Origin of the sequence: Flavivirga spongiicola (genome assembly GCF_030540825.1) — a bacterium.
Classification (GTDB): Bacteria; Bacteroidota; Bacteroidia; order Flavobacteriales; family Flavobacteriaceae; genus Flavivirga; species Flavivirga spongiicola.
Map to the genome: position 1 here is coordinate 288,357 of NZ_JAUOEO010000002.1, position 115,343 is coordinate 403,699.

Genomic DNA, 115,343 nt, shown 5'->3' on the forward strand with positions numbered 1-115,343 from the left:
TAAAAACAAATGCTCAAGGCTTTTTAGATATTAAAGCTTATGAAGCCGATGCCGCAGATATAATTAATGAAGCAGCTGAAAAATTAAATATTAATTTCTTTATGTATAATACGCCACAAGGCGTGATAACAACCTTGGTGGCCAATGGTATTACGTTCGACAATCTATTAAACCATCTTTTTAAAGGCGAAAATTATACTTATAAAAAAGCGGATAACTTATACTTAATAGGCGAGCATGCTACTGAAGGTATTAGAATGACAGAATTAGTGCAGTTAGAAAACAGAACTATAGAAACAGTTTTGAGTACACTGCCAGCTGCTGTAACAGAAACACTCGAAATTAAAGAATTTGTCGAGCTTAATGGCTTTGTGGTTTCTGGATCAAAAAATCATATCCAAGGATTTAAAGATTATATATATGAAATAGATCGGGTCGTTCCTGTTATTCAAATAGAGGTTATTATTGCACAGTATCAGAAGTCCTATGAAATACAAACAGGCATGCAGGCTGGGATTAATAATGAACCAGGAGCTACATCGGGGGTTTTGTTCCCTACAAGTGATGTAAGCCTTAATGCCACATCAGTAAACGGATTAATTGATGCATTTAATGGTTTAGGGATTGTAAACCTTGGTAAGGTTTCCGAGAAATTTTATCTAAACTTAAAAGCCTTAGAAAACAACTCACTTATTAAATTATCGTCAACACCCAAACTAGTAACACTTAATGGGCATGAAGCCACATCTTCAATAGGCGAAACTAATTATTATTTTGAGCAGAATAACAGATTAATAAATTCTGGTGTAAATAATAATATTCTTCAATCTGGTACGTGGAAATCGACCGAAGCAAATTTGAGTATAAATATTAAACCTTTTGTCTCTAAAGATGAAAATGTGACGCTTACTATTTCTGTTGAGAAAAGCTCATTTTTAGGAAGGGCAGGAGAGAACGCTCCTCCAGGTAAGTCTACTCAAAAATTTGAATCGATGATTAGTGTGAAAAATAATGAGATGATTCTTTTAGGAGGGTTAGATGAATTAGAAAATGAAAATTCAGGAACAGGAACACCTTTACTATCGAGAGTTCCGGTAATTAAATGGTTGTTCAGTGGAAGAAAGAAAAGAAAAGAAAAATCGAAGCTTCATATTTTTATTAAGCCTACAGTTACTTATTAAAATGTTACCAAAAAAATTAATAAACATATTTAACGATACTAAGAGATACTATGCGTTAAGCATATCCAAGAATAATGGTGTATCAGTGTATTATTTAATAACATTGCTATTCGAAGACAATGAGTTAAAAATTGAAGATCGGTATACATCTAAAAATATTGATGATGCATTTAAAGCGAATTTAAATAAAAACTACCCGGTAATTTTACATATTGAAGGAGATAGTATCATAAATAAAAGTGTTGAAAACAAAGCAGGGTATAGGAAAAGTTTAATATTTAAGTCGAATCTAGACGACTTTTACTTTTATGAATATAAGCAAGAAGAAACGGTATACGTATCAGTTGCGAGAAAAGAACTTATTGACACTTTTATAAAAGAGATAAATGCATTAAGGGTTTTTGTAGTTCATCTTTCTTATGGCCCTTTTGTAATGGCCAATTTACTTCCTGTTATAAAAAACTATTCGAGTATTTCATCAGCTAATTATGCCATCGATATAAATGAAAATACAATATTATCTTTTAGGAACGCCGGTAACTCTAAAAACCAATATGCAATCAACGGAGATGTTTTTAACGCTTATGAAATACCGCTAATTGGAGCTTTTTTTGGCTATAAGTTTCCTAAGGATAGTATTGAATTTGATACTGATTTTTTGAGTAATAACGCTAGTGAATTCAAGTTTAAAAAATGGTTTAAAACAGCATGTGTGTTTTCACTTTTCTTTTTTTTACTTACACTTTTTTCAAGTCACTTGCTACACAATTCCTATGTAAGAACTTTAGCTGAAAAAGAATCGGTTTATGCTTTGTCACAACAAACAGCTATGGAGATTAACGCGCTTAAAGAGGAAAAAGGATTAAAAGAAAAAATACTTCAAACCACTAATATTAGTAACAAAAGTTTCATTACAAAATATGTAGCAGATATAGGAAACTCAACACTTCCTGAAATTACATTGAAAACAATTCATGTCATTCCCAGACTAAAAAAAATAGAGCATGATAAGAAGATAGACTTTCATTTTAATATCATTAATATAACAGGCAAAGTCACAAATGATGATGCTTTTAATCGTTGGATAAAAAAAATGAAGACACTAAAGTGGGTTGAGAAATTAGATATTGTTGATTACTCGCAAGAAAGCAAAATAATGAATGCATTTAACCTAAAAATAGAAATCTAAGTGTTCGATAATTTAACATATAAGCGAAAATTTTTCTTAGTTATAATTGGTTTTGTATTGCTTTTTATGGCATCGTATAAAAAAACGTTTAAGCATACCTTAGCTGCTAAAAAGGAGCTCAACCATGTAAAGCAAAAACTTGCGAATACCGATCATTCGTTTAATAGCTTATATACTTTAAAAAATGATATCAAGGTTTTAGATAAATTGATTGGGGGACGCTCGTTAAACCCTATACATGTTCAGCAAAAAATTCTTGATTTTATATCTAAAACAGATTTAATAATAAATATAGTATCCATTGAAGACGTTCATGTATTTGCTGATAAGGAATTTTTAATTTATTCTAACCAAATTGAGATTGAAGGCACCTATGAAGCGCTCATCAAATTACTTTATGAAACAGAAAAGAACTTCAAAGATTCTCGTGTGGTAAGCTCAGAATTTTACTCAAAAAAAAACTATAGGACAAATAAGCAAACCCTCTATTTAAAAATAATATTACAGAATTATGAAAAAGCTAAATAATACCATTTTATACCCAAATTGGTATAGTATAATTTTAATACTAACCTTACTATTTATAGCATTTGCTTGTGATGATATTTTAGAAGAAGATATTACAAATGATGTTGTACAGGTTATTTCACCGACCGAAGGCACAGTAATTGAGGGCAATACCGTTCAGTTTTTGTGGCAAACTATTGAAGGCGCTGATAGTTATAGAGTTCAAATTATTAAAAATAACCAAAGGCACGTAGCAGACTCTTTAGTGACAATAACAAATTTCACTTATAATTTGGATCCGGGAGATTATCAATGGCGTATCAAAGCTGAAAATTTTGCTTATGAAACAGATTATACTTTTCCTATTAATTTTGAGATGCGCGCTTCAGAAGATTTATCAAATCAAAGTGTGTTGCTTCAAACACCTTCAGAAAATTTATATACCAATAACAAAAACATCATTTTTACCTGGAACAGTTTAGCTAGTGCTGACACCTATACATTTGTATTGGCAAAAAAGTTGGGAGGAGAACAAACCGTCTTCCAACAAGCAGATATAACAAAAACAAGTTTAAATATCGACCCTACTAAACTTGATGAAGATGCCGAATATATATGGAAGCTTAAAGCTATAAATACAACATCTGAAACGTTTTTTTCAGTACGATCTCTTTTTATTGATACCGTGATACCTAATCAACCAACATTATCTGAACCATTGGATGATGCAAAAGTATCGCCATCGTCTGTTACTTTTAATTGGGCTAATGGTGCCGATTCAGGAACTATTCAATCGCTAATTACGAATACTTTAGAAATTTCTACAAATGCCGATTTTAATACCATTATCCATTCAGCTAGCACGACAAACAATTCTGCAGTCTACGAATTTGTCACACCTAATACTTATTACTGGCGAATAAAGGCTATAGATGCAGCTAAAAATGAAAGTGATTATAGTATTGTAAGATCTATAGTTATTGAATAATAATACTAATTAAACGTCATTTGAAAAAAAAATATCTAAATAGTGTTTTAATAGTCTTTCTTATTGTGATTTGGGGGGCAGTGCTATATAAGTACTTTGGTAAGCCTAATACTTCAAAAAAAAATATTAAAAATGAGATGTCTAGTATAAGTTATCAACCTAAATATATGGTGACGAAAGATACTTTTTTACTCGAAATAATAAACAAAACACCTTTTAAAACTTCTAAAAACCTTAGAAAAAAAGTAATAACCACGAAGCCCAAAGTAGTATCAAAAAAGCCGCCTGTTAAACCCATTAAAAAAACAACTGCGGTTTGGCCAGACATAAGTTACCATGGTTTTGTTAAAGGTAATCAGAAAGCAACACGACTTATTTTATTAAAAATAAATAAAAAACTCTATAGAAAACGAGAAAATGAAGCGGTAGATGATTTAACCTTAATAAAAGCATATAACGACTCTCTAATCGTATCATTTAATAACATAAAAAAAACAATAACAAAAATCCATGACTAATTTTAATCGTCTTACTATAACAAATACTATTTTAATAGTAATAGCCATCATTGTAGCTTTAATTAATTATTTACAATCCATTAATCAGAAAGATATGGTGTATGTAGATAACATTAAATTGTTTAACGGTTTTAATATGACTAAAGATGTTAAAGTTATTGAAGAAGCCAAGATTAATACACAAGCAAAAGAACTTGATAGTTTATATTCAAAACTAAAATCACTATCAAGTGAAGAAAAGGTAGACACATTTACTAAAAACCTACAGCAACAAATAGCTTATAAAAGTAAAGCGTTACAAGAAGCTCAAGATAATTATACTTATAATTTAAATCAGAATGTATGGCATAGACTTAATACTTATATAAAATTATATGGGCAAGCTCATGATTATGAGATTATATTGGGGACGAACGGTAATGGTAATGTTATGTTTGCCAAAGAGACCATTGATATTACCAATCAAATTATAGAATATGCAAATAAAAAATATGAAGGCCATTAAAAAGGTTTTTCCTTAATAATGTAACGGAGAATCCCTACAAGACATTTTAACACTTTCAATAATTTTAATGAAAGTTTTAACAAGTGTTTTTTTAATGGGGTCGTTTAAGAATTTTTCGTTTTACTGTCTTTTTATCTGCGTGCTAGGCGTTATTATATCTTGTAATAATTCTGAAAAAACAAATACCCAACCAGCATATAAAATCTACAATTTACAACAACAAGGATGGAAATCTAAGCGTGTCAATCAGTTTGTCAATGATATAAATTATACGGCTACAGAAGTTCCCTTGCAATATTATTTTTTTAAAAGTACCGGCGGTGATTATAAAAAAGCAGACTCCTTATATGATATAAATAAAAGAGAACGCGTCATCGAAATTGAATTTCAACACACCAATCAAACCGATCTTTTATTAGATAAATACACCAACAAATCATATGAAGATGCTGTAAAATATATGGCATTTACCATCGAAAAAGATTTCTCAATAGTAACATCTTCTAACGATACTATTTCATGTTCAGGAGTGAATTTTGAACGTAATTTTAAAGTTGCACCTTTTAAACGAGTATTGCTCTACTTTAATCATATAAATCCTAACGACCATATAAAACTAATATACCAAGATCAACTATTTGGTAATGGGATTATTAAATTCAATTTTAACGAAATGCCTTTAAAGTTATAAATTATGAAAATAATTATAAAAACCATTTTCTTACTTATTTGCAGTATTTCTTTTGCTCAATTTGATATGTCATATCAAGCAATTTTAGACGAAGCTACTACTCAGGGGTATGCCTTACCAAGTACTGCCGACCAAGCCATACAAAATCAAGTGATTGTTAGCACAAAAGCCAATGGTATATGGGCAAGTTCTGATTTGATTTTATACTTTAAAGGAAGTGGAGATAAAAATTTCAAACTTATAAACTGGAAGAATCCTACAGGTCCAAAAGCAACAGAGGATGATTTTGGAGGAGCATTAACATGGGGAGCTACTGGAGTAAAGGGAGATGGTTTAAACTTAATAAATACGCGTTTTAACCCTACATCGTCAGGGCTTAATTATCTGCAGAATGATGCAGGTGTTTATGTGAAAGTTACACAAGCCTATACGACTAAGCATAACATATTTGGAAATGCTAAGGTTTCTATAAATACAATATTTTCAAGACCAGAAATAAATTCAGATGGAAGTTTACCTCCTGTATTTACTTTTCCAGGAACTGGTTTATTTGGATTGTCGAGAAACAATGCCACCACTTATATCGTCTCCGTTGACTCTGCCTTAACAACATTAACACATAGTTCTGGGAGTAATACAAATGAAGAGCTAAAGGCTTTGGGTTATGGAACTGTTTTAACATCAAACTATACAAGATTTGACGGTGAAGTAGCATATGTTATCATAGGAAGTGATATGTCTGATAAATTATCGGACATGGCAACTGCTTTTGAAACAACATCTGGTGATACTCAGGCTCCCACTGCTTCAACCTTATCCAGTACCTCACAAACAAGTACCACAGTAGATTTAAGTTGGGCTGGAGCTACAGATAATGCAGCGGTAACTGGATACAAGGTATACAAAGATGCGGTGTTAGAAACCACTTTGGGCAATGTTTCAAGCTATCAGGTTACAGGACTTACAGCAGCAACTGCTTATAATTTTACAGTGACCGCTTTAGATGCAGCTAGTAATGAGAGTGTGGTTAGTAATACTGTAGTTATTACTACAGATAGTGCAAGTAATAACATTTTTTTAGAAGGCAATGCAGCTAATTTAAATAATGATGCAGATACTATAGGAAGTTGTACAGGAGTAGGTGTTGATATAACAAGCGTAAGTAATGGAGATGGAACATTTAAAATTAGAGCCACAGCCAATACAACAGGAACAGGAAGACTTGTTTTTTATTTTCCTGCAAGTACAACAGGACCTCATGAGTTAAGGTGGACGGCTTCAGAAAGTAATGGGGCTGATGGAAGAACAGCGCAAGGGAAAAACAGTGATGGTTTTGGAACTTTTTTAACTTTCACACCCAAGCCCTCTTTTAGCAATACACCAACAGAATATGTTTCTACTTTAACAAATTTAGATGGTACAGGGTTCTCTGTAGAGTTTTTTATGTATGGTATGACCATAGGGGATTATATAGATATTGATAATATTTCAATTATTCCAATAGTAGATTCGGAAGTTCCTTCTACGTCAACGTTGTCCAGTACAGCACAAACAGATACGACAGTAGATTTAAGTTGGACAGCAGCAACCGATAACGTAGCTGTAACAAACTATAAAGTTTACAAAGATGCAGTATTAGAAACCACTTTGGGCAATGTTTTAACTTATCAAGTAACAGGACTTACAGCAGCAACGGCTTATAACTTTACAGTGACAGCTTTAGATGCAGCAGGGAATGAAAGTGTGGTTAGTAATACTTTGGCTATTACGACTAATCCGGCTTCGGGAGGAGGCTCAGGTAATTGGACTTTGAATAACCAGGATGTCTACTACAATACAGGTAATGTAGGTATCGGTACAACTACACCAGATGAAAAACTAGCCGTTAATGGTAATATACATGCCAAAGAAATACGGGTTGATTTAAATGACTGGCCAGATTATGTGTTTACCAAAAGTTATGATTTACCTACACTTAAACAAGTAGAAGAATACATAAAACGTAAGGGGCATCTACCTAATATTCCATCAGCCAAAGAAGTAGAGGAAAGTGGTATTCAGTTAGGAGATATGAATGCAAAGCTTCTTGAAAAAATAGAAGAGTTAACACTTTATATTTTACAACAACAAAGAAAAATAGATAAAAAGGATATCGTTATTCTTGATCTTGAAGAAAGATTAAAAACCCAGGAAAGCCGACTTAAAAAAATAGAAAACTTATTGAAGTTATAAATCATGAAAACAATTATAAAACAGGGTCTTTTAGTTTCGATGTTAATTTTTAGCAATGTTATGCTGTTTGGGCAGGAGCTATACACTGAAAACTCTGCTGTATCAACAGTAAACGAGTCAAATAGTTTGGGGTCTTTATCTTCATCTCATGGTAACCCAACGGTAAGCATTTCCAATGAATCGGATACAGGTAGCTACTCCTTTTTTCTTGAAAACACCAATAATCAAACCTATGCAAGGCACGGGTTGGATATAGCTGTACAAAGTGGTGTAGACATTAGGGTGATTATAAAATTTAAAACAGAAAATGAAGCTGGAACTGGTTATGGTAATGGATTTGTTTGGATTGAAGAAGGAATACCAACTAATACATGGGCACCTTCATCTCAAACAGGCTGGCAAATATTTGATGAGGTAGTAACACCAAATGCCTCTTCCATAAAGTTAACATTTGGCACCACTCAAACTGCCACCACTATTGATAAAATTTGGGTAGATGAGGTTTCTGTTATGACGGTAGACAATCAGGTTCCCACCTCACCAACACTTTCTAGTGTAGCTCAAACAGATACCACGGTAGATTTAAGTTGGACAGCAGCGACAGATAATATAGCCGTTACTGGATACAAAGTTTATAAAGATGCGGTTTTGGAAACCACTTTAGGTAGTGTTTTAACCTATCAAGTAACAGGACTAACAGCAGCTACAGCTTATAATTTTACAGTGACTGCTTTAGATGCTGCAGGGAATGAGAGTGTGGTTAGCAATACGATGGCTATAACAACCAATAGCACAAGTAATAATATTTTTTTAGAAGGCAATGCAGCTAATTTAAATAATGATGCAGATTCTATAGGAAGTTGTACAGGAGTAGGTGTTGACATAACGAGTGAAGGTAATGGAGATGGAACATTTAAAATTAGAGCAACTGCCAATACTACTGGAACAGGGAGACTAGTTTTTTATTTTCCAGCAAGCACAACAGGGCCTCATGAACTAAGATGGACAGCTTCAGAAAGTACTGGGGCAGATGGTAGAACAGCTCAAGGAAGAAACAGTGATGGCTTTGGGACTTATGTGAGTTTTACACCAAACCCGGCTCCTTCTTTTAATACTACTCCCACAGAATATGTTTCTACTTTAACAAATTTAGATGGTACAGGGTTCTCTGTAGAGTTTTTTATGTATAGTATGACCGTAGGGGATTATATAGATATTGATAATATTTCAATAATTCCAATAACAGATTCGGAAGCTCCTTCTGCACCAACATTATCGAGTACATTACAAACAGATACCATGGCAGGTTTAAGCTGGACGACAGCGACGGACAATATAGCGGTTACAGGGTACAAAGTTTATAAAGATGCGGTGTTGGAAACCACCTTAGGAAATGTGTTGAGTTATCAAGTAACGGGACTTACAGCAGCAACCGCCTATAATTTCACGGTCACAGCTTTAGATGCCGCAGGCAATGAAAGTGTGGTTAGTAATTCAGTATCGGTTAATACTGATACTGTTTCGGGGGGTGTTCTAGTATCCTCTCAAATAGCATCCAGTTATGCTGATGCTGAAGAAAATCTTAACGATAATAGTATAGATATTAGTAGTAGCGATTTAGAGCTTTTTAACGAGCCTTCTTTCAATCAAGAGATAGGTTTACACTTTGCAAACCTTAGTATCCCCGCTGGAGCAAATATTTCGAATGCCTATATTCAATTTACTGTAGATGAAGTCACAACAGGAGTCGTAAGCCTTAACATTTATGCAGAAGCATCTAATACCCCCCAAATTTGGTCAAGTACTAATGGGGATATTACGAGCAGAACAAAAACCACAGCATTTGTACAGTGGTCTCCACCAGATTGGAATACTGTTGATGAAAATGAAATCGCTCAGCAAACCCCAAATCTATCAGCTATTATTCAGGAAGTTGTGAATAGATCTGGCTATACTAGTAGCGATGCCATCAATATTATAGTTTCTGGAAACTCTGGTGGAAGACGAACAGCAAGAAGCTATGACGGAAGCTCTACGCAATCACCAAAACTCTTTGTTACTTATAATACATCGGGAGACACCCAATCCCCAACAGCGCCAACACTATCCAGTACATTACAAACCGATACCACAGTAGATTTAAGTTGGACAGCAGCAACTGACAATGTAGCCGTTACAGGATATAAAGTTTATAAAGATGCGGTATTAGAAACCACGTTAGGTAATGTTCTAAGTTATCAAGTAACAAGATTAACAGCAGCAACCGCTTATAACTTTACAGTGACTGCTTTAGATACAGCAGGAAATGAAAGTGTGGCTAGTAATACCTTACCTATTACTACCAATGTGTCTTCTGGAGGAGGCTCAGGTAATTGGACTTTAAATAATCAGGATGTCTATTACAATACGGGTAACGTAGGTATTGGCACAGAAACCCCCGATGAAAAACTCGCGGTTAACGGTAATATTCATGCGAAAGAGATACGAGTTGATTTAAACGACTGGCCAGATTACGTATTTACAAAAGAATATGACTTACCCACACTTAAACAAGTAGCAGAATATATTAAAAGTAATGGACATTTACCTAATATCCCATCAGCCAAAGAAGTAGAGGAAAGTGGTATTCAGTTAGGAGAAATGAATGCCAAGCTCCTTGAAAAAATTGAAGAATTAACACTTTATACGCTACAGCTCCAAAAGCTTATAGACAATCAATCAAAAAGGATTAAACATATTCAACAAAAACAAAAAAACAGACAATAATATGATGATTACGTTTAAAAAGATAATTCTTTTAAGTTTTTTAATGATTACAGGCAATATGATAGCTCAGTCATTTCAAGACTGGAATAGAAAGCAGGCTATTACAATTAATAGTAATCAGATAGGAGGAGCTACTAATTTAACAGATTTTCCATTTTTAGTAACTCTTGACCATTTAAATGGTGAAATTGTAGATGGTGGTTCAAATTCGGCTCTTAACGGTGGTGGTGATTTACGCTTTTCCAGTGACGCAGCCGGTAGTAATCGCTTAGCAATTGAAGTGGTAGAATTTATAACCGATGCAACGTCTTCAAACAGAAAATGTCAGGTCTGGGTAAAAATACCAAGTCTTTCTGCAACAGCAGATACCACTATATATGTATGGTATAATAAAACAGGAGAAACACAACCAGCGGCAACAGATACTTATGGAAGTCAAGCCGTTTGGACCAATTACAATTTTGTGAGTCATGATTGTATAACAGATTCTTCAGGAAACAAAGTAATAAATCAAACTGTTGCTGCCGATACTGCCGATAGTGTTTTTGATGGTACAACAGCTAATTTTAATGGTACAGATGACAGGCATACCATAGATATTTCGGACTGGAATTTGGCTGCCGGTCAAACCATTACATTTTGGGCAAATTATGATAATACCAGTTCATATCAGAGAATGATTAATCTTATAAATAGCACTGGAGTAGTTCAAATAATGAAAGGGGATCAGTCTTTACCAGAGGATATAATATTCTTTAGTTCAACAAATATTGCTACTGATGGTGTTAATGGTGATTCAAGAAAAGCTGATTTAGCGGCTCAAAACCAATGGGTCTATATTAGAGCAAGTACTATTGATTTGAATTCAGGTAGAAACTATAAAGTCAATAATATAGATCATTCTACCGTTTTGCCGAGTGTTCATAATTGGACACCAAGTACTAACGACAATGTTATGACCATTGGTGCCAGGGGAGACAATACTAATCATTTTCAAGGAAAAATAGCTTCCTTAATGATAAGCCCGTTACAACTTAGTGACGATTACGCGGCTAGTACTTATAATAATCAAAATACCCCAGCAACTTTTGCCACGGCTGGAGCTCCGCAAGCAGCATCGCCGAGTGATAATCAAGCTCCAACGGCCTCCACATTATCTAGCTCAGCACAAACCGATACCACAGTCGATTTAAGTTGGACGGCAGCTACAGATAATATAGCTGTTACCGGATACAAAGTTTATAAAGATGCAGTATTAGAAACTACTTTAGGCAATGTATTAACTTATCAAGTAACAGGACTTACAGCATCAACCGCTTATAATTTTACAGTAACCGCTTTAGATGCCGCAGGGAATGAAAGTGTGGTTAGTAATACATTAAACATTACTACAAATAATGCTTCTTCTTTTGACCCTGATTATCAAGCTATATTAGATGAGGCAACAACACAAGGTTATACATTGCCTAGCTCTAGTGACCAAATCATACAAAATGCTAAAGTGGTTTCAGCAAAAGCCAGTGGCGTATGGAATTTGGCTGATTACATTTTAGTATTTACAGAAACAAGCTCTAAAGAGTTTAAAATGATTAATTGGAAAAACCCAACGCAAAAAGCAATACCCTACCAAGGTAGTTCGGTAGTATCAGACTTAGTTCCTTTATTAGACAGCAGCACCGGGTTGTCTTCAAATGGAACTAGGTATTTGTCTTTATATAATCCGTCACAAGGCGGGGTTAACTATACTTTGAATAATGCTGGTATTTATGTAAATGTAGTTACAGCTCCATCTAATTATTTTGTTACAGCAGCAAATTTAGGAACTACAAATGGTTCATTAAGAATATTGCAGGAAAATGTTTCGTCTGATCAAATATTAAATGGAAGTTCAGTTATTCAAGATATGTCAGGAACTGGATTAAAAGGAATTAGCAGAAACTCATCAACAAATATCATATTTTCTAATGATACAACAACCAATACTGTTTCTAATGGATCTACTTCTATTAATAATAATAGTCTCTCACTATGGGGAGCACAATGGGCGACTGATGAAAGTTGGAATCGAGGTGATGCCAAAATAGGTTATGTTATTATAGGAGCAGATATGTCTGCTAACTTAACAGATATAAAAACAGCCTTTGATGTTACGTCAAATAATGACACTCAGTCTCCAACCGCACCAACATTATCCAGTACCTCACAAACCAATACTACCGTTGATTTAAGCTGGACAGCAGCCACAGACAATATAGCAGTTACAGGGTACAAAGTATACAAAGATGCAGTATTAGAAACGACTTTAGGCAATGTTTTAACTTATCAAGTAACAGGACTTACAGCAGCAACCGCTTATAATTTTACGGTCACCGCATTAGATGCAGCTGGAAATGAAAGTGTGGTTAGCAATACAGAGAGCATAACTACAAATGCAGTATCTGGAGGAGGTTCAGGAAACTGGACTTTGAACAACCAAGATGTCTACTACAATACAGGTAATGTGGGTATCGGTACCAATACACCAGATGAAAAACTAGCAGTTAATGGTAATATTCATGCCAAAGAAATCCGGGTTGATTTGAATGACTGGCCAGATTATGTGTTTACTAAAGATCATGATCTGCTTACGCTTAAGCAAGTAAAGAATTACATTAAAAGTAAAGGGCATTTACCCAATATTCCATCTGCTAAAGAAGTGGAAGAAAATGGAGTGAAATTAGGAGAAATGAATGTGAAGCTCCTTGAAAAAATTGAAGAGTTGACACTTTATATTTTACATCTGAAAAACACACTAGACCTTCAAAAAGAACAAATTAAAAATCTAGAAAGAAACTAGAATAATTAATAAAGTTATAATAATCTAAGTTATGATTTATACAATAAGAACCAGTAAACTATCAAAAGTTATAGCAAGTTATCTAGCAATACAATTGATGTTAACAACGGTACAGCCATCCAATTTATTTGCCTTAACCAGTGGTCCTTCACAACCGGAATTTAACTCGTTTACACCCATTGGTACTTCAGATATGGTGAATTTATCGACTGGTGATTTTAACTATAACATTCCTATCATGGATGTTGGCGGATATCCTTTAAATCTGGCTTACGACTCTGGAGTCACCATGGATCAGGAAGCCTCTTGGGTGGGGTTAGGTTGGAACCTAAACGTCGGGCAAATAAACAGGCAAGTACGTGGAATTCCTGATGATTTTAAAGGGGATGAAATGACTTATGAGAAAAACTTGAAGCCTAATGTTACGGTGGGAATTAGTGCGCAGTATTCAAGTCAGGTTTTTGGGTTAGAAGCAGAAGATTATGTTAAAGGAGGTCTTGCGGTAGGCATGGGCATACAATATAATAATTATCATGGTATTAGTTTTAAACCATCTTATGGTTTGTCTTTAGATTTGGGTGATTATGTAACTGTGGGTATGAATGTGCAAACATCAGCAACCGAAGGAGCTACTATTTCTCCATCTCTAAGTGCGAAAGCCAACCTCCCATATATAGATAACTTATCAGTTGGAGGAAGATTAAATGCAGGGTTGTCTTATAACTCAAATAAAGGTTTAACATCTTTTTCTTTAAGTGCTTCTGCATCTGCTACCTATAAATTGAGTACAAAGAGCGAGACAATAGCAAAAACTTCTGAATCTTTTGGGGTCTCATCTGGAAGTTTATCTTTTTCTAGTGTTACATTAACGCCAAGAAAACGAAGTGCTTTTCAAGACTTTAACAGCACATTTTCGTTTTCAACAGGTGTAGATTTATGGGGAGTAGATGGTGAAGGAGAAATATCAGCAACGGCCTCTGTTCAAAAAATAAAAGATAAGACTAAAAAAGAGAAGGCCTATGGCTATGAGTTTACAGGATTGGCGACAAAAAATGATGTCTTAGATTATAATAGAGAGAATGACAGGGTGATTAGTAAAAATATGCTGGCATTGCCTTATACTAATTATACATATGATTTGTATAGTGTGAATGGACAAGGGATTAATGGCATGTTTAGAGCCCATCGTAGTCAAATAGGACAAATTTATGATGAATATGTAAAAGATGAAAGTTTAGGACTTAGTTTAGGTGGCGAGTTTGAAGGTGGGCCTTCTTGGCATGTGGGAGCAAATTTTGTAGCGGCCCCTTCAAAAAGTCATACGGGCGTTTGGGAAACAAGAGCCTCTAATACGTTTAAAAATGAAAATGAGAATAAATCATCATCTAATTTAGATTATGAGCCTGTATATTTTAAATACGTAGGAGAGAATAAAGTCGATCATGAAAGAAGCCTTTACACCAGTCAGTTAAAAGGAGATAAACCGATGGCTGTTAATATAGGAGGCACAGGTTTTAATAGATATGCAACTACCAATTTTAGGGTTAAAGAATATGATACAGACAATATTCCTAGTCATCCGGTACAATCTTTTGAAACCACTTCTGGAGGGAAATTTAAAAGAACAACAAGAGATGTTCGAAATCAATCCGTACAGAAAGTAACAGTCAGTGAGTTGCGTGATTTTTACACAGGAGATTATGCACTAGAACACATTAATGCAAACGCTGCCGAACACCATACAGCAGAACTTAGAATGTTAAAACCAGATGGTTCTACCTACGTGTTTGGAGAAACAGCATATAATACAGAAAAACAAGAAGTCACTTTTGCGACCAATTCTAATAACTTTGATTGCGCGACTGGCATTGTAACCTATAACCCAGGAGATAACTCAACAAACAATAAAGCAGGCATTGATCATTTTTATGACAGAGTAATTACCCCAGCTTACGCACATACCTATTTATTGTCCTCTGTATTATCTTCAGATTACGAAGATTTAACAGGTAATGGTCCTACCGATGATGATTTGGGAGCCTATACACTTTTTAAATATAAGAAGCAAGATGAAGACTTTCAATGGCGTATTCCCTTTGGTCTAAATGAGGCTTCTTATAATGAGGGGTTAAGAAGTAATCGAGCAGATCAAAAAGGAAGTTATCTCTACGGTAAAAAAGAGATAAAATATATAGACAAAATAGAGACCAAAACGCATGTAGCTATTTTTAAATTATCAGATAGAGAAGATGCTATAGGGGTCAATGACCATAATGGTGGTGCTGGTTTAGGAAGGTTACAAAAGATTGATGAGATTAGATTGTATTCCAAACCGGAATATGAAGATTTCAAAGAAGTACTTGAAGATGAAGATCCAGATAATGATCCTAGTATAGATCAACTATCTCCAATTAAAACCGCCTATTTTGAATATAATTATGCTTTATGTGGTAACCTTCCTAATAATACAGGAACTATTATAGATGTAGATGGAATAAACATCAATGCTAATAAAGGGAAGCTTACTCTAAAAAAAGTTTATTTTACATACCGTACCTCTTTGATGGGGAAACATACCCCTTATACGTTTAGCTATAATGAAGATGACTTAAATTATAACCCGGATTATAACTTAAAAGCTTTTGATATTTGGGGGAATTATAAGCCAAATGCTCTAGGTGGCTGTAACACACAGGATCCAATAACGACTTCAGAATTCCCTTTTGTAGATCAAGATGATAAAACACTACAAGATCAATACGCTGCTTCGTGGTCATTAACTGCCATAGAATTACCGTCTGGAGGCTCCATTGATTTAACTTATGAAAGTGATGACTATCAATATGTGCAGGATAGACCAACTATGGAAATGTTTAAAGTGGTAGGAGCAGGTACTAATGATAGTCCAGCAGATCCAGAAAATAACCACTCGTTATATCAAGGCGTTGTTCCATCCACTTATTTATATGTAAAATTAGAAGATGAAACAAGCCCAATTTCATCAGAAATATTTAAACAAAAGTATTTAAACAATCAAGACGAGAAACCAATCTACTTTCGTTTTTTAGTGAATATGACTAAAAGAGGGGCTCTTAACTCTAATAGTAGTGATTATGATTATGTGACTGGTTATTTTAATTTAGGAGGTAATGTCAATGTTTTCGAATCGCCTGCCAGTTCAGGCAATTTTTATGCGGCTGTGCCCATGGCGACTACCGATATGGAAGGAGGAACTAGTGGCCCCAGTCAGGTAAACCCCATATCAAAAGCAGGTTGGTATTTTGGAAGGCAGTATTTAAATGGGATTGTATATGGTTTAAATCAAGATCATAGAACAGAAAATGCGGTAACCATTGCAAAAAAATTAGTGTCTAGCATAGGTGCCATAGGTGAAATATTCACGGGGCCTAATAAAAAACTGAGAAACAAACGATGTGCTCAAAATTTTATTCCTGAAAAATCCTGGATTCGACTATCAACACCAAAGCTGTATAAACTAGGAGGTGGTTCACGGGTAAAGCAGTTAGTCATGAATGATCATTGGGATACTATGGCAACAGGGAGCGACATGCAAACCTATGGACAGACTTATAACTATACATTAGAAGATAATAGTTCCAGCGGGGTCGCAACTTTCGAGCCTAACGATAGCGCAGAAAATCCCTTTGTAGAACCTTTCTATGATAAAGCAGAACGTCTTATTGCTCCTCGGGAAGTCAGTTATGTAGAAAAACCTTTTGGAAAAGCATTTTTTCCACACTCTAAAGTTACTTATAGTCGTGTCTCAGTAAAGAATTTAGAACGTCCAGACATTAAAAGACATGCTACGGGTGAGGTCATCTCTGAGTTTTATACTACAAAAGACTTTCCAACAAAAGTAGATTATACCGATATAGATAGCCACTATGCCAGTAATCAAAATAACGTATTAGAGCAACTTATTGGCGGACTTTTTGGATTGCCAGTAAAAGTGAAAAATGAGTTTACTTTATCACAAGGTTATGTCGTCCATACGAATGATATGGATGGTAAAATGAAATCTCAAAACGTCTATCAGGAAGGAATGAGTACACCTATTTCTTCTGTAACATATAAATATAGTACCAAGGTAAAAGATGATACGAATAATCAGCTAGCAAATGCAAGTGTTCTTAATAATGTGCTCCCAACAATAAGTAAAAACGGTGAAGTAATAAATAAAGAAATAGGCGTGGATTATGATGTTATTACTGATTTTAGAGAAGCTTATTCTAAATCTGAAACAAAAGGGGTTAATGCAAATGTAGTAGCCATCCCGTTTACCCTTTTTGTTCTGATCATTTGGACGGCATTTCCAGTTTTAACAAAACAGGAAAACATCGCTCACAGTGTCATTACTACTAAAACAGTGCATACCACATCGGTTTTAAAAGAAAAAATAGCAACCGATTTAGGGTCTAAAGTGTCTACGGTAAACGAAGCTTGGGATGCAGAAACCGGACAGGTTATTCTAACCAAAACCATTAATGAGTTTGATGATACTTATTATAATTTCAACTTCCCAGCCTATTGGGCCTATAATAATATGGGGCAAGCCTCTAAAAATTTAGGTATTAAAGGAACTTTAACACCTTCTGGAGATTACTTTATGTTACCAAATGCCGATAAGTATCTAACATTGGGAGACGAGCTTATGGCATCCTATGGAAATACTACAGAACGTTTGTGGGTGGTAGGGTTTAACGACGCAGGTACAGGCGTGCTCTTAATGGACAAAGACGGTAGCGTAGCAAATAAAAGCGAGGGCTATACCATACAGGAAAATATAAACTTTAAAATAGTGCGCTCGGGGTACCGTAACCAGCAAATGGGCAATATGGGATCTATAACCATGATGAGCAACCCTTTAAAAAAGGATGCCAATGACAATTATCTTAATATAGATACCGCAACATTCTCACAGTTAGCTACAGCCCCAGCTGTAAACAACTTGCGTATTGTTAACGCCAGTGCGGTTGCTTACAATGATTTTTGGAACTGTCAATGTGAAAATAACCTGCCATTTATTCCAAATGCTAATGTCAATGAAGATGTTTTAGCAAATTTAGCCATAGAAGAATATAAATTTAATCCCTACTTGTATAATGCAAATGGAGAATGGCGTGCGGAAAAATCATACGCCTATTTAACCGAACGCACAGATGTAAAAGAAGGAAGCAATACGGTTAGAAAACATACAAGAAAAGAAGGTTATTTTAAAGAGTTTACACCTTTTTACAGCTTAGGTTCTGGAGATACACAATGGGCTGTAAACCCCGCAGTCATAAATGAGCAAACCCCCGATATAATAAATTATTGGACGTTTGCCAGCGAAGTGACCCAGTACAGTCCATATGGAGCCGAAATAGAAAACAAAGATGCTCTTGATAGATATTCGTCTGCCCAGTATGGTTATAATTTCACATTACCAACGGCTGTAGCTTCCAATAGTAAATATCGTTATATGGGAGCAGATAACTTTGAGGATTATAGCTATTTAAATTCTGAAAACGGACATTTTAATTTCAAAGAAAATGTAGATAATGATGGGGCAGGCGGGATTCAGTTATCCACAGATCAAGCCCATACGGGACATAGCAGTTTACTACTCCCAAATAATAGTCTGGCTGATAAAGAAGTAGAGCTTCTGGGAATTGAAGCAGCAGATGCCGATGTAGACGGTGACGGTATACCAAATGAAGAAGATAACTGTCCTTATACATGGAATAAAAACCAAAAAGATTACGATGGGGATTTAATAGGTGATGTCTGTGATGACGAGGCCGTTCCAGAAATGTCCAACGTGATTAAAACAGGAAGGTTAAATAATAGTTGTAGTAAACAAATGACTTTTACTGTTGATGGTACTCCAAATGGTAAAGGATACCTTAAGTTTCATATTTCTGAAAGGCCACGTGGCGGTTTTGTTATATTCTTAGATGGTGTAAAAATAGGAGATGATGGAGCAGATAACCCTGATGGTAAAGAAGTTGAAATAAATTTTGATGCTACAGGTAAATATTTTGGGCAGTTTGAATTATGGGGGCAACGTAAAGATAAAAGCTATTTAAAAACAGCTATAGAGTTACAAGACAGTTTCCATGACTATGTTTCTAAAACGTTTTTAACGCTTACGGTTTATAAAAGTAAGGGGTGCCATGGAGAATCATACCAAGATAATAAGTTATTTGATTCTGAACTTCCGGATTAATTAAACTAAAAAAGCTTCTGTATGAAATCAAAGTCTAACAATGCAACCTGTTAATAATGGCATTTTCCAAGTTATCATTTTACATAAATTACAATTTAGTTATTAGCAATAAAACCTGATTATATATCATGAAAAAAACATATTATAATATATTTTTATTCATATCGATCTTATTTATAAGCAACTATGGATATAGTCAATGTGCCACAGATGTACCAACAGCAGAACGTGATGCTTTAATAGCATTATATAACGCTACAGATGGAGCAAACTGGACAAACAACACGAATTGGAATACAACGGCATGTGTAAGTGATTGGTATGGGGTGACGGTTACTAATGGGACAGTTTGGGTTTTAGATCTAAAAAACAACAATTTATCTGGATCAATACCCACAGAAATAGGTAATTTACCTAATCTTGTAAGCTTAGATTTGGGTACTAATAATTTAATAGGGTCAATACCATCTCAGATAGGGAATTTATCCAATCTTTCATTATTAAGGTTAAATAATAATCAGTTAACAAATTCTATTCCATCAGAAATAGGAAATTTATCCAGTCTTAGTTCTTTATACCTGCCTTTTAATAATCTTTCAGGACCAATCCCTTCAACTATAGGAAACTTGACTAATCTGACATCATTAGCCTTAATGCAAAATGACTTAACTGGATCAATCCCATTTTCAATAGGAAATTTAACGAATCTTAGTTCTATTACCTTATATTCAAATCAATTAACAGGCTCCATTCCAGTGGAGTTAGGGAATTTATCTAATTTAACTTCCTTACTATTAGGTAGTAACCAATTGAGTGGTTCTATTCCTTCTCAACTAGGAAGTTTATCGAGTCTTACAACTCTAAATTTCAATGGTAATCAATTGACAGGAACAATACCTTCAGAACTTGGTAATTTATCATCATTATTGAATTTATCATTAGGTTCTAATAAATTAACAGGGTCTATTCCACCAGAGCTCGGTAGTTTACCATTATTACATACTTTATCTCTGTTTAATAATCTATTAACGGGATCTATTCCACCAGAGCTGGGTAATTTATCATCATTATTGAATTTATCATTAGGTTCTAATAAATTAACAGGGTCTATTCCATCAGAGTTTGGTAGTTTATCATTATTACAGAATTTAACTCTGTCTGATAACCAATTAGAAGGATCAATTCCACTAGAATTTGGAAATTTATCGTCATTACAGTATTTGTATATATATGATAATAAATTAACAGGCAATATACCTTCTTCGATAAGTTTAATTACATCTTTAAATATATTTAGGTTTCAAAATAACAATTTTATTTTCAGGGATTTCGAAAGCGAACATCCTACCTATATAAGTAATTTAACTAATTACGGATACACCCCCCAAGCCAAAGTAGATCAAGTTGAAACACCAACAGTCACAGAAGGTAATAGTTACACATTTACAACAAGTTTAAGTAGTCCCAATAATAGTTACCAATGGTATAAAGATGGTACGGCAATTGTTGGAGCCACCAGTAAAGATTATACTATTAATCCAGTAGCTTTAACAGACGCAGGTGTATACCATGTAGTAGCTACAAACAGTATTGTTACTGGGCTTACTTTAGAACGAAATACAATTACCCTAGGGGTAACAGCAGATACTTGTGTTGTATCTACTACCGAGCGGGATGCTTTAATGGCTTTATATAATGCTACAGATGGTGCTAATTGGACTAATAATACTAACTGGGGAACGTCTGCTCCCGTTTGTGATTGGTATGGGGTGACGGTTGTTAATGGGAATGTTACAGAGTTGGATCTTCATAATAATCAATTAATAGGAACTATACCTTCAAATATAAGTGATTTACCTAATTTAAAGGCAATAATGTTTTTTGATAATCAACTAAATGGAGCTATACCTCCAGAAATTGGTAACCTATCTAATCTTGAATCTTTACTTTTGTATAGAAATCAATTAAGCGAATTACCCCCAGAACTTGGTAGTTTATCTAATCTTAAATATTTTTACGCTCATCTTAATCAGTTTAGTGGTTCTATACCCCCAGAGTATGGAGCTCTAGAATCATTGCTCCATTTAGATTTAAAAAATAATCAATTAAGTGGATCGATACCGTTAGAGTTTGGTGACTTATCTAATCTTGAAATCTTGGCTCTTTCAGCTAATCAATTAAGTGGAACTATATCACCAGAGTTTGGTAACTTATCTAATTTAAGTATTTTACAATTAGATAATAACCAACTTACAGGAGACATTCCTGCATTTTCAAGTTCTTTAACTCGTCTTTGGTTCAATACAAATGCTTTTGTTTTTAGTAATTTCGAAAACGAACACAATACTTACACAACAAACCTAACATCATATAGTTACAGCCCCCAAGCCAAAGTAGATCAAGTTGAAACACCAACAATTCTAGAAGGCAATAGTTATACATTTACAACAAGCTTAAGCAGTCCCAATAATAGTTACCAGTGGTATAAAGATGACGTAGCAATTGTTGGAGCCACCAGTAAAGATTACACCATAAATTCTATGGCTTTAACAGATGCAGGAGTGTACCATGTATTAGCTACTAATAGTATAGTAACTGGACTTACTTTAGAGCGTAATACGATTACCCTAGCTGTAACAGCAGATCCTTGCGGTGTGTCTACAGCCGAGCGTGATGCTTTAATGGCTTTATATAATGCTACAGATGGTACTAATTGGACTAATAATACTAACTGGGGAACGTCTGCTCCCGTTTGTGATTGGTATGGGGTGACGGTTACTAATGGAAGTGTTATTAGGTTGGGACTTTCTAATAATCAGCTAGTGGGAAATATTCCTACTGAATTAGAAAATTTATCTGATCTTGAGTTTTTGCACTTATCTACAAATCAATTAACAGGTAGTATTCCTGTAAGCTTAGGTAACCTTATTAAGTTAAAGACCTTATGGCTTGGTGAAAATAATTTATCAGGCACTATACCCTCAGAATTAGGAAACTTATCTGCTCTTGAGAATTTATCTTTTCTTAATAACCAATTAACAGGAAATATTCCACTCTCAATAAATTTAATAAGTACTTTAAATTATTTCTATTTCGATACTAATAGTTTTGTATTTAGCGATTTTGAAAACGAGCATATTTCTTATACTAACAACCTTATAACTTATAATTACAGCCCTCAAGCCAAAGTAGATCAAGTTGAAACACCAACAATTCTAGAAGGTAATAGTTACACATTTACGACAAGTTTAAGCAGTCCCAATAACAGTTACCAATGGTATAAAGACGGTGCAGCAATTGTTGGCGCTACCAATAAAGATTATACTATTAATCCAGTAGCTTTAACAGATGCAGGTGTATACCATGTCATAGCTACAAACAGTATTGTCACAGGACTTACTTTAGAGCGTAACACAATTACCCTAGCAGTAACAGCAGATACTTGCGGTGTATCTACTGCCGAGCGGGATGCTTTAATGGCTTTATATAATGCTACAGATGGTGCTAATTGGACCAATACCTTAGCCAATAACCAACCTTGGGATATTAATGTGCCTGTTTGTGATTGGTATGGGGTGACGGTAACTAATGGGGGGGTTACAAGATTAGAACTTAATGGTAATCAGTTAGCGGGTAATATTCCAATTGAGTTAGAAAACTTATCAAATCTTACACACTTGTATTTAAACCAGAATCAATTAACAGGCAGTATACCACCTGAATTAGGAAACTTATCACAACTTAAAAGGATATATTTTTATACAAATCAATTAACAGGAACTCTTCCATCTCAACTTGGTGATTTATCTAATCTTACACATTTGCATTTATATAATAATCAACTAACAGGAAATATTCCAACGCAGTTAGGAGACTTATCTAATCTTCGGTTTTTATACCTTGGTAGTAATCAGTTAACGGGTACAATTCCAACGCAGTTAGGAAGTTTGTCTTTCCTGACTGTATTGGAATTATATAGTAATCAACTTTCTGGTAATATACCAACAGAATTGGGAAACTTAACATCATTAGAACAATTGCTATTGCAGGGTAATGATTTAACAGGCAATATTCCGTTGCAATTTGAAAACTTAACTAGTTTAAAAACTTTGAGATTTGACAGTAATCAATTAACAGGAAATATTCCAAGTGGATTAAAAGATATATTAAGCTTTGTAGATAATTTTAAATTTCAAAATAATGCCTTCGTATTTAATGATTTTGAAACAGAACATAATACTTATGCTTCTAAAATAACAGCATATACCTATAGCCCCCAAGCCAAAGTAGACCAAGTTGAAACCCCAACAATTTTAGAAGGCAATAGTTATACATTTACAACAAGCTTAAGCAGTCCCAATAATAGTTACCAATGGTATAAAGATGGCGTGGCAATTGTTGGAGCCACCAGTAAAGATTACATCATAAATTCAGTGGCTTTAACAGATGCAGGTGTATACCATGTATTAGCTACTAATAGTATAGTAACAGGACTTACTTTAGAGCGTCATACGATTACCTTAGCTGTAACAGCAGATACTTGCGGCGTATCCACTGCCGAGCGAGATGCTTTAATGGCTTTATATAATGCTACAGATGGTGCTAATTGGACTAATACCTTAGCTAGTAATCAACCTTGGGATATTAATGTGCCTGTTTGCGACTGGTATGGGGTGACGGTTACAAATGGAAATGTTACTGAATTAGTACTTCCTAATAACCAGTTGGTAGGAGCTATTTCTCCTGAATTGGGTAATTTATCAAGTCTAACTAAATTGACTTTATCTGTTAATCAATTGTCTGGAGCAATTCCAAGTGAATTGGGAGGCTTAATCAATCTTGGTAATTTACAATTAAACAACAATCAATTATCTGGAGATATTCCAGGTGAATTAGGGAATTTAATTGGTCTCGGTAATTTGTATTTAAATCATAATCAGCTTGAATCTATCCCTTCAAGCTTTGGTAACCTACAGGCCTTATCTAGATTACAATTGAATGATAATCTATTAGCAGGCAGTATTCCAAGTGAATTAGGGAGTTTAGCAAATCTTACTCATTTGTATTTAAATAGTAATCAATTAACAGGTACTATTCCAAGTACTTTTGGAGGCTTAACAAGTCTTACAACGCTATATTTATTTTCAAACCAGTTAAGCGGTCAAATTCCGACTAGTCTTGGTAATTTAGTTAACCTTAAATATCTATATTTAAACAACAACTCTTTAACTGGATTAATTCCTGCAGATTTAGGTAATTTATCTAACCTCCTTCATTTACGTTTATACAGTAATCAACTAACTGGAGAAATCCCGAATACTTTTGATGGCTTAACAAATCTTCAAAGATTACAATTAAACAATAATCAATTAACAGGAGATATTCCTACTAATATAAACACTTTAGCAAATCTTACTATACTTAACTTTCATAATAATGGTTTTGTTTTTAGCAATTTCGAAAATGAGCATGTTTTTTATGACACTAATGTATCAACGTACACTTACAGCCCACAGGCCAAAGTAGATCAAGTAGAAACCCCAACAATTTTAGAAGGCAATAGCTATACATTTACAACCAGTTTAAGCAGTCCCAATAATAGTTACCAATGGTATAAAGATGGCGCAGCAATTGTGGGAGCAACCAGTAAAGATTACACCATAAATCCAGTGGCTTTAACAGATGCAGGTGTATACCATGTAATAGCTACTAACAGTATTATTACAGGGCTTACTTTAGAGCGTCATACAATTACCCTAGGGGTAACAGCAGATACTTGTGGTGTATCTACAGCCGAGCGTGATGCTTTAATGGCTTTATATAATGCTACAGGAGGAGCTAATTGGACCAATACCTTGGCCAATAACCAACCTTGGGATATTAATATACCTGTTTGTGATTGGTATGGTGTGACGGTTACGAGTGGTCATGTAACATGGTTGGATCTTAATGGTAACAATTTAATAGGGACTTTATCATCTCAGTTAAAAGATTTACCTAATCTTGAAGGATTGTTTTTATATGATAATCAGATTGCAGGAACCATTCCCTCTCAACTAGGAGATTTATCGAATCTTAAATTTTTACAATTTAACACGAATCAATTAACAGGATCTATACCGTTCGAGCTAGGTAATTTATCATCATTAAAACATTTGTATTTGGCTAACAATCTGTTGTCAGGAAATATTCCGGAAAGTCTAGGGGGGCTCACCAATTTATTGCTTTTAGGTTTAAGTGGTAATCAATTAGAAGGAGTTATACCACCTCAGCTAGGAAATTTATCTAGTCTTCAAACTTTAAATTTATATGTGAATCAGTTATCGGGCTCCATACCAACTAGCCTTGGTAATTTACCTGCTTTAAAATACCTACATTTAAATTCCAACCAACTATCTGGTTCTATACCATCAAGCCTCGGCAATCTATCCAATCTTACAAATATGACTTTAAATGATAACCAACTTACAGGAGAAATACCTTCAAGTTTTGGGAATTTGTCATTATTGCAATATTTACAACTACAATCTAATCAATTGGAAGGACCTTTACCAGATACTCTTGGTAACTTGTCATCATTAATTTATTTATATTTAGAAACCAACCAGTTATCTGGAACAATACCACCTTCTATAAGTTTAATACCTTCCTTGAATAGATTTCGATTTCAAGAAAATGCCTTTATATTTAATGATTTTGAAACAGAGCATACTACATACGTTGGTAATTTATCTGGCTATCAATACATCCCCCAAGCCAAAGTAGACCAAGTAGAAACCCCAACAGTTACAGAAGGAACAAGTTACACATTCACAACCAGTTTAAGCAGTTCCAATAATAGTTATCAATGGTATAAAGATGGCGTAGCAATTGTAGGAGCAACCAGTAAAGATTATACTATAAATCCAGTGGCTTTAACCGATGCAGGCGTATACCATATGTTAGCTACAAATAGTATCGTTACAGGGCTTACTCTAGAACGTCATACCATTACTTTGACTGTTAACCCTGCTGCAATAAATAATAACACCTTTTGTCTTAGTGAATTGGAAGATTACCCTACAGTAACGGATTTAACACCTTCAGGTAGTAATATTTTATGGTATGCAACCGAAACAGGAGGGACAGCATATAACAATATAGATGAAATTATAGAAGCAGCAGAAAACACAGGAGGCGTTTCTTATTGGTGGGACGATACTACTGATGGTATGAGTACCCGAACGGAAGCGGCTGTAACTGTCTACAGTGCACCAGAAGGAGATAAAGAACAGGCATTTAGCATTTATGCGCCAGTACCTACAATTTCAGACATTGATGTGGTTAATGGTGGCCAACCTGTATTTTGGTATAATTCAAATACTAGTACTACAGCGTTAAGTGATACCGAGTTGGTTGATGGACAAACATATTATGCATCATCATATAATGGGGCAGAAGCAGGTAATAGCTGTCGTTTACCTGTGACCATTACCATTGGTGTCATTCCTCCTAAAGGCGAGCAAATACAATTCTTATGTGAAGGCTCTGAATTAAGCGATATTGTTTTACAATTAGAAGATGGGTTGTTTGCTGTATGGTATGCAAGTGCTGAAGGCGGTTCACCTTTAGATCAAACAACGCCACTTTTACATGAGACTACATATTATATAGCACAGTTGGATACCAATAATGGGGAGGAAAGCCCAAAGCGATTAGCAGTACAGGTAAATTTAATGCCCGTAAAACAACTTGTAATAAATGAAACTACGCAAACCTTTAATATCAATGCATCTCCAAAGGTTGAAAATTTAAAAACAAGTGGTTATGATGTTGTATGGTATAGTCAGGCAACAGGAGGGAATCAATACGGGGGTACCATTCCTTTAGATACAAATGGACAAATTTATTATGCCGAACAAATCCAAACTGACACACAATGTCCAGGTGGTAACCGTGTAGGTGTTACTGTAGTGTTGGTTGACGAACCTGTAGACCCGCTTTTAGGATGCGAACTATTTAGACCAGAACTAAACGAGCGTTATGTTATAGATGCCTGGTTAAATGAGCGTGAGGTAACCACGGAAACCATAAGCGAAATACCTTTTAACGGTAGCTCAGAGAGTGTACTATTTGTAGATCTTCTTAATCATTTAAAAAATAGGCTATTGAGTGATGATGACCAATTGCATGATATTCCTGCGATATATAAACCTGTATTTTCCAGTGGCGAAACACCTCAGGATTTGGCGCCTTTAATGGCTTACATTGAAGACTTAGGTGCCAGTGAAAAAGAATTAAAGGTTTACGACTTTACAAAGATTAATGATGCTTATGGTAGAGCCATTGGTTTTTCATTTTATTTAAATGAAACAAAAGATCGTCAAATTGTTTATAAAACACCAAATATTATAAGAAATGGTGTTGAAGAAACTGGAGACTTGAATCGTTATCCTTTATTGGATAACGATGGTAATACGACGGATGAATTTTTAAAGTTTACTAAAGCTGAGGTTACTGCTGGCGTGTTAAAAATCTATGCCGATTTTAAACAAGTTAAAGAGCCAGCACATGAAGTAAGTCAGGTAAGTACATTTTCCGATTCAAATATAATGAAACAAACTGCAACCGATTTAGAGTACAACGAAGTCGCTAATCAATCACCCATATCATACAATCAGGCCGTGATAGAGGTTAGTTTTGTAGATGAAGCTAATACACCTATTGGAGCACCAGTTCCACTAGTACCTCATGGTGAAATCATAGACAAATGGCAAAAAGTGACTGCAGATTTTAGGATTCCAGAGAACGCGGGGAAAATGATTATTTCTCTAAAAAATAATGATAGCAACAAAGTCGCCTATTTCGATGATTTAAGAATCTTGCCTTTTGAAAGCAACATGAAAACCTTTGTATATCACCCCGAAAACCAGCGTTTAATGTCTGAGTTAGACGAAAATAATTATGCGACATTTTACGAATATGATCTGGAAGGCGGTCTTGTTAGAGTTAAGAAGGAAACCGAAGAAGGGATATACACCATTCAGGAAACAAGATCAGGTAATATTAAAAAAGCAAATTAAGATGAGCAGAAAAATGAATTATTATTTAAGTCTTGTACTATTATTTCTAGGAAGCCTTGAAATTCAGGCACAGCAACCAACAGCAGCAGAAAGCTTAGCAAAAGTTGAAACCTACTATAAAACAGCTAAAACCTTTAATCTTCAAGTAAAATATAACATGTACAAAGGACATACTGGAAATCATCTTACCGAATCGTATGAAGGTACCATGACTAAAAATGGGGCTGTATCACAAATCAAGATCTTAGGTTCAGAGATTATACAATTTCCTAACGCGCAGCTTACTATAAATAAAGCGAACAAGACTTTAGTTTATAATGAAATATCTGGCAAAGGCTTAAAAAAATCACCGTTAGATGTATCAACGTTTCTTAACTATTATAAAGAGACATCCACAAAAGTAAGTGGGAATATGCTTGTTCATGAAATGGTTTTAAAAAACAACCAAATGCCAATTCCATATAATAAAATTGTCATTTATATCAATAAAGCAAACCACCAATTAGTAAAGCAGGAATTATACCTGTCTACTAAAGTACCTTTTGTAGACGATAATGGAAAAGACACCGAAGATGTAGCTCGTATGGAAATTAGTTTCAAACACAATAAGAAAACGATGGCTAAAGCTCCTAGATTAAAAGACTATGTGCTATTAGAACCTAATAAAAAAGTACGCCCAACACAAGCGTATGCTGCTTACACCATAACAGCTCCAACAAACTTATAAACACATAAAAGATATGTTTTTAAAAAAAATAAAATCACGGTACATAAAAGTTATCATACTCGTATTTCTTTCTGGGTTCACTATTCAAGCTCAAAACTTTGAGGATGAGTTTGTTGGTCCTGCACAGATAGTTAATGGTGCTTTAACGACAAACACGGCTGCCACAGTTGCAGGTACGACAGATGTAAACCCCTATACCTATTTTTCTCTAAGTATAAAAGAAGATACAGCGCCGTTTACAACGTATAAATTCACATTAACCTTGCAAGTGACCCCTATACTTCCTAATGGCACACCAGATACAATAAGTCAGGATATTACTTTAGAAGTAGAAAATAATTTGGCTTCAGGAATAGGAAATGTTATAGATATTAAACAGCATATTCTTAATAATACCTATGGCGCAAATGTGGTGGTTTTGAGCAACACGCTTGATAGTGGTTCAGGACCTGTTAATGATGCCGTTGTACCAGATAATATCATACTTACCGTAGGATTTAATACCACCCGATATTATGAGCTACCAGAAACAGCGCCAACAGGAGTTGGCTCTATACTAGCAAATAATAATACCGAGATACAAATTAACTGGACAGAAGTCCCTCAAGCGCGCCATTACGATGTAGAGTGGACCTGGGTTGATAATTATGGAGATGATCTAACTACTTTTATAACTTCAGATTTAGTACCATTTTCAGCTAAAAACTTTCAGCGCAACAGTACACGAATTCAAACCAGTGAAATAAGCTATAATATTCCATTGGTCTATTCCAGAGGCTTTATAATTTATAGAGTAAGAGCCGTAGGTAATTTTAGTGCAGTAGAAGACCCTTCACTATCAAAAAATAAATACAGTGCATGGAGTGCTAATCCAGTAGGAGAAAATACAACGGTTTCTAATTGGGGAGCGCAAAATAGCGGGGTTCACGAAATCGATCAACTTCAGGATCATGAAGCCACTAAAAATTGGCAATTTCAAGCCTCGTATGCCGAAGATGGCAAAAAGAAAGAAGTGGTTAGTTATTTTGATGGCTCATTACGTAATCGCCAAACAGTCACAACCATTAATACAGATAACAATGCCATTGTAGGTGAGGTAATTTACGATGCTCAAGGTAGACCAGCAGTAGAGGTATTACCCGCACCAACATCAGTAAATGAACTGAGGTATCATAAAGATTTTAATCTCAATAATGATACTACAACACCAAAACCCTATAGCTATTCAGATTTTGACGAAGACACTCAAAATGTAATAGATATGACTTCTGATGATAAAAAGATGAATGAATCAGCAGGAGCCAGTCATTATTATTCGTCTGCAAATACTATAACGAGTGACTATAAGGATCAAATTCCTAACGCTTTACAATATCCATTCTCCCAAATAGAATATACTCCAGACAATACAGGTAGAATTCGTAGAAAAAGCGGTGTTGGCGAAACCCATCAATTAGGGTCTGGACATGAAATGGAATACTACTACGGGGTTCCGGAACAAGTAGAATTAAATCGTCTTTTTGGCTATACCGTTGGTCATGCATCGCATTACAAAAAAAATATGGTTTTAGACCCCAATCGTCAGTTAAGCATTAGTTATATAGATCCGCAAGGACGTACCATAGCAACCGCTTTAGCTGGGACTACACCTCCAAACTTAGATGCTTTAGATGATGAAGCAGATACTGATTTACATACAGAATTCACCACCGATCTTTTAGGTAAAGTAGCTAGTGATAATACGGATACACCCGAAGACAATAACGAAGTAGGCGCTTCAGGAGCCTTTGGCCCTTTGCAAGACCAACTATCATACAGCGCCGTAAAAACGGTTGTTTTTGATGATACCAGAACTTTTAATTATAATGTTACAGATACACTTCCTTTTACCTATTGCGATATTAGTAAAAGATATCCTATAATATACAATTTGGAGATTGATGTATTAAACGAAGACGCAGAAAGTGTTTTGCCAGCAGCCATAACCGAAACGATAGACTTAGGAACGGGAGCTACCAATTTAACATTTTCAATGCCGGAAACATTGGCTCTGGTAGAAAGAGGGACTTTTACCATTAACAAACGGCTTCGTGTAAATAAAGATTCTGTTGAAGTATATGCAGATCAATATATAGCTAAACTCCAGACACCTGGAGATCCTTGCTATGTTCCCAAAACGGCTCTCGCAGAAGAATTAGATCCGCTTATAGTGGAGGGGTGTAATTTAAACTGTGCGGACTGTGAGACGAATCTTTTGGCAGAATATGCTACAGCTACAGCATATGCAGATATTCAAATAAGCTATAATCAAGAAGCATACGATGCACTTTCTGATGAAGAACAAGTTAGGTTTAGAGCTTCTTTAGAAGCACAGTGGCAAGAAGCCTTAGAAACCTGTCGGGCATTATGTACCGATGCCAGCAATAGTAATGGTGCTGCTCCTAACGTTATTTCCTGTCAAACAGCTCTGGATCAATTATTAGACGACATGAGTCCTTTAGGACAATATGGTAATGGGTTTGACGGTACAGAAACCACGCTTAATATTTTTAATGAAAGCAATAAATTATTAAGTGCCAAAATAAGTGAAGATGTTTATAATAGTTGGAAAAACCCCTGGCATGTAAATAATGATCCTTCAGATGCTTCTGGAAATCCAATTTATACAGAAGGGCATTACTATAATGAAGATGGTACAGTTAGTTATATAAAAGTAAAAGAAACCATAACGATTGATGAAAATGGTGAAGAAATTGCTAGTTATGACCCAGCTCTAAATGAGGATGTCCCTATGACAGCTATCGAGGATTCTGACAATGAATACTGGGTAGAACCTCAATACTTGGCTAATAGCTCAGACTTAACACATCCGGATGTATGGCAAGATAGTTGGGCGTATTCTTTATTGTACTACCATCCAGAATACGATTATTTACAATATAGCAATGCCTTGTGCGAGCTAACAAATACAGCAGGTAACTTTAGCTCGGATGGTTTCGACTCTTATTTACAGTCTATCGATACCTATGCTAAGGCAGAAACAGCTGGTTTTTTAACGGCAAATCCTAGTACCACAAACCCAGATATTTTTAATCAAGATCCTTATTTCTTGTCCTCTCAAATAGGAAGTGCTCAGGATAGTTTTGAAACATCAGCTTTGGCAAATGCCAGAAAAGACATTATGATCGAGGCTTTAAAAAATGGTGGTGATTTTGATGGTACTGGAGCATTAATGATGGCTTCGGCCTATACAACGGTCAATTGTAATAGTCTTGTAAACTGCCCGCAATTAACAAGCGCTTCTGCCATACTATTAGAGGTAGATGGGCTAACTGTAGAAAAGCAAGACCGATTCTGGAATACCTATAAAGCAAACTATTTAGGTTTAAAACAGCGTATTCAATCGGTGTTTATAAATGCCTATGCTCAAAAACAAGGCACCTATAATGGGTGTATTGGGCTTTCTGAAGCACCCGTAGCCTTAGTTGCTAATATTTCAACTTATAGCAGTAGTATCACATCTGTTTTAGAAAATTATTTAAATGGCACAAGTCCATCGGACGGCTTATGCAGTGATCTTTTTGCCGATAATTATAACGATAAGCAAAAACGCTTTTTACCAACCGATATGTTTTTCAATGCCGGTGCAGACACAACGGATGCAATGGCTGATATTGCAGAACAAGTAGATTATGAGTATTATGTAAATACAGGTATCTGCCCATTGGCTAGGGATTTAGTGTTGTATTTAGATGGTTACTTTAAGGACGCGGTATTGTCAGGCCATGATATAACGGCCCAAAACAGACCGTATAGTGATACAGGACTCTATTTATCATCGACCTTATTCCAAGAATTTGGAGGTGTTTTTCCAGCGACTTCCGTGACCACAAGCGGAAACATTTCTGGGCAAATACTTACGCTAAATGTTAATAGTCTCACAGATTCCGATATAACAATAAATTTACCTGTAGCTTATAGTTGGGCAAACTATGGCATAGGTGCAGGTAAATTCATAATAACCAGTATAAGTACCATTACCAGTAGCTATAATCAAACAAGCCAACTATTCGAGTATAATGCCTTAGCAAAATTAGACGTTAATGGCACTTATGAAGAAATACTGATTACAGGAACAACCAAAGCGCGTATTACCTGTAGCATAAATAATCCAGTTGAGCCTGGACAGTACCTTGGAGGCGGTAATACTTATGATGAAACAGGAACCTGTAATAAAGAATCCTATTTTAATAAAGCCATAGTAAAGCTTCTTAATAGTCTTATAGATACTAACCAGATCAATAGTTCTGATATTAATATTACTGGTTTAGATGCTTATGTTAATGGCTATTTACCGGAGTTTTTTGAGAGTGATCAAATAATAGCATGGAGTGCTATAGGTAACAATACTTATACATTGGCTATTGATGGGGTAGATCATTTCTTAATGAGTTTAGATGCGCCGTTACCAACTACTGGTACGATTACTAATGTTAGTTTTGATTACACCTATAATAATGAAGGAAATACTATAGTGGGTCAAACTGTAAAAGTAACTTGGTTAACAGCTGCCAATCAAAAACTGAGTACTATAGGAACGGTACAGGCTACAGAAGAAACATTGCTTAATTTTTTATGTTGTGGGGATATTAATGATTATTATGGAGAAGAGTTTATTAATACGTCAACCTGTAGTTTAAGAGCGGATTTAGAAGATACTTTTGAAGACCATTTAATTTCAATTTTTAACGATGCTTTTCAAAAGTATGATTTAATTAATGGAGGTGGAGGTGTAAGCAACCTTGTGTCTATGAGCTCATTAAATACAAATTCTTTTTTAAACGATAATAATATTAGAGTTGAAGAAAGAATGAGAGTTACTTCCCAAGTGTTTAGAGATTTAGATGGTAGTCATATTAATGTTAAAAGAGGTGTTGCAAGTTGCTATTTGGAAACAGCAGGGGTGTCTAAAACTCTTTCTGTTGAAATAGGAGATCATAGAACCCCAGAAGGTAAAGGTTCTGTAACGATTCAAATTCAGGGAGGTAATACTCCTACTAGTATTAACCTTGATGATATTGCTATAATAGAAAACATAGATCTTGTAGGAGAAAGGGGGCGTTCTATAGAAATAACATATAGAAATCATGAAAATCAAAGGGAAGTAAAAGCGGCTATATTATACTTAAGTTCAGACGGTCCTTATGGTTGTGTAAGTACTGATCCATATCCTTGTGGGGCAGGTTTTGTTATTTGTCCTTTGTTTAATGTGAGTTTGCCAGGAGATCCACATATTACGGAATGTCTTTCTTCAAATACTGAAGATGAAGAAATACAATTTGAAGCCGTAATGAAGAATTTGTTCAATGAAATTTTAGAATATCGAACAGTCAATCAGGTAAATGATTCCGTGCCATTTCGTATAGATGGATTTCCAGCATATGTTTCTTTAAAAAATCAGTTTGCCCCTTTAAAAGACAGATGGGTTTCATTTGGAGCTACTCAAGATTTTTCTGAGGATGAAGTATATGCAGTAATTTTGAATACTACATTTAAGTATTATATTCAGATACAGTTTTCTTCTTCACCAGAGTTAGGAACTCCAAATCCAAAAAATAGTATTCAACTTGTTGTTAGTAATCCATTTGATTGGTATGAAATGACTGAGTTTGAAATTGCAGAGAATAACATTTTAGTTGAAAGAACTTTTTTTAGCTACATAGACCCAAATACAGGCGTTGAAGAAACAAGAATGGGTCAATTGGAATTTTACGGTACCAACGAGTTCGATATATGCCCTTTTTTAGCTTATGGCGTCAATGCTAATTTTACAGAAGCAGCAACAGTCACTACCCCAAAATTCAAGCCCGTATTCGTTTTACGTAAAATGATTACAGCTCCAGGTGGAGCCCATAAATATTTTTATAAAGATTTAGAGTTTATACCCAACGGATTTAGTGCATCTATTGACGAACTCATTAATTTAGAAGTTGATATTAATTTTAGTAATTATTCAGAGAATCCGGAAGATTATAATAGCGCCGAAATCATATTGAATGGAAAATCATATAAACTATCTAATAACGGTTTAACATTTAATGTTATTGATTCCGAACAGGTAGGGTATCGACGCCCTCCAATAAATAGGCTTTCATGGGATTATCAGGGAACTTGGGGAGCTACTTTCGATATTTTTAACTTTTCATATAACCTTAATGGAGAAGAGCGTGTTTATCATTTAAATGAGGGCAGTAAAAATGCTGTTTCAACAAATGGGAAAAAAATCAAAATCGTTGATGATAGTATTTGGTTTACCGACCCTATTTTTGGTACAGGTTTGAGATTTGAGAACAATGCGGATTTGTCCTGGTATGATGATGTACCTTTTATATATGAAGAAGGAGTAGATTTAACATATAAGGCTAGCTTTAAAATTCAAGATGTACTGCCCATTACTGACGGGAATGGGTATGGCTTTATTACTCAAATAGATCATGAAGATCCTCTTAATACGGAAAACTTATACCAGCTTGAAATTTATGCTACAAATGGAGATAATGTCATACCCGAAAATTGTAGTGAAGGAGATAAAGTATGTGTTGCTCAACCCGTAGAACCTGTTAGCTGTACCGATAAATTTGCGGCATTTACAGCAGCTATCAATGGAGTGAGTGATACCGAACAACAAGGGATGGCAGAAGAAGACTTCTGTAATAACCAATACGCTTATATCACAGATGATTATATCTATTACCTAACCAAGTTAGGAGTCGCCAATGCAGATCAATCCATACATTACATAACCATTGCAGAATTTGGTGCGACCGAGTTTGGTTATGGCTATGAAGACCCAGACCTTAATATCGATGGTATGAAAGGTATTATAGATGCTTACGCTGCGCATGTTACGACTATGGATGCAGCAGGAACCTCGGACGATATTAAGACCTGGGCGCAATTTACATCCGATCAATTATATTTATTAACAGCAGCAGGCACTACTTGTATAAGTCTTCCTGCGCCATTACCAATAACAACAAAGGGGTATCAACCACCCACCTTCCCAGAAGACCCACCTTGTGTAGAATTTGCAAAAGCTATTTATAACAGTTACAGAGACGATGCCTATGAAGCTCTTTTAGATAAAGAACGTGAAGATTTTATAAATGCCTACCTTAAAAATGCCGTAGAAAATGCCGTAGAAAATTTTAGTATGAAGTATCATGATAAAGAATACCAATACACCCTATACTATTACGATCAGGCAGGCAACCTATCGCAAACCGTACCCCCAGAAGGCGTTAACAGATTTACAAATGCCGAGTTAATCGCTCAGGATACAAATGGAGCAGCACTTAACGATAGAATCAATATTCATAGAAAGAATAACGAAACTGATGAAAACACGACGTTACTCCCACCACACGATTATAAAACGCAATATGCCTATAATTCGTTAAACCAACTCGTATGGCAGTTTACACCAGATGGCGGAGAAACACGATTTGCGTATGATGCTTTGGGGCGTATTGTAGCTTCACAAAATGCCAAACAATTAGTAAATAATACTTTTAGCTATACCGTTTATGATGCATTAGGACGTATCGCAGAAGCAGGAGAGTTGGTACCAAATAAAGCCATAGCTATTAATCAAACCACGGGTAAACTTATAGAGACAGCAACTGGAGATCCCATATTTACAGATGGCTTTTCAGATGATAATTCGGTGATTCTGTTTCCAAAGAATGTATCCGATCAACAAAATGAAGTTACCCGTACAAAATACAATATATACATTAGCGACCCTAGTATTGTGTTTAAAACATTAGATGCAAATAGCTTAACGACCACTTCTAGAAACAGGGTGACCGAAGTGTATTATTTCGATACCGTAACAGCTCCAACCACATCTATTGATTTTGATAACGCCATGTATTACAATTACGACATACATGGTAATGTAAAAGAATTGGTGCATCATAACAGGCTGTTAGCTAAATCGTCTATGCCATATTCAGGGCTTAAACGTGTAGAATACGAATACGATTTAATAAGCGGTAATGTAAACAAGGTGTACTATCAAAAAGATAGTCCAGACCAATTTATACACCAGTATACCTACGATGCCGATAATAGAATTACGGCCGTACAAACATCGTCCGATGGTTATATTTGGGAGCAAGATGCCAGTTACGACTATTATGCACACGGCCCACTAGCAAGAACCGAATTGGGTGACAAAAAAGTACAGGGACAAGATTATGCCTATACGATCCAAGGTTGGTTAAAAGGGGTGAATGCCGATGTGTTAAACCCAACAAACGATTTAGGGAAGGATGGTGATACAGACTCTAACATCGCAAAAGATGCCTATGGGTATGCCTTAACTTATAATGATGCCGATTATGAACCAGTAGGGACTATTACTGCGTTTGTAAATAGTGATACGAACGGTGTAAATAATATTAAAAACTTGTACAACGGTAACATCAAGCAAATGGTAACCGATGTTATGGATACCAATGAGACCGCTTTGGGTATCCAGGTAAATCATTATGAATACGATCAGTTAAACCGTATTAAATCTATGCAAGGTTATCATACAGCCGCTACAGTTGGTAATGAAAATTATTATGGTGATTATAAGTATGATAACAATGGTAACCTAAAAACTTTAAATAGAAAAGCCCATACAGGCCAAAGTATGGATCAATTGGGATATGATTATGCAGAAACAAAAACAAACCCATTAACAGGTGAAGAAACAAAAAACAATCAATTAACCCGTTTAGAAGATCAAGTTGGGGATTTAGGTCTTAATGATTTAGGAACTCCTCATAATTATGAATATGACACTATTGGACAACTAATATCAGATTTAGATGATGAAGGAAATGGTATTACCAATATCAATTGGCGTGTAGACGGAAAAGTAGCGAGTATTATCAAAACAGGTGGTACAGAAATACATTTTAGATATGATGGCTTGGGTAATCGAATTGCAAAAACCGTTTTACCTGAAAACGAAACAACTGTTTACACACGTGATGCTCAAGGTAATGTATTGGCAGTTTACGAAACTAACGAAGTCAATATCACTAATATTACAGCCAATAAAACCATAACACTTAAAGAACATCATATTTATGGAAGTTCTAGGTTGGGTATCGAACAGAAGAATATATCTATACCAGAAGATGGAGATACATTAATAATACAAGAAAATCTGGTACTAACAACCGATAATATTACGACAACGGAGTTTTTACAAGCGGCAAATAAAATAGATGTAGCTGGAGGTGTAAATACTTATGTCATTACTGATACAGGCAATGTAACCATGCGAGCAGGTCAGGTAATATTAAAACCTGGATTCTCAACAGTTTCAGGAGCTAATTTCCTAGCAGAAGCCCAAAATATTGACGCTACCTTACCAGAAAATACGTTTGCACGTAAAGTAGGAGATAAGCGCTTTGAACTTAGCAACCACCTAGGGAATGTACTAAGTGTGGTAAGTGATCGAAAATTAGTTGACGACCCACTTAATTTTACTAACTTTACTGCGGACGTTCTTACATATAATGATTACTATCCTTTTGGTATGATACTGCCCAACCGCAACCACCAGGGCGATGGCGACTACAGGTATGGCTTCCAGGGACAGGAGATGGACAATGAGGTTAAAGGCTCTCCGGGAAGTTCTTTGAACTATAAGTTTAGGATGCACGACCCAAGGGTTGGACGGTTTTTATCTTTAGACCCGTTAGCGTTTCATTTCCCACATAATTCGCCTTATGTTTTTAGTGAGAATAGAGTAATAGATGCTACAGAGTTAGAAGGTAGGGAAATTTGGAAGAAGAAATGGTGGACAGATTACGGAACGGCTCTTCTGGATAATGTTGAAAGTACGGTCGATTTCGCTAGTGATATTATCACTACGTATGCAAAAGCTAGTCCAATAGACCAAGTAACGGGAGGGTATCTTTTAGACACAAAAACAGTAAAAGCCATAAAAGATAACCCGGGAGGTTCTCTTAAAGCCATGGCTATTGGTTTGACAGAGGTTTCTCAGAGTTTACAACCTGCTGGACAAATAAAGGATTTCCTTGATGAAGACGGTGGAAGAAAACAGGGTAATGCTACTTTCGCAGCACTTGATTACGCAATAGGAGCTAAAGGAACGGGCTTACTTAAGAGTATTAAAAGGATTACCCCGCCTAAGCTTCCTTTGGCTGATTTGGCTCCTCCAATTTCTGTTGTTGATGATGTTGCAAGACAAACTGCAACACAGACAGTTACGCAAACAGCTACTAAAACAATGACAAAAGCAGAACTTCTTGTTAGAGGATCTATTCAAAACGCTTTACAAAAAGCAAAAGGTATTTATAGATTTACTATGACAGATGGTTCAGTATATATAGGACAAGCTGCAGGGGTTAACGGATTTGCACAAAGAACGAAAAGGTCTTTAGTTGAATTAGTCGAAGGAACATCAAAAAGAGGACCAAAAGCACCAGGAAGAACATTAGATAAAGTAGAGTTTTTTGAATTCGATTCCAGTATAGATTTTAGTATAAACGCAATGGAAAGAAGGTTTATACAAGAAGCTGATGGTATTGAAAATCTTTTAAATATAATAAATGCACCAGGAACAAATTAAAATATATAAAGAGTATGACCAAAGGTGAAATTCAGATAAGGGATAACACAAAATTTCGTAAGTCATTAACGAAATTAAATAATGAATTATTTATAGCTAATACTGTTTTTGTAAATTCCAATTTCATTGAAGAAAATGTAAATGAATTATTAAGCGATACTGATTTTAATACAATAACTTTTACCGATGAGTATGAGTTAAATAATATAGATTTTTTGAATAACTATGATTTAAAGTCTATAAAAGCTGTAAATATTTTAAGTAAACATGTTAAAGATATAAAAGGGTTATATAGTTTAAAGCATCTTGAAAAAATAAGTTCAACAAATAAGAAAATTGATTATAGCAATTTTACTAACTTAAGAAGTTTAGCGGGAGAAATTAATAACTTTTCATATAAGACATTAACAAATATTGATACTTTAGAGGTAATAGCTATTACAAATAAATTTAAAGAAAAAGATGTTTCTATTTTTTCAAAGAATATACACTTAAGATATTTAATGCTTAGAGGTGCTAAAATTGAGTCATTAATAGGTTTGTCTAATTTTGTGAACTTAGAAAGCTTAAATTTATTTCACAATAGGAATATTTTAAGTTTAGAAGGAATTACTAAAAAACTAATAAATTTAAGGGAAATATATATTGATTCTTGCCCAAAATTATATTATGTCAACGATTTTTTGTTAAATGTTCCACATATTGAATATTTACAATTAGGGGTCAAGAAAATTGATTCTTTTAAATTTATTGATTCTTTAAAAGGGTTAAAGCTTTTAAGTATTCATAATAAAATAGTTCAAGTAGAAGATGGAAATAAAACATCTTTAATAAAAGGCTTAAATCGAACAGGAGGTAAAATATGGTAGCCCCCGCTGTTCCCTAGTATGCGCTACCGCAAGTTTTTAACTTGTGGCGTCAAAGATTGGCAGCAAGAGTAATAAAATAAAAAGAAAAAGCTTTTACAGAGATGCAGAGGCTTTTTACATTTAAGAGGCGTAAGATTTTTTAGTTTTAAAATCACGTAGAGCCATATCAATCATATTAAGGATAAAGCTTTTGTTCTCGTCATTGAGTTCAGAAATCTTAACCAATCTATCAACAGCATCTTTATCAAGGAGTAAATTGGTTTTGCCAATAAGGTAATCTACAGAAACCCCCGCTACCGCTAGTTTAAAAACTAGTGGCGGTAAAGATTAGCCAGTCAAGAGTAAGAAAATAAATTAAGAAGCTACTTTAGAAATAGAGTAGCTTCTTAATTTATAATTTTACTTATAATTATATTTTTTATTTAACAATAGTTAAATTTTGCTGTTAAGGTTGATACAAGCTCCAGCTACCGCTAGCTTGTAGCTAGTGGCTGTAAATATATTGGTAAGAGTAAGTAAAAAGAATAAACTTAATATTACATATCATAAGTTAAAAAGTCCCCCGCTACCGCTAGTTTAAAAACTAGTGGCGGTAAAGATTAGCCAGTCAAGAGTAAGGAAATAAGTTAAGAAGCTACTTTAGAAATAGAGTAGCTTCTTAATTTGTAATTTACTTATAATTATATTTTTTATTTAACAATAGTTAAATTTTGTTGTTAAGGTTGATACAAGTTCCAGCTACCGCTAGCTTGTAGCTAGTGGCTGTAAATATATTGGTAAGAGGAAGTAAAAAGAATATATACCATAAGTTAAAAACTCATTTTTTATTTCTTATAGATTCTATTTCTTGTGTCATTTTTTCAACTATTTCAGGATATTGACTGGCCAAATTATGTTGCTGGCTTTTATCTTCTTTTAGATTGTATAGCTGCATTAGTGTATCACGTCCAGTTTCAATATCTACCCATTTATATACAGCGCTACCTTTATGAGGAGGAATAAGTACATAATCTCCTTTGCGATACGAGGTTATGTTACTTTGACCTAAAACCAAACTTTCTCTACCAACATTCGATTTTCCAATTAAGGCATCTAAAATGTTTTCACTATCTGGCGTCGTATTTACTTGTTTTGTTAATGCAGAAAAAGAAGCTATTAAATCAATTTGGCATACCAGTGCATCAGAAGTACCAGGTGTTATTTTAGCAGGCCATCTTACCATAAATGGTACATGAGTACCAGCATCAAACAAACTATATTTTCCACCCCTAAGACCTCCTTTTGGTGTGTGATTTCCTATTTTAGTGACTGCTTCATCGTGATAGCCATCATCCAATACAGGACCATTATCACTTGAAAATATGACTATGGTATTTTCGGCCAAACCTAGTTTATCTAATTCATCTAAAAATTGGCCTACAGCCCAATCCGCTTCTAAAATAACATCTCCGCGGGCTCCCAAACCAGATTTTCCAGAAAAACGCGGATGTGGAACTCTTGGTACATGAGGTTGATGTAAACTATAAAATAAAAAGAAAGGTTCATCCTTATGTGTATTCACAAACTTTATAGATTCTTTTAAGAAATCATCACTCATATTTTCATCAATAAATAATGCTGATTTTCCACCACGTTGGTATCCAATTCTTGATATGCCATTGTGAATACTTTGATTGTGCCCATGGCTAGGATGTATTTTAAGAAGTTCCGGATGTTCTTTCCCAGTTGGTTCTCCATCAAAATTAGAACGATAATTTACTTCTATGGGATCATTAAGATCTAAACCTACAATATTATGATTCTTTACATATACAGAGGGAACCCTATCATTGGTAGATGCCATGACATACGAATAGTCAAACCCTATTTCCAGAGGCCCAGGAGTAATTTTTTTATTCCAATCCATATCTTCGCCTCCAAGCCCCAAATGCCATTTTCCAATAACTCCAGTAAAGTATCCTGCGTTATGTAGCATAGACGGTAAAGTTTGTTTTCCTAATTCGAAAAGTAACGGCGCATTACCTGCTAAAACTTTAGCTCGAGTACTTCTAAAAGGATACGTTCCAGAAAGCATAGCATATCTACTTGGTGTACAAGTTGGAGAGCTTGCATAACCATTTGTAAAACGAAGCCCTTCGTTGGCAATACGATCAAAATTGGGTGTGATTAGTTCTGTAGCACCATAACTACTTACATCTCCATAGCCCAGATCATCAGCATAAATAACTATAATATTTGGCTTTTTATCTTCAATGTTTATGTCTTCATTTTTTTGCTCCTTAGACTTGCAAGAGCTTACTATGATTAGGCAAAAAAACAAGATAATTTTGATGTATTTCATTGATGCTAGTGTGTTAATTAGTTAGATTATTGTTCTTTTAATTAAATAGATAACGAAAACCAAATAGTAATTTTCTATTACTTTTATGATTATTTTTTAATAGATTCATTTATGGTTTAAAATTAATGATTCTTTTTTAATTTCTTTCACATAGATGCGCCTTTTAGGTTGATTCGATGTAACAAGTTTGTTAACCAATTTAAAATGGTATCAACAATAGTTTGTTCTCCAATGATTTGATATCAAACCATGTTCTTTTTATTTTTGTTCCTCGCTACCCCAAGTTTTAAAAACTAGTAGTAAAAAAGTTAGAAAATAAAGCTTTTAACCAAATGAAATGACAAATTTAATTAATAGCTATCCAGTTTACTATGTATTTTATCAATCTCCTTATCTATATAGGCTTGAGCATAATGCACATAACGATTAAAAGAGCTACTTGCATGACTATGCCCACTTATTTTACGCACTAAATGCTCTGGCATTCCTAGTATGAGTAATGTAGTAATCGCAGTTCTTCGCATCATATGTGAACTCATTTTATCACAAAAACGTATCTGTTTTTGTTTACCATTAATAGTGACATTTTTGGCTTTTCCCAAGCGCTCCCTTGTCATATGTATGGGTTGTATATAACCTGCTTTTTCTCCTATTAATTTTAAATTTCTATTAAAAATAAAAAGGCTAATATTTTTAAATATCGGTGTTTTTGATGATTTGGGTTTATAACGTTTGTAAATAGTTGCTGCGTAATTAGGTAGTTTTATAAAGCTATAGGTTTTTGTTTTTTGTGACTTTATTTTTAAGTACCAATCATCATTTTGTTTTTCAAAATTTTTATTGGTGAGTCTATTAATATCAGAAATACGTAAACCAGTAGTACAGCCAAAAACAAACATATCTTTGGTACGTTTTATAGCAGGAGTAAGCGACTGATCAAAATCTTTATCATGTATTAAAAATTTTAGTTGCTCAGGAGAGAGTACTAAAATTTCTACTTCTTCTTTACGAATATAAAATAGCTTTTGAAAGTCACCAGTTGGGATATTTTTATCATCTTTTAAATAATTAAAAAAAGCACGTATAATTTTTATATTGGCGCCTACATAATTATCATGACAGCCTTTTTTGTATAAAAATTCGGTATATTTTTTATAGAACTTTTTCCAGTAGTTCTTTTCTGAAATAAACTCTCGTGTATTTAGTTTATAGACATTGCATATGCGAAAATCAAAATCGGTTTCTACACAGAATTTAGTTAAATTATTATGTACATACCTGTAATTATCTATGGTGTTCTTTGTTATTTTTTCGCCATTTTTTTTAAGACGTTTTCCTGTTTCACTATCACGGATAAATTGTTTAAATAAGGGTAAGAGTATCGTGGTTTTTTTCATAAAGGATGATACTATAACGACGCATTATAGCCTATAAAATTACATGTTTTTAAATGGATTTTATCATAGCATATAGATAGTTGGGAATAGTAAAAATAGGCATATGATTTATACTTTTTACCCCAAAAGGACAATATTATCTATATTTGAAATTGTGTTATTGTCTTGAAAATTTTTTGTATTTGAATATTTCCAATCTATAGCATTAGTTACAAAACCACTTTCTACTGGATTGTTATGTAAAAATCCTATTATTGTAAACCAATAACAAGACTAAGAACAAGTTGTAAATCTATTTTTAGGACGGGACAATTGCTTAAAAAAAGCCCCTAAATTTCTGTAAAAGCTTTCTAACTTATTCTTTTAATTCCGTTTTACTTACTCGATACGGCACTTGTCAAAGACGAAGCGCTAGCGCATATGAGGAATAACAGGGAATAGCAATACTGTTCTTTTTGATAAAGATATTACCAAACACATGGAAGCTATTATTAATATGGAAATTGAAGATAAAAATGCGTTCTTTAAAATTCTTGATGCCTATATTAGAGATACTAAAGCTAAAAAAGCGTACTCTTAAAAAAAGCTACTCTATTTCTAAAGTAGCTTCTTAACTTATTTCCTTACTCTTGACTGGCTAATCTTTACCGCCACTAGTTTTTAAACTAGCGGTAGCGGGGGATAATGTGATGTTACTTCGCAAAAAGAAAAAGCTTTCGCAGTCTGCGCTTGGTAAAATAATTGGTACTTCTGGAGATGTGATTGGAAGATATGAACGTGGGGATATTACACCTTCTATTGATGTGGTTTCTAAAATTGCGGATGCTCTGGAAGTATCTGTCGATTATTTGATTGGTAAAACTAATCTACTTCTTGATAAGGATGCTATTGATAGGCTGGTAAAGATTTCTGAACTTAATGACGAGAACAAGTCCTTTATCTTAAATATGATTGATATGGCGCTACGGGATTTTAAAACTAAAAAAGCGTACGCCTCTTAAGTGCAAAAAGCCTTTACTTCTCTGTAAAAGCTTTCTCTTTTTTTTATTTCTCTTGTCTTGACTGCCAATCTTTGACGCCACAAGTTAAAAACTTGCGGTAGCGCATACTAGGGAACAGCGGGGATACTTAATCATAAACAAAATAAAGGTCTTCTTTGTTATTCAAGCAATCTTTACACATAATTATTAATTCTAATAAAACTTTTCTATAATCATCACCAAGTTTATTTAGATCTATAGCTTCCAATTGTTGAATAAACAATCTAATATCTTCACATTTCCATTCCGATTCTTCATTCCAACCAGTATCTGTATGGTAGTAAAGAGGAACTCCTTCCCACATCCCTTCATTATTTGGTTTTATTTGATTAATTATAAAATCAAAAAAACCTATCCAAATTTTAAATAAAACTAGACTCTTACCTTCATCGTTCCGTCTAGATATTTCCAATAGTGGCTCTCTTTCAAAACCTTTATATAAATCTATAATTTTCATGCTTTTAGTATCATTGATGATGACCATCTTTTAATAATTGTTGTTGAGCACCAGTTGCCGTCCCATTTTGATTAGCCTTCACTGCTTCTTGCCATTTTTTAATTGGCGTCCACTTGTATTTACCAGTAAGAACGTGCTGTGATTTTCGTTGACCTTGAGCATTTCCAGGAGTTGTTCTTGTTATTACCCATGTATCTCCCTGAGAATTTGGTGCGCCAGGAGTTCGTGTATGCCATCTAGCCTCATATTTGAATTTTCCTCTTTTCCAATTAAACTTAACCTGCGTATAGCCCGTTTTTATTTGATTTACAACTGTAGCTCTTTTAGGTATAACTATGGGACTAGTAGTTTTATTAAATGTTTTACCATTAAAAGTATGAGTATTACTATTAGGAACTATACTCTTTTTATTTGGAGTAGATCTTGTTTTAACTCTAGCTCCTGTACCATAATGTTGCTGTTCTGAAGCTACTGTTGATAATGCCTGACCTACTTTTACCGAATTTTCTATAAGATTTCTTCTACTAGTCAAATCTTCTTTTATAGTACTTAGCCCCGCAATTAATTCAGCTTTACTTGTATAATTCAAATTAACTTCTTCTTCATGAAAACCTGCCCCATATGGACCACCATCAAAGAAATAATCTACAGATTCTCCTGAATGAACTATATGCCTTTCAAAAGGGTTTACTGGTGGAGCTTCGGTTAATCCAAAAGTTAGAGTATGTAAAAAACTTTGAAAACTATTTACGTTTACAAAATCATTAACACTAACTAGCTCCAATATTGGTTCTCCTATATCTGTAAATGATATTGTATAATGGTATTCTTCCAATCCTTCTAATTCTCCATAAGCAATAACCTTATTTCCACTAAAACTATAAGGTGTATAATGAGGGTACTCTCTAGTTAAAGGGTCAACCGCAAAAAATCTTCCTACACGTGGATCGTGCATCCTAAAAGTATAATTCAAGCTATTGCCTTCTCCTTTAACTTCATCATCTTTCTCCTGACCTTGGAAGCCATAGCGGTAGCTATCACTGCTCCCATGGCGATTAGGTAGTAGCATTCCAAAAGGATAGTAATCAAAAACTCGAAAACATTAGTATTTATAAGAACGTATCCGTTTTTTAATTATTAAAAAACGAGCATTTTTAAGCGATTTCTGATTATTTTTTAATGGAAAACGCAGAAAACTACAGCATAAATGTATTAATTAAAATAATGAAAAATAAACTTTAATGGTTTTAATTTTTCTCTGGTTAACCATTAACTGATGGTACAGGATAATAATAAAAAACCATCACTTTAATAAGGCAAAACCCTAGCTGTATTTTTTAAGTTACTTATACTTTAGCTATTTAAGTATTTATAACTGATGAAAAGAATAATAGGCATTATAATATGTTCTACGTTGTGTTTTGCTTTTTCTGCCGATGTGCAGAGAAAAGTAATTAGAGATAACGGTTTTGATATAGAATGCTATGTAGCATTGGAAAAACAAACCAATTTTAATAAAAATAAAACATACTATTGGTTTAAATCTGGCCAAATACATCAATCGATGTCAACTTCAGGTGGACTTGTGTTGCATAAGGAGTATTCTAAATACTATAAATCTAAACAGTTGGCAGAACAAGGTACTTTTAGTTTTGGTTTAAAGATTGGAGACTGGAAAACATGGCATACAAATGGAAAATTAAAGACTCATGGAGCTTGGGTAAACGGATATAAAAATGGCCGCTTTAAAGCTTATGATTCGCTTGGGAATTTAATGGTTAAAGGTGATTATAAAAATAACCTAAAAGCAGGTTATTGGATTGATTTTACAAAAAAAGACACCACTTATCATAAAAACAATTTTGAATTTAAAGAAAGACCTAAAAACCTTGTAGAACGCATACTTAGAAAACGAGATTCTCTGGAAAAAATTCAAATTAAAGTAGACAGACTAACAAAAAGAAAGAATGACTCTATAAATAGAGTGAAATTAAAATTAAAAAGGTTAAACAAAAAACGAAGCGACTCTATTAAAAGAAGGCAAGCCAAATTAAAGAGACTAGAGCAAAAGAAAATGGATTCTATAAATAAGAGTAAGGGCAAGCCGTCTTCTAAAAAGAACTTTTTTAATAAGTTATTTAAAGCAAAGAACAAATAAAATTTTGATACCATTCTAAGCCATGTCTTTAGGTGCTCTATCCCAGAAACGTATTATTTAACCTCTAAGATGTTTTCCCAATTGTCAAGTAATTCATCACAGATTTTATTAAACTTTTTTTTCATAAAAGGATGGATTAAAACATTGTAAATTTTCTGTTTATATATGAAATCAAATTGCATAATAATTTTGGTTTCATGTTCAGATACGGCTTGAACTTTCCATGTACCTTTTAGAGATTTTAAAGGATAAGGATAATCTTCAGCATCCGTATTAACCTGAAATGTATATTGTTCACCTGCTTCCCATAGAATGGCTACTTCTGTCCAGCTATTCGTTTTATGTGAACAACTTCTAATCATGCCTTTGTCTTCACCAGATATAATCGTTACACTATCAATATTAGGAGCAACCTTATGATAGTTTGAAACATCTGAAATAACCTTCCAGGTATTTTCTTTTGTGGCATTTATTATTCTTTCATATGTTAAGTGCTTTAGACCTTTGTTATTTAAAGTGTCAACCTGAGCAAGCCCAATAGTTTGCCCAATACCAAAAAAGAGAACAAGAAACATGACAATGGTTATTATCTGATAACCAATAACTGAAATATTGAATGGTTTTATAATTACAATGGCCAAACTAGCTAATACCCATATGAAATCCTGAACAATAATATAAAATACGGCATGAGGTTTTGGATTTCTTATTTCAATGCCTATAGAATACGAAAAATAGAGAAGACCTAATCCGATGATCCAAAAAACGGTTGGGGTTTGCTTACCAAACCAGGTAGCAATGGTATTAAAGAATAAAATAAGAGAAATGCCTGTTGCGAATGAAAAAATAGCGTTACATAGCAATGTAATTTGTAAAAAGCTCATAATGTGTTGTATTTTGTGTTTCTACAAATGTCTTACGACTTACATTATTCTCTCTTGACAAATGTCAAGAATTTGACTGAGCTAATTTATTTCTTAATCTGCTTAATGATTCTGGTGTGATTCCGAGCATAGAGGCAATATGTTGAAGCGGAACATGATTAAAAAGCGCCGGTTCTTCTTTGAGTAAAGTTTCAAATCTTTGCTGTGCTGTTGTATGTAATTGGGCAAACATACTGCGCTCCAATAAAGCAAAAGAATGTGCAAGTAATACGTTGTCAAACTCTAACCATTTAGGCTGTTCCTTGCAAAGTTTAAAATGATTTTCCCTACTAATAACGTAAAGTGTACAATCAGTTAATGCTTGTATATTCCAATAATTTTCTGATTCGAAAATAAAACTGGAAAGTGACGTTATAAACTTTCCATTACTACCAATCCAAAAGGTAATTTCTTTTCCTTCGGCGATATCATACATTCTTAAGTATCCCGATTCGATAAATGCCATTTTCCTGCAAATTTTTCCCGATTCTGAAAAAAATGCCCCCTTCTTTATTTTTATAATTTCAAAATAAGAAATTATGGAATCTAAAGAATCATTATCAATATTAATTTTATCTGAAATACAACATCTTAGTGGTTCCATTTTTTCTAATTATAACGATTGTAATCCAAAGGGATTGTTTTTTTATTAAAACTTAATGATTCATCTTGGTTTTTATTTTCCGGATTAAAACCACAGCAATAGCACCACCAATAAAAGACACGAAAAGATTTAGAGCAAACAAACCAATATGAACATCTCCAAATTGAATGATTGATTTGGGATCAAAGCCTAGACTACCTAAAGATTTAAGTAAAAAAATACTGCCAAAAACACCGGCGATGGTATTACCAATAATTCCTAATGAATATATCTTAAAAATATACCCTGTAATATTTGCTCCGATAATTCCAACCAAAATGCTTATTAGAGAAATTAAAGTATCTGTCATAGACGTATGTATTACACTTAAATTGGTATTAATGACCATAATCCATGTTATCAATTTTTCCTCCCATGAGCCTTTTCTGAATAATCATATATACAAATAGAAGAATAAAACCAATAATACCCCAATTAAGAGCCACGGATAATCCATACTCTGGTGCAGCGGTATTGTAAATAGTTAATGATTCATTTAACGCGTTATTAGAAGGTAACATGGCTGGAAATATGGAGGCCAAAGACGAAGCGATACCTCCAAGTATTAGCAATGTAGAGAAAACAAAACCATAGATGTCTTTTTTTAACTTTTTAATAAAAAATAATCCAATTAATCCAGAGATATAAATGATAGGAAATACGATTAGAAAAGGAGTTTCAATAAAATTGTCTAAAGAATTTGGATTGATTATTTGCCAGACGATTAAAGAAAAGACCGTTAATACAGATAGGGCTATATTTAATCTAAAGATGACTGTTTTAAGCTGGTTATTTATAGATGCGTTTGTTTTTAAAATAATCCAATTGGCACCGTGGATAGCTAAAGTAACCAGTGTAATTAAACCAATAATGATTGTAAACCAATCTATCACACCGGGAGATTCGTTCAAAGGACTAAAGTTAGAACTCCATAAAGGTAGGAAAAAGTAATGCCCTTCATATGTAGATACTCCGTTCTCGACACCTCCTAAATTAACACCTCTTACTATGTTACCCAAAGCAATACCAAAAAACAATGCTAATAGGAAACTTGAAACGCCAAAAGCTTTATCCCAAATATCTTTCCACATTTGATAATCAAACTGACCTCTAAACTCTAATCCAATGGCTCTGAATATAATTAACCATAAAACAATCATTAACGGCAGATAGAAACCACTAAAAACAGAAGCGTAGAATGTTGGAAAAGCCATAAAAAGCATACCTCCGGCAGCAACCAACCAAACTTCATTAGAATCCCAGAATAATCCGGCAGATTTAGTAATAACTTCTTTATCTTTTTCTGTTTTGGCATAAAATAAATGAATGATTCCTGCTCCAAAATCATAACCATCTAATACAAAAAATACAACCAATACAACTGCTATGATGATAAACCAAAATATTTCCATAATTTAATGTGTTTGAGGTTTAGGACCCTGATGAATCGTTTTACCTACCAATATTAAAAATAATAAGCCGAGTAGTAGATATATGGCTACAAAGCCTAATAGTGTAAATAAAGTGTTTCCTGAAGAAACTGTGGGGGAGATGCCTTCACTCGTTTTTAGCAAGCCATAAACTAAATAGGGCTGTCTGCCTAACTCGGCAACATACCAGCCTGTTATATTGGCGATATACGGAAATGGTACCAAAAACATGATAAACCAAAGTAAAGGCTTCATATTGAATAGTTTTCTCCGCCATAAAAAGAATACTGCCGACCCCATGATACCAATAAAAATAGTACCTAAGCCTACCATAATATGATACGAATAATAAAGTGCCGGGATATTGTCGGGTAGTTCTTCTTGTTTAAATTGGTCCATTCCGGGAATTTGCTTGTCCCATTTTTGGTAGGTTAAAAAACTTAATATGTTTGGTACGGCAATCTTATTATCTAATTTTTTCTCAACCATATTGGGTTGACCGATTAGAACAATTTCGGCTCCCGCTTCCTCGGTTTCAAAAATACCTTCCATGGCAGCAAATGATGCGGGTTGATATTTTGCCACATTTTTAGCATTCCAATCTCCTGTGGGAAAAGCTAAAAGAATACTTGATACCAATCCAAATACAACACCTGTTTTTAAAAGTAGTTTACCGTATTCTAAATTTTTGTTTCTTAGTATATAAAAAGCTCCTATACTAGCCACAACAAAAGAAGAGGTGACAACAGAAGCAAACTGATTATGTAAAAAAGCAGGAAGTAGCCAGGGATTGCTGAAAAGAGAAGAAAAATTTTCTAAAACAAATTTGCCGTTATCCAATATTTCATAGCCTACAGGATGTTGCATCCAGGCATTAGTCGCTAATATAAACCAACCACTTCCCCAAGAGCCCAGAAAAACTAAAAAACCAGTCAAAAAGTGTAATTTTTGACCCATTAGTTTCTCTCCGAAAATAAAAAGGGCTAAAAAAGAAGACTCTAAGAAGAAGGAAAACATGCCTTCCATGGCTAAAGTTTGACCTATAATACTGCCTGTAAGTTCCGAGAACTTGGCCCAATTAGTACCGAATTGAAATTCCATAGGAATCCCGGTAATAACCCCCATAGTGAAATTAATAGCAAATATCTTCATTAAGAATTTTGCTATATCATTATATTTTTCAATTTTTTTTATTAAATATTTCCCCTTGAAATAGACTATTATTAATGATAAGCCCATAGTTAACTGTGGAAATATGTAATGGAATGTGATAGTAAATGCAAATTGCAGCCTATCATAAAAAATCATATCCTCCATGCTATTTGTTTTTTAAGAAAGTGAACGGCTTTGAATATGAAAAGTAGTGCGGTAAAGAAGTATTAATTTTAGGATTTAGCACAAGCAAAACTTTTAGAATTTATAGTGTAAAATTTACACTATAAAGATAAGGAAATTTAAAAATTCTGCGGCCTCATAATCCCAAATATATTTCATGTAAAACCCTTTAAAAATAAGTTTTAATCCATTAGAAATAAGCTTATTATTGGTATTTGCAATATTCTGTAAATTATATGTTTATATTTTTTAGCTCTCCTCAATGATCTTTATGGGAATTTTTAGTAATAAAAATCTCAATATTGAAAGATAAAATTTTTTTACCTGTTCAAATTTGTTTAAAATTGTAGGATAATATGGACTGCCGGCGTGCTCTGTCGCGTGCCGGCAATCCATGTTCGGGTACGGGTCCTTTAGACCTCCCCGAAGTTATGGAGGCGTCCCTTGTTTAGAAAGGCCCCGTCCTTTAGAACCTATTCTTTAAACGAACCGATGCGAAAAAACAAGCCCCCCGAGCTGGCGCTCTACGAATTTGACGGGATCTTCGAGCGCCTGTACCATCCGCTGTGCCTCTATGCCCATGGTTACGTCCGCGACCTGGGCCTTTGCGAGGACATCGTCCAGGGCGTCTTTCTGAAGGTATGGGAGGAGAGGTCCTCCTTCCGTGGCAAAGAGATGACGGACGGCCTGTTCTATACCGCTGTAAGGAACAGGTCCCTCGACCACCTGCGGAGCAAGCGTGCCAGGGACGTTAGGGCCTATCCGTTGGAGGACCTGGAGGCCCTGCAGGGGGAGAGCGACTTTATATCGGAAACGATCATGACCAACACATCGGAGATCGTGGAAAGAGCGATCGGGTCGCTGCCCGATAAGTGCGCGGAGGTCATAAGGTCTGGCATGGGAGGCCTCACGAACAGGGAAATAGCCGGGGAGATGGGCATATCCGTGCATACGGTCAAGGAATACAAGAAGATCGCCTATGGGAAGCTCCGGAAAATCTTAGTCCACTTAAAAATTAAATAAAACTTTTTTGATCTTTCACCCCCCCCATTTCCCCTCCTCTACGTTATAGTAATATAGAACCCTTATTATTCCTTGATTTATGGAGAGCCCAGGTAAGACCAGATCACTTTCGGAGAAGATAGCCGCTTCGTTGCTAATGGGCGAGGCCCCCGTTGACCTGGAAGGACTCGACGGGCTTACCGAAGAGGAGAAAAAGCGCATACTCTTTAATATTACCGATAGGGACAAGAGGGAAGAACGCGTAGGACTTATAAACAGACTGGATAAGCAGAAAGCCCGAAATATTATCCTGGGCCGCGAAAGGCAAAGATATGCCAAACGGAAAAAGGCCTACCTGTACGGAGCGATGGCAGCATCCGTGGCCCTGTTTCTGGTCATGGCGCTCCTTTTGGACGAGAACGGCGGACCGCAGAAGGGTACGCCGGCCATTTCGGCCAACCATATAGAAGCGGGCACGGACAGGGCGATCCTGACCTTGGGCGACGGTTCCCGGGTGAGCCTGGAAAAAGGGCGGACCTACCGATCGGGCAATGCCTCGAGCAACGGCGAAGAGATAGAATACCGTGCAGGCGGAAGATCGACGCCGCCAAGAGAGACCGCCTACAATACGCTGAGCGTCCCCCGAGGGGCCGAATTCCAGATAAGGTTATCGGACGGCACCAGGATATGGCTGAACTCCGAGACCCGGCTGAAGTACCCCGTGGCGTTTGGCGAAGGAGAAACGAGGCAGGTAGAGCTTGTCCATGGCGAGGCCTATTTCGATGTGTCGCCAAGTAGATTGCACGGCGGCGCGAAGTTCAAGGTGGTCCATGAGTTCCAGGACGTCGAAGTCCTGGGGACCGAGTTCAATATCAAGGCCTATAAGGAGGAGGGAAACATCTATACCACCCTGGTGGAGGGCAAAGTATCCGTCAACCAGCAGGATAAAAAACAACTTCTTGCACCCAACGAACAATTAAACCTGAATACCCAAGATAAAAAAATGACCATGGCAAGAGTCGATACGGACAAAGAAGTCTCCTGGAAAGAAGGCGTGTTCAGCTTCCGGAACAAAAGCTTAAAGGATATCATGAAGACCCTTTCCCGTTGGTACGATATGGAAGTGGTATTCGAAAACAAGGTGATAGAAAACGAAATGTTCATGGGGTCGTTCAACAAGGGCCTATCGATAGAGGACGTTATGACATCAATTAAAAACACCAATATCATCAATGGCTACCACATAAAGGAAAAGACATTGACCATCAAGTAGCGGACAGAGGGCAAGGATGGCCCGGGGCACTCAAAGGACGTGCCGACGGCTTGCATAATAATCAAACAAAAAAGAACAAGACCATGGGCCAGCAATAGATCAGCCCCGACCATGAAAGCAGATATAATCCCATTTACACTATAAACCCCGTTTTTAAACTAAATGAGCAGCCAAGCACTATTTGAATTCGATACGAGTACGACCGATAACGGCCACGGTACCGCAGAAGCGATCGATGGCATGACCGTAACCTTGTCAGGAGGCTCCGGGCTCGAACCGTCCCCGGGCCCAGTAGGAGGAAAAGCCCCAAATCTAGCCTCCGCTGGCCCAGACCGCACCGATGCCATTTCCTTTACGGTAAGGGCACCGGCGACCGGACCCGGTGACCGGCCATTGGATTCTTTTCAAAGACTGCCCAATGAAGGCGGCAGGTCCCAAAAAGCCTCGGCATGTCCAGATGAAGTAGAGTATATGGTGCACATCAAGGACGTTCCAGGATCAAAGCTCATAAGGATATACAATAATTCAGGAGAAAAGATCTTACAGGGTAAAAATAAAAGCGAAGAAGCAGCCCATCTAACAAAAGGCCTGTATTTTTTCAAGTACCTACGGGTGAGCAGGCCCCGGAAACTAAAAAAGATATGAAGCAGCAGAACAGGAACGCATAAAAATAATTGGGCGGGCCATTATGGCGAACCGGCCGGCCAACGCGAGAGGGCACATTAAAAAGCAAATAAAATATAGAAGTCATTTCAAAAAGGGAACAAGAATGTTTTTAGATTTATTAAGTTAGAGAGATTAAGGAATCCGAACCATCTTTTCCCTTTTGATTATACCAATGGAATTTCTAGATGAAATAAAATAAGGCAGATCCAAAAAAGCAAAAGAGGAACGTGGTTTACACTTGAACGGTACAAGACTACATCCCTCTTTTTTTAATATTAGTTACCCGATTGAGAGTTTCAACCAGGCAACAAACAACCAAATTTATGGAAATTAAACTAACTATTAAGAAAAAACACTCTCAAAATTTATTATGCGTCCATTTATACTGTTGTTCTGTACCACATTGTTCAGTTTCATACCAAAGCACACAAGCTCTCAAAATGCCAGGGTCGACATAGGTTCGACCATGGAGGTAACCGTAGATAGGGTATTCGATATAATCAATACACAGACCGGTTACTCGTTCATTTATCATCAAGACCTGTTCAAGGACCATCCCAAGGTAGTCCTTGAAAAAGGGGTTTTCCGCGTTAAAAAGCTACTAAAGTTGATCCTTCCGACCGAAGACCTGAATATCACCGTAACAAAGAACACCATCAGTATCAGCGGCAAAGAGAGCGGTCCCGAAAACCAAGGGCGAAGCCTCACCGGTACCGTCCTGGACCATGAAGGCCTGCCCTTATCCGGCGCCACCGTTTTAATAAAAGGCTCGAACAAGGGGACCCCCACCGATTCGAACGGTCGGTTTACCATCGCTGCGGCCCATCCGGAGGACGTTCTGGTATTCTCGTCACTAGGGTTTGAAACGCAGGAAACCACCATAGGCAACCAGGGCAGCATCCATGTATCGCTAAAAGAAGCCGTTGAGGAATTGAAAGCCGTAGAGATCGTGGGGCACTACTACAAAAGATCCCAAGAGGAGAACCCGGGGAGCGTTTACAGGCTGGATGCCAAAACCATAGAAAGACAACCGGTAACCAATCCTTTGGCAGCCATGAACGGCTATATTCCCGGGGTCAATATTGTCCAAAGCACCGGGCTTTCCGGTGGCGGTTTTAAAATAGAGATACGGGGCAAGAACTTTATAGATGCAGGTACAGAGCCTCTATATGTCCTGGACGGCGTACCCTATAGTTCCGAATCACTGTCATTTCCCCTTGTCAACCCAGTCCTGCCAGAAGAGAACCCGCTGAGCTTGATCAACCCTGCCGATGTTGAGGGCATAGAGGTCCTCAAGGATGCGGATGCCACGGCTATCTATGGTTCACGCGGAGCCAATGGCGTGGTCCTTATCACGACCAAAAGGGGGCGGGCGGGGAAAACCCAGATCAAGGTCAATACCACCACGGGGCTGGCAAGCGTGTCCCGTTTTGTAGACCTGTTGAATACGGATCAATATTTAGAAATGCGATTGGAGGCGCTTACCAATGGCGGGTTCACACCTGGAACAACGCCCCCCAGCCTGCAACTTGCCATGCCGGACCTGTTCGGATGGGACCCAAGCCGCTATACGGATTGGCAGAAGGAGCTTATAGGAGGCACAGCTTACCGAAACACGGGACAGCTGTCTTTTTCGGGAGGCAACGAACAGACCCAGTTTTTATTCAGTGGCAGCTATCTGAACGAGACTACGGTATTTCCGGGAAACTCAAAATACGGAAAGGCCTCGGTACAGAGCAATATCAACCACCGATCGCAGGATGGGCGCTTTCGGGTAAATGTCCTGACAAACTATGTCGTTGACGATAACCGCCTCCCACTTGGCCGGCTTACGCAAGAAGCCTATAGGCTGGCACCAAATGCCCCGGCACTCTACAATGGCCGCGGCGGTCTGAACTGGAACGGTTGGGGTATAGTAGATAATCCATTAAGGCTGTTGGAGGGAGAGTACCGGGCAAAGAGCAAAAACTTTCTGTTGAGTACGGCGATCTCTTACCGTCCCGTACCGGGTCTGGAACTTACGGCCAATCTGGGCTATACGGATTACCACAAGGACGAGTACAAGGCATCCCGACATACAATGTTTAACCCGGTTTTTAAATATACAAGTGCTACCGGGTCTTCACTCTTTACCAATAGGGCCTCGCGCCAATCCTGGAATATGGAACCACAGGTCGAGTGGCAAAAGAAGTGGGGCAATGCAGATCTTAATATCCTGGTCGGGACCACGTTCCAGCAACGCCTAACAAAGCAGGTCAGTATATTGGGAGAAGGCTTCGAGAACAACAACCAGATTTTGGATATATCCGCAGCCAATAGAATCACGGGAGGGACAGACCGGGAATCCAAATATAATTACCAGGCCGTATTTGGAAGACTGAACCTTAAATGGGCCGGGAAATATATTGTGAACCTCACGGGACGACAGGATGGCTCCAGCCGGTTTGGACCGGGCAAGCAATTTGGCGATTTCGGAGCAGTTGGAGCAGCCTGGATCTTTTCAAGGGAAGCTTTCTTGGAGGACCAGGAGCTTTTGAGCTATGGGAAGCTCCGTACCAGTTATGGAGTTACGGGCAGTGATAATATAGGAGATTACGGCTTTTATAATTCCTATGGGATTTCGAGTACCGGAAACTATAACGGATCGGTACTCCTGCCTTCCAGGCTGTTCAATCCGGCCTTTGGCTGGGAAGAGACCAAAAAGTTCGAAGTAGGCCTGGAACTGGGTCTTTTGGGCGATCGCGTACAGCTTACAACGGCATGGTATAAGAACCGTTCCACAAACCAATTGTTGGGGGTCCCTTTGCCCGGCACCACGGGTTTCAATTCCGTAAATGCCAATTTTGACGCTACGGTGGAAAATACGGGCCTAGAAATAGACTTTCGGTCCGTAAACCTTAAAAGCGCCCATTTTAAATGGACTACGACCTTCAATATCTCGGTGCCCAAAAATAAGCTGGTAAAATTTGATGGCCTGGAACACTCGACCTTTGCAGACCAGTACGTGGTAGGGCAGCCCCTGAGCATCCGAAAGCTGTACCATATGACCGGTGTCGATCCGGACACGGGCGTATACCGGTTTGAGGACTATAACAAAGACGGTGCGATCGATCCGGGCGCTTCCTCGGAAGACCGTCAATGGATCGAGGATACGGCCCCAAGGTTCCATGGGGGGCTGGGCAATAATTTTAATTACAAAGCACTGAGCCTGAAGGTCTTTTTCCAGTTCAAGAAACAAAGAGGGCCCAATATATCCCATGATTCAAATTATCCCGGCGATCTTTCCAACCAGCACGCGTCCGTATTGGACCGTTGGCAGCAAGCAGGGGACGAGGTTCCGGTACAGCGCTATACCACAGGTCTTAGTGCCCAGGGCGCCGAGGCAATCACTGTTTTCCCCAATTACCTCAATAGTAGTGCACGGTATACCGATACCTCCTTTATCCGGTTGAGAAATGTGTCTTTGATCTACAGCATCCCAAAAGGGTCTATTTCCGGACTGGATGCCAGGATCTATCTGCAAGGACAGAACCTCTTGACCATTACAAGGTCCCTGAGTGCAGACCCGGAACATTTTAGCGCGACGGAGCTCCCCATATTGCGGCGCTTTACCCTGGGACTGGAACTGGGCTTTTAACGTTAAAAACAGATGCTTATGAAATTTACATACAGAAGAACGATACCATATCAAGGGCCCCTTAGGTCAACTTTCCGGGGACGGCGCCTATTGCTCCTGAGTATCTTAACGGGGTGCTTGGCAGCCTGTACGGATTTTGTGGAGGTAGATCTGCCAAAAAGCCAATTGCCGGCAGAATCGATTTTCGAGGATGCATCCATGACGGCATCCGCGGTCCGCGGTGTCTATTACCAAATGCGCACCAGCGGCCTGGTATCCGGTGACGGCTTGAATACCTCTATGGGGCTGTATGCCGACGAGCTGGACTATTACCGGCTCGGCCAGGGAAAAGCACTGGAAAATTACCAAAACCATACCCTGGGGCCTAACGACCCCATTGTAGCGGACTTTTGGAACAGTGCCTATACCCAGATCTATACGGTCAATGCGATTATGGAGGGCGTTGGGGGCTCGGCAAGCCTGGCCCCTGAGGACAAGGACCGGTTCAGGGGAGAGGCCCTGTTCGTAAGATCCTACCTGCACCTGTTGCTCGCAGAGCTTTTCGGGGACATACCCTATATTACGGGCACAAGCTATGTGGCCAACAAAGCCGTGGGGCGCATGCCCAAGGCATTGGTCTACGATCAGATAACAACAGACCTGGGCTCGGCCGTGGAGCTGCTGCCCGGTGAGGATGCCAGCGGGGAACGTGTGCGCCCCTATGCCGCCGTGGCAGAAGCGGTGCTCGCGCGTGCCTACTTATATACCGGGGAATGGACCATGGCGGAAGCGATGGCCGATAGGGTCATTGCTAAATTCGGGGCCCTGGAACCTGACCTGGGCAAGGTCTTCCTGAAAGATGCCCCCGGAACGATCTGGCAATTAAAACCGAACGGCGAAGGCGATAATACCAGCGAGGGGGGCCAGTTTATATTCACCGTTGCACCTCCGGTGAACATAGCTATGAGCGATCTCCTGTTCGAGGCATTCGAGCCCGGCGACCAGCGGCGTTCCACCTGGGTGAAAGCGGTCGGGAATGCTACAGGTACGGAAACCTGGCACCATGCCTTTAAATATAGGGAACAGGGCCGTACCGATGGTTCCGTAGAGTATTCGGTGCAGCTGCGCCTGGCGGAACAGTACTTGATCCGTGCCGAGTCGCGGGCACGCCTGGGCGACCTCCCCGGGGCACGGTCCGATATAAACGCGGTCAGGAACCGGGCAGGCCTGGGGGGCACGGCCGCCGTTACCCCGGATGGACTGCTGGGCGCCGTTCTGCAGGAGCGCCGCGTCGAACTGTTCACCGAACAGGGGCACCGCTGGTTCGACCTGAAGCGCACGGGAAGAGCGGCCGGGGTGCTGGGGCCCGTCAAGCCCAACTGGAAGGACGCCCATGTACTGCTGCCTATCCCGGGCACGGAGCTGGCGCTCAATCCGAACCTGCTGCCGCAGAACGACGGCTACTAGGCCCCGGTAAGGGCAGGGCTCCCATCAAAAGAACCCTGGCAACAGCTTGCAAGCGCAATTTTTAAATGGATCTACAGCTCAGTATAAACTAAAGTCGAAACTTATTAAAATGATATAAATTAGAAACCTTTCGACTGCGCTCGTTAAATTAAAAAGAGGGAAACATATTTGTAAAGCAGGTTTATTTGCTAATTAGAAACCGTTTTTTAATAGCCACTAGTTTCAAAGTAATAAGGGAATAATATTTATCAGTTTAAAATATAAAAGCCACTCTTTTTATAGTATTTACAATTTATAAATACCATTTTTAATAGCATACAATACAAGCCCTATTCTATTTTTAACATGCAATTTTTGAAAAAGATTATCTCTATAGCCATCTATTGTTTTTGGACTTAAAAACATTTTTTCAGCTATTTCTTTGTATGTCATTTCAGAGCAGGTGTGTATGATAAACTCCATTTCTCTGTCTTTTATTTGAATTTTACTTGAATCATCATCATTTAAGGAGTTGATTAAGATATTTGAAACATCTTTGGTATGATAATAACCATGTTTTATAGTTTCTATTAAAGCTAACTCTAAAACATCTTTCTCAACGTCTTTTAATAAATAGCCTTTTGCACCAGCTTTTAGCATTTTAATGATAGTGATATCGTTTTCTTCAACAGAAAGGGCTATAACATTAATTTTTGGATATTCATTTTTTATAATTTCTGTGGTCTCTATACCATTTAAGATGGGCATATTAACATCCATAAGTATGATATCTGGAATGTTGTTTGGTGTTTTAAGTTTTGTAAGGAGCTCTTTACCATTTTTACAGGTGAAAAGCACATTGAAATCTTTAAAAGAATTTACCAGACTTGCTATGGCTTGAGATAATAAAACATGATCTTCAACAATCACTACTGTATGTGCTTTCATGGTTGAGTTTGTATGTAATGGTTAATTTTGTTCCTTTGTTTGGTTTCGATAAAATTGTAGCATTTGCGTTTACCAATTTCGCTCTATTCTTTATGTTGTTTAAACCTATACCGGAACCTTTTTGTTTCTTTATATCAAAGCCTAAACCATTATCTTCTGCAGTAATGATTAACATGTCTGTTTGATAGTCTAAAAGAATATCTAAGTGTGTTGCTTTTGCATGTTTTATAGTATTTGAAAAAAACTCTTGTAAAATTCTAAAGAATACAATTTCAATTTTACTATCTATTTTTGTTTGCTGTCCTTTAATAATGAGTTGAGATTCTATAAAATTAAGCCTGTTAAATCGATTAATTTCATCTGCTACGGCTTGTTCTAAAGACATATTTTTCAGAGCATCTGGGCTAATTAATTTAGATAAGTCCCTTAACTCTTTAATACATTTATCTAGTGTTCCTTTTACTTCATTAACAGGGGAATCGTTTTGTAACTGTATTTTGGCTAAAGTTAGTAACTGACCAATGTTATCATGCAGCTCCCAGCTAATATTTCTAAAGGTCTCTTCTCTAATTTCAATTTGAGCTTTAGATATTTCTTGCTCAAAATGTTTTTCTGCAAACTTATTTTTTAAAATTAAGGCGTTTTTTCTTTTTTGAAAAAGAATAAAAAGAGAAATCATAGTGATTATTAAAATAAATAATACAACAGATGATATAATTAAAAATGATTGTATTTCTTTTTCGTCCATATAAAGCCTATTATATAAAAACCATATAAAACTATGTTTAGAAAAAACAAAATAATACTAAAAACAGAATTATTAATCCAAACATTAAAATATTTGGATAACAATATAAATGGTATCATGCTTATATTAAATAACACCAGAGCTATAGTTATCCAAAAACTTAATTTATACTTTAGTTTTAAAGTATAATCAGAGTTAAATAACTGATGCAAGTGAAACCCTGCTAAGACTAATACAAAAGAAGCTCCTATTACAAAACTATATTTATGAAGTTCAACACTTATACCATTTATAATATATAGTATCATAAATATAATGCTTAATACCATTACTATTGCTTTATATAGTTTTTCTGCCAAAATAGTGTAATACCACCAGTAATAAAACAAAAAACTAACGCCCGTATATCCATAAAAAAGCCACGTATTATCAAGTTTAAAAAAGCTTAATAAAGGCCCTAAAATGGCATCTACAAAAAAAGTTACCCATAAAAAATGTAGAAAATAAGACTCAGATGAATTTGCATACTTTTTATAATGAATTAATGCAACAATAGCAGCAATAAGCTCAAGAACATTAATTAAGTATGACAAAATATCTGGGTAAGAAAGACTCATTTTACATGATGTTTTATCTTAATTCTTGTGGAGGCCTTCCTGCTTGCCCATAATTATATGCAGGAATGTCTTGAATGTTATTATCACTAACAACGGTTAAACTTATGGGGAAAAAACTGGCCTTTGAAGTTATTTTATTTCCCGTTGGAACTAAAAATACGGTTGAATATCCAGGATCCGGATATTTTTTATCTTTAGGGTAGGCGCCATTATAAATGCGAATACCTAAATTTTTATAACCCAATGTTTCCGCTTCTTGTTCTACATAGGCAATGTATTCTTTTAATTTTTCCAGCTCAAACCAAAATTCACGGGTATCTTCTATTTCCAGATATTTTTTAATAATAGCTCCTCGGGTATTTTTATACTCTTCTTCTAAATGATTCGCATACTTGTAATCAATAGTTTGTTCTGGCTTTTCAATTTTTTGTGGCTTTTCTTTACACGATTGAAAAAACAATGTCATGATCGTTAAAAAAAAAGCTAGTTTTTGAAATGATTTTGTTTTCATTGAGATTTTTGTTATTGGTTCATTTCAAAAATACATATTAATATTTGAAAATTGATACTGTGTTTAGAAGCTGTATAAAATGTGATTTCTGTTAATGTATTGATATATAGTATTTTAATTTAGTTTTATGAGCGATTTTAGAGATTATCCTATGTAAAAAAGGGGAAAAACACCCATTAAATAAAATAAAGCACTTACCATATTTTAGAATAATCCCCTAGTAGTTTTTCAGGCTTTTCACTCTTGAGTTAGCCTGACTTTCAAAATACCTTTGAACATCATTTCAAAACAAAAGAATTATGAATGCTACAACCCTTAATTCCTTTTCAGGAAAATTTTTGCTGTATGGCCTATTTACAGTTGTATTTCTTTCAACATTAGAAATGTCCGCACAAAATTTTAGCGGATTAGAAAATAAACAGCTTAATAAGCTAGACGATATTGGAGCCGTTGGGGTTAGTCTTTTCGCAGAACGTATTAAAGGCAAAATAGAATCTGTTATAGTAACCTATGATAGTGAACGAAAACTAAAACTTGCTTTAGAATTCACAGAGTTTTCTGAGCATAATTATACACTTATAGCAGAACTAAAGAATGCTCAAAAACTAAGACAAGCAGAATTTCAACAAATTAAAGTGGATTTAAATGGCAAGCAAAGTCCTATAGAATTAGAATTTAATTTAGATGAAAATACACCCGAAGGCACAGAACTTACATCTGCATTTTTAGAAATTAGAATAGGTTCTAAAAGTTTGAAACCTATTTTTTTATATAACCTTAATAAAAACTGGAAAACCGAAATTAATGCAGAAAATTTAATAGTTCCAGTTTCACTAGAACCTATTGGAAGTGCGGCCAATTTAAAAGCAACTTCCCAAAAAATAATTATTCCAAAAAGAAAGCCCAATTTAAAATATAGTATTGATAAATCTAAGTTAGTGACCTTAAAACAACCTCTTTTAATGACTACAACCTCTAGTACATCAACGGTTAGCAATACTATAGATGGTACATGGATTAATGATAACAAAAATACCAAGGGTATTACTAAAGTCATTATTTCCAATAAAGGGAAAAATGTTCAGGTCTATGGGAAGTGTAGTCCAAAAGATTGTGATTGGGGTAGAAAGCGGTTAGTTCCAAAAAGAAACAGTGCAAATACGTATTGGGGTATTTTTGATACGAGTATTGCGAAATCAACATTCATGTTTACCATTAATACTAATAAGATGGAAGCAAGACATGTACGAGATTATAAATCGCCATCTAGACCTACAAAAAGAAGTGTTGAAAAATTTACCAAACTTAACCTATTTATTGCTAGACCAATGGTAGTCTCTACTACTGGAACAACATCACCTTCAACATCCCAACCAGAGCCAGAGGGTACCACACCCCAAGGACCTGATAATACACCTATTTCGCTTTGGGATGACTTAGTGGCCGATCACGATTTTGAATTTCCTTATGAAATCACAAATGTAAGAATGGATATATATCCTGATAAAAATCCTGCATCTGGAACCTTTTACTACTTGCCCAGCGCTTATCATCTAAGATGGAATACAGATGAAGGGTATGATTTCTCTATGTTGTATGGAACAGCAGACTCTTCAAGTTCATCCGGGAACGTGAGGATGACGGGCACACTTACACCTGGCATAAGTTCAAAGGAAATTGCATTAATAAAGTCTTTACTTGAATCTTATATAGAAGGAAACCCTAATTATAGTTTTACTGAATTAAAGATTATGCCCATTAATACCGTACCGGCAATTTCTCTTTCATCGGGACTAGAAGGGCAATATAATATAAGTTCAGATCAAATTAATGTAACGGTATCATCATCCATACGAGAACCTATAGACATTTCGTGGATGACTAGTAATACTGATAAAGATGATATGCAAACTGTTTTATCTGCAGGAGATGGTATTAAAGGAAGCATGACACTTACACCGGCAAGCGAAACCGTGCCAGAACAACTTATTCCCGTTCGCATTACCCTTGCAGACTCCAGAACGCTAGGTAAGTTTATATTAGAACCTAATAAATGGCGAAATGAAAATTGGGTAAACAATACACCATTTCCTTTACGTCTTAAAAAAGTACATGCCCTTATTATTGAAAAACAAGGCACTAATACAATTCCTATAATTTATACATGGGATTTAAATAACGTTGAAATCCCATCAAAAGCAAAAGTGCAGTTTGATGCTTCTAAAATGCCAAAATGGGTAGAAACACAATCAAAAACGAAGCAGATATGGCTAGATTATGCTATTGTAGATTGTACCGAATGTGTAAATAAAACTATAGATGAACTTACTGATGGTACTTCTGGAAGTAAAGTCAAGCATATTTCTTTTGAATCTTTTCAATTATTTAGCGATACAGATATTGCCTTTTTACAAGTAAAGGCACGTTCAAAATACATAGATCCCAAAGGCACAAATATTTTAGAATCTGAACCTGTTAGAATTACTGAAGACAATAAGTCATTCGCTTTAGGACCTCTTTACATTCCTGAAGGAGAAACACCTCAATTTGAATATTTCTTCACTTTAGTGATGAATGATGGCACAACGCATCAATCTGATAATTGGTTGTCTCATGAAGAGCTCTTCATGTTTATCGGTATAGCAAAACTTAAGGAAAACATCTCAAGTTTTAATACAGAAGATTAAGAGTTAACATTAAACACCCATAAATAACATGACATACTTACAGCACATATTCATGATGTCTTTAGTGTTTGGCTTTAATGTATATGCACAGCCCGATGCGGCTTCAAAGCAAGTTATAAACGATATGGTTTTGTATCAGGACTATCTTAAAAAAAACCAATTTTATTATGTGCCTTATGGTTTGAAACTTATTACTAACAGTGAAGGAAAGCCTCAGTTTAAGTTTATTCAAATGCGTTACACAGGCACACATGCTTATGGAGATCAAGGAAATACACGTTTTAGAAGTCTTTTAAGTTTTAGTGTAACACAAAACAAACCTACAAATCAAGAATTAGATCAGGTTACTGACTCATTACGTTTAAAAGGACTGTATGTCAAATCATTAAAACCAATTCCAATAAGCAATATTAAAGCCATTTTAGTGCATGCAGCCGATATAGCTATGACAGATTCATTAAAACATACAGTCTCAGGAGGTTATTTTGAAAGCAGTACTAATGCATCGCAAAACGTCGATTGGAAAGAACGCGATTTCACTATGCGATTAAATAACCATGATGCACAATTGTTTTCGGAAAGTTTTCAGGGAAATCAACCTACTCTTAGTGTTAACTATAGCTATAGCTCAAAGCTAACAAATTTAAGATCGGAAGAACTTACGGTAATAGGTAATGAAGGTTTTGTTGAGTCGATGAGAGCTTTTGCAACCGAACAAGATTCTATACTCCAGTTACAGGAAGTGATTGTAAAATCTGATGCACTACCAATAACCATTGATATTGAAAAATGGCCGAGCCTGATTAAAAAGATTGATATCAATTCTCAGATCCCTTCAGATTATGCGGCGTTGGATGTGTACTGCTATGATTTTAATAATAACATACGTGGCGATTTATTTGCAAAACGTATAGAAATAAAAGCAGTCGGTGTAGGAGGGAACGACGTCACTTATACAAGTACTTTCAATGCAAAATACCCAGATGAATATGCTAAAAGCATACAGTTTGTTTATGCTGTAAAACTTAAAGAACCTTATCAATATAGAATTTCAGAAATCTATAAAGATGGAAATTTTAATCGTCACGACTGGGTCATAGCAGACTCATGGCATCAAATATTAGACATTACCACAAAACCCACAGAAGAATAAATAACATACCCAATACTAAAAAAAATACATCATGAAAACAAAAACCATCATATATTCAATAGGCTTTCTAGTATTTACATCACAGTTGTTTGCCGGTGTAAAATATGATGAGGGCCGCGTGCAAATAGACGGCATACAACTTTTACAGGATAGTGAAGACGATAATGCCTATTATTATCTTACCAGATTTGTAAAACTATCACAAAAGGAAGATGGGACCTATGAATTTTTATGTATAAAATACATTGGAGAAGGCGAACAAGCTAGTGGAGGCATATTTCATGCTTTAGTAGAGTTTTCGCTTCCTCAAGATATTATAGACGAAATTGAAGCGAAACTAAAAACCAGAATAGGTGAAAATGCCCGAATTGTTGGTCCCGTTCCTATGCGTCAATTCACTAAGGAGGGACAGAGTGATATTGGAAAGTTTGATGTGGTTTCATCTATCTTAAATAATACAGAAGGCGAACAAGCATTTACTACGAACGTTCTTACCTCTGGATTTGCACCATTACTTCCAAATTCCAAAGCAGCCATCGCAGCAAAATTAACACCGTCTGGAACGACACTATTATGGGAGTCTTTACAAGGGGCTACATCAGATGTCTCTGTATCTGTCCATGGCTATTATGAGGCTGTAGTAAAAGGTTACAATGCGACTATAAGTGCAGAAGCAAGCACCATTTATGAACATTATAGTAGGATAAGTAATGTTCAGAGTGGATATACAAAAAGTGAAGTGCGAAGAGTAGCAGATCAAATGATTCAAGATCAGATTATTAATGTCGACGTGTTTGATAGATCTGAAGGACTTGGAATTGACACTAAAGATATGCAAGGCATTACAGATATCGTTACAGAAAAACTAATAGAACTCATGTTCGATACCCAAACAGGTTGGGCGAAGAAACCGGAAACAGAGGTTGCAGTAGAAGCAGGTCAAATTAAAGGAAGACAGGATAGAGGATGGTTTGCAAGCGTATTTGGAGGTAAAGACGATACAGAGTATTATACAGACAATCAGTACGTAAGGAAAAAGAGAGAAGATATCAAAATAAATAAATTTTATCTCAATTTAAGTAAATCAACAACGATAAAAGTACCGGTACATACTTCGGGAAATATAGGAGGCATTTACAATCTAATGAAAGATAACGACCGTTACTTTAGAGTCGTAAATCTTGCCGATTCCGATTTTCAGAAAAGAACCGTTCATTTTCAAATTGATGGCGGGTATACAGATGCATTTAATGACATATTGAACTCTGTTTCGATTGCGTTTCGTAAAACCTATAATGATGGAAATGACGCAGCTACTTCAGATTTACTATTTACACCCAACGATATTAAAGAAGGAAAAGATTTTAAGCAAGTTGCATATCCTAGGCTTGGAATTACCGGAAGTGAATGGATGGATTACGAATATAAGATTAGTTGGAATGTTAAGGGCGAACCGGTACCAATTGAAATTCCAAAGGCTAAAGATGTTTGGAGCGTTGATAATGCGTCGCTAGTTGCTCTGGTGCCTCCGTTTAAGAAAAAAGTAGTTGATATTGATGCAGATAGGCCCGCATTTAAAGATAGTGGAGTCCGTACAGCTACCGTTAGGTTTTTTGTAATTCTCAATGGGAAAGCAACCTCGCAACGTACCATTATTTTAAGAGAATCTGATGCTGAAAACACATTAAAAATAGCGCTGTATCACGACCCTGAAGAGCCTTTGGCCTATCAGGTAACTTGGTATGGAAAGCATGGAAAATATGCAGAGGAGATTAAACAGCTAAAAGAAGATTACCTCTTTTTGATGACGCCAACCGAAGACGATTTCGAGAATTAAAACCCAATCATAATGAAATCCATACTTACATATCTATTCATCATGGTGTCTGGCCTACTGATGTCTCAGCAAATCTATATAGACAAAGGCATTCAAGTAAATGGTTTGTGGTGTTTCCCGACACATAACAACCCTCAAACTTACAGGTATTTATCTACCAAAGCACGATTAGCTTTAGATGAAGAGCAACACCCGAAGTTTTCATTTATGAGATATATTACAGAAAAGCCATCAGCAGGCGAAAATGCTACCAGCTCTGTTATAGAAGCTGGAGGCGGTGGTATTTTGCACTTTCTGGTATTATATGAAACGCCTCAGGTACAAGTAGACGAAGCAGAAATTATGCTTAAGGAACTCTTAGAAAATGACCAAGTTTCTATTGATGGTCCCATTTTATTTGATAGTGCTTCCTATGCGTTGGTTTCGTCCATACTAGATAAAGAGAACAATGAACATGAAAAGCGTTTGCTTTCTGTTGGTAAAGCACCGGTTATGGAAAACAGTAGCATAGCCCTTTCTTTTGACGTTAATCCACTAAACTCAAAACTACTTTTAGAAAGCTTTAAAATGGATACACCAGACATATCATTAGTATTTGATTTGTCATTCTCCGGATTATCTGAAGCATATGATGCAACGTTGGAAATAGATTGGTCTGAAATAAAAAAGAGTAAAAGTTTTGGAGCAGGAGGGAACATCTACTTTGTAAGTGCCGATGTGGAATTAGGCCTGGATGAACTTTTTAAAAATAACAGTATTAAACTGGTTACCAATGGAGATGATGATGACATGGAAGCATTACTAAATACGGTTTATGACAAATTGTTAGACCTTATGTTTAAACCCATAGAACCAGCTATTGTTCCAGAGGAACATCGCGGAGGACTTATGGACGCGCTTAGCTCAATCATTGGGCAAGATGGTGCGCTATCTAGTGGGAATACATTCAATTTTGGAGTGAATGCGTCTTTCCAAATGAAGGAGCTACGAACTGAGGGGAAATCAAATTTAGTTTTTAATGGAAGATCAACAGTAAACAGGCACCATTTCATCACTTTTAATATTGGTGATTTATACCAAACCTATGGTAGCGATACGCGATTTTTTAGAGACGTTCCCATTTGGGACCCTGCATTTCAGCAGCGCGAAGTCTTTGTAGGTGTAGATGGTGATTTAGAAAAAGAATTTGAAGACATGCTTAACAGTGTCACTTTAGCAATGCGTAAAAAACATGCCAATGGTAATGAAACACTTTCAGAATTAATAATTAATAAAGAGACTTTTAAAAACTATGAAGGCCATCTGTCTATGCGTTACTTAAACCAGGGAGATAGTATCCGTACCGATTGGTTGACTTACGAATACAGAACCTTATGGAAGTTTAAAGGTGGCGGTGGTTACGAATCTAAATGGGAATCTGAAAATAGCGCTATGATCAATCTATTTGTGCCTTTTCAGCGGAGAGATATTCTCTTAGACGGGAATTTAGATTTACTTAAAGAAAAGGGAGTTAGAGCTATTTCCGTTCAAATAGATTATCCATTCTTCGATCAAGTTAAATATGATAGAATTACCATACGTCCCACAGACGATCTAAAAGGTAAAAGCTTCAAAATCACACTACCTAATACAAGTGAAGAAGTGAACTATAGTATTACATGGTTACGTAAAGATGCTTCAAACCTATCTAAAACAGGAACGGACCGATTTGGACTCATATTTATTGACGAAATACCAGATGAATAATGAAAAAACAAACCAAATATATTACATACTTAATTATGATGTTGTTAGTAAGTAAAACAGCTGTTTCACAACGCATTTGTGATTATACTAAAGAACATGTAAATCTATCTAATGGCGTTTCAGTAGATATATTTAAAGAGCGAGGAAGCAATACCTACTATTATGTTCCAAATCAATTACGCTTATCTACAAAAAAAGGAAAACCGGAATATTCTTTTCAAGAGTATAAAGAAAACGAAAAAGCTGCTCCAAGTGGAGCTATTTTACATTGCCTTGTTACTTGGGGGATTACTACGGAGCAACTTAATGAATTGCGACTGTATGTAAAAAACAAACATGGAGACAAAGCTGTAGTTGCTGGAGCTATAACTATGGAGCCTAAGTCTCAGGAAGTAGAGTTTAGCCATACTATAATAGGCTATATTTTAAAACACTCCCTTAAAAGTAGAGGAACTCTATCTACACTTTCAAATAGCAAAACAGCACTCTCATTCCATATTAAAAAAAGTGATGTCGTTGTCATTCGCGATGCTATAAAGAATCCTAATAAGTTAAAAAAAACAACAATAACACTTCATTATAAATACAATTCATACACCTGTAATTCAGGGGTAAGCCAGATGTATAATAATGAAACAAAAATAATAGGGCAACTTCAAAAATGGTTTTAATATGAAAACGATTATATCAAATATAATAATACCCATATGTATTGTTTTTTCATCATACGCTACACATGCCGATGTTTATTATATTTTTTATGCTACAATAAATGGGAAAAGTGGCCATGCAGGCATCGCTATTGATAATTATAAAACGGTCGTAAAAGATACACTGGATGAAAATAATAATGTTGTTTCTGTTTATAATATTATAAAAGATGGCACCCTAACATACTATGATTTATGGCCAGAAAAAGATGATTTTAATGCTTTTAATGTAGATGATGACACCGTAGCAAAATATTATAAACTTCCGGCAGCATCGTGGGAAAACCCTATTACCATAACATCTTTATTAAGTAAAGGCATTCCACATGAAGAACATTATCCCGTAGACGGCCTTATTCAGTTAAAATCTGCTCCGGAAGCGGATGCTATTTTAAAAGAAGTTATAGAAGACATTATTGAAAATAATCAATCCTTTAATGTAAGAACCTTTAATTGTGCAGATTTTATAGAAATCATTTTAGAAAAACATCTTGATATAGAGATTCATGCAGATGAGTCCGTGTTTTTTAAACAATCTACAACACCTAACAGGTTATATCAAGAACTGTCAAAACTTAAAGATATAAACATTATAAAAAATGCTGACGAAAAAGCCAGAGGAACTTTTACGAGTCAGCGTTTAATAAAAAAAACGTAATAATAATTAACACCTTAATATCATGAAAACTATAAAACAACACTTTAAACAATGGTCTTCCAGAGTATTTTTGGGATGGATATTTATATGCTTTTTAAGCATGCAAACCATGCAGGGACAAGCTATTTTGGACTCTCAAAACAGAGTTGATGTCACCTTAGATGATGGAACAATCATTGTATTATATGGAAAAGCTAAGACCAGAGATCAAACTTTTTCCAGCGAATACCTTTATTTGCCCGTAAATCTACATTTATCAAAGCGTCCAGATGGCACCCCTGAATTTCTATTTTTGAAATATACGACAGAAGAACGTGCCGATGCTGGAGGCGCACAAGGTGCACTCATGCATTTTTTAATGGAATGGGGTTTAAGTGATAAGCAGCTTAAAGAAGCAGAAACTAAATTAAAGCAAAAAATCACCAAACTTAATGAAAACCCCAGAAGCAAGTACAGACGCGTTAGAAACCCAGTAATACTTGGTGCTGCAGATGTGAAAGTAGAAGATGGGAATTCGTTTAGAATTATTTCTTCTGTACTTACAGATGAAGGTATGGCTCAGGTCGTAGCTTCAGGAAATGCATCACCACTTCCAGGTTCTAAAATAGCAGTCGCAGCAAAACTTGATAAGACTGCTGCTCAATTATTAGCCGCCACTTTCGAAAAAAATCGTTCTATTACCGATGTGTCTCTGGAACTGAGTTTTAAATACGATGTGCTTTTCCCTGCAGTTGATGGAAAAATAGTTATTGATTGGAAAAAAATTGAAAAAAGCTTTGAAAGTTTTTCCTCAAGATATACACATAACGACAGAGATACTAAAAGTGGAAGTGACGATAGATACACTTACAATGAGGTAGATAGTATTTACAAAAGCGCTATAGAAAGTAAGGCCGTTATTTTTGAAATTGATAAAAACACAACAGATGATGAAACGGCAGATAAAATTGTAGAAAATTTTATGAATGTGTTTACAGAAGCTTTAACAGATAGAGATGCCACATCCCCACCAACACCACCATCAGATGAAGAAGCTGCAGCAAGACCGAACACCAGATATGGATCGAGATACGTGTACAATCAAACAAAAGCAGAAACCAGATTTCAACGTCAGCGTGAAGTGTATAATCTAAAATACAGGGTGGCGATACCAAAGCACTTTCCACTTACGGGTAATTTAGGATCTTGGTATGATGGGGTTCGTGATAATCCAAAATGTATTTCTTCAGTTAACTTAAACGATAAATTTTTTCAGCATAGAGATATTAACCTCATTCTGGATCTTAAGGCAGAAGACATGTTTGGTACAGAAGTTAACTATGTTACTGTTAATGTTAGAAAGAGAAGAAATCAAGGAAACGATTTTCAGGATCAGGTTACCATAGACAGAGACTACTTAAAAGAAAAAGGCGTACGAGCAGCGCTTACCTATGCTCGTGGCGAAGATAAAAACCCCGACGTTTTTGAATATAAGATGCAATGGAGTTTAAGTGGTGGTTATGTTTATCCCGAAGATCCAGAATGGATAGTTGGAGATTGGGAAGGGGTGCCATTGGCAGCTCCTGTACTTCCAAGAACTGTAGAATTAGAGGGAGATATTGATGAACTTAAAGATAGTGACATTGTTAGAGTTACTGCTGCTATTCGTTATTACAAATTTGGAAAAGAAGTAGAAACTAATGTTCCGCTAACGGTTTCAAAACAAACACCACTGGTTGCCGAGACATTCTTTACAGATAAAGACACACAAGGTTATGCCTATCGCTTGATTTTCACACATAAAAGAGAAGGCAAATTAGCATTACCATGGGAAACAAAAATCAATGATAATTATATCTATGCTTCTATTCCTGAAGCATTTCAGGATAATGAATCTGAAGTATTCAAAGAAGCTAAAGAAGCTGGAAAAGAAATACTAGACAGTGTAAAAGACAAAGTATTAGACAAATTTAAAGATGTATTAAAAGTAGACTAATTATGAAAACACTATCTAAATATTTAAGTATTTTTCTTCTTGTGTTTTTTTATTGCTTTTCAGTGAATGCACAACAAGATTTCACCATGCAAATTGTATTGGATAAGCCTGTAGATGCAGGTCCTTTAAAACTATTTCCCGGTGTTAAAGACAAAGATTCTTACTGGTACACGCCAAATAAATTACGTTTAGCTAAAAACGATGATGGTACCCCAAAAATGAAATTTGTTAAATGGGTACACAATGAAGAGAATAATACCAATGAAGGTATAGGAGGCGGTGTCCTGCATTGTGTCTATGGATTTGGAGTGACTGAAGAAGAGTTAGATGAAGCGGAAAAAGCGCTCAAAAAAATTAATAGTAGAGGGAAAATTGTTGGTTCTGTTATTTATAAAGAAGGCACCGTTACGGTGTCTATTCCAAAATTAATGGACCCTGAGGCACAGGAAATTGTAGCCATGGCACCGGCTCCAACGATGGAAGGTAATTATGTAGCAGTAAACATGCAATTAGATAAACGTTCTGCATCACTGCTTTGGGATTCGTTTAAAACAGGAAATTCTTTAGTGACCTTCAATTTTAATATGACCATTGCCGGATACAATTCTCCTATAGAAGCGAAAATTAAAATTCATACAGATCAAATTTATGACAGTCAGCAATTTAAAGCAGGCTTAGCAACGCCATGGTTAAATGCAGAAATTGACGTATTGGTTAAAGAACTGATAGACAATGGATCTATAGAAATTGAAAAAATTGGAGATAACTTTAGTATGCAAGCTGCTATAGATAAAGTCGTTGAAAAAGCTACAGATTTATTGTTTACACCTTTTGGAAGTTCTCAGGGGCCTAGTATATCTCAATTAACATCGGCAGCCAACTCACAAGGTAATGAAAGCCTATTAACAAGAGCAACCAATCTTTTAAACACCTCTAGAACCGAAGCCAGAACAGAGCGAGATGCTGTTAGAAGACGAAATGCAGAAAGGGAAAGAGTTGCTCGTGAAGAACGAGAACGCGCTGCTAGTACTGATGAAACAGACTCAGATTCGGACTCTGACAGTGATGTGGCTAGTACAGATGCAACAGATGGTGATTTAAGGCCAGAGCAATCAGGTGGATTAACCCCTGGAGATTCTCAACGGGCAGTAAATGGCACAACCCCTAGCAATAATGCATCAAACCTTGAAGAGGAACCAAACATGCCTTCCATTGCTATTGTAGCTTCATACACAGTAAAGAAGATAAAAATCTCCGGAACAAAGACATTTAGTTTAAAAGAAAGCTATCCAACAACCATTCCTTCACCATTTGGTGGCGATTTAGAAGTGAATATGACTAGTTGCCCTAAATGTTTTATAGAAACCAATCTGGACGACCCCGTATTTAAACAACGTGAAATATTAGCCTTGTTAGACGGGTTAAACGCCAATGATTTTGATAAGTATATCAATTATGGAACTGTGCAATTACGTAAAAAACATGAGTCTGAAGCATTTACCTATGACGAAGTGCGTATTACCCGTAAAAACTTTAATCAGGACGGTAACCTATTCACCATGTTATATGGATGGAAAGGAGACAATAACAGGTCGAAATGGTTTGATTACGATTATAAAATTGCATGGAGTTTCTTTGGTGGAAATAATATAGAAACCGATTGGGAGTCTACGAACAGAAGTGCTATTAATTTGAGCCCTCCTTTGACCAGAAGAGTCATAACGATAGAAGCCGATAAAGATTTACTTGATGAACAAAGAGTACGCGCTATAGATATAAAAATCTATTACAACTTAGGAGGGGATGACCAAATGAAACAATTTAGTTTAAACCCTAAAAAAGATGTGCTTTCCGGGCAAGTAGAATTTATGTTACCCAATGGAAGTCAGGAATATGATTACGAAGTCACTTGGAGGCTATGGGGAAATGAACAAAAAACATCGGGAAGACAAACCACAAGTTTTGAAACCTTATATGTTGATGAACTGCCTAACTAAAAATGAAACAGATGAACACATTAATAAAAATAACATATATCATACTTGTTGGATTTTGCTTCAATCAGGTATACTCACAAAATACAGACAGAGCTACTATTATAGCTAATATAGAATTCTTTTATTACGATAACCCTTCTAATAGTACCTATTTAGGTGTGGATAATCAGCAAGTTAGCAATGGCACTGAATCCGGAGCATTTTGGACCAATGCGAATACCACGTCACTTCGTGATTTTGTAAGAGCTTTATTAAAAACCCCTAGTAATGGAGGAGATGCCTCATTACAGTATTATACCGCAAAACTTTTACGGATCAATAATAGAAAAATTGCGGTGTATTTATGGAATGATCAAACAGCTTTTACAGCATCAAGTGTGCCTTCCACTGTTCATAATCCGAGACCGGATGGTACTGGACATGTTTGGCCCCATGCATCGCATTGGACCCTGGCACAAGAACCTAATTGGGGCGGTTATATGGATATGGGAATACACTATATTGGTATTCATGGTGCACAATGGCTAAAAGAAACCTTTCTTCATGAGCTCATGCATGCCGAAGATCAAACAAACTCACTGGCACTACCGTTTAATGTCGATGGTCACTGGTACCACTATGGTAATGACGGGTCTCATTTCTATACCGAAGCTGTACCGAGTAAACGTTTTGCGTATATGGAAGCCATAGCACACGTAGCTGCTTTTTATTATAATTATAGTCAATTTCAACAGCATTTTAATTGGTTTAACAGAAATGGAGACATGCGTGTCGAACGAAATGCGCCTTCACAATGGCGGCGATGGTTACGTCAGTTATTTGGTTATGATGGTCATGTGTGGCTTCATGATGAAATTAGAGAAGCAACAGGTAGTAGTGGAAGACGATTAAATAATCAATATAGTGTCTATAGAATTCAAGACCTTCCAGGGAAATTTATTGTGCATAATGAAACCGTCATGGCTATGATGATGACCATGACTTCCATGCATGTTGCAGAAATAGATCCGTTTATCTGGGCAGTAAAAACCTTTAATACTAGAATATCTGCCAATCAGGGGCAAGACCCCTTGGCACTATTCGTAAAAGTATTTTCAGAAGGTATGTTACAAAGTGGAGAAACGATTAGTGCTATAAAGCAAGAATTAGATGCACGTAATTATACAGCAGCCTCTGTTGATACCCCTTATACATTTATTCTTCCACTGGCGTATTCCGATTATTTTACTGGATATACCAGTACCACAAAAGATCAGTTTAAAGCACTCTTTAATAACGAAATGGATACCGATCTTATTGATATTTATTGGGACCATTTTAAAGATAGAGTACGTAATAATGTTTCTATTCGTAGTAGTAGATCATTAACAGATATGACGACTATTGCTATGCAATGTGGCGTCAATCAAAGTTACCTTCCTGGTACTAGTGGTAGGAGGTATGAAGGAAATTAAAGAATACTTAGTATGTACTATATATTATAGGATGGTTGTAGCTTTATCATGCTAGGTGTTAATTAAGGCCCCGAAATATTTTCGGGGTCTTATGTTTTCAAGCATAGAATGGGGTAGCAGGTAAAACAAAAAGATCTCCTCTTTTAATTTTATTTCTTTTGATTACTCATACGGCCACTAGTTTTAAAAATTAGTGGTAACTGGGGAAAAACACCCATTAAATAAAATAAAACACTTGTCATATTTCGGAATAATCCCCTTGTGATTTTTAGGCTTTTCACTCTTGAGTAAACCTAACTTTCAAAATATCTTTATATCAATATTTCAAAATGAAAACTTAATTTAAAATACAGTATTAATAAATCAAAGTCAATCAACCTCAAAAACTCACCAAATGGAAGATGCCAATTGTATATTAACTATTAAAAGTACTATTGATGGTATTTGGGTTAATAATAATGAAGACTCAAAAAGCACAACTAAAGTTATTATTTCTAACAATGGAAAAAATGTTCAGATATTTGATAAATGTAGCCCAAAACATTATGACAGAAGAACTAATATCCTAACTCCTGAAGGATATAGTACAAATATGTATTGGGCCATTTTTAATAGTGGTATAGCGAAATCTACATTTATATTTACTATTGATAATAATAACATGGAAGTAAGGTATGAGCAAGATTATAAATCTCCATCCAAGGAAACAAAAAGGTTTATTGAAAACTTTACCAAACTTGATTTATCTGTAAATAACTCGGTAGTTACATCAACCTATGCAAGAACTAAGACGCCTCCAGAAACTGAAGTTGTGAGTAAACTATTACCAGAACTTAATAATACACCTATTTTGTTTAGGGACCATTTATTTACCGATTATGATATTGAAAACCCATATGAAACTACAAGCGTAAAAACTGAGATACCTCCAGTTAAAGCTTTTAAATCAGAAATTTATTACTGTTTACCTAGTACTTATCATTTAGAATATAATGAAAGTAAAAATTATGGCTTACTTAAATGGATATTAAACGTATCGATATTTATTGGGAATATTTTAAATAGAGCACGTCATACGGTTTCTATTCGTAGATTAATGTCATTAGCAGATATGACTACCTAATCAAGTAATGTGGTGTAAATCATAGTAACCTCCTCGGCACTAGAGGGAAGGTTTATGAAGGAAACAAAAGCACTAGGTATATTCTATTAAGGGATGGTTGTAGGTTTATTATAATGTAAGTTTAATTTGTTTACAATAAGAAATACTTTTCTTACATTTAAGCGATAAACAAATTATATGCTTAAAAAAGTTTTTGGAAGTGCCGTTTTCGGTGTAGAAGCGACAACAATAACCGTTGAAGTAAACGTAGATTCAGGGATTGGTTACCATTTAGTTGGATTACCAGATAACGCAATAAAAGAGAGTAATTACCGTATAGCCGCCGCATTACAGAATAACGGCTATAAAATCCCCGGAAAGAAAATAACAATTAATATGGCTCCTGCCGACTTGCGAAAGGAGGGGAGTGCATACGATCTTACTTTAGCTATTGGCATCCTTGCAGCCTCCAAGCAAATTCAAGCTGAAACGCTAGGGAAGTATTTGATTATGGGAGAACTCTCCCTTGATGGAAGTTTACAACCCATAAAAGGAGCTTTGCCCATTGCAGTGAAGGCAAGAGAAGAGAATTATAAAGGTTTTATTTTACCTAGTCAAAATGCTAAAGAAGCTGCTATTGTTGATGGGTTGGAAGTTTATGGTGTTGATAATATCAAGCAAGTCATCAATTTTTTTGATAAAGGCGAACCACTTGAGCAAACCATTATCAATACCCGAGAAGAGTTTTATAAAAATTTAGAGTTTCCGGAATTTGATTTTTCCGATGTAAAAGGGCAAGAAGGTATTAAGCGTTGTATGGAAATTGCGGCGGCTGGTGGTCATAATATTATTTTAATTGGCCCTCCGGGAGCAGGTAAAACCATGTTAGCAAAACGCCTGCCAAGTATCTTACCACCTATGACCTTGTATGAAGCTTTGGAAACAACCAAGATACATTCTGTGGTTGGTCGGGTAAAAGATACAGGATTGATGGCGCAACGTCCGTTTAGGAGTCCACATCATACTATTAGTGACGTTGCACTTGTTGGAGGAGGTGCATTTCCACAACCGGGAGAGATCTCTTTATCTCATAATGGGGTATTGTTTTTAGACGAGTTACCCGAATTTAAACGTGGCGTTCTAGAAGTGCTACGTCAACCCTTGGAAGATAGAGAAGTGACTATTTCAAGAGCCAAATTTACGGTGACTTATCCATCGTCGTTTATGTTAGTAGCGAGTATGAACCCAAGCCCAGGAGGTTATTTTAACGACCCTAATGCTCCAGTTACATCTAGTCCAGCAGAGATGCAACGGTATTTAAGTAAAATTTCAGGGCCTTTATTAGATAGAATTGATATTCATATTGAAGTGACTCCTGTACCTTTTGAAAAGCTTTCTGAGGATAGAAAAGGAGAAACTTCTGTAGATATTAGAAAACGGGTTACCAAAGCTAGAGCCATTCAAACCAATCGTTTTAAGGAATCGGATGTAGTGCATTATAATGCACAAATGAATACGAAACAAATTAGGAATTATTGTTTGTTGGATGACGCTTCTAAACAATTATTAAAAACCGCTATGGAGCGATTAAATCTTTCTGCTCGTGCTTATGATAGGATTTTAAAAGTTTCTAGAACGATTGCGGATTTAGAAGGTGTTGAAGCAGTTAATGGAACTCATATTAGTGAGGCCATTCAGTATAGGAGTTTGGATCGTGAAGGGTGGTTGGGGTGACTAATTCCTACGACATGTGCTGAACTTGTTTCAGTAAGGCAGGAATTTTTTATGAGATAAAGTAATACAACAAAAAATAAATCACCTTCATAATAATCCCATTGTGACTAATTTTGTTTCCAATCCAATTAATTGGAAGTATAATAGTACAAGGAACTAAGAAGAAATAATGAATTTTGATAAGTTTAAAAAACAATCCTAAGCAATACGAAAGAAATTTATGTTCTTATACTGCCACCCTATTTTATTTTTTAGTTGTATTAATTAAAATAATAAGTTTAAAAACAATATAAGTAGTTACAAAATCAAAATAGACTAATTGAATTTTCTAACCAAATATTTCAACAATGATACTTTAGAAATAGCTAAAGTTATAATTCCTTTATCAGCAGGCATACTCTCAATTGGTTTCTTATTGAAAAACACATTTGAATTAAGTTATGGGGTCGTAATTTTAGTTACAGTCGTGATTTTATTTTTTATACTTCCCTTTATATCCTATTATAATAAAAAAAGAATTGCTAAAAAAATTCCATTAGCTATTGTAAAAAAGGATATCGAAAAAGAAGCAAAAAAAATTGATAAATTGATTGAAGGGCTTGATAAGGAATCTGACTTTTATAAATTGAGATATATTGCTTATAGAATAAAAGTTGAGCTAAATAAATATAACCTTATGTCTAATGGAATATACCCACAGTTTTGTTTAGACCACCGTATGTATTTTATGTATATTTTTAGAAGTGTATTGGATATTTTAGGTAAAGGAGATGTTTATAGGACTGTAACAACAATAGATATTTGGCAATTCGATGAAGACGACAAAAAATTATTGGACGGATATCCCGGTTTACAAAAAGAATACAAAAAGAGTTTTTTGAAGTCAAATGTTGAAGCAGCAAAAAGATTAGTAAATATTGAAAGATTCTTTATCATTGATGAATTAGCATCAAAAAATATTAACAGTGCTTATTCTATAAATCTACGAGATACTGTTCAAAGGCTAGTAAATGAATTAGACCACGATACTCGAGAATGTAAAATTTTCTTCTGTCCAACTAAAAATTATGTAAATGAAACTAAAAAGGATATTGCTTTTGCTCTTATTCGTAACGAAGAAAATACATCCTTTATGTACCTTTATTCAAATAATACTGATATGCTTCCTTCTATTGAAATGAATTTTCTTGATAATAACGAAGAAGTAAACTATCAAAGACTTTATAAAAAATTAAAGTATTATAGAGATAAATCAGGTTCCGAAAAGTTTAGTCTAGAACAAATGGCAAAAAAACTCGGAATTTCTAAAAATAATAATTAGGAATCTATTTAATAATTGAATTTGTTCTATCCTAAAAATAAATAAATATAGCTTAGTTTGTTTCCATTTAGCCTAGAAACAGATATTCAAATAATCATAAACTATTAATCTGAATAACAGTTAATTAACTTTTTTTAATTATCTTTAAGGCTCTCCTTTAGGCACTTAGATGCCGTATTGAATTTTATTTAATAGCAAAAGACCTCTCTCACTAAATATATTTAACTGGCACAGCTATTCCTGTTGCTGAGTTTCGTGTTGTAGGCGGTCCAATTTAACAAACTTAAACTAATAATTATGAAAAACTTAATGTTGTTTATTATGATTGCGGTCATGTTAGCTGCATGCAATCAAAAACCTAAGGAAGCTGCTAGCGTTCCTAGCCCAGAACCAGAAGTTAAAATAGTAGATCCCACATGGCCCATGCCCGAAGGAGCTGCTGCTATTGAACTCAGCAAGGCTGAGGTTTCAAAAGAAGGAGAACTCATAGAAGGAAATGTGACTTTAAAAGGGTTGACTCTTTTAAAGGATACCATATTTTCGGGCGAGTTTAACGATGTGATTCCATTAGTTATTACTGCTAGAATTGCTAAAGAAGAAGTTGCTAAATTTCGAGATGGCCTTAGTAGTTATGAGCATCGTGTAGATATTAATAAAATAGGAGAAGATGGTGTGTATTCTTTTCCCATAGAACTGATTGGTTATAAGCCTGGTGGCGTATCTGTTATGCTTTCATGGAAATGGCCTGTAGCCACAGAGGGTTGTTGTTCTATAGCTTTATTGGCTGTTTTAGCAGGATGTAATAACAATGCCGCTTGTATTTGTGCAACATTGGCAGCTATGGCAGCACCAGGTTCTTGGTGCTGTAGTATACATCCTAAGGTGTTTAGGTATTATTGGGGTTTTTATGGATGTACTGGACCATCTCCTTATTAAAAGAGAAGAGAAATAGATACATACTAACTGGTTACGAAAATCAATTTATAAATTAAAAAGGTTTAGAGGTTTAGATACTCTAAACCTTTTATTTTATATAATAACTTTTCCAGTTATAAAAATGAATATTAGTAGTGACATAAAAAATACCTGCTACCTGCTAGTTTTCAAAACTAGTGGAGGTAAGAGTAAGAAAACAAAAAACAGAAAAGTTCTCCTTATATGTGCCTTTTTGGAAATAACAAAACAAATTCCAACAAACACAAGAATCTTTCATAATCCAGAAATAAATATACGAAGCCTAGTTTGCTTTCATTTTGTCTTGAAATAGGTATTCGAAGAATTATAAACAATTAACCTGAATAACGGTTAATTGTGTTTTTTTGTTTATCTTTAAACTCTCCTTAAGGTACTTAGGTGCCGCATAGAACTCTCTTTAATAGCAAAAGATTAACCTCTTTCTAAATTTATTTAACTGGACTGTTGTTCCTGTTGCTATATTTCGTGTTGCAGCAGGTCATTTATCAAAGAGCCCAATCAATTATAAAAAAACATCAAATAATTACTAATTTAGAAAGAGTTGAAGAAGTTAATGGTTAATTAATGTGGTTTTTCCGCATAGGAATTTGATCGTAAGAATTGTTGGATAAAATATTTTTGTATAACTTTGCTTACATACTACCCGTTTTTGTTTTTTATTGTATTTAAGTCATAATGCTTAGGAAATTATAAAAAAATAATGAGGGAAATCAAGACTAACTGGACGAGCGAAGAACTAAAAATTTATACATTAATTTATTGTGCTAATACCGATTTTTCTGAATCAAAATTTGAAATAAACTATATCAAATCAAAAATGCGAACGAGTAATTTTGAAAAAATCCAAAATGAATTTAAGAAAGATAATGACTATCAAAGTATCAAAAGAATCCAATTATTGATTAAAGATCATGGTTATACTAATGATGACATAAATACGTTATTTAAAGAAATAAAGACTCTTTTTTTAAGTGATAATAAATATGATTTTTTGGAAAAAAATCTAAATAGAGGTTTAAAACGTATTTTAAATAATTAAGGTTTACTAACAAAAAATAAAAATCTACAAGTCAAACAAATATTTGTTTAGAGTTAAGGCTCTTTGAGTATAGTTGCACTAGAATACAGAGTAGAAACTGCTTTAATAAAGGTTAAAATATTTCAGAAGGGGCTTTCTGCTTAATATGAAACCAAAAAAGCAGTTTCTACTCTGTATTCAAGTTAAAACCATTTGAGAGTGTAAAATATCGCATGTCGACTCGTTTATTTAAAATCTAAATGCCTTAGATAATCTACAATACTTAAAAATATATCAATTGTTACCCGATTCTAAGAATTCATTTTCTAAATTTATGGCATGCAAAAATATATCACACTATTGTTAGTAGCTATTTTATTTAGCTGTAATACTTCAAAAGAAGAAAAACAAAAAAATAAACCTGTTTTAAGTACTGCTTCACTTTCCGATAATACAAAAGTTCTAGAGGTTCCAAAACTCAATTTAAAAGGTGCCAATACTTTAGCAGAATTGCCTTTGCATTGTATGAATACTGAGTATCCAAACAAATTATCTCAAACATTAGGAGGTGATGCCGATTTAAAATCACCCAGCGTATTGCACCCTGCTTTTTATGGTTGTTTTGATTGGCACTCTGCAGTTCATGGGCATTGGAGTTTAGTAAGTTTGCTAAAATCCTTTCCCGAAATGGATAAAGCAGAAACCATTAGGCAAAAATTACTTCATAATATATCAAAAGAAAATATAGGAATAGAAGTGGCTTATTTTTTTGGTAAGCATAATAAATCTTATGAACGTACCTATGGATGGGCCTGGTTACTAAAACTGGCAGAAGAAATACATGGTTGGGATGCGCCAATAGCAAGAGAATTAGAAGCTAATCTTCAGCCTTTAACCGATTTAATTGTTAGTAAATATATAGAGTTTCTTCCTAAACTAAATTATCCAATCCGCGTAGGAGAGCATCCAAATACAGCTTTCGGGCTCAGTTTTGCATGGGATTATGCTAACACATTAAATAATAGTACATTAAAAACTTTAATAGAACAGCGTGCTAAAGAATTTTATTTAAAAGATGTAGGTTGTCCAATAATCTGGGAGCCTGGCGGCTTCGATTTTTTATCACCTTGTTTAGAAGAAGCTGCTTTAATGAAACGGGTGTTAGTTCCGTCTGAATTTAAAGTATGGATAAACTTATTTTTGCCACAGTTAAGTAAGGAAAACTTTGTATTAGAAACTGGAAAAGTATCTGATAGGAAAGATGGAAAACTAGTACATTTAGATGGCGTTAATTTTTCACGTGCCTGGAGTTTAAATAAGATTGCGGAAGGATTACCCGAATATGCACACCTTAAGGACATGGCAAATCATCATATTAATTATTCGTTATCAGGTATTGTAGACGATAGCTATGAGGGAGGGCATTGGTTAGGTAGTTTTGCTATTTACGCGTTAAATTCTGTTACAGAATAGAAAATGGAGTGGTAATAATAAAATGAATTCTCCAAGGTTTTGACTCAGAAGCTCCTTTGAAATTCCTTTATTTGTTAAAGAATACCTAATAATAAGCTTATAAAATATAAATATTTTAGATTTGATGTGTTTTAACTAATTAATCATCAAAATGAAGTTATTTTTAAAGTTTGTATTAGTATTTGGTTTTCTTTTTACTAATAACATTTTTGCTCAAAGTCCCTTAATCAATTTTCCTTCAATAAGTCCAAACGGACAGTCTATAGCCTTTAATTATCAAGGGGATATTTGGACTTCAGATAGAGACGGACAAAACACAAAGCGACTCACTATTCATGAGGCAAATGATACGAATCCAATTTGGAGTTTTGATGGAAAATCAATAGCATTCACAAGCAATAGATATGGTAATAATGATATATATGTTATAGCATCAACGGGGGGAGCCCCAAAGCGAATAACCTATCATTCAACAAGTGATAATATTACAGATTATACTAAGAATGGGGACATCCTTTTTTCAACACGTAGAGATTTTGCTCAGGTAGAATGGGAAAATGAAACGCATATTGTTAACGAAAAAGGAGGAACACCCTATAGATATATGAATGCGTTTGGGCTTCATGCGACCTTATCGCCTAACGGAAAGTTTATTGCCTTTGTTAAAGGGAGTTGCAGGATTCAACGTGAAGATTATAAGGGGGCAGCAAATAATGATATTTGGATCTATAATATTGAAAAAGATACTTATATTCAGTTAACAACTTTTGAAGGACAAGATTTTTATCCGCAATGGGGTGATGATACAACTATTTATTTTCAATCAGCCAGAAGTGGAAGGTACAATGTACATAAACTAGATATTAATAGTGCAGGAGAAAAGCAAGGTAACATCACTTCAATAACGTCATTTAAAGATATGGGAATCTTTTCATTTCACATAAGTAGGAATGGCAAAGATTTGGTTATGATTAAAGGTGATAAAGTGTATTTAGTAAATGCTATTTCAAAAAAACAACAGGAAGTTAAAATAAATATTGCTTCAGATTATAGGTTGGATCCCATAGAGCATAAAACGTATAGTAATAATATTAGAGATATAGCCTTGTCTCCTAATGGCGATTATAGCGCTTTAGTAATTCGGGGCGAAATTTTTATAAGAGAAAATAAAAAAGAAAAATCTAGAACAGTTAATGTTTCTAAGTCGTCTTATAGAGATCGAATGCCCGTATGGTTAAGTGATAGCACACTCGTTTTTGTATCGGATAGAGATGGGCAAAACGATTTATATTTAGCGAAATCTGATGACGATAAAGAGGGTGATTTATTCAAAACATTGAAACATAAAGTAGTAAGACTGTCGAAAACTAATGAACAGGAGTCTAATCCAGTACTATCACCCAATGGAAAATCACTTGTTTTTAATAGAGGTAGAGGGAAATTAGTTGTAGCAAATATTGATACCAATGGAAAATTGTCAAAAGAAACAATGTTATTAGACGGTTGGAATAATGCTAGTAATGTGTCTTGGTCTCCAGATTCAAAATGGTTAGCATATAGCTTACAAGATTTAGATTTTAATGCCGAAATATATATCCATAAAGCAGATAATAGTAGAAAACCAGTTAATATTTCTATGCATCCCAAACAAGATAGAGGCGCCATTTGGAGCTCGGATGGAAAAAAACTCATGTTTTCATCTAATAGAAATAATAGTGATTTTGATATTTGGTTTACTTGGTTGAATAAGAAAGATTGGGAAAAAACGAAGCGTGATTGGGATGAAGACCCGGATGATTCTTCAAAGAAAAAAGACAAAAAGGATAAAGATGACAAAGAAAAGGAGAAAGATATTGTAGAAGATGTTGTTATCGATTTTCAAGATATTCATGAACGTCAGGTTCAGGTAACATCATTTGTAGGAGGTGAGTTTGGTGCAGCATTTTCAAAAGACGGGAAAACTATTTATTATACAACAGGAAATGGTAATAGAGGAGATGCTAGTGTAGAATCTGATTTATTCAAAATTTCATGGGAAGGGAAAGATAAAAAGGCAATAACAACAAAAAATAGCAGGCCGTCTAATATAATTCTAGATAAAAAATATTCTAAGTTGTTTATGACGAAAGGACCTGGAAGCCTTAATAGTATAAATTTATCGAGTGATAAATCAGAAAACCTCCCTATATCTGCTAAGTTAGATATTGATTACAATTTAGAATCCAATCAAATATTTGAAGAAGCATGGAAAGCTATTAATGATGGATTCTACGACCCTAATTTTCATGGAAAAAGCTGGGAAAACCTTAAGAAAGTGTACAAACCTTTAGCAATGAAGGCCTCCACTCGTAGCGATTTTCAAAACATGTTCAATTGGATGTTAGGGCAAGTAAATGCTAGTCATATGGGCTTTAGAAGTGGAGAACAAAGAGACCACTTGCAAAGAGAAAGAACAGGCTTGTTAGGCTTAGAATTATTTCCAGATAAAAACGGAAGCCTTAAAGTATTATCAGTAGTAAATAACATGCCAGGAGATAGAAGTGTAAGTAAGCTTTATGTTGGTGATATTATTACGGCTGTTAATGGTACTAAACTTACTAAAAACCTAAATATTTATAGTTTGTTAGAAGGTACTTCGGACGAAAAAATTTATTTAGAAGTCAATAGAAGTGATGCTATTAAAGAAATAGTTATTAGACCAAAAAGCAGCAACCGAGTTGAAAATTATAATGCTTGGGTAAAAGAGCGCAAGCAGTTAACTAATAAGTATTCTAATGGAAAGTTAGGGTACATTCATATACAGGGTATGAACTGGTCAAGTTTTGAGCGTTTTGAGCGAGAGCTTACAGCAGCAGGACATGGAAAAGAGGGGGTTGTAATAGATGTACGTTTTAATGGCGGTGGCTGGACAACCGATTATTTAATGGCAGTACTCAATGTAAAACAACATGCATATACGGTGCCTAGAGGCGCGGCAAAAGACTTAGAAAAGGAACATAAAAAGTTTAAGAATCACTATCCTTTTAGTGAGCGTTTGCCTTTAGCGTCTTGGACAAAACCATCGATAGCATTATGTAATCAATCAAGTTATTCTAATGCCGAAATATTTTCACATGCTTATAAAGCATTAAACATAGGAACTTTAGTTGGTGTACCTACGTTTGGAGCTGTTATTTCTACCGGAAGCGCATCTCTAATTGATGGTTCTAGAGTCAGAATGCCTTTTAGAGGTTGGTACGTAAAAGAATCTCAGTCCAATATGGAGTTGGGACCTGCAGTACCAGATGTTTTAGTATTCAATAACCCGGATGATAAGTCTAAAAAAGAAGATACGCAACTTAAAAAAGCAGTTGACGTTTTACTAACTCAAATAAAATAATGGGCACAATAGATAAGATTTGTTATTTTTGAGTCCTTTGAAAAACATTTTTAAAAATATAGGTCCAGGTCCGTTAGTAGCTGCCGCATTTATTGGGCCGGGAACTGTAACGGTCTGTACACTAGCAGGTGTCGGTTTTGGCTATTCATTACTATGGGCCATGCTATTGTCCATAATAGCTACTGTAGTGCTTCAAGAAATGTCTGCGCGTTTGGGGATTATCTCTCAGAAAGGTTTATCAGAAATTATACGAACAGAAATCAAGAACCCTATTTTAAAAGGGCTGACCATTGTATTAATTCTATCTGCTATTGTGATTGGTAATGCGGCTTACGAAGCGGGTAATATTAGCGGTGGCGTTTTAGGTTTACAAACAATTTTTGGAAATCCGAATATAGAAATTGGTGGATTTTCTATGAATACTTTAAGTATCGTTATTGGGGTAATAGCCTTTGTTTTGCTGTATATAGGAAATTATAAGCTGCTGGAAAAGGTGTTGGTTGGGTTGGTGATATTAATGAGTTTGGCATTTTTAATCACAGCGATTATAACGAAACCTGATATATCACAAATTTTCAAAGGCCTTTTCATTCCAAAGTTTTCAGGCGATAGTATATTAACCGTTATTGGATTAATTGGAACAACAGTAGTGCCATATAATTTGTTTTTACATGCATCCTTAGTTAAAGAAAAGTGGCATAAAACGAGTGATTTAAAATATGCGCGAAAAGATACTGTTATTGCCATTGTGTTAGGAGGCTTGGTGTCTATGTGTATTATTATTTCGGCAGCAGCCATTCAGTCTCAGGATATAAATAGTGCATCAGATTTAGCAAAAGGATTAGAACCTCTATTTGGAAGTTTTGCCAAATACTTTTTGGCTATGGGGCTATTTGCTGCGGGTATTACCAGTGCGATCACTGCACCTTTAGCTGCAGCCTATGTAGCGAGCGGTTGTTTAGGTTGGAATTCTAATTTAAAATCTAAAAAGTTTAGAGGTGTATGGATGTTCATTTTATTGCTAGGCGTTTTGTTTTCGTCTTTAGCTATAAAGCCTATCGATATTATTAAATTTGCTCAAGTGGCTAATGGTATTCTATTACCTATCATTGCGGGCTTTTTAATTTGGATTATGAATAAACCATCCATTTTAGGGATATATAAAAATAATATAAAACAGAATATCTTCGGGTTTATAATTCTAGGAATTAGTATCTTGCTATCTGTAGCAACACTTAACAAAGTTTTTCAGTTAAATATTTTTTAGTGATACCAAATGCCATTGATATTAATGTAGATGTAGGCGAGGGGATTGGTAATGAGTCACAACTCATGCCGTATATTTCCTCTTGCAATATTGCATGTGGTGGACATGCAGGTGATATAGATACGATGCGCAACGTCATTAAGTTAGCTAAAGAGCATCGCGTTAAAATTGGTGCACATCCGTCATTTCCGGATAAAGTGAATTTTGGTCGCATGAACATGGAAATGTCTTGTGCTGCTTTATTTAAAAGTATTAAAGGACAGGTTGATGATTTAATACATGTTCTTCGTGAAGAACATAGAAATTTACATCATATAAAACCGCATGGCGCTTTGTATAATTTGGCTGCGGTTGATGAAAAGGTAGCCGATGTTATTATAGAAGTCATGAAAGCGATGGTGTTGCCAGTCAAGCTTTATGTACCCTTTGGGTCGGTTATTGAAAAGAAAGCCATATCTCAAAATATTCCAATTATTAATGAAGCCTTTGCAGATAGGAATTACAATGATGATTTAACACTTGTTTCAAGAAAGGAAGCATCTGCATCTATACACAATGAAGATGATTTGTTTGCCCATATTTTTAATATGATTTCAAAACAAAAGGTAAAAACAATTACAGGTAGCTATATTGAAATAAAAGCTCAAACATTTTGTATTCATGGAGATAATCCAAATGCTGTAAATTTGATAAAGAATTTAGGAATTCGTTTAAAAAGTCATGGTATTCAAATAAGGTGACTTATAAACTCACATATATACCCTTTAGTGAACGGTCTGTTTTAATTCAATGGCCTGCGATTATTGATGAAAATATCCTTTCTGATGTTGTATTGTTTAAAGAGAAAATCAAAAATAACAATATTAAAGGTATAGTTGAACTAAAGTCCGCATATAATTCATTATTAATTGTCTATGATGATTTTTTTGTTTCTTTTGAAAATACTATAAGTGAGCTTCAAAAGTTATATAGTGAAAAAAAACAAAATACCAAATTTACATCTAAGCAATGGGAAATACCCGTGTGTTATGATGATATTTTTGCTATAGATCTGGACGAGATGGCTCTTGAGAAAGACCTATCTAAAGAATTCATTATAGAGCTCCATTCCAAAACAATTTATACGGTTTATTTTATCGGTTTCTTACCAGGGTTTATGTATCTGGGTGGATTAAATAAAAAACTTCATACGCCTCGAAAATCAACACCCAGACTTAAGATGGCTAAAGGAGCTGTGGCCATAGGAGGTGAACAAACAGGGATTTACCCTAGTGATAGTCCAGGTGGGTGGAACGTTATAGGTAATTCACCTATAGAACTTTTTAACCCCAAAAGTAACATACCTTGTTTTGCAAATGCCGGGGACAAAATTATTTTTAAACGGGTATCGCTTAAAGAGTATAATGATATTAAAACACTGGTGGACGCCGGTGTTTATCAATTAGAAAGTGAGGTGATTGATGATTAAGGTTTTAAAAACAGGTTTATATTCTACCATTCAAGATTCAGGCCGTCATGGGTATCAGGACTACGGCGTGCCGTATTCAGGAGTGATGGATGCCTATTCGGGATCTATGGCTAATGTGCTGTTGGGAAATAATGAGGATGCTGCAGTTATAGAAATGACAATGACTGGACCAACTCTTGAATTTAACTGTGATACCAGTATTTGCATTTCTGGAGCAGATATATCACCTGAATTAAATGAAATCCCTATAAAATTAAATAAACCTGTTCAGGTAAAAAGTGGTGATATCGTATCTTTTGGTAAACTTATTTCTGGGTTTAGGTCTTATTTGGCTGTTTTAGGTGGTTTTAAGACCGAAAACGTTATGAATAGCTATAGTATGTATCAAGGTGTGACAAAACAATCCAGGTTATCTAAAAACAATGAATTGTTAGTGAATGCACCATTGAAAGACTTTACTATGAAGCATGCCGTGATTAAAGTAAGAGACAGACATTTTACAACTAAGCATATTGAAGTTTTTAAAGGACCAGAATTTCAAAAGCTTTCAAAAGTGCAACAAGATTCACTATTTGCAACAAGTTTTACTATTTCTAAAAAAAATAATAGAATGGCTTATCAATTAGAAGAATCTTTAGGGAATGATTTAGAACCCATTATTACATCCTCAGTATTACCAGGAACTGTACAATTGACACCCTCAGGAAAACTCATTATTTTAATGAGAGATTGTCAAACTACCGGAGGGTATCCAAGAGTTTTGCAATTAAAAGAAACTGCTATTAATATTTTAGCGCAAAAGTTCACGGGAGGTACAATTCATTTCAATCTTAAATAGTAAAGAATATGATTTCGATTTAAAAAATTGAGTTATATCATAGAAATGACATTAAACATTAAGATAATTTTATACTTACAGTAGTAAGTATTCGTTAGCTTTACGACTTACAACAAAAAAGTATATGAAATTCTTTAAACAGATAGTATTATTTTCTTTTGTTGTGGCTACCCTCTTAAGCTGCGAAAACAATGATGCACAATTTATTATAGATAGAGCTATTGAGGTTTCAGGAGGCGCATTATTAGATTCATCAAGCATCCATTTTAATTTTAGAGATAAACATTATCTGGCTAAGCGTAATAAAGGCGATTTTTTATACGGGCGTTTGTCTACAAATACCACCGATTCAATTTTAGATATTTTAACAAATAAGGGTTTTGAGCGTTTTGTAAATGACGATTTTGTTGATACACCAGATAGTATGGCTGTAAAGTATAGCAGTTCTGTAAACTCAGTCCATTACTTTTCAGTATTACCATATGGTTTAAATAACCCTGCGGTAAATAAAGAATATTTGGGGAGAATCGATATTAAGAACAAAGAATATCATAAAATAAAAATCACCTTTAATAAAGATGGCGGTGGTGAAGATTTTGAAGATGAGTTTATCTATTGGGTAGATACTAAAACTTTTAAAGTAGATTATTTGGGGTATTCTTATGCCGAAGATGATGGTGTAGGCTTACGTTTTCGAGAGGCTTATAACGAACGTTATATAAAGGGGATAAGGTTTGTAGATTATATTAATTTTAAACCTCTTAGTAAAAATGCAAATTTGTTGTCTTTGGATAGTTTATATGGAATTAACAGTTTAAAAGAGCTATCAAGAATTAATCTTGAGCAGGTAAAAGTTGAATAATGAATATGGCTTTTCTACAATGCTTTACTCATAAGCAACATCCCTCTTAGATGTTTATGAATGCGATCAAATTCTAATGTCATATTTTTAATTGTTTTATAACCTTGCTTATTGTAGAATTTCAGAGCTTGATCTTGAGTATCCATAGCCTCTAACCAAATAAGTTTGTTGTCGTTTTGTTTTGCTATTTTTTCAGACCAATTAAATAACTGTTGTGCAATACCTTTTCCTTGCACTTCTTTACTTAAATATATGCGGTGTAAATATGTCGTTAATTGATTAGGGAACTCTTTTAATGGTTGGTTGATAACCAGCCTTAAGATCCCCACGGTTTTTGAATTATTAATTACAAAATAGTAAAATGCATCCCTATTATTTAATTCTTTTTTTAAGTTGATTAAACCGTAACACTTATTTAAATACCAACGACAGTCTTCATTTTTCCATAAATGTTTGTATGGAGGCGGGTAGATACGGGCCATGAGTTCAACTAATTCTGAATGGTTTTCAAATTTAATATTTTGAAGAAGAAGTGTCTTAGAAATTACTATCATAAAATTATGCTAGTTCTAATGCAATTTCTATCATTTCTTTAAAAGTAGTTTCTCGTTCTTTATTAGAAGTGCGTTCTCCGGTCACTAAAGAATCAGAAATTGTTAAAATGGTTAAAGCTTTTACACTATGTTTCGCAGCTATAGTATATAAACCGGCAGTTTCCATTTCTACACATAGTATTCCAAATTTCGACCATTTTTTATAAGATTCGAAATCGTCTTCATAAAACTCATCTGAAGTGAAAACGTTTCCAGCCTTTAAAGGTATACCCTTAGATTTAGCTGCTTCTACTGCTTTTTGAAATAACTCAAAATTAGCAGTAGGGGCATAGTCGGCACCGCCAAATCGTAATTCATTCACACCAGAATTTGAAGAAGCAGCCATAGCCAATACAATATCCCTAATTTTTACATGTTTTTGGTAGGATCCGGCACTACCTACACGTATTAAGTTTTTAACGTCATACTCGGTAATAAGCTCGTGTGCATAAATAGAAATAGAAGGCACTCCCATACCTGTTCCCATTACAGAAACTCGTTTCCCGTTATAAATCCCAGTATATCCATACATGCCTCTTATTTTATTGAAGCACACGGGGTTTTCAAAAAAGGTTTCCGCAATCCATTTAGCTCTTAAAGGGTCACCAGGAAGTAAAATAGTTTCAGCAATGTCTCCCTTTTTCGCTTCTATATGTACGCTCATTTTAGTAGTTTGAATTTGAAGAAGCACCTTTTAGAATGGCAATCCCAGATGAAGTACCTAAACGATCAACACCTAAATTAATATATTCCATAGCTGTTTTATAATCTCTTATGCCTCCAGAGGCTTTTATTTTAGTACCATTTGAACAAACACTTTTCATAAGTTTCACGTCATGTAATGTAGCTCCACCTGGCCCAAAACCTGTTGATGTTTTTATAAAATCTGCACCGCTTTGTATAGCTAATTCACTGGCTTTGATTATTTCTAATTCTTCAAGATAGCATGTCTCTAAAATAACTTTTAAGATATTATTTGGCATACACTTTTTTACAGCTTCAATATCTTTCCATACACCATCAAAGTTTTTACTTTTTAATAAACCAAGATTAATGACCATGTCAATTTCATCTGCTCCATTATTTAAAGCTAAGGTTGCTTCTGCTACTTTGGCTTTAGTGCTCATTGATCCTAAAGGAAAACCAACAACGCTACAAATTTTAACGTCACTGTCTTGTAATTTTTCTTTGGCTAAAGCCACATGGCAGCTATTTATACAAACAGAGAAAAACTTGTGTATTTTTGCCTCTTCACAAAGCATAGCAATATCATTTGTTGTGGCAGTTGCTTTTAGAAGTGTATGATCTATATATTGATTGATTGGTCTCATATGGCTAGTTAAAGTTAATACTATTATTCAAATAAACTTTGAATAAGTTAAGATGTCATTTAATTTATATACGAACAATGACTTTAATCAGTTTTTAAGACTTGTAAAAATTTAACTTTTTTCCGCTTGTCTAAAAAGAAAAAGGCTTTGAAAACGTGCATTTTCAAAGCCTTTTTTTGTCGTTTTTATACTGAAATTTGTTTTTACACGGATTGTTTTATTTTAAATTCTGATGAAGTAGCAACTCTACTAACGCCTATGTCAACATATTTTGTAGCAGTTTCAACGTCATTAATACCACCAGATGCGCAAATTTTAATAAAATCTTTAACTGTTTTTTTTATAATTTTAACAACAGTTAATGTTGCTCCACTTTTTGAAAACCCGCTAGATGTTTTAATGTAATCTACATTGGCGTCTAGAGAAATTTCACAGGCTTTTATGATTTCATTTTTGTTTAACTCAGAAACTTCTAAAATAACTTTTAAAGGTTTATCTCCCATGGCAAGTTTAACATCGGTGATATCTTTTAAAACAGACACATAATTTTTACTTTTAAGAAATCCAAGATTAATAACCATATCAATTTCATCTGCTCCATCACTAATAGCTTGCTTTGCTTCGTAAACTTTTGAAGCTGTTGCCATAGACCCAAGAGGAAAACCAATAACTGAACAAATTTTAACATCTGTTTTTTCTAATAGTTGTTTTGCTAATGCTACGTATGAACTATTAACGCAAACAGCATAGAAGCTATTTCTTTTTGCCTCATGACATAGATCTATAATATTACGTTCTGTAGAAGTAGGGTCTAAAAGTGTATAATCAATATACTTGGATATATCCATCGTTATAAGTAGGTTTTAAGAGTTTATTAAGGGGATAAACCAGAATTATTACTATTTGTGTATAGTTTTGGTGCTATACACAAAAACAAATTTACATATTTATAATGATATAAAATTTACATAAAAACATATTTTTATTAACAATAATCATACCATAGCTAACTAATTTATCTTCATATTACTGTATTAAAATTGATTTGTAGGAATTTTCAAAAATACATCTGATGATTATTTATACAAATTTATAAATATCACATGTTGTATTGGTTTATACAGGTTTTTGTCAGATTAATATATTGGTTATATCAAATGAGAAATAGTATAGTTTATAAATAAATTTTATAAAAACGATGTTTTTAGTTTAAACGAGTTCATTAAGTGTAACAAAGTAAATATTGGTTGAATTAAGTTTTTACGATTGCATTCGATTTTAATTGATTTAAACGTTCTTCAAATGTAAATACGTTGACAGGATTCTTAACATTTTCAAAAAGTTGCATTAAATCTTCTGTGTGTATTTCTCGTTTTTGTGTCAATAAATTAAAATGAACAAAACCGCACCAGATGATGGCCTTTAAATGGCTTTTGTCTTCGTTATACATGCGCATTTCTACATGTAATTGACTGTTTGTGAAACGTATTAATTGAGACTCTAAAACGACAGTTTCCATTAAAAATGCGGGTTTTAAGTAAGCAATTTGGTTGCTGCTAGAAACCCATCCCTTACCTTCTTTTTTTGCCATTTTAAAAATATCTATATCATAATTATCTATCAAAGCATCTTCACGATGATTCATAAAATAATTGATATAACTTCCATTGTTTAAATGATTAAATGGGTCGCAGTCTTGAAATCTGATTTTTGTTTTGCTTCGTAAAACGTCTAATAATTGATTCATATGTATGTTATTTAATATACCAAATGGTATATTTTTGGTTAAAAAAATATTATATTTTTAGTTCTTTGCCTATGATATCATCTATCAAATCCATAGTATCTTGGATATAAAAATCATCATCCATGGTGTAGGTCATAAATATGGCACCTTGTATCATGGTATCTAATCGTTTAGCAAAATACATAGCATTTACTTCTGACGAGATTTCTCCCGCTTCAATACCATCCTCAATTATGGTTGCTACTTGGTCTTGAATACGTTCAATAACTTGTCTTACTTTTTGAAGTAAAAGAGTATTTTGATTATTTGCATCTACACCAATATTTAAAACTGGACAACCACCAAGTTGCTTGCTGTAGTCATAGTAGTTTCTATAAAAATCGGTTATGAGAAATAACTTTTCGATAGGAGAATCGCTAATAGACAAATGATCTGCAATTCTTTTCATCATAGCTTTAACAGTGAATTTAAAAGAGGCTATTGCTAAATCTTCTTTGTTTTTAAAATTACCATATATAGCACCTTTAGTTAGACCTGTAGCATTAGTTATATCACTTAAACTGGTTGCTGCGTAACCATTTTTGTTGAAAATGGGAGCAATAGTTTCTAAAATATATTGCGAAGTAAGCTCTGCTTTTGTAGTCATGATGATACAAATATATAAAAAATATACTAAATGGTATATTTATATATATGCTATTTAAAATAAGGTGATTGCTTAAAGAACAATCACCTTAAATTTCAAATAAAAGGATTAACTTATTGATTTTTGTTGTAATTTATAAGTATTTGATTTTTAGCGTTTTGTTTCTAATACTTGATTTCTAAAAACTAATTTATCATCAAAGGCGTCTAATAAAATAATACTATCTGTAGTCACTTTTCCTGCTAGTATTTCTTTACTTAAAGCATTTAAAACCTCTTTTTGAATAACACGTTTTACTGGTCTTGCACCGTATTCCGGATTATACCCTTTTTCTGCTAAATAAGCTATGGCTTCTTGTGTGGCATCAAAAGTAATACCTTGTTGCCCTATCATTTTTGTAAGTGCTTTTAATTGTAACCCAACAATAGCCGTAATATGTTCTTTGCTTAAAGGCGTAAACATGATGATATCATCAATTCTATTTAAAAACTCAGGACGTACACTTTGTTTTAATACCCCTAAGACATCTATTTTTGCCGATTCAATGGCAGAATCCATGTCTTTAGTAGCTTCAAAACGATCTTGTATTAAATGACTTCCAATGTTGGAGGTCATTATAATAATCGTGTTTTTAAAGTCTGCTACACGTCCTTTATTATCGGTTAAATGTCCTTCATCTAATACTTGTAATAAAATATTAAAAGTGTCGGGATGCGCTTTTTCGATTTCATCTAAAAGCACCACAGAATATGGTTTGCGCCTTACAGCTTCGGTTAATTGGCCACCTTCATCATACCCAATGTAGCCTGGAGGTGCTCCAACCAATCTGCTTACCGCATGCCGTTCTTGGTATTCGCTCATATCAATACGAGTCATGGCATTTTCATCATCAAAAAGGTATTCTGCTAAAGCTTTAGCTAATTCTGTTTTTCCAACACCGGTTGTTCCTAAAAAAAGGAATGTACCAATCGGTTTTTTTGAATTTTGTAAACCTGCTCGACTTCTTCTAACGGCATCACTAACGGCAACAATGGCTTCTTCTTGACCAACCACACGTTTATGTAACTCATTTTCAAGTCTAAGCAATTTTTCACGCTCACTCTGAACCATTTTTGTCACTGGAATTCCTGTCCATTTTGCAACGACTTCTGCAATATCATCATAAGTTACTTCTTCTTTAATCAAAGAGTTTTCAGGTTGTGCTTGTAATTGTTTTTGAAACGTTTCAAGTTGTTCTTGAGCATCTTTGATTTTTCCATAGCGTAATTCTGCTACTTTTCCATAATCACCATCCCGTTCTGCACGTTCTGCTTCTAATTTATAATTTTCAATATCTTGCTTTGTATTTTGGATATTATCAACAACCTCTTTTTCACTTTTCCATTTTGCATTAATGTCGTTCCTAGTTTCTTTTATATTGGCTAAATCCAATCTGAGTGATTTTAATTTAGATTCGTCCTTTTCTCGTTTAATAGCTTCAATTTCAATTTCTAATTGCATAATCTTTCTATCTAAAACATCCAGTTCTTCTGGTTTAGAGTTGATTTCCATGCGTAATTTAGAAGCAGCCTCATCCATTAAGTCAATAGCTTTGTCCGGTAGAAAACGATTGGTAATATAGCGTTCTGATAATTCAACAGCCCCAATAATGGCTTCATCTTTTATACGAACTTTATGATGTGTTTCATATTTCTCTTTAATACCTCGTAATATGGAGATGGCACTTTCTGTATCTGGCTCATCGACCATTACTTTTTGAAAGCGACGCTCTAAAGCTTTGTCTTTTTCAAAATATTTTTGATACTCGTCTAAGGTCGTTGCTCCAATGGCACGAAGTTCGCCTCGGGCTAAAGCCGGTTTTAAAATATTTGCTGCGTCCATAGCGCCTTGCCCGCCACCAGCGCCGACAAGGGTATGGATTTCATCTATAAATAAAACAATATCGCCTTCACTTGTGGTAACTTCTTTAATGACGGCTTTTAAACGTTCTTCAAACTCCCCTTTATATTTAGCCCCTGCAATTAAGGCACCCATATCTAAAGCAAAAATTTGTTTGTCTTTAAGGTTTTCAGGAATATCCCCGTCAATAATTCTATGTGCTAAACCTTCGGCGATAGCTGTTTTACCAGTTCCTGGTTCACCAACAAGTATGGGGTTGTTTTTGGTTCTACGTGATAAAATCTGAAGGATACGTCGTATTTCTTCATCACGACCAATAACTGGGTCTAATTTCCCGTCTTTTGCTAATTGATTTAAGTTTTTTGCGTATTTGTTTAATGAATTATAAGTATCCTCCTGACTTTGTGAGGTCACATTTTCACCTTTGCGTAATTCCTCAATAGCGCTTTTCAAGCCTTTTTCATTTATTCCTTGGTCTTTTAGCATTTGCGCTATTTTGCTGTTCGATTTAAAAACAGCCAAAATGAGATGTTCTATGGAAACGAAGTCATCTTTCATCTTTTTAGCAATGATTGATGCTTCATTAAGGCTTTTTCCCGCTTCACGTGATAGCATGAGTTCGCTACCAGAAACTTTTGAAAAACTTTCCAATTGTTTGTCTAAAGCTTGTTGAAGTATGGCGATATTTACATTCAATTTTTTTAAAATGAATGGTAAAACGTTTTCATCAACTTCAAAAATGCCTTTAAAAATATGTTCATTTTCAATTTGTTGATGTGAGAAGCCTTGAGCAATTTGCTGTGCTTGTTGAATGGCTTCTTGGGATTTTATTGTATAATTATTTAAATTCATCAATATATTTTTTTTGTCATTCCCTCGACCTGTGCTGAACTTGTTTCAGTAAGGAGGAAATCTTAATTAATCTTTTTATTGTTTTACTTTTACAACTTCATTTAGTCAATAATCTTACCAATACATTTTAAGAGACAAAATGTCGGTTCAAGCCTTGTTTTTAGTGACTTTTTGTCGGTTTGTAAGGTTGGAGAAATGATTCGACTTATTTATTCAATTAACAATTATAATAAGATTCCTGTTTTCACGGGAATGAAAAAGATAAAATATTTGCAATGGGATTATTAAATAAAATATTTGGAGGGACTAATGAAACTAAAGAAGAGAAGGTGATACCTTGGATTCCTTTAAATCAGATACCTCAATTGGATTTTATAGAAAAAAAGTCTGCTAACAAAACACAGGTTATTTTTAAACATTCTACGCGCTGTGGTATTAGTAGTATGGTTATAAGGCAATTTGTTAGTAGTTACGATTTAACCGAAAAAGATTTAGATTTATATTATTTGGATTTGCTAAACTATCGAGACCTTTCTAATGAAGTAGGATATAAATTTCAAGTGATGCACGAATCACCTCAGTTAATAGTCATTAAAAATGGGGTAGTGGTTGCACATGCGTCTCATAGTGCTATTAATGAGATTGATTTAAGTAGATTTGTATAAATAAATATACAATAAAACTCCAAGAGGCTATTCTTTTAGATACCATGTGGGGTCTAAATATTTCATAGCATGTTCTCCAAACGACAATTGCCTTTCTTCAGAAAGTTGATAAGTTGACTTTTCGCCAAATATAGCAGAAAAGATTACGGTATGTTCTTCTCCTTTTTCGTCTGTTTTGAAAATTCGAACTTTATTCTGGTCTTCTTTAAACTGAAGGGATTTAGAACAGCAGGGGCAATAAAATTCACTTTTTTCCCCTTCTTCGAATTTTAGATCAGGATTAAGGTAGACAGTATAATTACCGAGTTCTTCACTCATCAAAATAACACCGTTTTTACCATGCTTCTTTTTGAAAGAAAGTACAATGTATCCATTAACGTTTAAATGTGCTGAACAATATGTACATTTATAATGATTCATAGTGTAACAAATTTAGTGAAAATCTATAAAAATAACTGTATGAAATTCAAAATAAGCATGTTAAATGATTAGTGTAGAGCTACTTTAATTGTTTTAATGCTTAACAATTATGATGAAATTCTCTTCTTCCTGCACGTTCGATAGGCAACGAAGGAATGAAAAAAATAGAACATTTGCTATAGGATTATTAAATAAAATATTTGGAAGAAATAGTGAAACGAAAGACGGGAAGGTGATGCCTTGGATTCCTTTAAATCAGATACCCCAATTAGGTTTTATAGAAAAATAATCTGCTACTAAAGCACAAGTTATTTTTAAACATTCTATGCGCCGTGGTATTAGTAATATAGTTATAAGGTAGTTTGTTTCGAAAACATGTTCGTTTAATTGAAAACTATTGAATAATTTTTTGTTAGATTTTCCATCTTAGTATATATCAAATTACAAAATAAATGTAACTTTGAGTGCTTTTGTCGTTAATGCCCCAAACAAATGGACATAAAACTAATTTTAATATTTCTATACATTATTGGTCAAATATCTTGGATTCAAAATTGTGATTTTGAAATTCGAGATTTGACGAATATACCAAATGGAGAATCTGTACGTATTGATAAATCAAAATACAATCCGATTAGCTTTACAATGGGAAAAAAATATTCAATGAATGTAGCTTATATTCAGCAAACATAAAAAGCCTATTTTGAATAATTTTAGTATTACAGAAATTAGCAGGCAAATTTTATCTAAAGACAAGTCTATTGAAGAAATCAGTGACTTACTTCCATGTTTTTTGCATATCAACTCTTTGGATGATTTTAGGGTTTTAGAAGCTGATAATCAAATCTTAAGTTATTTTGATTTAAATATTGCCGAAATAAATACCTTAGGATTTCCTCTTTTAGAAAAATATGTTAATTCGAGTGACTTGTTAAATGCCATTGATCTCAATATCAAATATTTAAAAAACAAGGACACCCAATCTCACGTTTCTTTTGTGCAACGCATTAATTTCCATACATCAAAACAAGAAAAAATGTTCTATACAAGAGGAAAGGTTTTGGATGATAAACGTATTTTAAATTTAAGTGTTCCTATACAAGATCTTCAAGTGTTTAATTATGATGCTTTAAAACTGTTTGATAATGCTTCTTTTATAAAATCGAATTTAAGCAAATTCAATGCTTTAACTCCAAGAGAAATATTGGTGTGTAAACATTTGTCTCAAGAAAGTACATTGAAAGAAGTTGCATTACGTTTAAACATATCAGAACATACTGTTAAAAACCATCAAATAAACATTTATAAAAAATTAGAAGTAAAAAACTTTTATGCTTTTTACTTTTTTTGTTCCAAATTTAAAATCCATTTATGAATACAGATAATGTCATAGAGTCTTCTATAACCGTTTTAAAAAATCAAATAGCAAAAAACAATGAAGAACCAGAAAATTTTCTCGGATTTTATCATGAAAACCATATAGAAACGATTGAGCTATTATATTTAGAAGATAGGGGATGTAAAATATATGGAAAAACGATAGAGGAAATTAGAAAAGCTGGATCAAAATTTCTTGAAGAGATCATGTATCCTGATGATATTCCGCGCTGTGTTAATTTGTTGCTTGATTTTGCTACTAAAAAGAATGAAACAGAAATATTAACATATAACCAACGCTTAAAAATGTTGGATGAAACAGAATACATTACTTATTTTACTTGCGCCAAAATTGATATTGAAAAAGGCGTATTTCAATGTGTAACAACTCCTATGACCAATATAGATGAGTTTTATTCTGAAGTAAATACGATTTTGGAATCATCAGAGTACTTAGAAACGCATTTAGAGTTGTATACTTCATTCTCAAAACGAGAACGCGAAGTGATAAAATGGGTATGTAAAGGGTTAAATGTTTATGACATAGCAAACAAATTGTTTCTATCTCACCATACCATTGTAAAACATAAAAAAAACATTTACAAAAAAAGTGGTTTTGAGAATAAAATAAAGTTAATTGAGTTTGCTTTAAATTTTAATATTATTTAGAATGAGAGTATCTAATAAAATGTATGAATAATAAAAAAGAGGCTGTCTAAAAAGTGTCATTCTGAATATTACCGAGAAACAAAATATATTTTGTTTAGAAGGTAGCAGCGAAGCTGTGAAGAATCTCTTTAAAATATAATGTGTTGATCTATAGAACTATAAGATTCTTCGCTACGCTCTGAATGACAAAACATATTACTTTTTAGACAGCCTCTTTTTTGCTTAATTTTTATGACACAGTTTGATACAGATCACTAAAAAATGGAAGGCGAGAATCTCCATAACTGGAGGGTTGATACTTAATTAGTTCTTAACTATATATTTGAAAAACGGGTTCAACTATATAAGTTAAACCCGCTGAAATTTTATTATAAAATTTTTTTGATGCTATCCTAAAAATTGTGAATGATTCAACTATAGCTGAATCATAATAATTTACATAATCTGCATTTGTGTTTTAAGAGACCTGACAGGTTTTTAAAACCTGTCAGGTCTGCTCTCTCTATGATATTTTATCTTAATTTAACTATATAATCTTTTTTGTTACTCTATTTTTATGAGTATCAATAACTTCTATTATTAAAAGTTTATTTTCTGTATTAAAACCTGGTATTTCTAATATAGAATTGTTAACATTTCTATTATTATAAATACGCTTTCCTGTAATATCAAATATCGTTACAGATTCAATTTCACTCTTTGCGTTTTCAATATATAGTATGTTATTGTTTTTTGATACTTGTATACTATGAGGTGTTATAGTATTGTCTTCTGTACTTAATGAGCCGCTTGACGTATTAATTCTTGCAAGTCTATTTCTTCCAGTGGTATTATAGCTGGTAAAATCTCCACCAATAATAACCTTTCCATCGCTTTGAACAGTTGTTGAATAAAGGGTGCCATTAACTCCTGTACCTATATTAAAACTCGTATCTAAACTGCCATTACTATTTAAGCGTGCTAGTCTATTTCTTCCAATACCATTGTAGTTGGTAAAAACGCCACCGATAATAATCTTCCCATCGCTTTGAATAGCTGTTGTTCGAACTCTACTATTGGCTCCAGTGCCAATATTAAAACTCGTATCTAAACTACCATCGCTGTTTAATCGAGCTACTCTAGTAACTCCTGTGCCATTATACGCTCCGAAATCTCCACCGATAATAATCTTTCCATTGCTTTGTATACTTATTGTTAAAATGTTACCAGCTGACCCTGTACCAATATTAAAACTCGTATCTAAACTACCATTGGTGTTCAATCGTGCTATTTTATTAATTCCTGTGCCATTAAATGCTGTAAAATCTCCACCGATTATAATCTTTCCGTCGCTTTGAATAGCTGTTGTTAAAACACCTGCATTATTTGCTCCAGTACCAATATTAAAACTCGTATCTAAACTACCATTGGTGTTCAATCGTGCTACTCTATTAACTAAAGAGCCATTAAAAGCTGTAAAATAGCCGCTTATAATAATCTTTCCATCACTTTGAACAGCTGCTGTTAAAACTAAACTATTAGCTCCTATGCCAATATTAAAACTCGTATCTAAGCTACCATCGCTGTTTAATCGGGCTACTTTATTAACCCCCGTGCCATTATATGCTGTAAAATCTCCACCTATAATAATCTTTCCATCACTTTGAACAGCGGTTGCATAAATGGTACCATTAGCTCCAGTACCTATATTAAAACTCGTATCTAAACTACCATCACTGTTTAATCGAGCTATTCTATTAACTGTGGTGCCATTATATATTGAAAAAGAGCCACCGATAATGATCTTTCCATCGCTTTGAACTGTTGTTGAATGAACTATGCTATTTGATCCTGTGACCTTATTAAAGCTCATGTCTATACTACCATTGCTATTTAATCGGGCTATTTTATTGAATCTTGCGCCATTATATGCTGTAAAACGTCCACCGATAATAACCTTTCCATCACTTTGAATAGCGGTTGTATTAACGACATCATTTATTTGTGTACCAATATTAAAACTCATATCCAAACTACCATTGCTATTTAATCGCGCTACTTTACTAACTCCTGTGTTATTATATGATGTGAAACCTCCACCGATAATAATCTTTCCATCGCTTTGAATAGCCGTTGTTAAAACTATCGCATTAACTCCTATGCCCATATTAAAACTCGTATCTAAACTACCATCACTGTTTAAACGGGCCATTCTACTAGTAACCGCGCCATTATATGCTGTTAAAAAGCCGCCGATAATAATTTTTCCATCGCTTTGAACAGACGTTGTTAAAACTAAACTATTAGCTCCAGTGCCTATATTAAAACTCGTATCTAAACTACCATCACTGTTTAATCTGGCTACTCTATTAACTCCTGTGCCATTATATGATGTAAAACCTCCACCGATAATAAGTTTTCCATCACTTTGAAGGCTGATTGTATCAATTCTACCATTTGCACTTGCCCCTGTATTAAAACTCGTATCTAAACTACCATCGTTGTTTAATCGAGCTATTCTATTAACTATTGTGCCATTGTATGTTGTGAAATCTCCACCAATAATAACTTTCCCATCACTTTGAGAGCTTATTGTTTTAACGATACCATTTGTTCCTGTACCTATATTAAAACTTGTATCTAAACTACCATCGCTGTTTAATCGAGCTATTCTGTTAACTCCTGTGCCATTATAAGATGTAAAATCTCCACCGATAAAAATCTTTCCGTCACTTTGAATAGCTGTTGATAGTACTTTATTACTTGCTCCTGTACCTGTATTAAAACTTGTATCTAAATTGCCATTGCTATTTAAGCGGGTAAGGTAATAAGCTGATGCGCCATTATATAATCTGAATTCTCCAGTGATAATGATCTTTCCATCATTTTGAACAGCCGTAGCTAAAACGGTATCACTTGCACCATCTCCATGACCAAAACCAGTATCTGTAGGATTAAAAGTGGTATCTATAGACCCGTCATTTTGAGCGCCCAAACTGGCAAATGAGATTATTAAATAAATGATTAAAATGTAATAATGTTTCATAGGTTAAAAATTTAAATGTTAAGATTTGTAACGTTTTTTTGAAATTTGATGCAAAGAATAACAAAAAAGTAGTCTGAAAAAATAGGGCAAAATGGGTATTTTTATATTTATATAGGATAAGTATTACATATATAACTCCTTATGATTGTAACAACAATGACCCTTTTCTTTTCTTTTCTTTAGTTTTTTATTAATGATCAGGCCTTTAGATTTGAGAGCGTAATCTTATTAAAGAATAAGTACTTGTTTCCTAGTGCATTGATTGATGAGAAGAAATTATTTATTAGAGAGGATGAAATTTTTCAACCTTCTTTCAATAACGACGAAAAGTGGGCAATTATATTAATTTCCTTAAGTAAAGGAAAAGGGAAGTACTAAAAAAAATGTTTTATAGCAATAAATGACTCTATAGCCCTTCGTCACTCGAATTCAAATAAGTCTTTTTTTATGAAGGTTTAAAATTTGGTGCTTTAAGCCATGTAACTAATCTGATATGAGTACGATAAGCTTAGCCTTAAAAAACTTGTGTAAAACAAGGCTGCTTAATAAGTAAATATATTTTGTTTCGAAGGTAATATTCAGAATGACATTTTTTAGACCTTTAGCTAATTAGTATAAGCCTATTATATTTAAAAGATAAAAGAATAGTTGAACTATTTTTCAGACTAAGAAAAGTTTTAAGATCTAAAAGGCTGGGCTGGATTAGATCTATTTCTTTTCCAGCCTCTTTAACTAACCTCTAACCTTATAGGAGCTAATAATATCTTTTAGCTTGAGTTTTAAACCCTCTCCGGTATCATAAACCATTTGTTCATTACTAGGGAAGGGGACTCTTCTATTATTCAATATTTTTCGATCTTTAGATTCTAAAGCTCTTTTATCACCTCTCATTCAAGCAGAGCAGAACAAGAACTTTTTGGGGTTTTTGAGAAGAGATAAATAATTGTTAATCAACGCCATAATTGATATCCAAAAAAACTTGTCATAACTAACACATATACTATTAATACATACACCCACTTTCCTGTAAATTTGGGTATTGGTATGGAGGATAAATTAAGAGCCGATAGAATAATTATAATGATATAAAGAAGTATCGAAAAAGTAGCATGTTGGAAGAGGTTTTCGAATAAAAAGATAAAAGCAAGGATGATTGCGTTGTTGTCAACAGAAAGTCCCATATAAGTTTTACCATCAATAAGACCATAAATATTAAAATAGCTTAGCCGAATGGCATTGGCAGCAATAATTAAAAAAGCGCCTGGTATAAACCATATATTATAATTTCCATAACTTAAAAGTAATATTGCTGGTAAAAGACCAAAACTTACAATGTCTATCATAGAGTCGAGCTGAACTCCAAAGACACCTTGTTCTTTTGTTCTTCCTTTCATTTTACGTGCTATAATTCCATCATACCAATCGAATAATACGGCCCATAACATGCCAATAATTGATGCTGGAAAATTTCCTTTTATGGCAAAATAGATGGCTAATACAGTACAGAACAACCCTAATAAAGAGCAAATATTCGGTAAATCCTTGGCAAAAGTAAGCATGCCTAATTGTTTTTTTTCGTTCATCTTATTTGTCCTTTACATACATGACATCTTTCAACGCTTCAATAAGTTTAGCGTTTTCCTCATTAGTGCGACTAGCAATCCGAATATATCTGTTGGCCTCGGGTTGGGTTTTTCCAGCACTGTCTTTTATATAAATATTGTGCTCAATGAAAAGTCGTTTTGTTACTTCAGGGCCACTTAAAGCTGTATCGGGTAAACGGCAATAGATATAGTTTGCATCGGGTTTAAAAACTTGCATTCCAGAAATAGCACATAGTTTTTTGTAAAAAAGGTCTCTATCAGATTTAACTATTTTACAACTATCTTCAAATTCTTGTTTGTATTTAGGAAGTATCCGAAGAAATTCTTCAGCAAACCCGTTAATATTCCAAATATGAACTCCATTACGAACAGACTGAGCAAAATCTATATTAGCCGTTAACAGATATCCAATTCTAAGCCCACATATTCCATAGGCCTTACTCATACTTTTAAGAATAGCGATATTTGGATATTTCTCAATATCCTGCTCCAGACTTATTTGCTCTTTGTTGTCTGCAAAATCAAGAAATGATTCATCGATAATAAGCATGCAATTGTGATGCTTAAGCTTTTCAGCCAGTCGAATTAAATCACCCTTTGGAACTAATATCGATGTCGGATTATTAGGTGTAACCACCACTGCCATATCTGCACCAACTTTTATAGCTTCGTCTGCAAATTTGTCTACATCGAGTTGGAAAGAAGGGAATTCAAGTGGAAACTCCACAGCTTGTCCATTCGGTACCGCATTAGCATACTCATTAAAAGATGGTACGGGAATAATTATTTTTTTTGCTAAACTTCCTGACAGTATTTTTATAATTTCTGCACCCCCATTTCCTACAACAATTCTTTCGGTAGGTTGATCTATAATTTCACCAATAAGTTCGGCAAGTGCATCTTGTGCCATTGGATAATTCAGAACGAGGTTGTGAATATTATCTTTTAGATGTGTAAATACGGCTTTTGGTGGAAAATATAGGTTATACAAGTATGCATGGTCAGTAAAATTGTGCCGATAATAACCTCCATGTTGTTTAGATATATATTCGTATTTTTCTTTTTGTGTTTTGTATCTGCTTTCCATAGTATTTTTATCCTAACATTATTATGCAAATGCATTTTCAAATTTTGCAAACTTTCTAACTTCACTGGGGAAAAGTAATTCAGCTTTAGCTAAATCTTTCATGTTATCAATTTCATACCATGGTTTATTGTCAAACGAAACCGATTCAAATCTCAGACTTTTATTATCCACCATTTCAGAAAAAACGGTTTCATAATAACAGTTAACACTGCCCGCACTAATATATTTATTCAAGTTTTTGACAATTGCCAGCCAAGATGAAAGTGAAAAGCTGTATATATTAACAGTTTTATATCGGATATCGGAATAAGATTCTGTAGTTCCTTTTTGAAATTGAGTAACATTATTGGTATGATCAATAGAAACTGTTGTTCCATTTAGCCAAGGTTGCATAAGAGCTACAGCCATCCTATCGGGATAAACCATATTATCAAGTAAAGTAGAGTTCAATACCAAATCACTTTCAAAAAGCACAAAAGGCTCATTTATTATATTACGAGCCATCCAAAGCGAATAAATGTTGTTTGTTGTTTTATATAATGGACTGTGAACGTATTCAATACAAATGTCTCCTGATTTTTCACCAAGAAAATTCATGATACATTCTTGTTCATGACCTGTTACAATAACAAGTCGTTTAAATCCTTGGGTTTTTAAATTATTGATAAGTCTTTCAAGAATCGATTTATCGTTTACAAGAGTAAGGCATTTGGGAGCGTTTTGTGTTAAAGGAAAAAGGCGGCTTCCAGTACCAGCCGCAAGAAGTAATGCTGTGGTTATGCGATTTTGACCACAATCATTGTCTGAATCACTATTCATATAAAATGTTTAGATACCATCAAAAAAAACTAAGAGCCCATATAGGCATCTAGTGTACTAATTATTAGTACTCTGATGTATGGACTAGTTTCCTAATAATTCAACTATAAGTACGAAGTCTGCTAATGAGATTAATTACCAACAAAAATGATAGTGAATGATTGATACTAAAAGATTAGTAATCCTTTTGCAAAGGTACTCATAATAAATATGATTAACTAATGTTCCTGTTTTTGTACATAAATAAGGAATGAAAGGTAGAAGTACGAAAACCTAACAATGTAATATCAAGTCGATAAGCATAACCTCCAAAAATTCCATAAAAAAACTCCCAACTTAAATTGGGAGTTTTTTAATCAGCCCCTAACTTTATAAGAGCTAATAATATCTTTAAGTTTTAGTTTTAGATCTTCGCCAGTATCATAAACCATTTGCTCGTTACTGGGGAAGGGGACTCTTCTGTTTCCCAGTATTTTTCGATCTTTAGATTCTAAAGCTCTTTTATCACCTCTCATTCTAGCAAAAAGGTTTCTAAAAACAAACTCACTATCAATGGTGAAAGTGTCTAACAGCTGCTTTGTTTTTATATCTAGATACACGACATCTGCAATGACTTGTGTGGATTTTATTTGAGTAAACTCGTTAAATCGTGCTTTTACTCTAACTATTTTGTCAACCTTTATATCGTTACCTAAACTATCTTTTACAACATTACCATTGCTGTCTAATTCATATTCCCAACCATCTGCAACGTCTTTTTCTCTAATATACTCACGTTCTTTAATACGTTCTGGTGAAATATTAATTTGTTTTAATTGTAATTGCATGGCATAGTCATACTTAACATCTTTATTCGGTTGCGCATGATATACCGTCCAGAATTGATTTAATCCATAGGTATCAAAATTTAGCAAATCGTCTTCTAAACGTTGCGGAATAATTTGATTAGTACGATTTTCAATCGTTACACTTACATAGGCAGTACCTCGTTCGTGAGCCTCTTTCATTAAATCTCTGGTCTGCTCATAATTTGGGTTTATAGCTTCTATATAACTTAAAACATTGTAAGCTTCTCTAATTTGTGATTTGTCGTCTAATTCTAATAAATCTAAACCTTTTTCATAGAAATAATCTGAAACATTTTCACGAGATTGTACAATGTCATTGCTATAATCATTGAATTTAAAAGGAATATTTTTGCCATTTACAACTAGAGGTAAAACAGGCTTTATAGCTTCCTGACGCGCATCTAAATCCAAATAAGCTTCATAAATTTCTCTATATAACTCAGGGTTCTTATCTTTTTTTAAGTGCGATATGTCATTTAAATCACGTTCAGCCGCCTTGTAATAAGCGTCTTGCAACATTAAAACATAATCGTATTTACGTTTTTTGTTTTTATTAGTCTTAAGCTTATTTAACGCTGTTGTAATAGCCTGATCATAGTTACCAGAGTTAACAGCAGCCTCAACTTGCTTTTTTCCGCCACAAGCGACAAGCATAGAAAGGCCTATTATAAAAAGTAGTAGTTTTTTCATGGGATGAATGTTATTGGTTACTTAGGGAGTTAACCCAATAGTTGTGCCAAAATACTAAAAAAACAGATAAAATGCCAATAAACACGTTTAAATGAATTTATTTTTATTTATTGTAAGTTTTTTATTTCAAAAAAATAATTTCAAATATAGCCAGTAATGGGCTAGAAAAACAGATTAAGTTTTTGTTATTTGTTTTTTTTAGGATTAAAAACCGGAAGCAGTTTTGTAGAAACTTCACCAAAACCAATCCGTGTCCCTTCTTTTTCACAAAAACCTCTCATAATAACAGTATCGTGGTCGTTGATAAACTTACGTTCTGAACCATCCTTCATTTTTAGTGGCTTTTCACCTTTCCACGAAAGTTCCAGCATAGATCCATAAGAATCTGGTGTAGGTCCAGAAATAGTACCACTTCCCATCATATCACCAGAGTTTACAGGACAACCATTAACAGTATGATGTGTTAATTGTTGTGCCATATTCCAATACATATATTTAAAATTAGACTTACTAACCACTGTTTCTTTGGCACCTTTTGGTTGTATAGCAACTTCTAAATTAATATCGAAGCTCTTTTTTCCCTTGTATTTAAGGTATTCAAGCTGTGGTTTTATAGGTTTAGGACCTTCAACTCTGTAAGGCTCTAAAGCATCAAGTGTTACAATCCATGGTGAGATTGAAGATGCGAAGTTTTTAGCTAAAAATGGACCTAAAGGTACATATTCCCATTTTTGAATATCTCGAGCACTCCAATCGTTAAATAAGACGAGTCCAAAAATGTATTCTTCGGCTTCTTCTATTGGAATAGATTCTCCTAAATCGTTGGCATCCGTAGTTATAAACGCCATTTCTAATTCAAAATCAACTAATTTACTGGGTCCGAAAACAGGCTCTTTAGCATCACCAGGCAATGTTTGTCCTTGTGGTCTGTGAACTGGAATGCCAGAAGGAATAATAGAAGAACTACGGCCATGGTACCCAACTGGAATGTGTAACCAATTTGGTAATAAGGCATTATCAGGATCTCTAAACATGGTTCCTACATTAGTAGCGTGTTCTTTACTTGAGTAAAAATCTGTATAATCTCCAATATGCACAGGTAATTGCATTTCAATTTCATCTAAACGAAATAATACAATTTCTTTATGTTTTTTGTTGTTTTTAAGTGATGTGTTTTCAGAATCAAAAATATCTGCAATTCTATTACGAACCAAACGCCATGTTTTTCTACCATCTGCAATAAAATCATTTAAAGTATCTTGAAGAAAAATATCCTCTGTTAATGGAATATCCTTAAAATAACCTAATTGATGTAAAGCCCCAAGATCTATGGCTGTATCACCAATACGTGTTCCTATGGTTATGATATCATCTCGAGTTAAGAAAACGCCGAAAGGAATATTCTGAATAGGAAAATCTGAATTCTTATCTACGTGTAACCACGACTTTCTATCTGGATTGTTAGCTGATAACGGCATAACTTAAATGTATTTATAGTTTATTAAATTCTCATCAAACCTACACATTTTTTTTATTTTAAATGAAAAAATGGGTGAAAATATAGATTAAATATAACCGTTAATAACATGGTTAAAAAACTTCAAAGTAAATAAACCTTTTTTGATGTAATTAATTATTCTATTTCCTATTTTTACCGAATATTTAACCATAATTTAATTTTATGCAACGCGACGAACAAATTTTTGAACTTATACAAGCTGAAAAAGAACGCCAACTACATGGTATTGAACTTATTGCATCAGAGAATTTTGTAAGTGACCAGGTTATGGAAGCTGCTGGCTCTGTGTTAACTAATAAATATGCTGAAGGCTATCCTGGAAAAAGGTATTATGGAGGTTGTGAAGTCGTTGATGAAGTTGAGCAAATTGCTATTGATAGAGCGAAAGCATTGTTTGGTGCTGCATACGTAAATGTGCAACCACATTCAGGAAGTCAAGCTAATACTGCTGTGTATCATGCATGTTTAAAGCCGGGTGATAAAATTTTAGGGTTCGATTTATCTCATGGAGGTCATTTAACACATGGATCTCCAGTAAATTTTTCAGGTAAACTTTACAATCCTGTATTTTATGGGGTAGAGCAGGAGACTGGTCTTTTAAATTATGATAAAATACAAGAAATAGCGACTGAAGAGCAACCAAAATTGATTATTGCTGGTGCTTCTGCATTTTCTCGTGATATCGATTTTAAACGTTTTAGAGTGATTGCTGATAGTGTTGGTGCTATTTTAATGGCAGATATTTCACATCCTGCCGGATTAATAGCTAAAGGGATTTTAAACGATCCGTTACCACATTGTCATATTGTAACCACGACAACGCACAAGACACTAAGAGGCCCAAGAGGTGGTATCATCATGATGGGGCAGGATTTTGATAACCCGTTTGGAATTACTTTAAAAAATGGAAATCTTCGTAAAATGTCATCGTTATTAGACTCCGCTGTTTTTCCTGGAAATCAAGGGGGGCCTTTAGAGCATATTATTGCGGCTAAAGCGATTGCCTTTGGAGAAGCGTTAACAGATGATTTTTTAAACTACCAATTACAAGTAAAACAGAATGCTGCAGTTATGGCTGAGGCTTTAGTTTCTAAGGGTTATAATATTATCTCTGGCGGGACTGATAATCACTGTATGTTGATTGATTTACGTAACAAAAATCTTTCTGGTAAAGATGCTGAAAATGCTTTAGTTAAAGCAGATATTACAGTAAACAAAAACATGGTGCCTTTTGATGATAAATCACCGTTTGTAACATCTGGAATTCGTTTAGGGGTTTCTGCGGTTACAACTCGTGGTTTAAAAGAAGATGATATGCTAGCTATCGTGGAATTAATTGATGAAGTTATTGTTAATTATGAAGATGAATCAGTTTTAGAAGCTATTAAAGATAAAGTGAATACCATGATGAAGGACAACCCTTTGTTTGTGGCATAGTACCATGCTGAAATGAATTCAGCATCACAACATCAATACATTATAAATAAGAACCCTGCTTTATGCAGGGTTTTTGTTTATAACACGTAAATGCTGCTAATCAAATATTTTAGATGTTTGTTTAATATGTTTGTGTATAGTTAGTTGCATTTGCTAGGACTAAGTTCGTAAATGGAAAACGAACCAGAGAAAAATCTGTAAGATTTTCCGAGTACACACAGAATAAGCAATTGATTATACGAGTCTTTGTTGGGCTTATTATTTTTTTATTTAGAATCTACATCAGGTCTTTTTCCTAATTGCCACATTAAAATTCCTCCAGTTATAAACATCCAAATAGAATATGCTCCAGTTGGAATACCCATTTCTACATTATTTAATATTGAAGTAGCAATTACAAATGCTAACGTACCGTTTTGTATACCACTTTCGATTGTAATTGAGATAGCGTTTTTTAAATTCAATTTAAACAATTTGGCAGTCAAGTACCCTAAGCCCATAGTTGCTATATTAAGTACCAATGTAACTAATCCAGCTGCTTTCATTCCATCAACTAGCTTATCAGCATTGGCAGCTAATACTGCAATAAATACTAGTATGAAAATCACTGTTGAGGCAGTGCGCATTGGTTTTTCCATCCGTTTTGCAAAATTGGTTTTGTATTTACGAATAAGCATTCCTATCGAAATAGGAATAACTGTGATTCCCATTATTTGTATAATAGTATCTATTATGGGTAATTTAATTGTAACATCTGTGTTACTACCAAAATATTCTAATGCATAAGACAGAATAAAGGGTATTGTCAAGATACTTATAATGCTAGCAATAGCAGTTAGTGTGACCGATAATGCAATATTCCCTTTACAAACCTGTGTTATTAAATTACTAGTTGGGCCACCAGGGCAAGTAGCTAAAATCATTAATCCAACTGCCATTACAGGATTTAG

75 protein-coding genes and 1 pseudogene (2 of these 76 cut by a window edge) are annotated in these 115,343 nt (G+C 34.8%); 48 read left to right on the forward strand and 28 right to left on the reverse strand.

Annotated features, from left to right (window positions below):
• The 15 genes from Q4Q47_RS21215 to Q4Q47_RS21285 all read left to right on the forward strand — a co-directional run.
• On the forward strand, positions 1-1,181 hold the 3' portion of the coding sequence (locus tag Q4Q47_RS21215; protein ID WP_303308735.1) for a type II secretion system protein GspD. 751 nt of this gene lie to the left of the window's left edge; only the last 1,181 of its 1,932 coding nucleotides appear in the window; the start codon falls outside the window, past its left edge; its stop codon occupies positions 1,179-1,181.
• Position 1,182: 1 nt separating this feature from the next.
• Positions 1,183-2,370: a hypothetical protein gene (locus Q4Q47_RS21220; protein ID WP_303308736.1), complete on the forward strand. Its 1,188-nt coding sequence runs from the start codon at positions 1,183-1,185 to the stop codon at positions 2,368-2,370.
• 66 nt (positions 2,371-2,436) lie between these two features.
• Positions 2,437-2,898, forward strand: coding sequence for a hypothetical protein (locus Q4Q47_RS21225; RefSeq protein WP_303308737.1), 462 nt, complete (start codon positions 2,437-2,439; stop codon positions 2,896-2,898).
• A complete protein-coding gene (locus Q4Q47_RS21230; RefSeq protein WP_303308738.1) occupies positions 2,882-3,865 on the forward strand; it encodes a fibronectin type III domain-containing protein in 984 nt (327 codons plus the stop codon). Before Q4Q47_RS21225 ends, Q4Q47_RS21230 begins: the two co-directional genes overlap by 17 nt.
• Before the next feature lie 20 nt (positions 3,866-3,885).
• Positions 3,886-4,383: a hypothetical protein gene (locus Q4Q47_RS21235; RefSeq protein WP_303308739.1), complete on the forward strand. Its 498-nt coding sequence runs from the start codon at positions 3,886-3,888 to the stop codon at positions 4,381-4,383.
• Positions 4,376-4,888, forward strand: a complete 513-nt coding sequence (locus Q4Q47_RS21240) for an OmpH family outer membrane protein (protein WP_303308740.1) — start codon at positions 4,376-4,378, stop codon at positions 4,886-4,888. Before Q4Q47_RS21235 ends, Q4Q47_RS21240 begins: the two co-directional genes overlap by 8 nt.
• Positions 4,889-4,955: 67 nt before the next feature.
• Entirely contained in the window at positions 4,956-5,579 is a 624-nt protein-coding gene (locus Q4Q47_RS21245) for a hypothetical protein (protein WP_303308741.1), read from the forward strand.
• A 3-nt stretch (positions 5,580-5,582) separates the two neighbouring features.
• Entirely contained in the window at positions 5,583-7,811 is a 2,229-nt protein-coding gene (locus Q4Q47_RS21250) for a fibronectin type III domain-containing protein (RefSeq protein ID WP_303308742.1), read from the forward strand.
• Positions 7,812-7,814: 3 nt separating this feature from the next.
• Positions 7,815-10,577: a fibronectin type III domain-containing protein gene (locus Q4Q47_RS21255; protein WP_303308743.1), complete on the forward strand. Its 2,763-nt coding sequence runs from the start codon at positions 7,815-7,817 to the stop codon at positions 10,575-10,577.
• Between the two features lies 1 nt (position 10,578).
• Positions 10,579-13,413: a fibronectin type III domain-containing protein gene (locus Q4Q47_RS21260; RefSeq protein WP_303308744.1), complete on the forward strand. Its 2,835-nt coding sequence runs from the start codon at positions 10,579-10,581 to the stop codon at positions 13,411-13,413.
• 31 nt (positions 13,414-13,444) lie between these two features.
• On the forward strand, positions 13,445-19,642 hold the full coding sequence (locus Q4Q47_RS21265; protein ID WP_303308745.1) for a thrombospondin type 3 repeat-containing protein: 6,198 nt from the start codon (positions 13,445-13,447) through the stop codon (positions 19,640-19,642).
• Positions 19,643-19,770: 128 nt separating this feature from the next.
• Positions 19,771-28,704, forward strand: a complete 8,934-nt coding sequence (locus tag Q4Q47_RS21270; RefSeq protein WP_303308746.1) for a leucine-rich repeat domain-containing protein — start codon at positions 19,771-19,773, stop codon at positions 28,702-28,704.
• Between the two features lies 1 nt (position 28,705).
• A complete protein-coding gene (locus tag Q4Q47_RS21275) occupies positions 28,706-29,431 on the forward strand; it encodes an RNA-binding protein (protein ID WP_303308747.1) in 726 nt (241 codons plus the stop codon).
• Between the two features lie 13 nt (positions 29,432-29,444).
• Positions 29,445-40,091 carry a DUF6443 domain-containing protein gene (locus tag Q4Q47_RS21280; protein ID WP_303308748.1) on the forward strand — a complete coding sequence of 3,549 codons (10,647 nt, stop codon included), beginning with the start codon at positions 29,445-29,447 and terminating at the stop codon, positions 40,089-40,091.
• 14 nt (positions 40,092-40,105) lie between these two features.
• Positions 40,106-40,960, forward strand: coding sequence for a hypothetical protein (locus Q4Q47_RS21285; RefSeq protein WP_303308749.1), 855 nt, complete (start codon positions 40,106-40,108; stop codon positions 40,958-40,960).
• A gap of 817 nt (positions 40,961-41,777) precedes the next feature.
• On the opposite strand, the gene Q4Q47_RS21290 is transcribed toward Q4Q47_RS21285, so the two are convergent.
• Entirely contained in the window at positions 41,778-43,301 is a 1,524-nt protein-coding gene (locus Q4Q47_RS21290) for a sulfatase family protein (protein ID WP_303308750.1), read from the reverse strand.
• A gap of 350 nt (positions 43,302-43,651) precedes the next feature.
• Positions 43,652-44,698 carry a tyrosine-type recombinase/integrase gene (locus Q4Q47_RS21295; RefSeq protein WP_303308751.1) on the reverse strand — a complete coding sequence of 349 codons (1,047 nt, stop codon included), beginning with the start codon at positions 44,696-44,698 and terminating at the stop codon, positions 43,652-43,654.
• Between the two features lie 689 nt (positions 44,699-45,387).
• Here Q4Q47_RS21295 and Q4Q47_RS21300 point away from each other — a divergent pair.
• Positions 45,388-45,699 carry a helix-turn-helix domain-containing protein gene (locus Q4Q47_RS21300; RefSeq protein WP_303308752.1) on the forward strand — a complete coding sequence of 104 codons (312 nt, stop codon included), beginning with the start codon at positions 45,388-45,390 and terminating at the stop codon, positions 45,697-45,699.
• 127 nt (positions 45,700-45,826) lie between these two features.
• On the opposite strand, the gene Q4Q47_RS21305 is transcribed toward Q4Q47_RS21300, so the two are convergent.
• Both Q4Q47_RS21305 and Q4Q47_RS21310 read right to left on the reverse strand, forming a co-directional pair.
• Positions 45,827-46,195, reverse strand: a complete 369-nt coding sequence (locus Q4Q47_RS21305) for a hypothetical protein (protein WP_303308753.1) — start codon at positions 46,193-46,195, stop codon at positions 45,827-45,829.
• 10 nt (positions 46,196-46,205) lie between these two features.
• A pseudogene (locus Q4Q47_RS21310) lies at positions 46,206-47,267 on the reverse strand (hypothetical protein); the annotation flags it as partial.
• A 306-nt stretch (positions 47,268-47,573) separates the two neighbouring features.
• On the opposite strand from Q4Q47_RS21310, the gene Q4Q47_RS21315 reads away from it, so the two are divergent.
• The gene (locus Q4Q47_RS21315; protein WP_303308754.1) at positions 47,574-48,353 is read left to right on the forward strand and encodes a toxin-antitoxin system YwqK family antitoxin; all 780 of its coding nucleotides are present in this window, start codon (positions 47,574-47,576) and stop codon (positions 48,351-48,353) included.
• A 53-nt stretch (positions 48,354-48,406) separates the two neighbouring features.
• Here Q4Q47_RS21315 and Q4Q47_RS21320 read toward each other — a convergent pair whose 3' ends face one another.
• From Q4Q47_RS21320 to Q4Q47_RS21340, 5 genes are all read right to left on the reverse strand, one after another.
• Positions 48,407-49,237, reverse strand: a complete 831-nt coding sequence (locus tag Q4Q47_RS21320) for a type II toxin-antitoxin system RatA family toxin (RefSeq protein ID WP_303308755.1) — start codon at positions 49,235-49,237, stop codon at positions 48,407-48,409.
• 64 nt (positions 49,238-49,301) lie between these two features.
• Entirely contained in the window at positions 49,302-49,880 is a 579-nt protein-coding gene (locus Q4Q47_RS21325; RefSeq protein ID WP_303308756.1) for a Crp/Fnr family transcriptional regulator, read from the reverse strand.
• A gap of 52 nt (positions 49,881-49,932) precedes the next feature.
• On the reverse strand, positions 49,933-50,229 hold the full coding sequence (locus Q4Q47_RS21330; RefSeq protein ID WP_303308757.1) for a hypothetical protein: 297 nt from the start codon (positions 50,227-50,229) through the stop codon (positions 49,933-49,935).
• Between the two features lie 28 nt (positions 50,230-50,257).
• On the reverse strand, positions 50,258-51,331 hold the full coding sequence (gene cydB, locus Q4Q47_RS21335; protein ID WP_303308758.1) for a cytochrome d ubiquinol oxidase subunit II: 1,074 nt from the start codon (positions 51,329-51,331) through the stop codon (positions 50,258-50,260).
• Positions 51,332-51,334: 3 nt separating this feature from the next.
• Positions 51,335-52,666, reverse strand: a complete 1,332-nt coding sequence (locus Q4Q47_RS21340) for a cytochrome ubiquinol oxidase subunit I (protein ID WP_303308759.1) — start codon at positions 52,664-52,666, stop codon at positions 51,335-51,337.
• 510 nt (positions 52,667-53,176) lie between these two features.
• On the opposite strand from Q4Q47_RS21340, the gene Q4Q47_RS21345 reads away from it, so the two are divergent.
• From Q4Q47_RS21345 to Q4Q47_RS21360, 4 genes are all read left to right on the forward strand, one after another.
• On the forward strand, positions 53,177-53,707 hold the full coding sequence (locus Q4Q47_RS21345) for a sigma-70 family RNA polymerase sigma factor (protein WP_303308249.1): 531 nt from the start codon (positions 53,177-53,179) through the stop codon (positions 53,705-53,707).
• A gap of 79 nt (positions 53,708-53,786) precedes the next feature.
• Positions 53,787-54,959, forward strand: a complete 1,173-nt coding sequence (locus tag Q4Q47_RS21350) for a FecR family protein (RefSeq protein WP_303308248.1) — start codon at positions 53,787-53,789, stop codon at positions 54,957-54,959.
• Between the two features lie 1,132 nt (positions 54,960-56,091).
• Complete coding sequence (locus Q4Q47_RS21355; RefSeq protein WP_303308247.1) at positions 56,092-59,262, forward strand: SusC/RagA family TonB-linked outer membrane protein; 3,171 nt, start codon at positions 56,092-56,094, stop codon at positions 59,260-59,262.
• A 117-nt stretch (positions 59,263-59,379) separates the two neighbouring features.
• Positions 59,380-60,708: a RagB/SusD family nutrient uptake outer membrane protein gene (locus tag Q4Q47_RS21360; protein WP_303308246.1), complete on the forward strand. Its 1,329-nt coding sequence runs from the start codon at positions 59,380-59,382 to the stop codon at positions 60,706-60,708.
• Between the two features lie 285 nt (positions 60,709-60,993).
• Here Q4Q47_RS21360 and Q4Q47_RS21365 read toward each other — a convergent pair whose 3' ends face one another.
• From Q4Q47_RS21365 to Q4Q47_RS21380, 4 genes are read right to left on the reverse strand one after another with little or no spacing between them, the layout of a single operon-like run.
• Positions 60,994-61,635: a response regulator transcription factor gene (locus tag Q4Q47_RS21365; protein WP_303308760.1), complete on the reverse strand. Its 642-nt coding sequence runs from the start codon at positions 61,633-61,635 to the stop codon at positions 60,994-60,996.
• Entirely contained in the window at positions 61,607-62,383 is a 777-nt protein-coding gene (locus tag Q4Q47_RS21370; RefSeq protein ID WP_303308761.1) for a sensor histidine kinase, read from the reverse strand. Before Q4Q47_RS21370 ends, Q4Q47_RS21365 begins: the two co-directional genes overlap by 29 nt.
• Complete coding sequence (locus tag Q4Q47_RS21375; protein WP_303308762.1) at positions 62,353-63,000, reverse strand: hypothetical protein; 648 nt, start codon at positions 62,998-63,000, stop codon at positions 62,353-62,355. The genes Q4Q47_RS21370 and Q4Q47_RS21375 overlap by 31 nt, the downstream gene beginning before the upstream one ends.
• Before the next feature lie 13 nt (positions 63,001-63,013).
• Complete coding sequence (locus Q4Q47_RS21380; protein ID WP_303308763.1) at positions 63,014-63,511, reverse strand: hypothetical protein; 498 nt, start codon at positions 63,509-63,511, stop codon at positions 63,014-63,016.
• A gap of 299 nt (positions 63,512-63,810) precedes the next feature.
• Here Q4Q47_RS21380 and Q4Q47_RS21385 point away from each other — a divergent pair, with 299 nt between their 5' ends.
• The 21 genes from Q4Q47_RS21385 to Q4Q47_RS21485 all read left to right on the forward strand — a co-directional run bounded on the left by Q4Q47_RS21385 (position 63,811) and on the right by Q4Q47_RS21485 (position 93,165).
• Entirely contained in the window at positions 63,811-66,198 is a 2,388-nt protein-coding gene (locus tag Q4Q47_RS21385; protein ID WP_303308764.1) for a hypothetical protein, read from the forward strand.
• A gap of 28 nt (positions 66,199-66,226) precedes the next feature.
• Positions 66,227-67,351, forward strand: a complete 1,125-nt coding sequence (locus Q4Q47_RS21390; RefSeq protein ID WP_303308765.1) for a hypothetical protein — start codon at positions 66,227-66,229, stop codon at positions 67,349-67,351.
• A gap of 31 nt (positions 67,352-67,382) precedes the next feature.
• Complete coding sequence (locus Q4Q47_RS21395) at positions 67,383-69,188, forward strand: hypothetical protein (RefSeq protein WP_303308766.1); 1,806 nt, start codon at positions 67,383-67,385, stop codon at positions 69,186-69,188.
• Positions 69,189-69,200: 12 nt separating this feature from the next.
• On the forward strand, positions 69,201-70,934 hold the full coding sequence (locus tag Q4Q47_RS21400; RefSeq protein ID WP_303308767.1) for a hypothetical protein: 1,734 nt from the start codon (positions 69,201-69,203) through the stop codon (positions 70,932-70,934).
• Positions 70,934-71,605, forward strand: a complete 672-nt coding sequence (locus Q4Q47_RS21405; protein WP_303308768.1) for a hypothetical protein — start codon at positions 70,934-70,936, stop codon at positions 71,603-71,605. The genes Q4Q47_RS21400 and Q4Q47_RS21405 overlap by 1 nt, the downstream gene beginning before the upstream one ends.
• 1 nt (position 71,606) lies before the next feature.
• A complete protein-coding gene (locus Q4Q47_RS21410) occupies positions 71,607-72,302 on the forward strand; it encodes a hypothetical protein (protein WP_303308769.1) in 696 nt (231 codons plus the stop codon).
• Between the two features lie 22 nt (positions 72,303-72,324).
• Positions 72,325-74,277 (forward strand): hypothetical protein, encoded by a 1,953-nt coding sequence (locus tag Q4Q47_RS21415; RefSeq protein ID WP_303308770.1) that lies wholly within the window; start codon positions 72,325-72,327, stop codon positions 74,275-74,277.
• A 2-nt stretch (positions 74,278-74,279) separates the two neighbouring features.
• Entirely contained in the window at positions 74,280-76,274 is a 1,995-nt protein-coding gene (locus Q4Q47_RS21420) for a hypothetical protein (RefSeq protein WP_303308771.1), read from the forward strand.
• An 11-nt stretch (positions 76,275-76,285) separates the two neighbouring features.
• Positions 76,286-77,728, forward strand: a complete 1,443-nt coding sequence (locus Q4Q47_RS21425) for a hypothetical protein (protein WP_303308772.1) — start codon at positions 76,286-76,288, stop codon at positions 77,726-77,728.
• A gap of 394 nt (positions 77,729-78,122) precedes the next feature.
• Positions 78,123-78,851, forward strand: a complete 729-nt coding sequence (locus Q4Q47_RS21430) for a hypothetical protein (RefSeq protein ID WP_303308773.1) — start codon at positions 78,123-78,125, stop codon at positions 78,849-78,851.
• A gap of 177 nt (positions 78,852-79,028) precedes the next feature.
• Positions 79,029-80,564: a YifB family Mg chelatase-like AAA ATPase gene (locus Q4Q47_RS21435; protein WP_303308774.1), complete on the forward strand. Its 1,536-nt coding sequence runs from the start codon at positions 79,029-79,031 to the stop codon at positions 80,562-80,564.
• Between the two features lie 415 nt (positions 80,565-80,979).
• Positions 80,980-81,885 (forward strand): hypothetical protein, encoded by a 906-nt coding sequence (locus tag Q4Q47_RS21440; RefSeq protein WP_303308775.1) that lies wholly within the window; start codon positions 80,980-80,982, stop codon positions 81,883-81,885.
• A gap of 297 nt (positions 81,886-82,182) precedes the next feature.
• Positions 82,183-82,821: a putative periplasmic lipoprotein gene (locus Q4Q47_RS21445; RefSeq protein ID WP_303308776.1), complete on the forward strand. Its 639-nt coding sequence runs from the start codon at positions 82,183-82,185 to the stop codon at positions 82,819-82,821.
• A 739-nt stretch (positions 82,822-83,560) separates the two neighbouring features.
• Complete coding sequence (locus tag Q4Q47_RS21450; RefSeq protein WP_303308777.1) at positions 83,561-83,899, forward strand: hypothetical protein; 339 nt, start codon at positions 83,561-83,563, stop codon at positions 83,897-83,899.
• Between the two features lie 318 nt (positions 83,900-84,217).
• On the forward strand, positions 84,218-85,351 hold the full coding sequence (locus Q4Q47_RS21455; protein ID WP_303308778.1) for a DUF2891 domain-containing protein: 1,134 nt from the start codon (positions 84,218-84,220) through the stop codon (positions 85,349-85,351).
• A 151-nt stretch (positions 85,352-85,502) separates the two neighbouring features.
• The gene (locus tag Q4Q47_RS21460) at positions 85,503-88,730 is read left to right on the forward strand and encodes a S41 family peptidase (RefSeq protein ID WP_303308779.1); all 3,228 of its coding nucleotides are present in this window, start codon (positions 85,503-85,505) and stop codon (positions 88,728-88,730) included.
• A gap of 37 nt (positions 88,731-88,767) precedes the next feature.
• Positions 88,768-89,997: an Nramp family divalent metal transporter gene (locus tag Q4Q47_RS21465; RefSeq protein WP_303308780.1), complete on the forward strand. Its 1,230-nt coding sequence runs from the start codon at positions 88,768-88,770 to the stop codon at positions 89,995-89,997.
• Positions 89,997-90,737, forward strand: a complete 741-nt coding sequence (gene pxpA, locus Q4Q47_RS21470; RefSeq protein WP_303308781.1) for a 5-oxoprolinase subunit PxpA — start codon at positions 89,997-89,999, stop codon at positions 90,735-90,737. Before Q4Q47_RS21465 ends, pxpA begins: the two co-directional genes overlap by 1 nt.
• On the forward strand, positions 90,734-91,465 hold the full coding sequence (gene pxpB / locus Q4Q47_RS21475; RefSeq protein WP_303308782.1) for a 5-oxoprolinase subunit PxpB: 732 nt from the start codon (positions 90,734-90,736) through the stop codon (positions 91,463-91,465). The genes pxpA and pxpB overlap by 4 nt, the downstream gene beginning before the upstream one ends.
• Positions 91,458-92,303 carry a 5-oxoprolinase subunit C family protein gene (locus Q4Q47_RS21480; protein WP_303308783.1) on the forward strand — a complete coding sequence of 282 codons (846 nt, stop codon included), beginning with the start codon at positions 91,458-91,460 and terminating at the stop codon, positions 92,301-92,303. Before pxpB ends, Q4Q47_RS21480 begins: the two co-directional genes overlap by 8 nt.
• A gap of 124 nt (positions 92,304-92,427) precedes the next feature.
• Positions 92,428-93,165, forward strand: coding sequence for a DUF6503 family protein (locus Q4Q47_RS21485; RefSeq protein ID WP_303308784.1), 738 nt, complete (start codon positions 92,428-92,430; stop codon positions 93,163-93,165).
• Between the two features lie 14 nt (positions 93,166-93,179).
• Here the strand turns inward: Q4Q47_RS21485 and Q4Q47_RS21490 are convergent, their stop codons facing one another.
• The 7 genes from Q4Q47_RS21490 to clpB all read right to left on the reverse strand — a co-directional run bounded on the left by Q4Q47_RS21490 (position 93,180) and on the right by clpB (position 100,233).
• On the reverse strand, positions 93,180-93,719 hold the full coding sequence (locus Q4Q47_RS21490; protein ID WP_303308785.1) for a GNAT family N-acetyltransferase: 540 nt from the start codon (positions 93,717-93,719) through the stop codon (positions 93,180-93,182).
• A 4-nt stretch (positions 93,720-93,723) separates the two neighbouring features.
• A complete protein-coding gene (gene deoD, locus Q4Q47_RS21495) occupies positions 93,724-94,422 on the reverse strand; it encodes a purine-nucleoside phosphorylase (protein ID WP_303308786.1) in 699 nt (232 codons plus the stop codon).
• A 1-nt stretch (position 94,423) separates the two neighbouring features.
• Positions 94,424-95,089, reverse strand: a complete 666-nt coding sequence (gene deoC, locus Q4Q47_RS21500) for a deoxyribose-phosphate aldolase (protein ID WP_303308787.1) — start codon at positions 95,087-95,089, stop codon at positions 94,424-94,426.
• 203 nt (positions 95,090-95,292) lie between these two features.
• Complete coding sequence (deoC, locus tag Q4Q47_RS21505; RefSeq protein ID WP_303308788.1) at positions 95,293-95,937, reverse strand: deoxyribose-phosphate aldolase; 645 nt, start codon at positions 95,935-95,937, stop codon at positions 95,293-95,295.
• Positions 95,938-96,341: 404 nt separating this feature from the next.
• Positions 96,342-96,836, reverse strand: a complete 495-nt coding sequence (locus tag Q4Q47_RS21510; protein WP_303308789.1) for an acyl-CoA thioesterase — start codon at positions 96,834-96,836, stop codon at positions 96,342-96,344.
• Between the two features lie 49 nt (positions 96,837-96,885).
• A complete protein-coding gene (locus tag Q4Q47_RS21515) occupies positions 96,886-97,482 on the reverse strand; it encodes a TetR/AcrR family transcriptional regulator (RefSeq protein WP_303308790.1) in 597 nt (198 codons plus the stop codon).
• A 150-nt stretch (positions 97,483-97,632) separates the two neighbouring features.
• Complete coding sequence (gene clpB, locus Q4Q47_RS21520) at positions 97,633-100,233, reverse strand: ATP-dependent chaperone ClpB (protein ID WP_303308791.1); 2,601 nt, start codon at positions 100,231-100,233, stop codon at positions 97,633-97,635.
• Between the two features lie 275 nt (positions 100,234-100,508).
• On the opposite strand from clpB, the gene ytxJ reads away from it, so the two are divergent.
• On the forward strand, positions 100,509-100,898 hold the full coding sequence (gene ytxJ, locus Q4Q47_RS21525) for a bacillithiol system redox-active protein YtxJ (RefSeq protein ID WP_303308792.1): 390 nt from the start codon (positions 100,509-100,511) through the stop codon (positions 100,896-100,898).
• Positions 100,899-100,925: 27 nt separating this feature from the next.
• Here the strand turns inward: ytxJ and Q4Q47_RS21530 are convergent, their stop codons facing one another.
• Positions 100,926-101,318, reverse strand: a complete 393-nt coding sequence (locus tag Q4Q47_RS21530) for a hypothetical protein (RefSeq protein WP_303308793.1) — start codon at positions 101,316-101,318, stop codon at positions 100,926-100,928.
• Positions 101,319-101,427: 109 nt separating this feature from the next.
• On the opposite strand from Q4Q47_RS21530, the gene Q4Q47_RS21535 reads away from it, so the two are divergent.
• The 4 genes from Q4Q47_RS21535 (at position 101,428) to Q4Q47_RS21550 (ending at position 103,364) form a co-directional block, all read left to right on the forward strand.
• The gene (locus tag Q4Q47_RS21535) at positions 101,428-101,607 is read left to right on the forward strand and encodes a hypothetical protein (RefSeq protein ID WP_303308794.1); all 180 of its coding nucleotides are present in this window, start codon (positions 101,428-101,430) and stop codon (positions 101,605-101,607) included.
• Positions 101,608-101,810: 203 nt separating this feature from the next.
• Positions 101,811-102,011, forward strand: a complete 201-nt coding sequence (locus Q4Q47_RS21540) for a hypothetical protein (protein WP_303308795.1) — start codon at positions 101,811-101,813, stop codon at positions 102,009-102,011.
• Positions 102,012-102,021: 10 nt separating this feature from the next.
• Positions 102,022-102,693 carry a helix-turn-helix transcriptional regulator gene (locus Q4Q47_RS21545; RefSeq protein ID WP_303308796.1) on the forward strand — a complete coding sequence of 224 codons (672 nt, stop codon included), beginning with the start codon at positions 102,022-102,024 and terminating at the stop codon, positions 102,691-102,693.
• Entirely contained in the window at positions 102,690-103,364 is a 675-nt protein-coding gene (locus Q4Q47_RS21550; protein ID WP_303308797.1) for a helix-turn-helix transcriptional regulator, read from the forward strand. Before Q4Q47_RS21545 ends, Q4Q47_RS21550 begins: the two co-directional genes overlap by 4 nt.
• Before the next feature lie 526 nt (positions 103,365-103,890).
• Here the strand turns inward: Q4Q47_RS21550 and Q4Q47_RS21555 are convergent.
• The 6 genes from Q4Q47_RS21555 to fahA form a co-directional block, all read right to left on the reverse strand.
• Positions 103,891-106,389: a T9SS sorting signal type C domain-containing protein gene (locus tag Q4Q47_RS21555; RefSeq protein WP_303308798.1), complete on the reverse strand. Its 2,499-nt coding sequence runs from the start codon at positions 106,387-106,389 to the stop codon at positions 103,891-103,893.
• Between the two features lie 950 nt (positions 106,390-107,339).
• Positions 107,340-107,972, reverse strand: coding sequence for a CDP-alcohol phosphatidyltransferase family protein (locus Q4Q47_RS21560; protein ID WP_303308799.1), 633 nt, complete (start codon positions 107,970-107,972; stop codon positions 107,340-107,342).
• Between the two features lies 1 nt (position 107,973).
• Positions 107,974-109,080 (reverse strand): pyridoxal phosphate-dependent aminotransferase, encoded by a 1,107-nt coding sequence (locus tag Q4Q47_RS21565; protein WP_303308800.1) that lies wholly within the window; start codon positions 109,078-109,080, stop codon positions 107,974-107,976.
• A 21-nt stretch (positions 109,081-109,101) separates the two neighbouring features.
• Positions 109,102-109,899, reverse strand: coding sequence for a phosphocholine cytidylyltransferase family protein (locus Q4Q47_RS21570; protein WP_303308801.1), 798 nt, complete (start codon positions 109,897-109,899; stop codon positions 109,102-109,104).
• A gap of 356 nt (positions 109,900-110,255) precedes the next feature.
• Positions 110,256-111,437 carry a hypothetical protein gene (locus Q4Q47_RS21575; RefSeq protein ID WP_303308802.1) on the reverse strand — a complete coding sequence of 394 codons (1,182 nt, stop codon included), beginning with the start codon at positions 111,435-111,437 and terminating at the stop codon, positions 110,256-110,258.
• 185 nt (positions 111,438-111,622) lie between these two features.
• A complete protein-coding gene (gene fahA, locus Q4Q47_RS21580; protein WP_303308803.1) occupies positions 111,623-112,915 on the reverse strand; it encodes a fumarylacetoacetase in 1,293 nt (430 codons plus the stop codon).
• A gap of 203 nt (positions 112,916-113,118) precedes the next feature.
• Here fahA and glyA point away from each other — a divergent pair, with 203 nt between their 5' ends.
• On the forward strand, positions 113,119-114,393 hold the full coding sequence (gene glyA, locus Q4Q47_RS21585; protein ID WP_303308804.1) for a serine hydroxymethyltransferase: 1,275 nt from the start codon (positions 113,119-113,121) through the stop codon (positions 114,391-114,393).
• A gap of 266 nt (positions 114,394-114,659) precedes the next feature.
• Here glyA and Q4Q47_RS21590 read toward each other — a convergent pair whose 3' ends face one another.
• Positions 114,660-115,343, reverse strand: partial view of a bile acid:sodium symporter family protein gene (locus Q4Q47_RS21590; RefSeq protein ID WP_303308805.1) — the 3' portion only. 195 nt of this gene lie beyond the right edge of the window; the window shows 684 of its 879 coding nt (coding positions 196-879); its start codon lies beyond the right edge, outside the window; it ends in the stop codon at positions 114,660-114,662.

Bases quoted from the DNA above. Each gene is read 5' to 3' on its own strand.
- Q4Q47_RS21220 (WP_303308736.1), top strand. From the start codon at position 1,183: ATGTTACCAAAAAAATTAATAAACATATTTAACGATACTAAGAGATAC.
- Q4Q47_RS21225 (WP_303308737.1), top strand. From the start codon at position 2,437: ATGGCATCGTATAAAAAAACGTTTAAGCATACCTTAGCTGCTAAAAAG.
- Q4Q47_RS21230 (WP_303308738.1), top strand. From the start codon at position 2,882: ATGAAAAAGCTAAATAATACCATTTTATACCCAAATTGGTATAGTATA.
- Q4Q47_RS21240 (WP_303308740.1), top strand. From the start codon at position 4,376: ATGACTAATTTTAATCGTCTTACTATAACAAATACTATTTTAATAGTA.
- Q4Q47_RS21245 (WP_303308741.1), top strand. From the start codon at position 4,956: ATGAAAGTTTTAACAAGTGTTTTTTTAATGGGGTCGTTTAAGAATTTT.
- Q4Q47_RS21250 (WP_303308742.1), top strand. From the start codon at position 5,583: ATGAAAATAATTATAAAAACCATTTTCTTACTTATTTGCAGTATTTCT.
- Q4Q47_RS21255 (WP_303308743.1), top strand. From the start codon at position 7,815: ATGAAAACAATTATAAAACAGGGTCTTTTAGTTTCGATGTTAATTTTT.
- Q4Q47_RS21260 (WP_303308744.1), top strand. From the start codon at position 10,579: ATGATGATTACGTTTAAAAAGATAATTCTTTTAAGTTTTTTAATGATT.
- Q4Q47_RS21265 (WP_303308745.1), top strand. From the start codon at position 13,445: ATGATTTATACAATAAGAACCAGTAAACTATCAAAAGTTATAGCAAGT.
- Q4Q47_RS21270 (WP_303308746.1), top strand. From the start codon at position 19,771: ATGAAAAAAACATATTATAATATATTTTTATTCATATCGATCTTATTT.
- Q4Q47_RS21275 (WP_303308747.1), top strand. From the start codon at position 28,706: ATGAGCAGAAAAATGAATTATTATTTAAGTCTTGTACTATTATTTCTA.
- Q4Q47_RS21280 (WP_303308748.1), top strand. From the start codon at position 29,445: ATGTTTTTAAAAAAAATAAAATCACGGTACATAAAAGTTATCATACTC.
- Q4Q47_RS21285 (WP_303308749.1), top strand. From the start codon at position 40,106: ATGACCAAAGGTGAAATTCAGATAAGGGATAACACAAAATTTCGTAAG.
- Q4Q47_RS21290 (WP_303308750.1), bottom strand. From the start codon at position 43,301: ATGAAATACATCAAAATTATCTTGTTTTTTTGCCTAATCATAGTAAGC.
- Q4Q47_RS21295 (WP_303308751.1), bottom strand. From the start codon at position 44,698: ATGAAAAAAACCACGATACTCTTACCCTTATTTAAACAATTTATCCGT.
- Q4Q47_RS21300 (WP_303308752.1), top strand. From the start codon at position 45,388: ATGTTACTTCGCAAAAAGAAAAAGCTTTCGCAGTCTGCGCTTGGTAAA.
- Q4Q47_RS21305 (WP_303308753.1), bottom strand. From the start codon at position 46,195: ATGAAAATTATAGATTTATATAAAGGTTTTGAAAGAGAGCCACTATTG.
- Q4Q47_RS21315 (WP_303308754.1), top strand. From the start codon at position 47,574: ATGAAAAGAATAATAGGCATTATAATATGTTCTACGTTGTGTTTTGCT.
- Q4Q47_RS21320 (WP_303308755.1), bottom strand. From the start codon at position 49,237: ATGAGCTTTTTACAAATTACATTGCTATGTAACGCTATTTTTTCATTC.
- Q4Q47_RS21325 (WP_303308756.1), bottom strand. From the start codon at position 49,880: ATGGAACCACTAAGATGTTGTATTTCAGATAAAATTAATATTGATAAT.
- Q4Q47_RS21330 (WP_303308757.1), bottom strand. From the start codon at position 50,229: ATGACAGATACTTTAATTTCTCTAATAAGCATTTTGGTTGGAATTATC.
- cydB (WP_303308758.1), bottom strand. From the start codon at position 51,331: ATGGAAATATTTTGGTTTATCATCATAGCAGTTGTATTGGTTGTATTT.
- Q4Q47_RS21340 (WP_303308759.1), bottom strand. From the start codon at position 52,666: ATGGAGGATATGATTTTTTATGATAGGCTGCAATTTGCATTTACTATC.
- Q4Q47_RS21345 (WP_303308249.1), top strand. From the start codon at position 53,177: ATGCGAAAAAACAAGCCCCCCGAGCTGGCGCTCTACGAATTTGACGGG.
- Q4Q47_RS21350 (WP_303308248.1), top strand. From the start codon at position 53,787: ATGGAGAGCCCAGGTAAGACCAGATCACTTTCGGAGAAGATAGCCGCT.
- Q4Q47_RS21355 (WP_303308247.1), top strand. From the start codon at position 56,092: ATGGAGGTAACCGTAGATAGGGTATTCGATATAATCAATACACAGACC.
- Q4Q47_RS21365 (WP_303308760.1), bottom strand. From the start codon at position 61,635: ATGAAAGCACATACAGTAGTGATTGTTGAAGATCATGTTTTATTATCT.
- Q4Q47_RS21370 (WP_303308761.1), bottom strand. From the start codon at position 62,383: ATGGACGAAAAAGAAATACAATCATTTTTAATTATATCATCTGTTGTA.
- Q4Q47_RS21375 (WP_303308762.1), bottom strand. From the start codon at position 63,000: ATGAGTCTTTCTTACCCAGATATTTTGTCATACTTAATTAATGTTCTT.
- Q4Q47_RS21380 (WP_303308763.1), bottom strand. From the start codon at position 63,511: ATGAAAACAAAATCATTTCAAAAACTAGCTTTTTTTTTAACGATCATG.
- Q4Q47_RS21385 (WP_303308764.1), top strand. From the start codon at position 63,811: ATGAATGCTACAACCCTTAATTCCTTTTCAGGAAAATTTTTGCTGTAT.
- Q4Q47_RS21390 (WP_303308765.1), top strand. From the start codon at position 66,227: ATGACATACTTACAGCACATATTCATGATGTCTTTAGTGTTTGGCTTT.
- Q4Q47_RS21395 (WP_303308766.1), top strand. From the start codon at position 67,383: ATGAAAACAAAAACCATCATATATTCAATAGGCTTTCTAGTATTTACA.
- Q4Q47_RS21400 (WP_303308767.1), top strand. From the start codon at position 69,201: ATGAAATCCATACTTACATATCTATTCATCATGGTGTCTGGCCTACTG.
- Q4Q47_RS21405 (WP_303308768.1), top strand. From the start codon at position 70,934: ATGAAAAAACAAACCAAATATATTACATACTTAATTATGATGTTGTTA.
- Q4Q47_RS21410 (WP_303308769.1), top strand. From the start codon at position 71,607: ATGAAAACGATTATATCAAATATAATAATACCCATATGTATTGTTTTT.
- Q4Q47_RS21415 (WP_303308770.1), top strand. From the start codon at position 72,325: ATGAAAACTATAAAACAACACTTTAAACAATGGTCTTCCAGAGTATTT.
- Q4Q47_RS21420 (WP_303308771.1), top strand. From the start codon at position 74,280: ATGAAAACACTATCTAAATATTTAAGTATTTTTCTTCTTGTGTTTTTT.
- Q4Q47_RS21425 (WP_303308772.1), top strand. From the start codon at position 76,286: ATGAACACATTAATAAAAATAACATATATCATACTTGTTGGATTTTGC.
- Q4Q47_RS21430 (WP_303308773.1), top strand. From the start codon at position 78,123: ATGGAAGATGCCAATTGTATATTAACTATTAAAAGTACTATTGATGGT.
- Q4Q47_RS21435 (WP_303308774.1), top strand. From the start codon at position 79,029: ATGCTTAAAAAAGTTTTTGGAAGTGCCGTTTTCGGTGTAGAAGCGACA.
- Q4Q47_RS21445 (WP_303308776.1), top strand. From the start codon at position 82,183: ATGAAAAACTTAATGTTGTTTATTATGATTGCGGTCATGTTAGCTGCA.
- Q4Q47_RS21450 (WP_303308777.1), top strand. From the start codon at position 83,561: ATGAGGGAAATCAAGACTAACTGGACGAGCGAAGAACTAAAAATTTAT.
- Q4Q47_RS21455 (WP_303308778.1), top strand. From the start codon at position 84,218: ATGCAAAAATATATCACACTATTGTTAGTAGCTATTTTATTTAGCTGT.
- Q4Q47_RS21460 (WP_303308779.1), top strand. From the start codon at position 85,503: ATGAAGTTATTTTTAAAGTTTGTATTAGTATTTGGTTTTCTTTTTACT.
- Q4Q47_RS21480 (WP_303308783.1), top strand. From the start codon at position 91,458: ATGATTAAGGTTTTAAAAACAGGTTTATATTCTACCATTCAAGATTCA.
- Q4Q47_RS21485 (WP_303308784.1), top strand. From the start codon at position 92,428: ATGAAATTCTTTAAACAGATAGTATTATTTTCTTTTGTTGTGGCTACC.
- Q4Q47_RS21490 (WP_303308785.1), bottom strand. From the start codon at position 93,719: ATGATAGTAATTTCTAAGACACTTCTTCTTCAAAATATTAAATTTGAA.
- deoD (WP_303308786.1), bottom strand. From the start codon at position 94,422: ATGAGCGTACATATAGAAGCGAAAAAGGGAGACATTGCTGAAACTATT.
- deoC (WP_303308787.1), bottom strand. From the start codon at position 95,089: ATGAGACCAATCAATCAATATATAGATCATACACTTCTAAAAGCAACT.
- deoC (WP_303308788.1), bottom strand. From the start codon at position 95,937: ATGGATATATCCAAGTATATTGATTATACACTTTTAGACCCTACTTCT.
- Q4Q47_RS21510 (WP_303308789.1), bottom strand. From the start codon at position 96,836: ATGAATCAATTATTAGACGTTTTACGAAGCAAAACAAAAATCAGATTT.
- Q4Q47_RS21515 (WP_303308790.1), bottom strand. From the start codon at position 97,482: ATGACTACAAAAGCAGAGCTTACTTCGCAATATATTTTAGAAACTATT.
- clpB (WP_303308791.1), bottom strand. From the start codon at position 100,233: ATGAATTTAAATAATTATACAATAAAATCCCAAGAAGCCATTCAACAA.
- ytxJ (WP_303308792.1), top strand. From the start codon at position 100,509: ATGGGATTATTAAATAAAATATTTGGAGGGACTAATGAAACTAAAGAA.
- Q4Q47_RS21530 (WP_303308793.1), bottom strand. From the start codon at position 101,318: ATGAATCATTATAAATGTACATATTGTTCAGCACATTTAAACGTTAAT.
- Q4Q47_RS21535 (WP_303308794.1), top strand. From the start codon at position 101,428: ATGATGAAATTCTCTTCTTCCTGCACGTTCGATAGGCAACGAAGGAAT.
- Q4Q47_RS21540 (WP_303308795.1), top strand. From the start codon at position 101,811: ATGGACATAAAACTAATTTTAATATTTCTATACATTATTGGTCAAATA.
- Q4Q47_RS21550 (WP_303308797.1), top strand. From the start codon at position 102,690: ATGAATACAGATAATGTCATAGAGTCTTCTATAACCGTTTTAAAAAAT.
- Q4Q47_RS21555 (WP_303308798.1), bottom strand. From the start codon at position 106,389: ATGAAACATTATTACATTTTAATCATTTATTTAATAATCTCATTTGCC.
- Q4Q47_RS21560 (WP_303308799.1), bottom strand. From the start codon at position 107,972: ATGAACGAAAAAAAACAATTAGGCATGCTTACTTTTGCCAAGGATTTA.
- Q4Q47_RS21565 (WP_303308800.1), bottom strand. From the start codon at position 109,080: ATGGAAAGCAGATACAAAACACAAAAAGAAAAATACGAATATATATCT.
- Q4Q47_RS21570 (WP_303308801.1), bottom strand. From the start codon at position 109,899: ATGAATAGTGATTCAGACAATGATTGTGGTCAAAATCGCATAACCACA.
- Q4Q47_RS21575 (WP_303308802.1), bottom strand. From the start codon at position 111,437: ATGAAAAAACTACTACTTTTTATAATAGGCCTTTCTATGCTTGTCGCT.
- fahA (WP_303308803.1), bottom strand. From the start codon at position 112,915: ATGCCGTTATCAGCTAACAATCCAGATAGAAAGTCGTGGTTACACGTA.
- glyA (WP_303308804.1), top strand. From the start codon at position 113,119: ATGCAACGCGACGAACAAATTTTTGAACTTATACAAGCTGAAAAAGAA.